The organism is Haladaptatus paucihalophilus DX253, assembly GCF_000376445.1.
GTDB classification, from domain to species: domain Archaea; phylum Halobacteriota; class Halobacteria; order Halobacteriales; family Haladaptataceae; genus Haladaptatus; species Haladaptatus paucihalophilus.
In genome coordinates this window covers 1-111,029 of sequence record NZ_AQXI01000001.1, presented here as the reverse complement: position 1 = coordinate 111,029, position 111,029 = coordinate 1, and the positions used below count along the sequence as shown (strand labels likewise).

At 62.8% G+C, this 111,029-nt stretch carries 120 protein-coding genes, 1 tRNA gene and 2 pseudogenes (1 of these 123 running past the window's edge); 51 read left to right on the top strand and 72 right to left on the bottom strand.

Annotation, left to right across the window (positions count from 1 at the left end):
• A protein-coding gene (locus B208_RS0100650; RefSeq protein WP_026177684.1) for a ferredoxin--NADP reductase crosses the window boundary here: on the top strand, positions 1-784 show its 3' portion. The gene continues 254 nt to the left of window position 1, outside the view; 784 of the gene's 1,038 nt are visible here — the last part of the coding sequence; the start codon falls outside the window, past its left edge; it ends in the stop codon at positions 782-784.
• 47 nt (positions 785-831) lie between these two features.
• Here B208_RS0100650 and B208_RS0100645 read toward each other — a convergent pair whose 3' ends face one another.
• Positions 832-1,572 (bottom strand): SDR family oxidoreductase, encoded by a 741-nt coding sequence (locus tag B208_RS0100645; protein ID WP_007978417.1) that lies wholly within the window; start codon positions 1,570-1,572, stop codon positions 832-834.
• A 137-nt stretch (positions 1,573-1,709) separates the two neighbouring features.
• On the opposite strand from B208_RS0100645, the gene B208_RS0100640 reads away from it, so the two are divergent.
• The 3 genes from B208_RS0100640 to B208_RS0100630 all read left to right on the top strand — a co-directional run bounded on the left by B208_RS0100640 (position 1,710) and on the right by B208_RS0100630 (position 4,305).
• Positions 1,710-2,861 (top strand): metal-dependent hydrolase family protein, encoded by a 1,152-nt coding sequence (locus tag B208_RS0100640; protein WP_007978415.1) that lies wholly within the window; start codon positions 1,710-1,712, stop codon positions 2,859-2,861.
• Between the two features lie 50 nt (positions 2,862-2,911).
• Positions 2,912-4,099 (top strand): DUF7343 domain-containing protein, encoded by a 1,188-nt coding sequence (locus B208_RS0100635; protein ID WP_007978413.1) that lies wholly within the window; start codon positions 2,912-2,914, stop codon positions 4,097-4,099.
• 131 nt (positions 4,100-4,230) lie between these two features.
• Positions 4,231-4,305: transfer RNA gene (locus B208_RS0100630), tRNA-Glu, on the top strand.
• A gap of 245 nt (positions 4,306-4,550) precedes the next feature.
• Here the strand turns inward: B208_RS0100630 and B208_RS0100625 are convergent.
• Positions 4,551-4,784, bottom strand: coding sequence for a TRADD-N-associated membrane domain-containing protein (locus B208_RS0100625; RefSeq protein ID WP_007978411.1), 234 nt, complete (start codon positions 4,782-4,784; stop codon positions 4,551-4,553).
• A gap of 166 nt (positions 4,785-4,950) precedes the next feature.
• On the opposite strand from B208_RS0100625, the gene B208_RS0100620 reads away from it, so the two are divergent.
• The 3 genes from B208_RS0100620 to queC are packed head-to-tail and all read left to right on the top strand — an operon-like array spanning position 4,951 to position 6,987.
• Positions 4,951-5,388, top strand: coding sequence for a 6-pyruvoyl trahydropterin synthase family protein (locus B208_RS0100620; protein WP_026177683.1), 438 nt, complete (start codon positions 4,951-4,953; stop codon positions 5,386-5,388).
• A 2-nt stretch (positions 5,389-5,390) separates the two neighbouring features.
• The gene (locus tag B208_RS0100615) at positions 5,391-6,185 is read left to right on the top strand and encodes a 7-carboxy-7-deazaguanine synthase QueE (RefSeq protein ID WP_007978407.1); all 795 of its coding nucleotides are present in this window, start codon (positions 5,391-5,393) and stop codon (positions 6,183-6,185) included.
• Positions 6,186-6,216: 31 nt separating this feature from the next.
• A complete protein-coding gene (gene queC / locus B208_RS0100610) occupies positions 6,217-6,987 on the top strand; it encodes a 7-cyano-7-deazaguanine synthase QueC (protein ID WP_007978404.1) in 771 nt (256 codons plus the stop codon).
• A 71-nt stretch (positions 6,988-7,058) separates the two neighbouring features.
• On the opposite strand, the gene B208_RS0100605 is transcribed toward queC, so the two are convergent.
• The 3 genes from B208_RS0100605 to B208_RS0100595 are packed head-to-tail and all read right to left on the bottom strand — an operon-like array spanning position 7,059 to position 8,955.
• Complete coding sequence (locus tag B208_RS0100605) at positions 7,059-7,982, bottom strand: DMT family transporter (RefSeq protein WP_007978402.1); 924 nt, start codon at positions 7,980-7,982, stop codon at positions 7,059-7,061.
• Positions 7,982-8,668 carry a CPBP family glutamic-type intramembrane protease gene (locus B208_RS0100600; RefSeq protein WP_007978400.1) on the bottom strand — a complete coding sequence of 229 codons (687 nt, stop codon included), beginning with the start codon at positions 8,666-8,668 and terminating at the stop codon, positions 7,982-7,984. Before B208_RS0100600 ends, B208_RS0100605 begins: the two co-directional genes overlap by 1 nt.
• Positions 8,665-8,955, bottom strand: a complete 291-nt coding sequence (locus B208_RS0100595) for a DUF5789 family protein (RefSeq protein ID WP_007978398.1) — start codon at positions 8,953-8,955, stop codon at positions 8,665-8,667. The genes B208_RS0100600 and B208_RS0100595 overlap by 4 nt, the downstream gene beginning before the upstream one ends.
• A gap of 595 nt (positions 8,956-9,550) precedes the next feature.
• Here B208_RS0100595 and B208_RS0100585 point away from each other — a divergent pair.
• A pseudogene (locus tag B208_RS0100585) lies at positions 9,551-10,231 on the top strand (IS6 family transposase).
• 1,109 nt (positions 10,232-11,340) lie between these two features.
• Positions 11,341-12,156 (top strand): DUF7139 domain-containing protein, encoded by an 816-nt coding sequence (locus B208_RS22860; RefSeq protein ID WP_007978391.1) that lies wholly within the window; start codon positions 11,341-11,343, stop codon positions 12,154-12,156.
• 8 nt (positions 12,157-12,164) lie between these two features.
• On the opposite strand, the gene B208_RS0100570 is transcribed toward B208_RS22860, so the two are convergent.
• The 3 genes from B208_RS0100570 to B208_RS0100560 are packed head-to-tail and all read right to left on the bottom strand — an operon-like array spanning position 12,165 to position 14,772.
• Complete coding sequence (locus B208_RS0100570) at positions 12,165-12,599, bottom strand: Mut7-C RNAse domain-containing protein (protein ID WP_007978389.1); 435 nt, start codon at positions 12,597-12,599, stop codon at positions 12,165-12,167.
• Positions 12,599-14,338 (bottom strand): DNA polymerase/3'-5' exonuclease PolX, encoded by a 1,740-nt coding sequence (gene polX, locus B208_RS0100565; protein WP_007978388.1) that lies wholly within the window; start codon positions 14,336-14,338, stop codon positions 12,599-12,601. The genes B208_RS0100570 and polX overlap by 1 nt, the downstream gene beginning before the upstream one ends.
• On the bottom strand, positions 14,335-14,772 hold the full coding sequence (locus B208_RS0100560) for a DUF5788 family protein (RefSeq protein WP_007978386.1): 438 nt from the start codon (positions 14,770-14,772) through the stop codon (positions 14,335-14,337). The genes polX and B208_RS0100560 overlap by 4 nt, the downstream gene beginning before the upstream one ends.
• A gap of 118 nt (positions 14,773-14,890) precedes the next feature.
• Here B208_RS0100560 and B208_RS0100555 point away from each other — a divergent pair, with 118 nt between their 5' ends.
• The 4 genes from B208_RS0100555 to B208_RS0100540 all read left to right on the top strand — a co-directional run bounded on the left by B208_RS0100555 (position 14,891) and on the right by B208_RS0100540 (position 18,298).
• Complete coding sequence (locus B208_RS0100555; RefSeq protein WP_007978384.1) at positions 14,891-15,580, top strand: class I SAM-dependent methyltransferase; 690 nt, start codon at positions 14,891-14,893, stop codon at positions 15,578-15,580.
• A gap of 90 nt (positions 15,581-15,670) precedes the next feature.
• Complete coding sequence (locus B208_RS0100550) at positions 15,671-16,564, top strand: rhomboid family intramembrane serine protease (RefSeq protein ID WP_007978381.1); 894 nt, start codon at positions 15,671-15,673, stop codon at positions 16,562-16,564.
• Between the two features lie 6 nt (positions 16,565-16,570).
• Positions 16,571-17,422 (top strand): endonuclease V, encoded by an 852-nt coding sequence (locus B208_RS0100545; protein WP_007978379.1) that lies wholly within the window; start codon positions 16,571-16,573, stop codon positions 17,420-17,422.
• A gap of 24 nt (positions 17,423-17,446) precedes the next feature.
• Positions 17,447-18,298: an SDR family oxidoreductase gene (locus tag B208_RS0100540; protein ID WP_007978367.1), complete on the top strand. Its 852-nt coding sequence runs from the start codon at positions 17,447-17,449 to the stop codon at positions 18,296-18,298.
• A 39-nt stretch (positions 18,299-18,337) separates the two neighbouring features.
• Here the strand turns inward: B208_RS0100540 and B208_RS0100535 are convergent, their stop codons facing one another.
• Complete coding sequence (locus B208_RS0100535; protein ID WP_007978366.1) at positions 18,338-19,378, bottom strand: ArsA family ATPase; 1,041 nt, start codon at positions 19,376-19,378, stop codon at positions 18,338-18,340.
• A 194-nt stretch (positions 19,379-19,572) separates the two neighbouring features.
• Positions 19,573-20,679 (bottom strand): pyridoxal phosphate-dependent aminotransferase, encoded by a 1,107-nt coding sequence (locus tag B208_RS0100530; protein ID WP_007978365.1) that lies wholly within the window; start codon positions 20,677-20,679, stop codon positions 19,573-19,575.
• Between the two features lie 99 nt (positions 20,680-20,778).
• On the opposite strand from B208_RS0100530, the gene B208_RS0100525 reads away from it, so the two are divergent.
• Both B208_RS0100525 and B208_RS0100520 read left to right on the top strand, forming a co-directional pair.
• Positions 20,779-21,282, top strand: coding sequence for a CinA family protein (locus B208_RS0100525; protein WP_007978364.1), 504 nt, complete (start codon positions 20,779-20,781; stop codon positions 21,280-21,282).
• Positions 21,283-21,323: 41 nt separating this feature from the next.
• Positions 21,324-21,803, top strand: coding sequence for a metal-dependent hydrolase (locus tag B208_RS0100520; RefSeq protein ID WP_026177680.1), 480 nt, complete (start codon positions 21,324-21,326; stop codon positions 21,801-21,803).
• Between the two features lie 3 nt (positions 21,804-21,806).
• Here B208_RS0100520 and B208_RS0100515 read toward each other — a convergent pair whose 3' ends face one another.
• Entirely contained in the window at positions 21,807-22,541 is a 735-nt protein-coding gene (locus B208_RS0100515; RefSeq protein ID WP_026177679.1) for a PHP-associated domain-containing protein, read from the bottom strand.
• Between the two features lie 194 nt (positions 22,542-22,735).
• On the opposite strand from B208_RS0100515, the gene B208_RS0100510 reads away from it, so the two are divergent.
• The 6 genes from B208_RS0100510 to B208_RS0100485 all read left to right on the top strand — a co-directional run bounded on the left by B208_RS0100510 (position 22,736) and on the right by B208_RS0100485 (position 27,607).
• Positions 22,736-23,371 (top strand): HAD family hydrolase, encoded by a 636-nt coding sequence (locus tag B208_RS0100510; protein WP_007978361.1) that lies wholly within the window; start codon positions 22,736-22,738, stop codon positions 23,369-23,371.
• A 49-nt stretch (positions 23,372-23,420) separates the two neighbouring features.
• On the top strand, positions 23,421-23,729 hold the full coding sequence (locus B208_RS0100505) for a DUF7565 family protein (RefSeq protein WP_007978360.1): 309 nt from the start codon (positions 23,421-23,423) through the stop codon (positions 23,727-23,729).
• 58 nt (positions 23,730-23,787) lie between these two features.
• Complete coding sequence (locus tag B208_RS0100500) at positions 23,788-25,755, top strand: AMP-binding protein (RefSeq protein ID WP_007978359.1); 1,968 nt, start codon at positions 23,788-23,790, stop codon at positions 25,753-25,755.
• A 100-nt stretch (positions 25,756-25,855) separates the two neighbouring features.
• Entirely contained in the window at positions 25,856-26,752 is an 897-nt protein-coding gene (locus B208_RS0100495) for an FAD:protein FMN transferase (protein WP_232423680.1), read from the top strand.
• A complete protein-coding gene (locus tag B208_RS0100490) occupies positions 26,736-27,071 on the top strand; it encodes a hypothetical protein (RefSeq protein ID WP_007978354.1) in 336 nt (111 codons plus the stop codon). The genes B208_RS0100495 and B208_RS0100490 overlap by 17 nt, the downstream gene beginning before the upstream one ends.
• Positions 27,068-27,607 carry a hypothetical protein gene (locus B208_RS0100485; protein ID WP_007978352.1) on the top strand — a complete coding sequence of 180 codons (540 nt, stop codon included), beginning with the start codon at positions 27,068-27,070 and terminating at the stop codon, positions 27,605-27,607. The genes B208_RS0100490 and B208_RS0100485 overlap by 4 nt, the downstream gene beginning before the upstream one ends.
• On the opposite strand, the gene B208_RS0100480 is transcribed toward B208_RS0100485, so the two are convergent.
• The 4 genes from B208_RS0100480 to B208_RS0100465 form a co-directional block, all read right to left on the bottom strand.
• Complete coding sequence (locus B208_RS0100480; protein ID WP_007978350.1) at positions 27,601-28,116, bottom strand: winged helix-turn-helix transcriptional regulator; 516 nt, start codon at positions 28,114-28,116, stop codon at positions 27,601-27,603. The genes B208_RS0100485 and B208_RS0100480 overlap by 7 nt on opposite strands.
• 2 nt (positions 28,117-28,118) lie before the next feature.
• On the bottom strand, positions 28,119-28,400 hold the full coding sequence (locus B208_RS0100475; RefSeq protein ID WP_007978349.1) for a hypothetical protein: 282 nt from the start codon (positions 28,398-28,400) through the stop codon (positions 28,119-28,121).
• A gap of 127 nt (positions 28,401-28,527) precedes the next feature.
• A complete protein-coding gene (locus B208_RS0100470; RefSeq protein WP_007978347.1) occupies positions 28,528-29,292 on the bottom strand; it encodes an aldo/keto reductase in 765 nt (254 codons plus the stop codon).
• A gap of 76 nt (positions 29,293-29,368) precedes the next feature.
• Positions 29,369-30,070, bottom strand: coding sequence for a class I adenylate-forming enzyme family protein (locus B208_RS0100465; RefSeq protein ID WP_007978345.1), 702 nt, complete (start codon positions 30,068-30,070; stop codon positions 29,369-29,371).
• 281 nt (positions 30,071-30,351) lie between these two features.
• Here B208_RS0100465 and B208_RS0100455 point away from each other — a divergent pair, with 281 nt between their 5' ends.
• Positions 30,352-31,794, top strand: a complete 1,443-nt coding sequence (locus B208_RS0100455; RefSeq protein ID WP_026177678.1) for a short-chain fatty acid transporter — start codon at positions 30,352-30,354, stop codon at positions 31,792-31,794.
• A 347-nt stretch (positions 31,795-32,141) separates the two neighbouring features.
• On the opposite strand, the gene B208_RS0100450 is transcribed toward B208_RS0100455, so the two are convergent.
• The 5 genes from B208_RS0100450 to B208_RS0100430 all read right to left on the bottom strand — a co-directional run bounded on the left by B208_RS0100450 (position 32,142) and on the right by B208_RS0100430 (position 37,407).
• Positions 32,142-32,807 (bottom strand): cupredoxin domain-containing protein, encoded by a 666-nt coding sequence (locus B208_RS0100450; RefSeq protein WP_007978339.1) that lies wholly within the window; start codon positions 32,805-32,807, stop codon positions 32,142-32,144.
• Between the two features lie 61 nt (positions 32,808-32,868).
• Positions 32,869-34,023 (bottom strand): molecular chaperone DnaJ, encoded by a 1,155-nt coding sequence (gene dnaJ, locus B208_RS0100445; protein ID WP_007978338.1) that lies wholly within the window; start codon positions 34,021-34,023, stop codon positions 32,869-32,871.
• A 161-nt stretch (positions 34,024-34,184) separates the two neighbouring features.
• Positions 34,185-36,089 (bottom strand): molecular chaperone DnaK, encoded by a 1,905-nt coding sequence (dnaK, locus tag B208_RS0100440; RefSeq protein WP_007978336.1) that lies wholly within the window; start codon positions 36,087-36,089, stop codon positions 34,185-34,187.
• 280 nt (positions 36,090-36,369) lie between these two features.
• A complete protein-coding gene (locus tag B208_RS0100435; protein ID WP_007978335.1) occupies positions 36,370-37,026 on the bottom strand; it encodes a nucleotide exchange factor GrpE in 657 nt (218 codons plus the stop codon).
• A gap of 33 nt (positions 37,027-37,059) precedes the next feature.
• Entirely contained in the window at positions 37,060-37,407 is a 348-nt protein-coding gene (locus tag B208_RS0100430; protein ID WP_007978334.1) for a DUF7344 domain-containing protein, read from the bottom strand.
• Between the two features lie 304 nt (positions 37,408-37,711).
• Here B208_RS0100430 and B208_RS0100425 point away from each other — a divergent pair, with 304 nt between their 5' ends.
• From B208_RS0100425 to B208_RS0100390, 7 genes are all read left to right on the top strand, one after another.
• Complete coding sequence (locus tag B208_RS0100425) at positions 37,712-38,053, top strand: hypothetical protein (protein ID WP_007978333.1); 342 nt, start codon at positions 37,712-37,714, stop codon at positions 38,051-38,053.
• Between the two features lie 78 nt (positions 38,054-38,131).
• Positions 38,132-39,433, top strand: a complete 1,302-nt coding sequence (locus B208_RS0100420; RefSeq protein WP_007978332.1) for an MFS transporter — start codon at positions 38,132-38,134, stop codon at positions 39,431-39,433.
• 72 nt (positions 39,434-39,505) lie between these two features.
• Positions 39,506-39,871: a DUF7541 family protein gene (locus tag B208_RS0100415; protein ID WP_007978331.1), complete on the top strand. Its 366-nt coding sequence runs from the start codon at positions 39,506-39,508 to the stop codon at positions 39,869-39,871.
• A 66-nt stretch (positions 39,872-39,937) separates the two neighbouring features.
• Positions 39,938-40,165, top strand: coding sequence for a DUF6684 family protein (locus tag B208_RS0100410; RefSeq protein ID WP_007978330.1), 228 nt, complete (start codon positions 39,938-39,940; stop codon positions 40,163-40,165).
• Between the two features lie 33 nt (positions 40,166-40,198).
• A complete protein-coding gene (locus B208_RS0100405) occupies positions 40,199-41,965 on the top strand; it encodes a cbb3-type cytochrome c oxidase subunit I (protein WP_073096540.1) in 1,767 nt (588 codons plus the stop codon).
• A 197-nt stretch (positions 41,966-42,162) separates the two neighbouring features.
• Positions 42,163-42,429 carry a DUF7520 family protein gene (locus B208_RS0100395; protein WP_026177677.1) on the top strand — a complete coding sequence of 89 codons (267 nt, stop codon included), beginning with the start codon at positions 42,163-42,165 and terminating at the stop codon, positions 42,427-42,429.
• 24 nt (positions 42,430-42,453) lie between these two features.
• Complete coding sequence (locus B208_RS0100390; protein ID WP_007978327.1) at positions 42,454-42,852, top strand: universal stress protein; 399 nt, start codon at positions 42,454-42,456, stop codon at positions 42,850-42,852.
• An 83-nt stretch (positions 42,853-42,935) separates the two neighbouring features.
• Here the strand turns inward: B208_RS0100390 and B208_RS0100385 are convergent, their stop codons facing one another.
• The 28 genes from B208_RS0100385 to B208_RS0100250 all read right to left on the bottom strand — a co-directional run bounded on the left by B208_RS0100385 (position 42,936) and on the right by B208_RS0100250 (position 72,016).
• On the bottom strand, positions 42,936-43,592 hold the full coding sequence (locus B208_RS0100385; protein ID WP_007978326.1) for a thioredoxin family protein: 657 nt from the start codon (positions 43,590-43,592) through the stop codon (positions 42,936-42,938).
• A complete protein-coding gene (locus tag B208_RS0100380; RefSeq protein ID WP_007978324.1) occupies positions 43,585-44,331 on the bottom strand; it encodes an ABC transporter ATP-binding protein in 747 nt (248 codons plus the stop codon). The genes B208_RS0100385 and B208_RS0100380 overlap by 8 nt, the downstream gene beginning before the upstream one ends.
• The gene (locus B208_RS0100375) at positions 44,328-45,086 is read right to left on the bottom strand and encodes an ABC transporter ATP-binding protein (RefSeq protein ID WP_007978322.1); all 759 of its coding nucleotides are present in this window, start codon (positions 45,084-45,086) and stop codon (positions 44,328-44,330) included. Before B208_RS0100375 ends, B208_RS0100380 begins: the two co-directional genes overlap by 4 nt.
• On the bottom strand, positions 45,086-46,219 hold the full coding sequence (locus tag B208_RS0100370) for a branched-chain amino acid ABC transporter permease (RefSeq protein ID WP_007978320.1): 1,134 nt from the start codon (positions 46,217-46,219) through the stop codon (positions 45,086-45,088). Before B208_RS0100370 ends, B208_RS0100375 begins: the two co-directional genes overlap by 1 nt.
• Positions 46,216-47,178 (bottom strand): branched-chain amino acid ABC transporter permease, encoded by a 963-nt coding sequence (locus tag B208_RS0100365; protein ID WP_026177676.1) that lies wholly within the window; start codon positions 47,176-47,178, stop codon positions 46,216-46,218. Before B208_RS0100365 ends, B208_RS0100370 begins: the two co-directional genes overlap by 4 nt.
• Before the next feature lie 128 nt (positions 47,179-47,306).
• Positions 47,307-48,674 carry a substrate-binding protein gene (locus B208_RS0100360; protein ID WP_026177675.1) on the bottom strand — a complete coding sequence of 456 codons (1,368 nt, stop codon included), beginning with the start codon at positions 48,672-48,674 and terminating at the stop codon, positions 47,307-47,309.
• A 216-nt stretch (positions 48,675-48,890) separates the two neighbouring features.
• Positions 48,891-49,502, bottom strand: coding sequence for an acetate uptake transporter (locus B208_RS0100355; protein WP_007978314.1), 612 nt, complete (start codon positions 49,500-49,502; stop codon positions 48,891-48,893).
• A gap of 193 nt (positions 49,503-49,695) precedes the next feature.
• Entirely contained in the window at positions 49,696-51,666 is a 1,971-nt protein-coding gene (acs, locus tag B208_RS0100350) for an acetate--CoA ligase (RefSeq protein ID WP_007978312.1), read from the bottom strand.
• Positions 51,667-51,836: 170 nt separating this feature from the next.
• Positions 51,837-52,598 carry a competence/damage-inducible protein A gene (locus tag B208_RS0100345; RefSeq protein ID WP_007978310.1) on the bottom strand — a complete coding sequence of 254 codons (762 nt, stop codon included), beginning with the start codon at positions 52,596-52,598 and terminating at the stop codon, positions 51,837-51,839.
• Between the two features lie 56 nt (positions 52,599-52,654).
• Complete coding sequence (locus B208_RS0100340) at positions 52,655-52,834, bottom strand: hypothetical protein (protein ID WP_007978308.1); 180 nt, start codon at positions 52,832-52,834, stop codon at positions 52,655-52,657.
• Positions 52,835-52,922: 88 nt separating this feature from the next.
• Positions 52,923-54,623 (bottom strand): acyl-CoA mutase large subunit family protein, encoded by a 1,701-nt coding sequence (locus B208_RS0100335; protein ID WP_007978307.1) that lies wholly within the window; start codon positions 54,621-54,623, stop codon positions 52,923-52,925.
• 62 nt (positions 54,624-54,685) lie between these two features.
• The gene (locus B208_RS0100330; RefSeq protein WP_007978304.1) at positions 54,686-55,126 is read right to left on the bottom strand and encodes a hypothetical protein; all 441 of its coding nucleotides are present in this window, start codon (positions 55,124-55,126) and stop codon (positions 54,686-54,688) included.
• Between the two features lie 69 nt (positions 55,127-55,195).
• Entirely contained in the window at positions 55,196-55,948 is a 753-nt protein-coding gene (locus B208_RS0100325) for a CBS pair associated ParBc domain-containing protein (RefSeq protein ID WP_171970513.1), read from the bottom strand.
• A 148-nt stretch (positions 55,949-56,096) separates the two neighbouring features.
• Complete coding sequence (locus B208_RS0100320; protein WP_007978302.1) at positions 56,097-57,578, bottom strand: DHH family phosphoesterase; 1,482 nt, start codon at positions 57,576-57,578, stop codon at positions 56,097-56,099.
• A gap of 250 nt (positions 57,579-57,828) precedes the next feature.
• The gene (locus tag B208_RS0100315; RefSeq protein ID WP_007978301.1) at positions 57,829-59,319 is read right to left on the bottom strand and encodes an NADH-quinone oxidoreductase subunit N; all 1,491 of its coding nucleotides are present in this window, start codon (positions 59,317-59,319) and stop codon (positions 57,829-57,831) included.
• On the bottom strand, positions 59,319-60,872 hold the full coding sequence (locus B208_RS0100310) for a complex I subunit 4 family protein (protein WP_007978299.1): 1,554 nt from the start codon (positions 60,870-60,872) through the stop codon (positions 59,319-59,321). The genes B208_RS0100315 and B208_RS0100310 overlap by 1 nt, the downstream gene beginning before the upstream one ends.
• Entirely contained in the window at positions 60,873-62,900 is a 2,028-nt protein-coding gene (gene nuoL, locus B208_RS0100305; RefSeq protein WP_018128642.1) for an NADH-quinone oxidoreductase subunit L, read from the bottom strand.
• A gap of 2 nt (positions 62,901-62,902) precedes the next feature.
• A complete protein-coding gene (gene nuoK / locus B208_RS0100300) occupies positions 62,903-63,205 on the bottom strand; it encodes an NADH-quinone oxidoreductase subunit NuoK (RefSeq protein ID WP_007978296.1) in 303 nt (100 codons plus the stop codon).
• Complete coding sequence (locus tag B208_RS0100295; RefSeq protein WP_026177673.1) at positions 63,205-63,576, bottom strand: NADH-quinone oxidoreductase subunit J; 372 nt, start codon at positions 63,574-63,576, stop codon at positions 63,205-63,207. The genes nuoK and B208_RS0100295 overlap by 1 nt, the downstream gene beginning before the upstream one ends.
• Entirely contained in the window at positions 63,573-63,839 is a 267-nt protein-coding gene (locus B208_RS0100290; protein ID WP_007978292.1) for an NADH-quinone oxidoreductase subunit J, read from the bottom strand. Before B208_RS0100290 ends, B208_RS0100295 begins: the two co-directional genes overlap by 4 nt.
• Positions 63,840-63,895: 56 nt before the next feature.
• A complete protein-coding gene (locus B208_RS0100285; RefSeq protein WP_007978289.1) occupies positions 63,896-64,357 on the bottom strand; it encodes a NuoI/complex I 23 kDa subunit family protein in 462 nt (153 codons plus the stop codon).
• Positions 64,354-65,448: a complex I subunit 1/NuoH family protein gene (locus B208_RS0100280; RefSeq protein WP_007978287.1), complete on the bottom strand. Its 1,095-nt coding sequence runs from the start codon at positions 65,446-65,448 to the stop codon at positions 64,354-64,356. The genes B208_RS0100285 and B208_RS0100280 overlap by 4 nt, the downstream gene beginning before the upstream one ends.
• Entirely contained in the window at positions 65,445-67,100 is a 1,656-nt protein-coding gene (locus B208_RS0100275; RefSeq protein WP_007978285.1) for an NADH-quinone oxidoreductase subunit D, read from the bottom strand. The genes B208_RS0100280 and B208_RS0100275 overlap by 4 nt, the downstream gene beginning before the upstream one ends.
• The gene (locus tag B208_RS0100270) at positions 67,097-67,801 is read right to left on the bottom strand and encodes an NADH-quinone oxidoreductase subunit B (RefSeq protein ID WP_026177672.1); all 705 of its coding nucleotides are present in this window, start codon (positions 67,799-67,801) and stop codon (positions 67,097-67,099) included. Before B208_RS0100270 ends, B208_RS0100275 begins: the two co-directional genes overlap by 4 nt.
• Positions 67,798-68,205: an NADH-quinone oxidoreductase subunit A gene (locus B208_RS0100265; protein ID WP_007978281.1), complete on the bottom strand. Its 408-nt coding sequence runs from the start codon at positions 68,203-68,205 to the stop codon at positions 67,798-67,800. Before B208_RS0100265 ends, B208_RS0100270 begins: the two co-directional genes overlap by 4 nt.
• A gap of 188 nt (positions 68,206-68,393) precedes the next feature.
• A complete protein-coding gene (gene purE, locus B208_RS0100260; RefSeq protein ID WP_007978279.1) occupies positions 68,394-69,014 on the bottom strand; it encodes a 5-(carboxyamino)imidazole ribonucleotide mutase in 621 nt (206 codons plus the stop codon).
• Positions 69,011-70,177 (bottom strand): 5-(carboxyamino)imidazole ribonucleotide synthase, encoded by a 1,167-nt coding sequence (locus tag B208_RS0100255; RefSeq protein WP_007978276.1) that lies wholly within the window; start codon positions 70,175-70,177, stop codon positions 69,011-69,013. The genes purE and B208_RS0100255 overlap by 4 nt, the downstream gene beginning before the upstream one ends.
• Positions 70,178-70,264: 87 nt before the next feature.
• Complete coding sequence (locus B208_RS0100250) at positions 70,265-72,016, bottom strand: flippase activity-associated protein Agl23 (RefSeq protein ID WP_007978274.1); 1,752 nt, start codon at positions 72,014-72,016, stop codon at positions 70,265-70,267.
• 81 nt (positions 72,017-72,097) lie between these two features.
• On the opposite strand from B208_RS0100250, the gene ribH reads away from it, so the two are divergent.
• Together ribH and B208_RS0100240 are read left to right on the top strand one after the other, a co-directional pair.
• On the top strand, positions 72,098-72,502 hold the full coding sequence (gene ribH, locus B208_RS0100245) for a 6,7-dimethyl-8-ribityllumazine synthase (protein ID WP_007978272.1): 405 nt from the start codon (positions 72,098-72,100) through the stop codon (positions 72,500-72,502).
• Positions 72,502-73,644, top strand: a complete 1,143-nt coding sequence (locus tag B208_RS0100240; RefSeq protein ID WP_007978270.1) for a pyridoxal phosphate-dependent aminotransferase — start codon at positions 72,502-72,504, stop codon at positions 73,642-73,644. The genes ribH and B208_RS0100240 overlap by 1 nt, the downstream gene beginning before the upstream one ends.
• A gap of 145 nt (positions 73,645-73,789) precedes the next feature.
• On the opposite strand, the gene B208_RS0100235 is transcribed toward B208_RS0100240, so the two are convergent.
• Complete coding sequence (locus B208_RS0100235) at positions 73,790-74,983, bottom strand: threonine synthase (RefSeq protein WP_007978268.1); 1,194 nt, start codon at positions 74,981-74,983, stop codon at positions 73,790-73,792.
• Between the two features lie 77 nt (positions 74,984-75,060).
• Between B208_RS0100235 and B208_RS0100230 the strand changes: the two genes are divergently transcribed.
• Positions 75,061-75,690: an NUDIX domain-containing protein gene (locus tag B208_RS0100230; RefSeq protein WP_007978266.1), complete on the top strand. Its 630-nt coding sequence runs from the start codon at positions 75,061-75,063 to the stop codon at positions 75,688-75,690.
• A gap of 69 nt (positions 75,691-75,759) precedes the next feature.
• Positions 75,760-77,019, top strand: a complete 1,260-nt coding sequence (locus B208_RS0100225) for an NAD(P)/FAD-dependent oxidoreductase (RefSeq protein WP_007978264.1) — start codon at positions 75,760-75,762, stop codon at positions 77,017-77,019.
• Between the two features lie 59 nt (positions 77,020-77,078).
• On the opposite strand, the gene B208_RS0100220 is transcribed toward B208_RS0100225, so the two are convergent.
• Positions 77,079-77,765: a metallophosphoesterase gene (locus B208_RS0100220; protein WP_018128639.1), complete on the bottom strand. Its 687-nt coding sequence runs from the start codon at positions 77,763-77,765 to the stop codon at positions 77,079-77,081.
• Entirely contained in the window at positions 77,752-78,693 is a 942-nt protein-coding gene (gene artA / locus B208_RS0100215; RefSeq protein ID WP_007978260.1) for an archaeosortase A, read from the bottom strand. Before artA ends, B208_RS0100220 begins: the two co-directional genes overlap by 14 nt.
• 260 nt (positions 78,694-78,953) lie before the next feature.
• Here artA and B208_RS0100210 point away from each other — a divergent pair, with 260 nt between their 5' ends.
• Positions 78,954-79,736, top strand: a complete 783-nt coding sequence (locus tag B208_RS0100210) for a DUF7839 domain-containing protein (RefSeq protein ID WP_007978258.1) — start codon at positions 78,954-78,956, stop codon at positions 79,734-79,736.
• 26 nt (positions 79,737-79,762) lie between these two features.
• On the opposite strand, the gene B208_RS0100205 is transcribed toward B208_RS0100210, so the two are convergent.
• The gene (locus B208_RS0100205; protein WP_007978256.1) at positions 79,763-80,329 is read right to left on the bottom strand and encodes a J domain-containing protein; all 567 of its coding nucleotides are present in this window, start codon (positions 80,327-80,329) and stop codon (positions 79,763-79,765) included.
• Positions 80,330-80,587: 258 nt separating this feature from the next.
• On the opposite strand from B208_RS0100205, the gene B208_RS0100200 reads away from it, so the two are divergent.
• The gene (locus B208_RS0100200) at positions 80,588-81,115 is read left to right on the top strand and encodes a DUF7344 domain-containing protein (RefSeq protein WP_007978253.1); all 528 of its coding nucleotides are present in this window, start codon (positions 80,588-80,590) and stop codon (positions 81,113-81,115) included.
• 21 nt (positions 81,116-81,136) lie between these two features.
• Here the strand turns inward: B208_RS0100200 and B208_RS0100195 are convergent, their stop codons facing one another.
• From B208_RS0100195 to B208_RS0100175, 5 genes are read right to left on the bottom strand one after another with little or no spacing between them, the layout of a single operon-like run.
• Complete coding sequence (locus B208_RS0100195) at positions 81,137-81,895, bottom strand: proteasome assembly chaperone family protein (RefSeq protein ID WP_007978252.1); 759 nt, start codon at positions 81,893-81,895, stop codon at positions 81,137-81,139.
• 5 nt (positions 81,896-81,900) lie between these two features.
• Positions 81,901-82,083 carry an RNA-protein complex protein Nop10 gene (locus tag B208_RS0100190; protein WP_007978250.1) on the bottom strand — a complete coding sequence of 61 codons (183 nt, stop codon included), beginning with the start codon at positions 82,081-82,083 and terminating at the stop codon, positions 81,901-81,903.
• A complete protein-coding gene (locus B208_RS0100185; RefSeq protein WP_007978248.1) occupies positions 82,080-82,880 on the bottom strand; it encodes a translation initiation factor IF-2 subunit alpha in 801 nt (266 codons plus the stop codon). Before B208_RS0100185 ends, B208_RS0100190 begins: the two co-directional genes overlap by 4 nt.
• Positions 82,877-83,050 (bottom strand): 30S ribosomal protein S27e, encoded by a 174-nt coding sequence (locus B208_RS0100180; protein ID WP_007978247.1) that lies wholly within the window; start codon positions 83,048-83,050, stop codon positions 82,877-82,879. Before B208_RS0100180 ends, B208_RS0100185 begins: the two co-directional genes overlap by 4 nt.
• A 4-nt stretch (positions 83,051-83,054) precedes the next feature.
• On the bottom strand, positions 83,055-83,336 hold the full coding sequence (locus tag B208_RS0100175) for a 50S ribosomal protein L44e (RefSeq protein ID WP_007978245.1): 282 nt from the start codon (positions 83,334-83,336) through the stop codon (positions 83,055-83,057).
• A 169-nt stretch (positions 83,337-83,505) separates the two neighbouring features.
• Here B208_RS0100175 and B208_RS0100170 point away from each other — a divergent pair, with 169 nt between their 5' ends.
• The 5 genes from B208_RS0100170 (at position 83,506) to B208_RS0100150 (ending at position 87,583) form a co-directional block, all read left to right on the top strand.
• Positions 83,506-84,408 carry a hypothetical protein gene (locus B208_RS0100170; RefSeq protein ID WP_049805627.1) on the top strand — a complete coding sequence of 301 codons (903 nt, stop codon included), beginning with the start codon at positions 83,506-83,508 and terminating at the stop codon, positions 84,406-84,408.
• A gap of 11 nt (positions 84,409-84,419) precedes the next feature.
• The gene (locus tag B208_RS0100165; RefSeq protein ID WP_007978241.1) at positions 84,420-85,319 is read left to right on the top strand and encodes an alpha/beta hydrolase; all 900 of its coding nucleotides are present in this window, start codon (positions 84,420-84,422) and stop codon (positions 85,317-85,319) included.
• 92 nt (positions 85,320-85,411) lie between these two features.
• A complete protein-coding gene (locus B208_RS0100160; RefSeq protein WP_007978239.1) occupies positions 85,412-85,681 on the top strand; it encodes an HAH_0734 family protein in 270 nt (89 codons plus the stop codon).
• A gap of 361 nt (positions 85,682-86,042) precedes the next feature.
• Positions 86,043-87,209, top strand: coding sequence for a thiolase domain-containing protein (locus B208_RS0100155; protein ID WP_007978238.1), 1,167 nt, complete (start codon positions 86,043-86,045; stop codon positions 87,207-87,209).
• The gene (locus B208_RS0100150) at positions 87,206-87,583 is read left to right on the top strand and encodes a Zn-ribbon domain-containing OB-fold protein (RefSeq protein ID WP_007978236.1); all 378 of its coding nucleotides are present in this window, start codon (positions 87,206-87,208) and stop codon (positions 87,581-87,583) included. Before B208_RS0100155 ends, B208_RS0100150 begins: the two co-directional genes overlap by 4 nt.
• Here the strand turns inward: B208_RS0100150 and B208_RS0100145 are convergent.
• The 4 genes and pseudogenes from B208_RS0100145 to B208_RS0100130 all read right to left on the bottom strand — a co-directional run bounded on the left by B208_RS0100145 (position 87,560) and on the right by B208_RS0100130 (position 90,675).
• Positions 87,560-88,498 carry an alpha/beta fold hydrolase gene (locus tag B208_RS0100145; protein ID WP_007978234.1) on the bottom strand — a complete coding sequence of 313 codons (939 nt, stop codon included), beginning with the start codon at positions 88,496-88,498 and terminating at the stop codon, positions 87,560-87,562. The genes B208_RS0100150 and B208_RS0100145 overlap by 24 nt on opposite strands.
• 44 nt (positions 88,499-88,542) lie before the next feature.
• Positions 88,543-89,542, bottom strand: a pseudogene (meaB, locus tag B208_RS0100140) (methylmalonyl Co-A mutase-associated GTPase MeaB).
• Entirely contained in the window at positions 89,539-89,955 is a 417-nt protein-coding gene (locus B208_RS0100135) for a cobalamin B12-binding domain-containing protein (RefSeq protein WP_007978231.1), read from the bottom strand. Before B208_RS0100135 ends, meaB begins: the two are co-directional and overlap by 4 nt.
• A 99-nt stretch (positions 89,956-90,054) precedes the next feature.
• Complete coding sequence (locus B208_RS0100130) at positions 90,055-90,675, bottom strand: hypothetical protein (RefSeq protein ID WP_139025490.1); 621 nt, start codon at positions 90,673-90,675, stop codon at positions 90,055-90,057.
• A 126-nt stretch (positions 90,676-90,801) separates the two neighbouring features.
• Between B208_RS0100130 and B208_RS0100125 the strand changes: the two genes are divergently transcribed.
• From B208_RS0100125 to B208_RS0100115, 3 genes are all read left to right on the top strand, one after another.
• Complete coding sequence (locus tag B208_RS0100125) at positions 90,802-91,389, top strand: DUF420 domain-containing protein (protein ID WP_007978227.1); 588 nt, start codon at positions 90,802-90,804, stop codon at positions 91,387-91,389.
• 75 nt (positions 91,390-91,464) lie between these two features.
• Entirely contained in the window at positions 91,465-91,671 is a 207-nt protein-coding gene (locus B208_RS0100120; RefSeq protein WP_007978224.1) for a hypothetical protein, read from the top strand.
• Positions 91,668-92,288 (top strand): hypothetical protein, encoded by a 621-nt coding sequence (locus tag B208_RS0100115; protein WP_007978223.1) that lies wholly within the window; start codon positions 91,668-91,670, stop codon positions 92,286-92,288. Before B208_RS0100120 ends, B208_RS0100115 begins: the two co-directional genes overlap by 4 nt.
• A 5-nt stretch (positions 92,289-92,293) precedes the next feature.
• Here the strand turns inward: B208_RS0100115 and B208_RS0100110 are convergent, their stop codons facing one another.
• The 4 genes from B208_RS0100110 to B208_RS0100090 form a co-directional block, all read right to left on the bottom strand.
• Entirely contained in the window at positions 92,294-93,055 is a 762-nt protein-coding gene (locus tag B208_RS0100110) for an ABC transporter permease (RefSeq protein WP_007978221.1), read from the bottom strand.
• The gene (locus B208_RS0100105) at positions 93,052-93,990 is read right to left on the bottom strand and encodes an ABC transporter ATP-binding protein (protein WP_007978220.1); all 939 of its coding nucleotides are present in this window, start codon (positions 93,988-93,990) and stop codon (positions 93,052-93,054) included. Before B208_RS0100105 ends, B208_RS0100110 begins: the two co-directional genes overlap by 4 nt.
• Before the next feature lie 182 nt (positions 93,991-94,172).
• Positions 94,173-94,835, bottom strand: a complete 663-nt coding sequence (locus B208_RS0100095) for a DUF7546 family protein (protein ID WP_018128635.1) — start codon at positions 94,833-94,835, stop codon at positions 94,173-94,175.
• Complete coding sequence (locus B208_RS0100090) at positions 94,832-96,214, bottom strand: heme o synthase (RefSeq protein ID WP_007978214.1); 1,383 nt, start codon at positions 96,212-96,214, stop codon at positions 94,832-94,834. Before B208_RS0100090 ends, B208_RS0100095 begins: the two co-directional genes overlap by 4 nt.
• A gap of 109 nt (positions 96,215-96,323) precedes the next feature.
• On the opposite strand from B208_RS0100090, the gene coxB reads away from it, so the two are divergent.
• The 4 genes from coxB (at position 96,324) to B208_RS0100070 (ending at position 99,414) form a co-directional block, all read left to right on the top strand.
• The gene (gene coxB / locus B208_RS0100085) at positions 96,324-97,112 is read left to right on the top strand and encodes a cytochrome c oxidase subunit II (RefSeq protein ID WP_007978212.1); all 789 of its coding nucleotides are present in this window, start codon (positions 96,324-96,326) and stop codon (positions 97,110-97,112) included.
• 112 nt (positions 97,113-97,224) lie between these two features.
• Positions 97,225-98,088 carry a cytochrome c oxidase subunit 3 gene (locus B208_RS0100080; RefSeq protein ID WP_007978211.1) on the top strand — a complete coding sequence of 288 codons (864 nt, stop codon included), beginning with the start codon at positions 97,225-97,227 and terminating at the stop codon, positions 98,086-98,088.
• A 150-nt stretch (positions 98,089-98,238) separates the two neighbouring features.
• Entirely contained in the window at positions 98,239-98,520 is a 282-nt protein-coding gene (locus B208_RS0100075; RefSeq protein WP_007978209.1) for a DNA-directed RNA polymerase subunit L, read from the top strand.
• 147 nt (positions 98,521-98,667) lie between these two features.
• The gene (locus B208_RS0100070) at positions 98,668-99,414 is read left to right on the top strand and encodes a bacterio-opsin activator domain-containing protein (protein ID WP_073096543.1); all 747 of its coding nucleotides are present in this window, start codon (positions 98,668-98,670) and stop codon (positions 99,412-99,414) included.
• Between the two features lie 17 nt (positions 99,415-99,431).
• On the opposite strand, the gene hisF is transcribed toward B208_RS0100070, so the two are convergent.
• Positions 99,432-100,247 carry an imidazole glycerol phosphate synthase subunit HisF gene (gene hisF / locus B208_RS0100065; protein ID WP_007978204.1) on the bottom strand — a complete coding sequence of 272 codons (816 nt, stop codon included), beginning with the start codon at positions 100,245-100,247 and terminating at the stop codon, positions 99,432-99,434.
• 625 nt (positions 100,248-100,872) lie between these two features.
• Between hisF and B208_RS24105 the strand changes: the two genes are divergently transcribed.
• On the top strand, positions 100,873-101,025 hold the full coding sequence (locus B208_RS24105) for a DUF7550 family protein (RefSeq protein ID WP_007978203.1): 153 nt from the start codon (positions 100,873-100,875) through the stop codon (positions 101,023-101,025).
• A 119-nt stretch (positions 101,026-101,144) separates the two neighbouring features.
• On the opposite strand, the gene purL is transcribed toward B208_RS24105, so the two are convergent.
• Entirely contained in the window at positions 101,145-103,262 is a 2,118-nt protein-coding gene (gene purL, locus B208_RS0100055) for a phosphoribosylformylglycinamidine synthase subunit PurL (RefSeq protein WP_007978201.1), read from the bottom strand.
• A 159-nt stretch (positions 103,263-103,421) separates the two neighbouring features.
• Entirely contained in the window at positions 103,422-103,592 is a 171-nt protein-coding gene (locus B208_RS24100) for a hypothetical protein (RefSeq protein ID WP_007978199.1), read from the bottom strand.
• 777 nt (positions 103,593-104,369) lie between these two features.
• On the opposite strand from B208_RS24100, the gene B208_RS0100045 reads away from it, so the two are divergent.
• Both B208_RS0100045 and B208_RS0100040 read left to right on the top strand, forming a co-directional pair.
• A complete protein-coding gene (locus B208_RS0100045; protein ID WP_007978197.1) occupies positions 104,370-105,056 on the top strand; it encodes a PHP domain-containing protein in 687 nt (228 codons plus the stop codon).
• On the top strand, positions 105,056-106,123 hold the full coding sequence (locus B208_RS0100040; RefSeq protein ID WP_007978195.1) for an asparagine synthase C-terminal domain-containing protein: 1,068 nt from the start codon (positions 105,056-105,058) through the stop codon (positions 106,121-106,123). The genes B208_RS0100045 and B208_RS0100040 overlap by 1 nt, the downstream gene beginning before the upstream one ends.
• 387 nt (positions 106,124-106,510) lie before the next feature.
• Here the strand turns inward: B208_RS0100040 and B208_RS24095 are convergent, their stop codons facing one another.
• From B208_RS24095 to B208_RS0100015, 4 genes are read right to left on the bottom strand one after another with little or no spacing between them, the layout of a single operon-like run.
• Complete coding sequence (locus tag B208_RS24095; RefSeq protein ID WP_007978191.1) at positions 106,511-106,660, bottom strand: hypothetical protein; 150 nt, start codon at positions 106,658-106,660, stop codon at positions 106,511-106,513.
• 40 nt (positions 106,661-106,700) lie between these two features.
• Positions 106,701-107,186: an NUDIX hydrolase gene (locus tag B208_RS0100025; protein ID WP_007978190.1), complete on the bottom strand. Its 486-nt coding sequence runs from the start codon at positions 107,184-107,186 to the stop codon at positions 106,701-106,703.
• 25 nt (positions 107,187-107,211) lie between these two features.
• A complete protein-coding gene (locus B208_RS0100020) occupies positions 107,212-108,027 on the bottom strand; it encodes an SAM hydrolase/SAM-dependent halogenase family protein (RefSeq protein ID WP_007978188.1) in 816 nt (271 codons plus the stop codon).
• Complete coding sequence (locus tag B208_RS0100015) at positions 108,024-108,545, bottom strand: nicotinamide-nucleotide adenylyltransferase (RefSeq protein WP_018128630.1); 522 nt, start codon at positions 108,543-108,545, stop codon at positions 108,024-108,026. The genes B208_RS0100020 and B208_RS0100015 overlap by 4 nt, the downstream gene beginning before the upstream one ends.
• 233 nt (positions 108,546-108,778) lie before the next feature.
• Between B208_RS0100015 and lonB the strand changes: the two genes are divergently transcribed.
• Entirely contained in the window at positions 108,779-110,779 is a 2,001-nt protein-coding gene (gene lonB / locus B208_RS0100010) for an ATP-dependent protease LonB (protein ID WP_007978186.1), read from the top strand.
• Positions 110,780-111,029 lie beyond the last annotated feature (250 nt).

Below are 111,029 nucleotides of genomic sequence, written 5' to 3'. Positions count from 1 at the left end.
GGAACTCACCTCACTAAGAGATCGCTATCAGCGACCGTTCTCGTCGCTGATGAGCGTCGCCATCGACTTCGAGGAGGAGTTCGATTTCGTGCCCGGCCAGTACGCCACGATGCGCTACGAACACACGCCGCGGCCGTACTCCATCGCCAGTTCGCCGAACGCGGACGGCATCGAACTCTGCGTTCGACGGGTGCCACACGGCCGCCTCACGTCGAAGCTGTTCGAAGACCTCTCGGAGGGCGACCGGGTGACGGTTCGGGGACCGAACGGCGATTTCGTCCTCGAAGAACCGTCCGGCCGGGACATGGCCTTCCTCGCCACGGGGACGGGCGTCGCGCCACTCCGGAGTATGATTAAGTACACCTTCGAGGAAGGCCGCGACGAGTACGAGGGCGAACGGCGGGACGTGTGGCTCTTTCTGGGCGCGTCGTGGAAGGACGACTTGGCCTACCGCGAGGAGTTCGAGGAACTGGACGACGAACACGAGAACTTCCACTTCGTCCCGACCTGCTCGCGCGAGGAGTACCTCACCGACTGGGAGGGGGAAACCGATTACGTCCAGCAGACGCTCGTGAAATATCTCGTCGAGAGGGCCGAGGAGAACCTCTCCGACGACCTCGCGGAGTACACCACGGAACCGGCCTACGACATCGACGCGCGAATCGACCCTGACGGCCTCGAAGTGTACGCCTGCGGCGTCAACGCCATGGTGTCGATGCTCGCGGGCGCGGCGCGGGACCTCGGCGTCCCCGAGGACCACGTGCAGTACGAAGGGTACGGGTAGCGAACGGTACGGATAGTCGGACTGCCGAAAATCACGACGAAGCGGCCCTAAAACCCCGAAAACTTGTCCCGACGGTAGACGTCGATTTCGCTGACCGTCGAGTTCTCCTGCCCCGCCGCGAACGCGATAGCGTCGGCTATCTCCTCGGGTTCGGTGACGCTGCCGGGTTCGAATCGGTCCTCGAACGGTTCGCCGTCCTCGGAGCCGAACTCCGTCCGAACTTCGGTCGGATTGACGACCGTGACCGCCACGCCGTCCTCGCCGACGCGACCTTCGAGGCTGTGGGCGAATCCGCGCACCCACCACTTCGTCGCGGCGTAGACGGGGTTGAACGGGCGGGGGTACTGGCCCGCGAAGCTTCCGACGAATATCAGGTTGCCCGCGGAGTCGCGGAGGTGCGGGAGTGCGGCCCGCGTGACGAAGAAGACGCCATCGACGTTCGTGTCCTGCATCGCACGAAACTCCTCGGTCGAGAGGTCCTCGACGGCTTCGCCGCGCGCGAGTCCCGCGTTGTTCACGAGTACGTCGAGGCCGCCGAGCGCGGCCACCGCCTCCTCGACCATCGACTCGACGGCCGACTCGTCGCGCACGTCGACGGGACAAACCGCGGTTTCGACGCCGTACTCCGCTTCCAGCGCGTCCGCGATGTCGGCCAGTTCCGATTCGCGTCTCGCGGCGAGCGCGACGTTCGCACCGTCGCGGGCGAGGGCGTGTGCGGTCGCCCGTCCGATGCCTGAACTCGCACCGGTTATCAACGCGTTTCGCTCCGAGCTGTCGGTTCCGTCCATACACTTTCGTTCAGAGGGAAGCGAGTTGCCTCTTTCGCCCACCGTGCTGACGTTCCGTCGCCTACGCCGCTGACACCCTCACCGTCTCACCCTGCCGCGACCCGGATGGTTATCACGTAGCGCGTCTCACACCGCTCATGCTCGTACTCCGCGGTGCAGATATCGTAGACGCGACCGGTATTCGGGACGCCGACGTCGCGGTCGAAAACGGCGAAATCGTCTCGGTGGGGGACGTTCCCGAGGCCGACGAAGAGATCGACGTGAGCGGGAAGTTCGTCGCGCCGGGGCTCATCGACTCGCACATCCACGCCTCGATGGACGGCCGACCGGACGTGACCACGATGAATCACGACAGCGAGATGACGCTGTCGTATCGCGCGACGGCGAACCTCCGCGACGCGCTCCACGCCGGGGTGACGTCGGTTCGTGACCTCGGCTCACCGACGACGCTCGCGCTCGACGCCGGAAAAGCGATCGAATCGGGGCTCATCGACGGACCGCGAGTCGTCGCCTGCGGCCAGAACGTCGTGATGACTGGCGGCCACGGCCACTGGTTCGGGCGCGAAGCGGACGGCGAAGCGGAAGTCAAAAAGGCCGTCCGAGAACAGCTCAAGCGCGGCGCGGGAGTTATCAAGTGCATGGCGACCGGCGGCGTCCTCACCGAGGGTGCGGTCACCGGCTCGCCCGAACTCGACGAAGCAGAGTTGAACACGCTCGTCGAAACCGCCGCCGCGAAACACGTACCGACGGCGGCTCACGCCCACGGGACGGAAGGCATCAAGAACGCCGTCAGGGCAGGTATTTCGAGCATCGAACACGGGACGTTCATGGACCGCGAAGCGGCCGAAATGATGGCAGACCGAGGGACCTACTGGGTGCCGACTGCGAAGGCGCTCCACGGAATCGTCGAGCAGGGGACGGACGCCGGAATCCCTCCCTACGCGGTCGAGAAGGCGGAGGAAGCGGGCGACGCCTTCGAAGACGCGTTCCGTCACGCGCTCGATGCGGACGTGACGATAGCGATGGGAACCGACGCCGGAACGCCGTTCAACTTCCACCGCGACATCCCGGAAGAACTCGAACTGATGGTCGAGTACGGTCTCTCGCCGGACGGCGCGCTCGAGGCGGCGACGGTCAACGCGGCCGACCTCCTCGGGCTATCGGATGTCGGACTGGTCGAGGAGGGATACCGTGCCGACCTCGTGGTTCTTGATACTAATCCTCGCGCCGACGAAACGGCGTGGCAGAACCCCGTAACGGTTATGTCTAATGGTAACATGGTTCGTTGACGACCGCACGTCACAAGGTCTTTTATATCCGGGCATGGACGATAAGGTACATGAGACGGCTCCTGGCTGTCGGCCTCATCACGGTGCTGCTCATCGCGTCGTTTCCCACGTTCGGGACGGCCCAGAGCAACGCCCCGACTCCGCAGAAGATCACTACCTCCCAGGAGTTCGATGACGTCGAATTTCACATTCTCGTCCACAGTGACAGCACTGCGATATGGACATTCCGCTACGAAAAAACGTTAGAAACGCAACAGGAACGCAAGCAGTTCGAGGAGTTCGCACAGAACTTCAACACCTCCGACACGGAACTGTATAAGAATTTCAGGGAGAACGCGGTCGAACTGACCTCGACGGCGAACAACCGAACGAAACGGAAGATGACCGCTGGTAACTTCTCCAAGCGGGCCTTCATCAACCAAGCGGGACTGACCGGAGACACGACCCGCGGCGTCGTCGAGATGTCGTTCCGATGGTCGGGATTCGCTTACGGCAGCGGAAACACGACCGTCTTCGGTGACGTATTTCAAGGAGGACTCTACCTCGGGGATAATCAGAAACTCGTCGTCTATCCCGCGGACGGTATGTCCTTCAAATCCGCACAACCGGCGAAGGGACGAAGCATAGCGGGCGATACGCTGGCGGAAAGCGATTCCGTCTCGTGGACCGGTCCCCGTGAGTTCAACGACCAGCGTCCGATGGTGAAGTTCTCCTCGCCACCCCAGTCGAGTTCGTCCACGAGCACGACATCGACCACGGGCGGCGCGAACGTGCCACCGGGGAGCGGCGGCGAAAGATCCGGCTCGAACTCGCCGATGATGTTCTTCATCGCGGCGCTCGTCGTCCTCATCGGCTTGGCCGCGGTGTTCGCGTGGCGACAGGGAAGCCTCGGCTCGCTGTCCTCCGGTCGTAGTACCCCGAGCGGTGGAGGCGGAGGCGGGGGCGCCGGTGGGTCCGCCGCAACCGAATCGACCACCGGCTCTGCCGAACCGGCGGTCAGCGACGAGGAACTGCTCACCGACGAGGCACGGGTGAAAAAGCTGCTCCGCGAAAACGGCGGTCGGATGAAGCAGGTTAACATCGTGGACGAAACCGGCTGGTCGAAATCCAAAGTCAGCATGCTGCTCTCCGAGATGGAGGAGGACGGCGAGATAAGCAAACTCCGCGTCGGCCGCGAGAACATCATCAGCCTCGACGGTCACGAACCCGACGCCGCCGGGTCGCCGCTCGACAGATAAGGGTCGTTTTTTCGGATAATCACTCCGTCGAGAGCCGCGCCTGTTCGCGTTTCTGAATGTGTGACCGACAGCCACGGCGCTCTCTAAACGCAACTGTTAAACAGTCCGTGCGATTACGAATGAGTACACGCGCTCCGTTGGTGTAGTCCGGCCAATCATCTTGCCCTCTCACGGCAAGGACCAGGGTTCGAATCCCTGACGGAGCATTTTCCGAGTGAAACGAGGAAAAGCGGACGCTCGGGGATTCGAGCAGGCGAGTCGCACGCCCGGACCGTCTCGGCGAGTTCGATATCCCTGACGGAGCATTTTCAGGAAGTAAACGTCCGAGCGACAGCGAGGCGTTTGCGAACTCGAAATGCGAAAGGTTTGAATCCCAAGAGATGAGGTTACACTTCCCTTCGTTTTCGAGTCAGAACACGATTCGTGGAATCTCGACTGCAGTGCGATAGTGTCAGGCGTCCTCGTTGGCCCGCTTGCTCTGTTTGGCGATGAATTTCGAGACGACGGTAATGTCGAGGATGCCAGCGGCGATGGCAAGCAGTGCAATGAGGGGGTCATCTATCAGCACGAACAGTACGATTCCGACGAAAATCACCATAACCCCGCTTCCCATTATCAGATACCGAAGTTTGGTGTGATCTTCGAGGTCGGCAAAATTTTGCAGGTTTTCGACAGTACTTCCCATACTACACGAGTGTAATACTAACGACACATATTCATTACGATTGAAATCCCCGAAAGAGACGGGACCACGATTCTGGAGAAGGAAATCGAAGGTTCCCACACACCCATCTCACCTCACGACCGATTGAGAGTGATGCGTTTAAGTATTCTCTCGATAATCTCCGAATATGCCTACATCTTTACTCGAATCATCTCACGAACGAACGCTTCACATCGGGCGCGACCGCCCGATTCGCATCAGCGCGGGTCATCGATTGTTGCACCACGACGGGAAATGCAGCCGACCGCACGGCCACAACTACGAAATCGAGGTGACCGTCACCGGTGAACTCACCGAAGAGGGGTGGGTCGTGGACAAGGGAGATATTACTGCGATACTCTCCGAGTGGGACCACATGTTCCTGCTGGAGAAGGGCGACCCGCTCGTGGACGCCTTCGAGGAGAGCGGCGACGGGTCGGCGGTCGTCCTCTTCGAGGACCCGCCAACGGCGGAGGTGATGAGCCTCGAACTCGAACGCCGGTTCCGCGAGGAACTGCCGGAGAACGTCTCCGAGGTGGCGGTCGAGGTGAGCGAGACGGCTGAACTCTGTGGTGCCCCCGTCTGATTATGCCGGTGAACGCGACCGAACCGAGTGACGGGAAACGCGCCGACGTCGAGCACGAGGGGGCGGACTCGGACGAACCGTCGTTGCCCATCAACGAGTTGTTCTACTCCCTGCAGGGGGAGGGGACGCTCGCGGGCGTTCCGAGCGTGTTCGTGCGGACGAGCGGCTGTAACCTCCGCTGTTGGTTCTGCGATTCGTATCACACCTCGTGGGAACCGACGCACGCCCGGATGACGGTGGACGAAATCGTCGCGGAGGTCGAATCCTACGACGCGAACCACATCGTCCTCACGGGCGGCGAACCGCTGGTACACGAGGAGTCCGTCACCCTGCTCGACCGCCTTTCGGAGCGGGGCTATCACACGACGGTCGAGACGAACGGGACGATATTCCGCGACGCGCCCATCGACTTGGCGAGCGTCAGCCCGAAACTGGCCTCCTCGACGCCGACGCCCGAAACCGACCCGAAAGGCGACGGCGAGTGGGAGGACCGGCACGAGGAGCGGCGAATCGACGTGGAGACGCTCGCGGCGCTGGTGGACGCCTACGACACCCAGATGAAGTTCGTCGTCACCGACGACGGCGACCTCGAAGAAATCGAGGAACTGGTTTCGGACGTTCGCGCGACCGCCGACGAACCGCTCTCCGATACCGACGTGCTCCTGATGCCGGAAGGAGCGACCCGCGAGCAACTCGACGAAACCCGCGAGCGAGTCGCACAACTGGCGATGGAGTACGGCTATCGCTACACGCCGCGACTGCACGTTGACCTGTGGAACGACGCACCGGGTACTTGAACGACGACAAGACAGACGTAGCAACGATACCATGATACGAAACGACACAAGCGACGAGACGAGCGAAAACGAGACGACTGCCAGCGAGACGACCGCCAACGAGACGACTGATACCGGCCGACCCGAAAAGCGCGCGGTCATCCTCGCTTCCGGCGGGATGGACAGCGCCACGGCCGCCTACGAAGCACGCGAACGGGGCTACGAACCGTTCTTCCTGCACACGTCCTACGGCCAGCGAACCGAGAGCAAGGAGTTCGACTGTGCGAAACGACAGGCCGACGAACTCAACGCCGGATTCCTCCACGTCGAGACGAGTCACCTCGCCAAAATAGGCGGGTCGAGTCTCACCGACGACGAGATGACCGTGGAGGACGCCGACTTGGAGAGCGACGAGGTGCCCGACACCTACGTCCCGTTCCGGAACGCGAACCTGCTTTCGATGGCCGTCTCCTGTGCGGAAGCGAACGATTGTGACGCCGTGTTCATCGGCGCACACAGCGAGGATTTTTCGGGGTATCCGGACTGCCGCCCGCAGTTCTTCGAGGCGTTTCAGGCCGTCGTCGACACCGGAACGAAGGACGACACGTCCATCGAACTCGTTGCGCCGTTCGTCGAGTTCAGCAAGACCGATATCGCGGAACGCGGGGTCGAACTCGACGTGCCGTACGAACTGACGTGGAGTTGCTACCGCGCGGAAGAACCCGCCTGTGGCACCTGTGATTCCTGTGCGCTCCGCCTGCAAGCCTTCCAGAACGTCGGCGAGCACGACCCCATCGAGTACGAAGAGCGGCCAAGCTACTGACTACTGACTACTGACGGTTCGCGGCCGAAGTACCGACCGTCACGGCCGAATTACTGGTTTTCCCGTCCGGACTACTGGCTTTCCCGTCCGGTCGAGGCGACGTAGATGCCGCCGAGGACGACGGCGCCGCCGACCATCGTTGCGACGCCCGGTACCTGTCCGAGGATAACCAACGCGAGCACCGTGCTACCGACGGGTTCGCCGAGGAGCGTGACGCTCACGACGCTCGATTCGACGTATTTCAGCGCCCAGTTGATGACGGTGTGACCGAAGATGCCGGGACCGACGGCCATACCCAAAAACAGCACCCACTCCGTCGGTCGGTACGCGGCGAGGGAAACCTGCGCACCGCTCGTCAGCGCGGCACCGAACAGTACGACCGTGGAGACGCCGTACACCACGGTCACGTAGGGAATCAGGGACACCCGTTGGCGGAGCGAGCGCCCGGCGAGGACGTAGCCCGCCGCCGCAATCGCCCCGATGACCGCGAGCGCATTGCCGTAGAGCGGGCGCTGTCCCGCGACCGTCGCGGGAGAGAGGAAGTCGCCGAACGACATCGCCACCATCCCGAGCAGGGCGACGAGGATGCCGACCATCGTTTTTCGAGTGACGCGCTCGTCCAACAGCGCCCACGCGCCGAATGCCACGAAGAGCGGTTGTGACTGAACGAGCGTCACGGACGCGGCGACCGTGGTCCAGTCCAAACTCTCGAACCACGCGATGAAGTGTCCGGCGAGGGCACACCCGGTGACGACCGCGATGAGCAAATCCCGACGCGAGAACGTCCGGAGGTCGTCCCGATAGCGCGTGACCGCGAACGGCGCGAGCAACAGCGTCGTGAACAGCGACCGGTACAGCGCCTTGACGATGCTCGGCGCGTTGCTGAGTTCGATGAGGATGGCGCTCGTGCTCACCGCGACGATGGCGACGGCGAGCGCCGTCATCGGAGACACTTCATCTTCCATCCGCTCGACCATTCCGACCATGCCGGACATCACAGATGCACCGGAAGCCACGACAGCCAGTTCAACACGGTATCCTGTGGGATGAGCGGTTCGTGGAGCACCAACCAGTCGAGGAGCATCAGGCCGATACCGTGGGCGACGACGGACGGCAACACCGAATCGCAGTTGTAATCCACCGCGCCGAACAGCACGTCCGTCGGTCCCGAGAGGATGACCTCGACCGGCGGCTTACCCAAGTGGTGAAACGCGTAGATTATCGGACTCACGAAGACGCTCTTGAAACCGATCTTCCGAACGCCGACGCAGAGAAAGCCGCGATAGTACGTTTCGGCGGCGAGAACGACGATGAACTGCTTCACCGCGTGCGGGAGAAAGCTCCCGAGCGCGGCGTTCGTCTCCCACATCGGGTAGTAGGTCCGAATCGTCGGGAGCGACGACCCGACGACGTATATCGGAACGACGAACGCCAAGAGAACGAGCGTGTTGCGAATCGCTTTTCGGTTCACCCGATAGCCGATGCGGCGACCGTGCGTCACCGCGAGCGCGCCGGGAATGGCGATATACAGCGTCACGTCGCGGAAAACGCGGAGGTTCAGACTCCCGCCGGTGCTCGGCCAGTACGACCACGCGACCGCGATGAGCGCCCCGACGAGGAGCGACAACCGTACCCACGTCAGGCCGAACGTCCGGTCCCCGACGGTCCGGGAGAAGTTCACGAATCGTCGGCGGTGGGAATCGGTCCGGTTCCGATGGCGTCCTCGACGGCGTTGGTGAACTCCTGTTCGCTCTGGAAGTACGTTTCGTCGACCGCTTCCAGCACGTCGGCGAGTTCCTGCGGGCCGTCCGGGGTCCGAATCGTCTCGCCTCCCTCCTTTCGTTCGACTTCGCTCTTCTGGACGGGCCAGAACAACCGCGAGGTGACTCGTGCGAGCGGTGCGCCATCGACGGGCTCGCGCTCGCCGAGTTCGACAGCGGGCCCTTCGTCTTCGGTATCGTCAGCCATACTGGGCCGTTTGACAGGGTGGGGATTAGGTTTTTCGAACCACCTTTTGCTGTGGTCGGGAGCCGAATCCGGCGCGATTCGCGCCGGATTCGACCTTCCTCCCTTGCAAAAGCTGGACCAAAAGCACCGAAAGACGTTCCTGCTCGCTTCGCTCCGCGGGCATGCGACTTTCGAGCCTTCGTTCGCTGCGCTCACGAAGACACTCCTCCTTCATTTCGACGAACGACTCGCACCGCGAGTCGTTCGTCTCCATTCTGTCGTCGGCCCGGAAAATCGGAGATTTTCCGGTGGCTTACAGTCGCACCGCGATTGTGACGGCTCGAAAGACCGCCGGTCTTTCGGTGAGCGACAGATTTTGGCGGTTGTGTCACTGGCAGATTTCGGCGGTTGTGTCACCGGCGGACTGCTGTTGTTTGTGAAAATTTCGTATCTGGTGGTTGTGTCACCGGCCTATCGCTCCCTTCGGTCGCTGTCGTGATGTCCGAAGACTGCCGCATTCGAGGGTATCCCGTCTGACATTTTATCGGGAATATTTCCCATTCGAATCCACGGCACTGTCTAGATAAGGACGAACAGGTCGAAGAGTTAGTGATTGATGCTACTCTCAAACCTGCTCAGAGAGTGTTTAGACACGGCTACGCTTGAATGTTGGGAGCCTGAGCGGACGGCAACGCCCGTCAGGGCGTTCGCTGTCCGGCTCCACGCGACCGGTTGTTCGCTCAGGGAAACAAAATCGATTCTTGCGCTTCTCGGCGTGAATCGGTCGCATCAAGCGATTTTTCAATGGGTTCATCGAGTATCTGACAGTGTCTCCGACCCGCCGTCGGCAGCGCCGACGCGGGTCGCGGTGGACGAAACCGCTGTCAAAATCAACGGCGAATGGTCTTGGGTGTACGATGCAATAGACACCGAAACAAAACTGCTGCTCGATGTCAAAGTGTTTGATCGGCATGGCACTGATTCGGCGGCTGCGTTTCTCGGTCAACTAGCTGAGAAACACGATCTTTCGGACGCCGTGTTTCTCGTTGATGGCTATGGATATCGGACTGCCTTCTTCCGAATTGGGTTGAGCGGTCAACTCGACTACACAGAGCGAAACCTGATCGAAAGGTGGTTTCACACGCTTAAATAGCGGATCGGCCGCTTCCATACGTCATGGGTTGGCAGTCGGCCGAGCGTTCAGCGATGGCTTGAACAGTTTGTGCATTATTATAACCGTCAGAGACCGCATCAATCGCTTGAAAACCGAACACCTGTCGAGGAGGAGCTTAACTAGACAGTGCCTTTGTACTGACTGTGTATGATATGATTGTATGCATTGACATCTCGGATCGAAATCTTCGAAATAAAGTACTGTACAATAGAGGAACCAAGGAATTGTTCCTTACTCAGCCTAATAATTATTCTATCGAATGAAGTCAGATGGAGAATGATATGATTTCATCTCATACCCCAAACCTAAGATTTTTATAGACGATGGCAAATTTTGTGTATAATTATAAAACCACTGCTGGTTGACAATATCATTCTATAATCTCTGGCAAATGTAGAAACACAATATCTGTATTGATGGCTAATTATATCTTTCTTACCACTTGGATTATAGTCGTGAAAAATATTGCAACAATAAATGTGTAGACTAATATCATTGAAAATTGTGCGATATCTCCCCACTCCACTGTATTTACAACGGATCCTGAAAGAATATCTAGTGGCATCAATGTAATCTCAAGCAATGCATCAAGGATCTTGGAAATGGGGTTTTCTGGGATACCGAGAAGTATTCGAGCGTAATACTGGAAGATCAAGAACCATATGAAGCCCATGATTACTGGGACTAACCGTTTGGGTTGGAGTAGACTACGACCTGATGGGGTTGATTTGGAAATTACACTCATGCACTAGCTATTCAATCTTAATGACGTTAGTACTTCCGTTTCTTCCAGTCAATTTATCATATGATATTATATATTTATCGTCCAATTTTAGCTTTTATACTACTGATCAATCTGAGATTGTCTATTTAAGAACCAAGGGCACTGTCTAGTTAAGGGAAACCGAGTGACCACGGTACGGTTGTTGAGATTCAATGCACCGACCAGTAGTGAGATACTCTAGAGAATAAGATCGGTTGCGCTATGAAAATCTAGAATTCGACAGCATTCACAAGAATGTTGTACCGATGGTTATAATCGATTTGTTAGCTGCGTTCGGTAGAGGACGTGAGCTACTGCTTTACAGCAGAATCGCTTAACTAGACAGTGCCAAATCCACCATTATTTCCGTCTGCGTACACGACTTTTCCCCGTTCTCGTGGTCGATATCAAACGATAGTGATAGTTGTCTGACGCAGTAGTTTAGTACCCACACTACAATGGCAGACACATGACAAGCCTCGGGGAAACGTACGAAGGGCACGGCGGCGTGAAAAAACGCCCCCGACGCCTCTATCTCGGCGTCGGCCTGTTTCTCGTCGGGTCGTTGCTCGTCGTCGTGGGTATCCTCGCGGCGACGACGAACAGTTTCGCGGCGATGGGTCTCGACAACTACGGATCGTACAGACTCGCGGGCATCACCGCCGGGTTGGGCGTCCCCGCCGTCTTCGTCGGCGTGTTCGTCGTTCTCCCCGCCACGAGCGACCGCGTGCGGGCGGCGGCGGCCATCGGGTCCAGCATCACGATTCTCGGCGTCGCCATGTTCTGGTACGCCTACCCGCAACACTGGCGCGGACACGGCGAACACCTCACCCTGCCCGTCGTCGCGGTGTACTTCACCGGCCTCATCACGACGTTCTGGTGTCTGTTCTCCGCCGTCGTGAACTTCAAGACGCGCAACGACCCCGGCGGAACCGTCACGATGGAGGTCACGCGCAAGGGCGAGACGAAAATCGTCGAAGTCGAGAAACCCAGCGGTCTCGGCGGCATCGGCGTCTTCGGCGACGACCCGGTCGGTACCGAAGCCGTCAGCGATGGCGGCGCGGCGAGCGACGACATCTCCTCCCCCGTGGACACGGCAGGTCAAGGGACGAGCGGGACCGCCGCGACCGAATCGACCCCGGCGAACCCAACGGACGCCTACTGCGGCAACTGCGCCCACTTCGATTACGTCCGCACCGACTCCGGCATGACGCCCTACTGCGGCCTGCACGACCGGCGGATGACCGACATGGACGCGTGCGAGCGGTGGGAATCGAATCGGTAGAAAAGCCCCTACAACTCCGAAAGCGTCCGCTCGACCGACTCCCAGTGGCTCCCTTTCCAGAACCGCTTTCCACAGTCTCGACACCGCCAGACGGGTTTGCCGTCCGGCGCGTGGTCTGGCGCGGGTCCGTCGTCCCGAACCAGTTTTCCGTTACAGGAAGAACACCGCGCGGGTTCGGACAGCGAGAGGTTCACCCCGTCGTTCCGGAGTTCGCGGAGTTGGTCGCGGACGTCGAGCGATTCGATGAGGAAGGCGTCGTCGGCGCGCTCGGCCAGTTGCACGTCCCGCGTCACGAGCGTCCTGTCCTCCGTTCCGGCCAGTTCGAGAATCGCGTCGTCCGCCTCGACGCCCCTATCCAGCGCGTACGCCGCATCGTACCCGCACATGCGGAGGTACGTCGAGAGCGACCCAAGCATCACGTCGAGAAAGAAGCGGCGACCCATCAGTGAAGGAACCCGCGGACGCCCGCCGCGTCGCGGGCGTTGAGCACGTCCGCGGCCTCGGCCCACCCCCGTCGTGCGGTGTGAACGCCGTACCTGACGTTCCGGTATTCCGCGGGGCTGTGGGCGTCGGTGTCGATGGCGATGGTGGCACCTTCCTCCACCGCCACCTGTACCGCCGCACCCCAGAGGTCGAGTCGGTGGGGGTTGCTGTTGATCTCCAGCGCGACGCCGTTGTCCGCGGCGGCGCGCGCCACCGCTCGGACGTCGAAATCGTGACCGGGACGGCGGTTGATGAGCCGACCGCTCGGGTGGCCCAGAATATCGACGCTCGGATGCTCTATCGCTCGAATCAGGCGGTCGGTTCCGTCGCCGTCGAGACCGCTGTGCGGCGAGGCGACCACGATGTCCAAGTCGGCGAGCACGTCGTCGCCGACGCTGATCCCCCCGTCCGGGTCGATGTTCGCCTCGACGCCCGTGAACACGTCGATGGCGGCATCCTCGGCGACCGCTCGAACCTCGTCTATCTGTGCTTCGAGTTCCTCGTCGTCCAAGCCGACGCCGCCGACCATTCCCGAACCCGTCGCGTGGTCGGAGATGGCGATGTAGTCGTGACCGAAGTCGGCGGCCCCTTCGACCATCTCCGCGATAGTGTCGTTCCCGTCCGACCAGTTCGTGTGCAGGTGCAGGTCGCCGCGCACGTCACCTTCTTCGATGAGGTCGGGCAGGTCCCCGGCGAGGGCGGCGTCGATTTCGCCGTTGTCCTCGCGCATTTCGGGCGGAATCAGGGGCAAACCGAGGGCGTCGTACATGCTGGCTTCCGTCTCGCCCGCGACGCGCTCGCCGACGCGCTGGCCAGCGTCGGGGTTTTCGACATCACTCACATCGAACACGCCGTACTCGTTCACCTTGTAGCCCTGCTCTATCGCGTAGTTTCTGAGGGTGATGTTGTGATTCTTGCTTCCCGTGAAGTACTGGAGGGCGCTGCCGAACTCCTCGGGAACGACGACCCGGAGGTCGATTCGCATGTCGGAGACGCGGACGGCGGCCTTGTCCGTCCCCGCCTCGATAACCTCCGTCGCCCGCCCCCAGTCGGTGAAGGCGTCGATGACCGCCTCCTTCTCCTCGCTCTCGGCGAGGACGTCGATGTCGCCGATGGTCTCGCGCCAGCGGCGGAGCGACCCGGCGAGTTCGTGTCGCCCGACGGTCGGTATCTCGTCGAAGAAGGCGAGCACCTGCTCGCCGACCGGACGGGCGTCGCCGAGCAGTTCCCGTCCGCGAACCGTCCGCGCGAACTCGATGCCGTCGAGGATGTTCTGCTCCGATTTGGGACCGTAGCCCTTTATCTCCTGAATCTTCCCCTTGCGGGCGGCGTCCTCCAAATCGTCCAGCGTCTGCACGCCGAGTTCGTGATAGAGGTCGCCGACCGTCTTCGGGCCGACGCCCTCGACGCGCGTCAGTTCCGCCATCTCGACCGGGAGGTTCGCGCGTTCCTCTTCGAGTTCCTCGATTTCGCCCGTCTCGAAGTACTCGATGACCTTGCTCGCGATGGAGTCGCCGACCTGCGGGATTTGCCCGACTGCATCGGGACCCTCGGCCGCCAACTCCTCGATGTCCTCGGGGTAGTCGCGGATGTTGTCCGCGGCGCGGCGATAGGCCTGTGGCTTGTACTGCACGTCCTGTGCTTCGACCAAATCGGCGTACTCCTCGAACAGCGCCGCGACTTCGGCGTTTCGAGTCATAGTCGAGACCGTTTTCCGGCGCTCTCCTTCCCGAGCGCTTTCTGGAGGAACGACACCCACCGCTTCTGGTCGGCCGCCTCCTTCGCCTTCTCTTCGGCTTCGAGGTTCGTCGCCCCGAGGCTTTCGAGCGCGTTCAGCGCTCGGTCGATGCCGATGATGCTCTCGACCAGTCGCTCGCCTTCCTCGAAGCTGATGTCCGCCTCTTCGAGTCGTTCCTTGCGCTGGAGCCGTTCTCGGCGGAGGTTCGTCTTCGCCTGCTCCACGCGCTCCCGTTCTCCCGGGGGAACCGTGTCCAGCCGCTTGATTTCGAAGACGAACTCCCGGAGGTCGATGTCCTGTCCCTGGACCGAAATCGTCTCGGGAATCGATGCGCCGACGGTCGCGCCCTCCCGCTCGACCCGTTCCAGCAATCCTTTGCGTTCGTACCCCTTCACACCCCATACTCGTCGTCGTGAGGGCAAAAACCTCATGCCCTATGCGTTTCGGTCATAATTCTCCCCCGCTCGAATGAGGCCAGAAAAAGCATTACTTCGCCCGTGGGGAACTGGTGCCATGAAAAAGCCCGGCGAAGTGTTCGCGGATTCGAGCCTCTACGACCCCGGTATCGAGGCCATCGTCCCGCGGTACGACGAACTTCACGACGCGATTTTGAACTCGCCGCCGCAGGACCGAACCGAGGAGATACGCGTCCTCGAACTCGGTGCGGGGACGGGCGAACTCACGGCGAAACTGCTGACCCGCTTTCCGGAGAGCACGGTCCTTGCGGTGGACCACAGCGAGGGAATGCTCGCCGAGGCCGAGCGAAAACTGGAGACGTTCGGGGACCGCGCCGACATCGTGCAGGGAACCTTCCCGGACGACTATCCGACGGCGAGCGACGAGTTCGACCTCGTAATCACCTCGCTCGCGGTCCACCACCTCCCGTCGGCGGAAAAACGGACCCTCTTCGACTCGCTCGCCGACGCCCTCGTTCCCGGCGGATGGTTCGTCAACGGCGACGTGATTCGATTCGACGCGTCGCACCTCGAAACGGTCTCGTCGGCGATGATAGCGAACTGGGTTCGCTCGAAGGGCTGGGAGGAAGAGGAGTTCATGAACCGCTGGCAGGCCAGCGACGAGTTCGACGACCCGGACGCGCTGACGGACCAACTGCTGTGGCTTCGAGAGGCCGGATTCGAGTCGGTGACGTCGGTCTGGCAGTACTACAACTTCGCCGTCTACGGCGCGCGGAAACCGGCCTGACCGTCACCCGTTCGGCCGCCGCGTTCTCCCCTAATTCTCGCATCCTCTTCACCCAAACCCATTTGGCCTATCGGTTCAAACCATGGACTAATGGCGCAATGCGACGTGTGTGGGCAGGACGAGAACATGCCGTACCAGTGTCGAATGTGCGGCGGGACGTTCTGCGCCGAACACCGACTGCCGGAAAACCACTCCTGTCCGGGGTTGAATCAGTGGAACGACCCGAAGGGAGTGTTCGACAGCGGCTTCGACGATAGCGCGAACAAGCAGGGCGGTGGTCGGTTCAGCGTGGACACGAGTCCCGGCGGACCGCTGAGCTACTTCCGCGGGAACATGACGTTCGTGTTCCTCACGCTGATGGTGGGGACGTTCATCGCCGAGGTGTTCGTCATCAACGTCATGGGCGACGCCCAGTTGTTCTCCGAACTGTTCGTCCTCCAATCGACACACATCGGACGGGTTTGGACGTGGGTCACGTCCATCTTCGCCCACAACCCGACCGGCTTCACGCACATCCTCTTCAACGGCATCGCGCTGTACTTCTTCGGCCCCGTGTTGGAACGGCGCATCGGGAGCAAGAAGTTCACGGCGCTGTTCCTCGGCAGCGGCATCCTCGCCGGGTTGGCGCAGGTCGGCATCGTCGCGATGATGGGCAGCACCTCCGCCGTTCTCGGCGCGAGCGGCGCTATCATGGCGGTCATGGGCGTCCTCACGGTGCTGAACCCGAACATGAAGATTCTCATCTACTTCATCATCCCGATGCCCCTCTGGCTCGCGACGGCCCTCTTCGCCGTCTACTCCGGATTCGCCAGCGTCATCGGCGGTGCGGGTGCGGGCGGCGTCGCCCAACTGGCCCACCTCACCGGACTGGGAATCGGTCTGCTCTACGGCGCGAAACTGAAGAGGGAAGGAAAGCGCGGCCCCTCCGAGTTGGACATCGGTGGACGGCGGGGCGGCGGCATGGGCGGACGTAGGCGATTCTGATTTCCGATGCGCCTCGCACATCCCGAATTCGCGCCGGACGCTTCGCTGTCGCGCGAAGAGATGGAAGAACTCCAGCACGAGGTGGCCGACGCGGCGATTTTCGAGGACGCGTTCGAGTTCGACCCCGAGAGCGTCCGCGCCGAACCGACGGACGACGCGCAGACTCACCTCCCGACGGGCGAGGATGAGAACGAGGGCGAGGACGACGATTCGGATGTCGCCGTGCCCACCGAGTCCCCCGAATCCCCCGTCGTCGTCGGCGTGGACCAAGCGTTCGTCGGCGACCTTGCGGTGAGCGCTGTCGTCGCGTCGCGGGACGGCGAAGTCGTCGAGCGCGCCCATGCCGCCGTCGAGACGGAGATTCCGTACATCCCCGGCCTGCTGTCGTTCCGGGAGGGAACGGCGATTTTACGCGCCTTCGAGGAACTGACCGTGGAACCGGACCTCGCAATCGTGGACGGGAGCGGACGGATTCACTTCCGGGAGGCCGGAATCGCCACCCACATCGGCGTGATGCTCGACCTGCCCGCCATCGGCGTCGCCAAGAACCTGCTCTGCGGCGACCTCCGCGACCCGCCGGAGGGACACATGGCCGAAGGCGAGCGCGTTCCCGTGGTGTCGAACTCGCGGGTCAGCGCGCCCGACGGGACGGTCATCGGCTACGCGCTGCAGTCGCGCCAGTACCCGAATCCCGATAAGCGCCACGTCAACCCGCTGTACGTCAGTTCAGGCCATCGCGTGAGCGCCGAAACGGCCGCGGAACTGGTCTGGCAACTCTGTGCAGGCTACAAACTTCCCGAACCGACGCGGCGGGCGGACGCGTACGCCGATGAAGTAACGGAAACCGTTGATACTTAGCCACCCCCGTCCGAAGGAAACCCCATGGATGAGACTGTGCTGATAACCGGCTGTTCGTCGGGCATCGGACGGGAAACCGCCCTGTCGTTCCTCGCGGACGGCTGGGAGGTGTACGCGACCGCCCGGAACCCCGCCGACATTCAGACGCTCGGGGAGAAGGGCTGTCACATTTCGACGCTCGACGTCACCGAAGCCGACGACGTAGAGCGCGTCATCGACGAAATCATCGACGAGCACGGTCATCTCGACTGTCTCGTCAACAACGCGGGGTACGCCCAACCCGGCCCGGTCGAGGACGTGCCGATAGAACAGGTCCACGCGCAGTTCGACGTGAACGTCTACGGACCGCTTCGACTGGCGCGGGCCGCGCTGTCCCACATGCGGGAGCGCGGGAAGGGGACTATCATCAACGTCTCCAGCGCGGTCGGCCGCGTGGCCGTCCCCGGCATGGGAATCTACAGCGGATCGAAGTTCGCGCTGGAAGGCATCTCGGACTCCCTCCGTGGCGAAGTCGACGAGTACGACGTCGACGTCGTGCTCGTCGAACCCGGTCCGGTCGATACCGAGTTTTACGACCGGGCGAGTGACGAAATCGAAGGCGTCGAGCGCTCCGGCGGCTACGACCGCTTCTACGAGATGTACGGCGACCGGCAGGCCGTCGACGGCGGCATGCCCGGCGCGGTTCACCCGAAAGAGGTCGCGGACACCATCCTCGACGCGGCGAACGTCCAACATCCGGACGCCCGGTATCCGGTCGGGACGGTGGCCCAGCTCACCGACTACGCGCGCATCCTCCCCGCGTCGTGGCTCGACAAGCTGTACGGGACGGTTTCCGAGCTTTCGACAAGCGACTGGGTGAAGAAGTTCTTCGACTGATTCCGAATCCGATTCAAAACCGCTTCCCGACGGAACGCGTCAGTCCAAACAGGCCGCGACGACGCGCAACATCTCCTCGCCGCGAACTTCGTCGGCGAACAGCGGCACTCGTTTGATGGTATGGCCGCGGAACACGTCCTGTGCCTCTCGGAGCGCACCCTGCTGGACCTCCCACCGCTGCTGACAGAACTCACATTCCTCCAGGTTCGGCGTCGCAAACCGACTCGAATCGACCGAATCGGTCACGTCGGCGAGGTTCTCCATCACGCGGTTGACGATGACCGTCCCGACGGGAATGCCGAACTCGTCGAGTTGCGCGAGCAGGCGCTTCGATTCGAACACGCTCATCTCCTCGGGAATCATGACGACGCGGAAGTCCGTCTTCGACGGGTCACGGAGCGTCCGCCGGAGGTCTTGAATCCGCTCTTTGAACGCGTCCAAGTCGTCCATTCCCTCCTCCGGGTCGTCGGCACCGCCGCCGAACATCCCCTTCACGCCGTCCATCATGCCCTGAAACCGTTGTCGAAGGCTCATCATCCGACCGACCATCGTGTCCATCAGTTCGGGGAGTTCGAGCAACCGGAGGGTGTGACCCGTCGGCGCGGTGTCCACCACGACTCTCTCGAATCGCTCGTCGTCCAGAAACTCCAGCAGTTTCTGCATCGCCGCCGCCTCGTCCGCGCCGGGCATCGCCCCGCCCAGCAGCGAGGCCATCGGGCCGTCGTCCTCGTCGCCGAGCATCCCGCCGAGGGGGTTCTCGCCGCCGAGCATTCCGGCCTGTTCTTCCAGCGCGGCGTCCGGGTCGATTTCGGCGGCGTACAGCGGAATCTCCTCCCGAATGCGCGTCGCCTCCGACGGAATGTCGTACTCGAACGTGTCCGACAGCGAATGGGCCGGGTCGGTCGAGACGACCAAGGTTCGGGTTCCGTCGCGCGCGCTCGCCAGCGCGGTCGCGGCGGCCATCGTCGTCTTCCCCACGCCGCCTTTCCCGCCGTAGAGAACGTACTCGGGTGCGTCGATACCCGTTGGAACGACATCCTCCTCGATTCGTTCGACGGGTTCGACGTCGATTTCAGCCATACCGGGAGCTATCGGGTGAGGGTTTACGTACCTTCTGTTGTCCGCGTACCGGGGTCGAGCGTTCTCGCTTCGCTCACGAGAATTTAAATACCAACCCGAAACCAACCCCGATGGACGGTTTCGGGTCGCGGAGTTCCGACCGATTCGCGACCCACAGTCTGCCTAACCCACCACGGGTGCGCCAATCGGGCGAGTCAACGGTCGCTGAAGTAGTCCGCGAGTCGTTCGGCCGCCTCCTCGGCGCGGGGGGTGACGAGCGCGAAGCGAACCCAGTCGTCGCGTGAGGAGCCGAAGGCTTCGCCGGGCATGCCAGCCACGCCCGCCTCGTCGATGAGTTTCTCGACGTTCGAGAGCGTGCCGGGGAAGTCGGGGAAGCGAGCCATGACGTAGAAGGCACCGTCCGGCGTGGTGTAGTCCGCGCCCGCCGCGTCGAGCGCGTCGGTGAACGTCTCGATGCGCGATTCGAGGAGCCTGCGGTTTTCCTCGTAGTACTCCCGCGTCGTCTCGCGGAGCGCGTGGAGCACCGCGTACTGCGACGGCCTGCTTCCGGCAACGTTCGTCAGCATGTGGCGCGTCTTCGCCACGTCCACGAGGTCCGGCGGGAAAATAGCGTAGCCGACTCGGAAGCCGGTGATGGCCAACGACTTGGAAAACGAGTTCGTGACGACGCGGTGGTCCGAATCGAACGTCAACGCGCTGGTGAACTTCCCGGAGAAGTCGAAGTGGTCGTACACCTCGTCGCTCACGAGGAGCGCGTCGTACTCCTCGGCGATTTCCACGAGTTCGCGCATCGACTCCTCGTCGTACACCGCGCCGGTCGGGTTGTTCGGCGAGTTGACGACGATTCCGGCGGTGTCCTCGCTCGCCGCCTCTCGAACGTCGTCTGGGTCGAGCGTGCCGTCCTCGGCGGTGGCGACGAAGCGCTGTTTCGCATCCAGCATCGTCGTCTTGCCGGGGTAGTACGGATACACCGGGTCGGTGAGAATGAACTCGTCGCCCGCTTCGCGCTCCATCGCCCGCGCCATCGCCAGATAGTTAGCCTCGCCGCCACCAGCGGTCACGACCACCTGAGAAACATCGACGTCGCGCCGCGCGGCGATTTCCTCGCGGAGTTCGACCAGTCCTTCGCTCGGCGGGTACTGGAAATCCTCCCCGCCGAGGTCGGCGTACTCGTGAAGCCCCTCGGCGATGCCGGGCGGCGACCCCCAGTCGGGGTTCCCGCTCACCATATCGATGACGTCGCGGTCGGCGTCCGTCGCGTATGACATCACGTGAAAGAACAGCGGCGTGTCGTAGTCCATACCGCACGATTGCAGCACTGCCAAGTCTTTCTTTCGCCCACGACCACGTCCACCGGTCCGACCCGCACTTTCTTTCTCGCCCGCCCCGTCCACTCCCGCATGAGCACGAACGACGACGCCATCGAGAAGCGGGTCGGAGACGCGCTCCGCGAGTCGGACGCGACGGTCGCAACCGCCGAGTCCTGTACCGGCGGCCTCATCGGGTCGCTGTTGACGGACGTACCGGGGTCGAGCGACTACTTCGACCGGGGACTCGTCACCTACTCGTACGACGCGAAGATGGAACACGTCGGCGTCACGCGTGAGGCGCTGGACGAACACGGAGCCGTGAGCGAACCCGTCGCCCGGCAGATGGCTCGCGGCGTGCGCGACGCCGCGGGAACGACGTGGAGCGTCGCCACGACCGGCATCGCGGGACCGGCTGGGGGAACGGAGGACAAACCCGTTGGAACCGTCTTCATCGGGGTCGCTCACGCCGGTGAGTGGGGAAGCGGCGAGAGCTATTCGTCGGTCGCGCGCCACGAGTTCGACGGGTCGAGACAGGAGATAAAGGCAAAAATAGCGCGACAGGCCCTCTCCGACCTCTTCGTCGAACTGGAGTGAAAGGGAAAACCTTGATAGTGCGGGGTGGGACCTGCAACCGAATGAATCGAAAGGAACACGTCATGAACGCGGCACTTCTCGGTATCGGACTCGGATACGTCCTTCATCCGGCGGGGGACACGACCACGTTCTACACCATCGTCGAGGTCGGCGTTCCGGTCATCCTCGGCGCGCTCTTTCCCGACGTGGATACCGCGTTCGGCAAACACCGGAAGACGCTCCACAATCTCCCGGTGCTCGCGCTGTTCTACGTCTTCCCGATGGTGTTCGGGAATTTGCAGTTCGTCTGGATCGGCATCCTCACCCACTACGCTCTCGACATGCTCGGAAGCAAGCGCGGCCTCGCGCTGTTCTATCCGTACGAGAAGGAGTTCGGCGCGCCGTTCGGCGTTTCGGTGAGCAGCAACTACGCGACGATGGTTACGCTGGCGGTGACGGCCTTCGAATTGGTCGTCGCGGCGCTCTTCGTCAATCGGCAGTTCCTCGTCCACGCCGGACTCACGGCAGTCGGGATTCAGTAGGTTTCAGTAAACGCTGATATCGTCGAACTGTCCGTCGTAGGCCTCGTGGTCGGGATGCGTCGGTTCCATTCCCGAGAGGACGAGACGGTCGATTTTCTTCCACGAGTTTTCCCACCCGAGGTGTGCGAACTCCACCCGTCGCCGGAGCTCGTGGCTTCGCCCCGTGCGGTGGACGACGCGCGTCACGTTCCCCGTCCGGAGTTGCTCGACCAACTCGGCTTCCGTTTCGACGGGGGTGTCGAACGCCGTCCACACCTCGCCGATGGTTCCGTGGAGATGGGCGTACGACGACCCGAACGCGGATTTGTCGGTGGTTTCGACGATGGCTTTCGCCCGACGGTTGTGTCGCTCCCAGTGTTTCGGGTTGTACGTCTCGACGGCGTGAATCACGTCGCTGTGGACGCGAATATCGGCCTCCGAGACGCCCACGCTCAAGAACTCGGGGTGAGGTACCAAGACCGCGGCGTTCTGTCGCTCGAACTCCGCCATCGCGCCGGTGAGCGTGATGAAATCCGGAACGGGTTCGTCGAGTCCGACGGCAAGGACGTGTTTTCGGTTCCGCCACGTCCCGGTAAACACCTCGCGTGCGGGCACGACGAGCAGGTCGTCGTCGGAGAATCGCTCCGTCCGCCGACGAATCTCCGGGAGGCGGACGAAGTGCGGCGCGTACACCAAGGCGTCGAGGCCGCGTTGCTTCGCCCGGCGGACAACCTTCTCGTCTAGCACTTTGACGTGCATGTCTACCCTGAACTCGTCGCGGTCGGTCACACTCGTTCGTTTCGCGTGTCGAACGATAGGGGTTCTGGTTTCGAAAGTGCGCGGTTAATCGAACGAACAATCGTGTTCGATACTCGTCGGGTAGTGGGGCCTCACTACCCTTCTACCCACTTCCTCCCAAAAGTACAAACCGTTCCGTTCGATACCGCCACTTGATGGCAACCTGTTATTTCGACCTCGACGGAACGCTGGTACGTCACACGGCGTCGTTCGAGGAGATGTTCGTTGCGGCACGGGAGAGTCTGGGTATCCCCGACCGCGACGGGCTTCACGATAGCTACGTGACGGCGTTTCTCGACTACTTCTCGGCGTGTAACGACGAGCCGTATCGGGCCGCGATGAGCGACATCTGCGCCGAGTTCGACCTCCCGACCGACGGCGAGACGTTCGCGGACGCGCGAATCGAAGCGGAACTCGAACGGACCGAACTCGTTTCCGGCGCGCACGAACTGCTCACGGACCTCGAAACCGACCACACGCTCGGCGTCCTGACGAACGGCGTCGGACGCGTCCAGCGCGAGAAGTTGCGACGCCACGGTCTGTCCGAGTACTTCGATGCCGAAATCATCTCCTGTGAAGTCGGGGTGAACAAACCCGACGCGGAAATCTTCGAACTGGCTCGGCGGGAGTTGCCCGACGATGCACACGCGTTCGTCGCGGACGACCTCGAACGCGACGTTCTCCCGGCGCAGGCAGTCGGATTCACGGGGATCTGGATTTCTGAGACGGACGATCCGCGGGCCGACGCGTCCGTCGAGTCGCTGTCTTCGGTTCGACCCGTTCTCGCCTGACGAGCAAGAAACAGTTATATCATGGGAATTAGAGAATCAACACACGAAGATGAGCGCTTGGGAATGTGACATCGACGGCTGTGGGGAACGGTTCGACAGCGTCGAAGACGCCATCGTCCACCAGACTTCGGAGCACGAACGCCAGGAGTGCAAAGTCTGCGGGGCGGTCGTCCCGGACGGCTACTTCGCCATCCGCCACGCCTTCGACGAGCACTCACGCGCCGAGTACGTGCGTGCGTACGATGCGAATTCGAGCGACGTACGGACGCGCGAGCGAATCCGCGACGAAATCGAGGAGACGGCGGATCTCAAGGGAGTCGTCTCCCGACTCGACCTAACGGGCGGCGAACTGCCCTAAATATGTAATAAACTATTTTGAGGCGCGTGCGCAACGGTTTCCACATGGAGGTCACGACATGGATACACTCGCGGATGTAGACGAAATCGTCCACGAGCCGTCACGGGAGTTCGTGGAATCGACGAACGTCTGGGAGTTCATGCAGGAACACGACATCGATGACTACGAGGAACTCATCGAGCGCACGTGCTCCGAAGTGGACTGGTTCTGGGACGAGATGGTCGACTACCTCGACATCGACTTTTACGAGGACTACGACTCCGTTCGGGACGACAGCGAGGGGCCGCAGTTCTCGGATTGGTACCCGGGCGGGAAAATCAACATCGCCCACAACACACTCGACCGGTACGCACAGGTCGATAGCCCGGAACGGAACCACGTCGCCTGCATCTGGGAGGGCGAACCGAGCGACGTGCGCGAAATCACGTACCACGAGCTATACCGGGAGGCGAACATGGTCGCCAACGCGCTCGAAGAGCGCGGCATCGAGACGGGCGATACGGTGGGCCTGTACATGCCGATGGTTCCCGAAGTCATCTCGATACTCTACGGCATCCTCAAGGTCGGCGCGATAGCCGTCCCCATCTTCTCCGGGTTCGGTACCGACGCCACCGCGACCCGCATCGAGGATTCGGAGTGTTCCGTGTTGTTCACCGGCGATGGGTTCTACCGCCGCGGCAGCGAGGTCGTCCTGAAGGACACGGCCGACGAGGCCATCGAGGAGGCGGGCCACGTCGAACACACCATCGTCTACGACCGACTCGGAAGCGACGACATTCCGTGGGACGACGAACGGGACGAGCGATGGGACGAGGCCGTCCTCGAACAGGACGACGAGTACGAGACGAAGGAACTGGACGCGAGCGCCGAGTCCATGCTCCTCTACTCCTCGGGAACGACGGGCAAACCGAAGGGCATCGTCCACACGCACGCGGGGCAGTTGCTGCAGTGTGCGAAGGAGATTTACTTCGGCTTCGACCACAAGGACGCAGACCGGTTCTTCTGGGTGTCCGACATCGGGTGGATGATGGGACCGTGGACCCTCATCGGCAACCACGCGTTCGGCGGCACGGTCTTCATGTACGAAGGCGCGCCGGACTACCCCGACCCCGACCGCTTCTGGGAGATGATAGACCGCCACGGCCTGACCGTCTTCGGCATCTCGCCGACCGCGATTCGGGCGCTCCGCCAGTACGGTGATGAGTGGTTGGACGACTACGACCTCTCCTCGCTCCGCCTGCTCGGGTCGACCGGCGAACCGTGGGATCCCGAATCGTGGCTCTGGTTCTACGAGAACGTCGGCGGAAGCGAGGCACCGATAATCAACATCTCGGGTGGCACCGAAATCTGTGGCTGCTTCCTCATGCCGATGCCGATACAGTCGCTCAAACCCTGCACGCTCGGCGGACCGGGGCTGGGCATGGACATCGACATCGTGAACGCTAACGGCGAGTCCATCGCCGATACGCACGAACGGGGCTACCTCGTCGCCCGCGACTCCTGTCCGTCGATGACGAAATCACTCTGGTCGGGCGACGAACGCTATCTGAACACCTACTGGTCCACGTTCGACGACATGTGGAACCACGGCGACTGGGCGCAGAAGGACGAGGACGGATTCTGGTTCCTCCACGGCCGCTCCGACGACGCCATCAACGTCGCCGGGCGGAAGGTCGGCCCCGCCGAAGTGGAAGGCGCGCTGATGGACCACGACGCGGTGAACCAGGCCGCAGCGGTCGGCGTCCCTGACGACACGACCGGACAGGCCGTCGTCACCTACGTCATCCTCGAACCCGACGTGGACGCGGGAGACGACCTCCGTGCGGACCTCCGCGAACAGGTCGGCGAGGAACTCGGCAAGCCGTTCCGCCCGCGCGAAATCCTCTTCGTGGACGAGTTCCCGAAAACCCAGTCGGGGAAGATAATTCGCCGGGCCATCGAGGCGGCCTACACGGGCGAGGATTTGGGCGACATGTCGAGTATCGAGAATCCCGATTCGCTCGAAAAATTGGACGAAGCGAACTGAGGTCGCCCGATTCGACGGGTGACCGTTCGATTCGACGATTGGACGAACATTCGATAGATGGACGCGAATCCCTATTGAGTCGCCCTTTGAACTCGGTTGTATGCATCGCCCTCGGATACGTTCCCGATTGGGGGATTCGACACCGAAACACCGACTGTACGCGACGGTTGGCGAAGCCACCGCGTCGTTCGACTGTTGTGATACGACTTTTCGAATACACGCGGATGGCGTCCGAGCGGAGCTGGCATGCGAGCGGGCGAAAGACACCGCGCTCCGCTTGGAACGGCAACTCGACGCGTTCGACGAATCGAGCCAGGTCGCCCGCCTGAATCGGTCGGGGCGCGTCACGAACGCCCACGTCGCACGAATCGTTCGCCGCGGGCTGGCCTACTACGAACGGACTGGCGGCGTCTTCGATATCCATCACGGAACCATCGAACACGAACTGAAGGCGTACATTCGCGGCGACTGTTCCACCGTCTCCGAGACGTTCGACCCGTCGTCGGTCGCGGTCGATGGTGACACCGTGACGACCGACGGACCGCTCGACTGCAACGGTCTCGCCAAGGGATACATCGTGGACCGGGCGCACGCCGAACTCTCGGGGCTGGGCCGCCGGGGATTCGTCGACGGCGGCGGCGACATCGCACGGCCGACCGGACCGGTCGGCATCGAGAGTCCGTACGGCACCGAGACGAATCTCCGCGTGCTCTCGACGCCGTGGAACGTCGCCACGTCGGGCGGCTACCGCCGCAACCGCGACGGGAGAGAGCACATCTACAATCCGAAGGAGGAACGCACCCGGTCGCACAACGACCTCGTGACGGTCGTCGCGCGTCGAGACTGCATGGAAGCCGACGCGCTCGCCACCACGCTCGCCGCGCTCCGACCCGAGGACGCGATTCGACTCGCCGAAGACTGGGACGGGGCGGAGGCGTTGGTCGTCCATCAGGGCGTCTTCCACGAAACGGAGGGATTCGATGAACACGTCCGGTAAACGCCGCCGAACGCTGCTCGCGCTGACCGTCGTCGTGCTCGCGCTCGTCTGTGTGACCGGAGTCATGGCCTACCGGACGGCATACCAAGGAACGGGCAACGACCATTCGCCGCAAGCGACCAATCCACAGCAGTATCAACCGCCCGACGGCGGGCGAGCGGTCTCCGAGAGCCACGAGGACGAGTACGGTGAGCACCACGAGTACGATGAAGACGATGAGGGGGAGTACGGTGGCGGCAGCGGCGGCGGCAACACGAACGCCGCCGGGACCTGTCAGAGCGGCTGTCAGTCCGTCGTGACCACGACGCGCGCCTCATGAACGAAGTCGTCACCCTCGCGCTCTGGTACCTCGACCGCGCGTCGGCGCTGGTGCTCTATCCGGCGCTCTGGCTCACCGTGTTGACGGGCGTGTTCTTCACGGAGCGGCGGTTCGGCGCGATACACTGGCTATCGCTACGGACGCACATCGAACTGGCCGTCTTCGCGGTCGGTATGATGGTCCTGCACGCCGTCGTCGGGACCATCGACGCGTGGTTGGTGGTGGACGGAATCGCCCCCGCGCCGAACTATCCGTTCCCCCTGTTCATCGCGGGCGTCGGCGTCGGCGGCGTCGCCGTCGTGTTGGTCGTCGTGGCCGTGTTGGGGTTTCTCGAACCGCGTCGGTTCGAGCACCCGAAAGCGATTCACGCCCTCGCCTACGGTGGGTTCGCGTTTGCGACCATCCACGCGGTCGCTATCGGGAGCGACATGACGGGACTGCTCGGGCAACTCGTCGCCGCCTCGGTCGGTTTCGTGGGCGTCGCGCTCGTCTCGAAACTGTTCGGCGGAATCCGCGCGGCCCGTCCGACTCAGTAGACGTCCCACAGGTCGAGCACTTTATCGAGGAGACGGTCGCGGAAACTCGCTTGATAGGTCGCATAGAGGCGCATCACCTGGTCCGGGTCCCGAAGCGAGTAGAGCACGGTGCGCCCGTCGCGTTCCTTTTCGACGATTTCCTCCTCGTGGAGTCGAGAGAGGTGCCACGAGACGGTCGAGCGCGACTTGCCGACGCGTTCGCTCAGGGCCGCGGTACTGAGTCGCTCCTCCGACGCGAGAAGAGCGATAATTCGACGCGAGTACGTCCGGCGAAGCGCGTTCATCGTCGATTTGTCCGCCGCTTCGAACGAGTGGGCCGGGTAGTAGCGCGTGAAGTTACCGTCGTCCGACGATTCGACGAGTCCTTCGTCTTCGAGCCATCGGAGATGGTACTGAATCGTCCCCTGTGCGTACTCGTGTCGCCGGAGCAGTTCGCGGAAGTGAATCCCCGGCGTCTCTCGGATTTCGCCGAAGATGACGCGCCGTGATTCGAGTTCGGGCTCGTCCATGTTCAGTCCCGTGCGATTGCCACGAAGAACAACAGGAGACCCAGCAGGACGAACAACGACGAGAGGTGGTCGATGAGCTCCGGCCGTACCGACATCAAGAACGTCTCTTCGAGGACGACCGCGAGCCCTCGGAGGGCGAACAGCACGTACGCAACGGTGACGATAGCCAACCGTCGCTCGCGTTCGCGTCGCCACGTCAGGTAGGTCAACGTCCCTAGCCCCACGCTGAGGAGCAGTATTCCGAGGCTAACGACTAACTCGAGGTCGTGCGGGCGGACGGGCATTGGCTACCGAATTCGATTCCGACTATCGAGAAAAGCGTTCTCGTACAGTCGTCTAACGGTCGCGTTCGGGACGGTATCGTCCGATTCGAATCCCGTTCCGCGACGAAACGTCCGATTACTCCTTCCCCTATTCGAACAGCTTCTTCTCGCTGTCGATAGCGTCGATTCGCGCGACTGCCGCCGCGTCGAGTCGGATGTCCGCGGCCGCGAGGTTCTCGCGCAGATGCACGTCGCTCGCCGAACGAGGAATCGGTATCGCCCCCTTCTCGACGAGCCACGCGAGCGCGATTTGTGCTTCCGTCGCGTCGTGGTCCTCCGCGAGGTCGTTCAGGACGGGGAGGTCGAACACCTCGCCGTGAGCGATCGGCGAGTAGGCGACGAGGTGAGTGTCGTGACGATGCGCGTCCGCGAGGAGTTCGGACTGGTCGTAGAGTGGGTGCATCTCGACCTGATGGGCGAATATCGGCGTGTCGAGCACCTCGCGCGCGACGGCGATTTCCTCGGCGGAGAAGTTGCTCACCCCGACGTGCCGGATTCGCCCGTCATCCCGGAGTTCGTCGAAGGCCGGAAGCGTCTCCTCGGGGTCGTAGTCCTCTATCGGCCGGTGGACGTAGAGGAGGTCGATGGTATCCAAGCCGAGTTCGTCGAGGCTCTCCGCCGTCGTTTCGAGCACGTCGTCGGGTGCGAGACTGTCCGCCCAGACCTTCGTGGCGACGAACAGCTCCGAGCGCGGAACGTCCGCGCGGTCGATGGCCTCGCCGACCGCTTCCTCGTTGTCGTATATCTGTGCGGTGTCGAGGTGGCGATACCCCATCTCGATGGCGGCGGCGATTCGTTCGGGGTCGTCGATTCCCATCGTTCCCAAACCGATGGGCGAAAACTCGTCGGTCATGGCTCCCCGTTTGCGAGCGGGACAGGTAATCGGTGTGGTTGCGGTCGTCGAAGAGAAACCGACGGGCGTCCGGTGGCTACAGGGAAACTTCGCCCGGTGTGAGAACCGACGACTCGGGTGCGGCGGCGTCCGCGACGGCGAAATCGGCGGTCCGGTCGGCGTCGAGGACGATTTCGCCGCCGACGAGGAGCGGCGCGACGATACCGGCGGCGACCGTTCGGGGGTCAGCGAGCGGCGCACGAACCGCGACTGAATCACCCGATTCGATGCCCCAATCCGATGCGACGGCGTTCCCCGCATCGAGGAGGTCGGCGTGGGTGGCATCGCGCTCGCCCGGGAGCGCGAGCGTCTCGGGGGGGAACGGCGTCTCCGGGAACACCGGATTCTCGCTCCACACGTCGGTTTCGAAGTGCGAGACCGTCGGGTCCGGGGCGGGGTCGCCGTACGCGACGTACTGTCCGCCCGGCGGGAGTTCGTAGTCCGCGACCGATTCCGCTGGCGCGAGGAGCACCCGCGCGTCGATTTCCGTCGGCGGGTCGAACCGAACGCTCGCTCCGAGCAGGACCGAACCGAAGAACCCGAGAATGGGCTGTGCGGCGGGCGTCGCGTGGATAGCCACCGTCACACCCTCTCGAACGCCGAGATGTCGAAAGAAATTCCCCGTCTTCCACGCCGTCGTACACAGTCGGTGGTAATCGTATCCTCGTGAGTTCGGGACGGAAAGCGCCGGGTCGTCGCTCCGCCGTTCGCGGGCAACGAGGTCACCCAGAGTGTCCATATCGCTTCTCGTCCGGGGGCGTGCAAAAGCCCCCCGATTCGAATGGTCGATAGAGATATGTTTTTGATGTAACCATATCGCGTATCATGCTGTCAGCACCCGATTCGTTTCACTCCGAAGACGCGTCGGCGACGAGGGTCGGACTCGACTGGCTCTGGTCAAAACTTCGAACGCACGCTCGACGACTCGTCGGCGAATTGGACGACCCGCGGCCGACTATTCACCACTGACGCGTCTGACGAACGTTTATAATCGTTTGCTAGGGATGCACACACGCAATCATGGCAAACGTAATCAGGCGGATGGCAGAAGGCAGTTCACGACTCGTAGAACGGTATCTTCCGGACGCGTTTCTGTTCGCAATCATCCTTTCGTTCGTAGCCTTCGGGTTGGCATTCACGTTCGTCGCTCCACAGGGCGGGACGCTGACACACGCGGAAAACATCCTCGTCGATGGCTGGTACGGCGGCTTTTGGGGACTTCTTTCCTTTGCGATGCAGATGACGCTCATCCTGATGACGGGGTACGCCCTCGCACAGTCGTCCGTCGTCGATAGCTTTCTTTCGCGCGTGGCGTCGATTCCGTCGAGCGAACGAAGCGCGGCCGCGTTGGTTCCGGTCGTCGCCGCCGTGGCGTCGTTCGTCCACTGGGGCCTCGGCCTCGTGGTCGGTGCCATCTTCGCGCGGAAAATCGCGGAGGAGATTCGCACCATCGACTTCCCAATCATCGTCGCCGGAGCGTACTCCGGGTTCATCGTCTGGCACGGCGGTCTCGCCGGGTCGATTCCGCTGGTGCTCAACTCGACGGGCGACGATAACTTCCTGCTCGCCAGCGGCGTGCTGAACTCGACCATTTCGACCGGCCAGACCATCTTCACGGTCGCCAACGTCGCTATCTTCGTCGTCATCGGTCTCGTCTTCCTCCCGCTCCTGTTCCTGCTGATGTACCCCGAGAGCGACGAGAAGAAACACCCCATCGACCCCGCCCAGCTCGACACCGCGACCGACGGCGGCACGGAAGCCGAAGCCGTCGTCGCGCCGTCGGCGACGAGCGACGACCTGACCGTCGCGGAGCGAATCGAACACTCCTCGTTCGTCGCGTACGCCATCGGCCTCTCGGGGTTGCTGGCCGTCGTCGGGTACTTCGGCCGCGGAATCGCCGACGGGACGATGCCGTGGAACAACCTCAACCTGAACATCGTCAACTTCACCTTCCTCTTCCTCGGCATCACCCTCCACGGCACCCCCGCGGCGTACATCGGCGCGATGAAGGAAGGGGTGGAGAACGTCTGGGGAATCATCCTCCAGTTCCCCTTCTACGCGGGTATCATGGGCATCATGGGCTACGCGCCGGAAGGATCGACCAGCCTTGCAACACAAATCGCACAGGGAATGGTCCACCTCTCGCCCGACGGTACGCTCCCCGTCGTCGCGTTCCTCACGGCGGGTATCGTTAACGTCTTCGTCCCCAGCGGCGGCGGCGAGTGGGCCGTCGTCGGCGAAACCCTCGTGAAGGCGGCTCACGCCAGCGGAACGAGCGTCCCCCGCGTCGCCATGGCCGCCGCGTGGGGCGACGCGTGGACGAACATGATACAGCCATTCTGGGCGATTCCGCTCCTCGCCATCAGCGGCCTCTCCGTCCGCGACATCATGGGCTACTGCGTGCTCGTCCTGCTCGGAAGCGGTCTCATCATCAGCGCGGGAGTACTCTTCCTGCCGATGTGAACGAACCTTTTACGACGGTCGAAAGGCAGCGCCCGGCCAAATCGGCCGGGCGCTGGCTGTCTTCTTCACGGCTTCGCCGTGAAGGAACGAGGGAGCTTCGCTCCCTCGCATTCCCTGTAAAAGGTTCATCAAAAGCATTGCACTCCTCCCTCGATTCACGGCTCACTGACGTTCGCCGTTCGCTTTGGTCGTCGTTTAGCCCGGAAAATCGAAGATTTTCCGGTGGTTGAGGTAGCGACTGGCGGTTGTGTCACCAGCAGACATCTGGCGGTTGTGTCACTGGCTGACTTCTGACGGTTGTGTCACCGACAGACTGCACACGACTCGCTTCGCTCGTCGTGTGCGCGTCACTCGCTGCGCCGGAGCAGGTAGCCGAGACCGGCGATGCTTCCGAGCGCGGCCAGCCAGCCGAATCCGGGCAAATCCCCGCCGTCGGTCGTGGAGGTGGTCGTCCCCTCGGACGAGTTCGTCGCCGTTTCCGTCATCTCGGTGGTTGCGGACGGTGTTGACGAAGAAGATGTCGTCCCCGTCGTAGTCGGCGTCGTTCCCGTGGTCGTCGTCCCCGTCGTGGTTCGATTCCCAGCGGTCGTGTTGTTCGCGGTCCGGGTCGTCGTCGGCTGGACGATTTCGAGTTCGCCGCGCATCGTCTCGGAGTCGAACTCCGAGAAGTACGTCTTCATCTTCGGGGTCGCCGTGAATTCGAGGGTCTGATTCTCCCCTCTCGTGTCCACGACCTCCGTCCGTTCGAGGACGTTTCCCTTCCCGTCCCCGATGGCGATGTTGTGCGAGTGGCCGTCCAGGTTCTCCCACGCGATGACGTACTCCTTTCCGGCCTTCATCTGAAGCGTCGGATTCGTCTTGCCTTCGATAGGGGGCGGCGATTGACCCAACCATCCGGATAGCTGTCCACCGAGTTCGAACGTCGCGGCCTGCCCGCGCGCGAGGCCGACGAACGCCGTCGTTCCGAGGAGCGCCTGTACGAACCGCCGACGGGGGAGTTTCGGACCAGTCATTCGAGTGAGTGTGAGTATCTATATATCATCCCAAAACGGCTTAGCTTGTTCGGCTAGCCGCTCAGAAACTGCTCTTGATGCGCTCGAAAAAGCCCTTCTCGACGGTGACCTCTTCACCGCCCGCCTCCGCGAACTCCTTCAGCGCCTCGCGCTGTTCGGCGTTCAGCGAATCTGGCGTGACGACCTGCACCTTGACGAAGAGGTCGCCGTTACCCCGCCGCCGGAGGTGCGGCATTCCCTTGCCGCGGAGACGGAACGTCTCGCCGCTTTGGGTCCCCTCCGGCACGTCCATCTCGACCGAGCCGTCGAGCGTCGGTACCTCGATTTTGTCGCCGAACACGACCTGTGGGAACGAGAGCGCCGTCCGATAGAACAGGTCGGACCCGTCACGCTCGTAGTCGGGGTGCTCGCGCACCGACACCTCGATGAGCAGGTCGCCGTTCGGCCCGCCGTTCTCGCCCGGCGCGCCCTCGCGCTCCATCTGGAGCGTCTGGCCGTCGGCGATACCCGCCGGGACGTCCACCTTCAGCGTCGCCTCGCGCTGGACGATGCCGTCGCCGCCGCACTGGTCACACGTCTCCGAATATTGTTGTCCGTCGCCGTTACAGCGTGGACAGGTCTGTGACTGTTGGACGCGCCCGAACGGCGTCTGCTGGACCTGCGTGACCTGTCCCTGTCCGTTACACTCGGGGCAAGTGTTCACGTCCGCTCCCGGCGGGTGGCCTTCGCCGTCACAGGCGTCACAGCGCTCGGGACGGCGGACCGTAATCTGCTTCGTCACGCCTTCGTAGGCATCTTCGAGGTCGATCTCCATGCTGGTCCGGAGGTTCGACCCCTGGCGCGGGCGGTTCGGGTTGCGGCGGCCGCCGCCACCGCCGAAGAACTCGTTGAAGATGTCGCCCATGCCGCCCATGCCGCCGCCACCGCCGCCGCCGAACGGGTTGCCGCGACCGGCACCGCCGGGGCCGCCGTCGAAGCCGCCGCGTTTCTCGGCCTGTTCGAAGCGGTCGTGACCCATCTGGTCGTAGGCCTGCCGCTTCTCGTCGTCCGAGAGCACTTCCTTCGCCTTTTTCACCTTCTTGAACTTCTCCTCGGCGTCCGGTTCGTCGCTCACGTCCGGGTGATACTCGGCGGCTTTCTTTCGATACGCCTTCTTGATTTCGTCCTCGTCGGCGTCTCGACTTACACCGAGTACGTCGTAGAAGTCCTCGCTCATCAGTTATCGTTTCTAATGTAGGATGGTATTTGAATCGTCCGTCTACCGGTCGGCGCGCCCGAAAACGACGAGCGTCCGGGGGGTCGATGCGCTACCTTCAGTCTTCGTCTTCGTCGTCCACGTTCACCAGAACGCATCGCGTTCTGGTTAGCTGACGACGACTATTCGTCGTCGTCAACGTCTTCGAAGTCGGCGTCAACGTACTCGTCGGCGTCGTCAGCACCGCCCTCGGCACCGGCGCCCGCGCCAGGGTTCGCGCCGCCGCCCATGCCGCCGCCCATTCCACCGGGGCCCGCGGCACCGGCCTGCTGGGCTTGCTCCTGTTGCTGGTACATCTGCTTGCCGATCTCCTGCAGCGACTTGCTCAGGCTCTCGGTCGCGTCTTCGAGGTCCTCCTTCGACGCGTCGTCGTCTTCGAGCGTCTCCTGAACGACGTCGATTTCGTCGCGGATGTCCGATTCGAGGTCGTCGTCGATGTTCTCCTCGTTCTCTTCGAGGAGCGTCTCGGCGCGCTGAACGGCGCCTTCGGCGGCGTTGCGCGCCTCGATGAGTTCGCGGCGCTCCTTGTCCTCTTCGGCGTGCTGTTCCGCCTCTTCCTGCATCTGCTCTATCTCCTCGTCCGAGAGACCGGCACCGCCTTCGATGGTGATCTCCTCGCTGTTGCCGGAGCCGTGGTCCTCGGCGGAGACGTTGACGATGCCGTTCTCGTCGATGTTGAACGACACCTCGATCTGCGGGGTTCCGGCGGGCGCGGGCGGGATGCCCGCGAGGTGGAACTCGCCGAGCAGTTCGTTCTGGTTGGCGATTTCGCGCTCACCCTGGAAGACGCGGACCTGCACCGAAGTCTGGTTGTCCGCCGCGGTGGTGAACACCTTCGACTCCTCGGTCGGGATGGTCGTGTTCTTGTCGATGAGGCGCTCGAACAGGCCACCCTTCACCTCGATACCGAGGGAAAGCGGCGTCACGTCGAGCAACACGATGTCGTCCACGTCGCCGGAGAGGACGCCGCCCTGAATCGCCGCGCCGAGCGCGACGGCTTCGTCGGGGTTGACGTTCTTCTTCGGCTCCTGTCCGGTGAGCTCCTCGACCTTCTCGGATACCTGCGGCATGCGGGTGGACCCACCGACGAGGATAACCTCGTCGATGTCGCTCTTCTCGTAGCCCGCGTCCGACAGGGCCTGCTCGGTCGGTTCGACCGTGCGGTCGATGAGGTCGCTCGTCAGGGACTCGAACTTGGCGCGGGTCAGGCTGTTTTCCAAGTGCACCGGGCCGTTGTCGGTCGCCGTGATGAACGGGAGGTTGATGTCCGTCTCCTTGCGGCTCGACAGTTCGATCTTCGCCTCTTCAGCCGCGTCCTTCAGGCGCTGGAGCGCCTGTCGGTCGTCGCGGAGGTCGATGCCGTGGTTCGACTCGAAGTCGTCGGCGAGGTAGTCGATGATAGCGTGGTCCCAGTCGTCGCCACCGAGGTCGTTGTCCCCGTTCGTGGCGACCACTTCGTAGACGCCGCCGCCGAGGTCGAGGATGGAAACGTCGAACGTCCCGCCACCGAGGTCGTAGACGAGGACGGTCTGGTCCGTGTCGTCGTCCAGCCCGTACGCCATCGACGCCGCCGTCGGTTCGTTGACGATGCGTTCCACGTCGAAGCCGGCGATTTCACCGGCGTCCTTCGTCGCCTGTCGCTGCTTGTCGTTGAAGTACGCGGGAACGGTGATGACCGCCTTGGCGATGTCGTCGCCGAGATACTCCTCGGCGTCTCGCTTGATCTTCTGGAGGATCATCGCCGAAATCTGCTCCGGCGTGTACTCTTCGTCCTCGATTTCGACGGTGTAATCGTCGTCGCCCATGTGCCGCTTGATGGACTGAATCGTCTTCTCCGGGTTCTGAACCGCCTGGTTCTTCGCCGGTTTTCCGACCAGACGCTCACCGTCGTCGGAGAACGCGACGATGGACGGCGTGGTCCGGTCGCCCTCGCCGTTGACGATGATTTCCGGGTCGCCACCCTCCATGACCGCGAACGCGCTGTTCGTGGTACCGAGGTCGATGCCCAGTATCTTGTTGCTCGTCATTGTTGGGGCAACCTACCCGTTTGCGCCGGTTAAAGGTTACTAGATGTCACGAGGGGACGTCGAACTCCACCCCTCCGCCGTCTGTCGGTTTCTTTTTTCATCGTTTCTCCGCTTCGAGGGCTTTATATCGAACCGATATACTATCCGCCGTGCACGGTCCGTCGAGTGGTTCGGCTCCTCGCCATCCCCGCGCCCGACGCTCGCGCTCGCCGTTTCGTTTTCGAATCGCAGTTGATATTCGAATCGCGGTCGATAGCGGGAAAATCGGTGGGGCGGGTCGTTACTCGTCGTCTCCGCTGCCGTCGCTGACGGTGACTTGCGCGGCTTGCAGAACCTTATCGGCCATCTCGTAGCCGGGTTGGTACACGTCGGCGATGGTGTCCTCCGGGTGGTCGCTCTCGACGCGAAGCATCACCTCGTGGCGTTGCGGGTCCACTTCCTCGCCGGACTCCGGGTGGATTTGCGAGACGTTCTCGTCCTCGAACACGCGGTCGAGTTCGCGCAGGGTGAGTTCGACGCCCTCGCGCAAGCTTTCGACGTCCTCGTGTTCGTCTTCGACCGCCCGGCGGAGGTTGTCCCGGACGTCGATGAGTCGTTCGATGAGGTCCTCGGTCGCGCGCTTTTCGAGCTGTTTCTGGCGCTTTTTCGCGCGCTTCTTGTAGTTCTTGAAGTCTGCACGGTTGCGCCGCAGGCGCGCTTCGAGGTCGTCTACCTCCTCGTCGAGTTCCCGGCGCTCCGATTCGAGTGCTACGAGGCGGTCTTCCACGTCGGCGGCGAGGCTCTCGTCCTCGACGGCGACGCGCGCGACGAGGCTCGTGGTTTCCGGTCCGAGAACGTCCTCGTCCGGCGTCTCGTCCCCTGTCGCGTCTCCGTCGGCCGGGGATTCCTCGTCGGCTGGCTCTTCGTCTACCGTTTGGGCGGCCTCCTCCTCGGTCATATGCGTCGTAAGTCCTTGCTCGCGTTTAAGGGTTCAGAAACGGGACGCGAGTTCGATGCGGGCGAGCCAATCGAGGAGGACGTTTGCGAGCGTGGAATACGAGGGGCGGCCGACCAACCCGCTCAGCGGGTCGAACTCGACCAAGCCACGGTATGAGAGCGTCGGTAGTCGCGTCTGTGACAAGTCTTCGAGGACCGTCTCGAACGCGTCGTCGGAAACTGACGCGGTGGTTTCGTTCCGTTCCCACGCCGCGACATCCCTGACGAGGACTTCCAGTTCTATCGGCGCGGTTTCGGCGTGGCAGGCGAGCGAGTAGAGGACGTACCGGTTGCGACGCTCGGGCAGGCTGGCGAGTACCGAACCGACTGTTCCCCGAGACATCGAACTCGCTTTCCGTATCGTGACGGACGAATCTCAACCCTGCCAACCGTTTCCATCGTTCACCCGGTGTAACGGGAACACAGTTCGGTGATGGTCGGAGTTCTCCTCGGTTGCTCGCGGTCACGCGACGGGGTGTGAACCTTTCGCCGACCACGACCCGACGGTAACGACGGCTTCACCGGGATAAGCACTCGTTCGACGCGAGCACCGTGTCTGCTCGCCGAACGGCGGCGGGACCACGCCTCACCAACAGCCTCTTCCACGGGACACAACCCTTTTCGGTCGTGCGACAGAACGGGAGGGTATGGCAGACGAGGAAGCCAACGACAACGGAGACGAGGAAGAAAAGACGTTCCAAGAGCGCGTCGAGGAAATCCGAGAGAAACGCGCGAAAGAGGGCGATGAAGACCGAGACGAGCGCCTGAAGGAGGCGATGGGCGGCGGCGGTCCCGGTGGTATGGGCGGTAACCCGTTCGCACAGATGATGGGCGGCATGATGGGCGGCGGCCCCGGCGGTATGGGTGCCAGTCGTGGAAGCGAGAGCGGAAGCGACGAAGACCTCGTTCGTGAGGTGCGGCAACTTCGGGACGAAGTTCGGGACGCCACGCGACAGCTCCAGCGCATCGCGGACGCGCTCGAAGAGTAATCGTCGTCTACTCTTTCGGCAATTCACCGAACCAAGGCGGAGATTCTTATACCTCGCCCACCATTTCGATTCGTAACCGTGTCGGGAGAGACGAGTGGCGGGTCGCTCCGCCTGTTTCGAAACCGCGAGTTCATCGCATTGGCGGGCACCGCATTCGCCCGGAGTCAGGCGTATTCGACCATTCTCATCGCACTGGCGCTGTACGCCGACATGTTCCACACGACGAGCACCGTCGAAGGGCTGTTCGGAACCGCGTTCGCGGTGGTACAACTCCTCATCGTGCTCCCGCTCGGGCGGTACATCGACATCCGCGACTCCAAGCGCATCCTGCTCATCGGACTGTTCCTCAACGTCCTCGTCTTCGTCGGCTTCAGCTTCGTCGAGACGGTCGAACACGTCATCCTGATGCGCGTGTTGCAGGGCACCGCCGCGAGCATCCTCTGGCTGACCGGGACGACCGTCGTCGGCGAGATTAGCGACGACGGGTCCCGCGGGCTTTGGATCGGGACGTACAATCAGGTCGGCGCGTTCTCCAGCCTGTTCGGCGATATCTTCGGCGGACTGCTGTTGTACCTGTACGGCTTCGAGACCACCTACGCCGCCCTGAGCCTCATCACCATCGGCGCGTTTCTCGCCGTGTTCTTCTTCCTCCGGGACAACCCCGGCGGGCGGACGGACCCGGAGGATGCGAGCAGTCGGGAAACGTTCGAAACCCTCCTCGGGCGGTCGGCCATCAAGGCGCTCGTGTTCTTCCGCCTCTCGTTCAGCGTCGGGAAGATGGCCGTCATCACCTTCCTCCCCATCTACGCCTACACGCAGTTCGACATCAACCCCTTCGTCGTCGGCGGCATCATGGCGGGCGGAAAGCTAACGAAGTCGCTCACGCAGGGCAAAGTCGGCGACTGGACCGACCGCGTCGGGGAGAAGTACAAATTTATTCTCGCGGGCGCGCTCGTGTACGCGCTCGGGACGGCACTCATTCCGTTCGCGGGACTGGCAGAGGACTACATACCGGGAATGACCGTCTCCGCGTTCGGCGCCGAGATGGCGCTTCCGGGGGCGTTTTTCGTCCTCTTTGCGGCCTACGCTGTGCTCGGTGTCGGCGACAGTCTCCGTCTCCCGGCGAGCATGGCACTGTTCGTCGAGGAGGGGGAGCAGTTCGAGGCCGTCGGGTCCAGCCTCTCGCTTCGTTCCATCGCCTGGAAGGTCGGGCAGGTCGGCGGTCCCGTGTTCATCGGCGCGATTTGGGACGCGACGAGCGTTTTCGTCGCGTTCTGGGCGGCGTCGGGGTTCATCATCGTCTCGTCGGCCGTCTTCGCGGTCCTCTACAGCACCGAACCCGCGCCCGGCGAACACGTCGATGCCGTGGGCGGGGACTGAGCCGCTGACGACCACGAAGCCGACGACGATAAAGACGCAACCGTGAAAGCACTGAAGCCCGAACCCACGTGCATGGACGAGCAACCGGGACTTTCCGATCAGTACCGAAAATCCAGTCCGTGGCCGCTGTTCGTCGCGTTCGGTCTCGCGCTGTTCGAGACCGGTATCGTGATGGCGAACTTCCTCTTTCCCATCGCCGTCGGTGGCATGTTGATGTTCGTCGGTAGCATCGTCGGCATTCTCCGCGAGTCGGAGTACATCAGCGACCCGTGGAAGGCGCTCGTCGCCGCATCCGTCGTGTCGTTCGTCATCGGTGGCGTCATCTGGCAGACGACACAGGGGTCCGTCCAGCTTCGTGGGACGGCGATTCTCATCGGCGCGGGCGTCCTCCTCATCGGGGGCATCGCGGGGTCGCTCTGGCAACCGGAACCCATCTGAGACGGGCCGACGGCCGAACACGAACCACTAACCTATTTTACCTCGTGTTCGCTACGTTCAGGTATCATGGCAGAAAGTGTCTTCGACAAAGAAACACTCCTCGACCTCACCGTCAACATAATCCCGCTCGGGATTCTGGCGTTCTTCCTGATACTCTTCGTCGGATTCAGTGCGTGGGGCGGTAGCACCCTCGTCGGAGCCGTCAGCTTGGGTCTCGTCATCGTCCCGTTCGCGCTCCTCGCCCTGTTAACGTATATCGCGGCACTGAAAATCGAGGCCACGGGCGGAACCTAACCTTTCTTTACCTTGTAGTTCACACGCTCCTCTATGGCAGCTACTGGGCAGATAGCTCTCACCGTAGTCATGGGAGTGTTTTTGCTGGCGGTCGCTTCGTTCCTCGCACGGATCGAGGACTGGCGGTCTTATACACCTCTCAGCAGCGGGGGCTACGGGTACGCAGAATCGACCGGGCAGGCGCATAACGAGAAGCCTGCCGGAATCATTCGTTGGTTTACGACGGTAGACCACAAGGACATCGGCATCCTGTACGGGACCTTCGGCCTCATCTCCTTCGCGTGGGGTGGCATCGCGGTGCTCCTCATGCGGACGGAACTGTTGACGCCGAACGCGGACCTATTCAACGCGAACCTGTACAACAGCCTGCTGACGACGCACGGCATCACGATGCTGTTCCTGTTCGGGACGCCCGTCCTGGCGGCGTTCTCGAACTACTTCATCCCGCTCCTCATCGGAGCGGACGACATGGCGTTCCCGCGCATCAACGCCATCGCCTTCTGGCTGCTACCGCCCGCGGCGATACTCATCTGGATCGGCTTCCCGCTCTTCATGTTCGCCGGTATCGAACCGGCACAGACGAGCTGGACGATGTACACGCCGCTCTCGTCCTGTGGCCCGTCCGCCGCAGCGGCGGGCGCGAGCTGTCAGGCACAGGTCAGTCCGGCGACGGACATGATGCTGCTCGGCCTGCACCTCTCCGGTGTCAGCGCCACCATGGGTGCCATCAACTTCATCGCCACCATCTTCAGCGAGCGCGGCGAGGACGTCGGATGGCCGGACCTCGACATCTTCTCGTGGACCATCCTCACACAGTCGGGTCTCATCCTGTTCGCGTTCCCGCTTCTCGGCAGCGCGCTCATCATGCTCCTGCTCGACCGTAACTTCGGAACCACGTTCTTCGCGGCGAACGGTGGCGGACCGGTCATGTGGCAACACCTGTTCTGGTTCTTCGGACACCCGGAGGTGTACATCCTCATCCTGCCGCCGATGGGACTCGTCAGTCTCATCCTGCCGAAGTTCGCGGGTCGGAAGCTGTTCGGGTTCAAGTTCGTCGTCTACTCGACGCTCGCCATCGGCGTCCTCTCGTTCGGTGTGTGGGCCCACCACATGTTCGCAACGGGTATCGACCCGCGCATTCGTGCGAGCTTCATGGCGGTGACGATGGCAATCGCGATACCGAGCGCAGTCAAGACGTTCAACTGGATCACGACGATGTGGAACGGTCGGCTCCGGTTGACCGCGCCGATGCTGTTCTGTATCGGCTTCGTCTCCAACTTCATCATCGGAGGCGTGACGGGCGTCTTCCTCGGGTCGATTCCGCTCGACCTCGTGCTCCACGACACCTACTACGTCGTCGGTCACTTCCACTACATGGTGATGGGTGCCATCGCCGTGGGAGCCTTCGCAGGCTTCTACTACTGGTTCCCGATTTACACCGGTAAGATGTACCAGAAGTCGCTCGCCCACGCACACTTCTGGCTGACGATGATCGGGACGAACGTGACGTTCTTCGCCATGCTGTTCCTCGGCTACGGCGGCATGCCCCGCCGGTACGCGACCTACCTGCCGCAGTTCACGACGTGGCATCAGGTCGCCACGGTCGGTGCGTTCATCCTCGGTATCGGCCAGTTCATCTTCGTCTGGAACATCGCCCAGTCGTGGCTCGAAGGCCCACCGGCCCCCGCCGACCCGTGGGACCTCGGCGAGGACGGAATGCTCACGAAGGAGTGGGACTGGTTCGCAAAGAAGCAGGAAACCGCTCTCACCGACGGCGGCGAAGAACCCTCTGACGAGTAGACTTCTGACGGCGGTCGGTCGACTTTTTTCGGTCGTAGAAAACGAAGTAGCTACGTCGACGCGAGCACGATACCCATTACGAACATCAGAACGACGATGCCAGAGAGGACGAGCAGGAGCAGTTCTTTTTCGGACATACTCGGACTTAGCGCCTGTGGATGAAAAGGCTAATCCTTGCCCTGTCGAAAGGGTTTCTCGTGCCATCTCGACTTCGCGGTCGCTCGCTCGTGGTCGGCCTGTACGTCCTCATCGTGTCGTTCGCGGGGTTCGTGGGCGTCCTCCTCGGAGCGTTCGGTCCGAAGGACATGCGCCCCGTCAAACTGTTCGGCATCATCCAGTTACAGCCGTCGCCGGTTGACCTCGCTATCTTCGGAATGGTGACCATCGGCCTGTTCCTCGGCATCTTGCTCTCGCTGGTCGTGTTCGTCTCCGAGCGATACGATGAGGCGCACCCCAAGGGATAAGACGGTTGCCTTTGACTTGTTACCATGTATCACGTCCTACTTGCGGTGGACGAGACCGAATCGCGCGCGGTGGCGCAGGCGAATGCTATCATCGACCTCTCCGAGGCGAAGGCCGACGTACGGGTCACGCTTCTCCATTCCTTTACCGACAATCCGAGTGGTGCCTCTGCACCACAGGTAACGGGCGTCCGACGAGCGAAGGATGCCCTCGAAGCCGCCAAGATCGAGACCGACATCGTCGAAGCGAGCGGAAACCCGGCGGACACAATCCTCGATGTCGCCGAAGATCGTAACGTCAATTGTATCTGCGTTGGTGGGCGTAAACGCTCACCAGCAGGAAAAGCCCTGTTCGGCAGCGTCGCTCAGTCGGTCATCCTGACCGCGAAGCGTCCCGTACTCGTCGCAGGCGAGGGTCAGCGGTAGACGGCGAGGGCGAGCCGTTACGAAAACAGGTGAACGGTCGAGCGGATGCGTCGTAGACGACCGGCATTCGGAACAGTGACCTCTCAGTCGTACACTTCCCGAAGCGACTCTACCAACGCGTCGGTTCCGATGGCTCCCGTTACCGTCTCCCGGTACTCACCGTCCCGGAAGCAGAGGAACGATGGGGCCTCCGTCACCTCAAATTCGCGTCGGAACGCCACAACGTCGTCTCCGTCGATACCGGCGAACGCTACGTCGTCGGGGATTCCTGCCCGAAGTTCGGGTAGTTTGGCGGCGACGGCCTCGCACGGTTCGCAGTCTCGTTTCCAGACCGAGACGATACAGGCGGGATGCGTTTCCAGGAAGTCCCGATACGTATCGTCGGAGAGGTGGTTCACCCCGTCGGGAACCGGCGACGACGGGCCGACTTCGGCGACCATTTCGGACATCAGTCCCAGCTCCCCTTCCGTGTACTCCCCGTCCAAATGGGCACGGAGCGCGAGGTAGTAGCTGAATCCAGCGCGAGTTACGCCGCTATTGAGAGCCTCGTCACGTGAGATGTGGAACGTCTCGGCGATGCTCTCCGCGAACGCCTCGGGCGTGATGCTCGCGTAGGTGTCGTAATATATCGACCAGCGGTGCTCAAAGTCGTCCGTCAGCGCGACGGTGCCGTTCTCGATAACTACGCCCTCATCGACGAGGATGTCGAACAGCGCATCCGAACTACTGGTTTCAGACACCAAGGTATCGCTCCCTCGTTTCGTCGTCGCCGCGGAGTTCGGCCGCGGTTCCGTCGAAAACGATCTTCCCTTGGTCTACGACGTAGCATCGGTCGGCGAGTTTGATAGCGGCCGCCGCGTTTTGTTCGACCAGCAGGATAGTCGTTCCTGTCTCGCTGATGCGTCGAATGGCGTCTTCCACGTTGGCGATTATCTGCGGCGCCAACCCCTCGTACGGTTCGTCCAACATCAACAGGTCGGTGTTCTGTTTCAGCGCCCGCGCGATGGCGAGCATCTGCTGTTCGCCGCCGGACAGCGTTCCGGCTTTCTGGGTCTGTCGTTCCCGTAGGCGCTCGAACTCGTCGTACACGTCCTCCGTCGTCATGCCGACGTGTTCGACCTGCGGTATCGACCGTCCGACCGTGTTCGACTTGTTGTGAACGACCTCCGCGAGGTGGAGGTTCTCCTCGACGGAGAGGTTGGGGAAGACGCGACGTTCTTCGGGAACGAGCGAGATGCCTCGTGTGGAGATGTCCTCCGGTTCCATCGTGGTGATGTCCTCGTCCCTGAATCGAACCGCCCCGCCGCGCACGTCCGGCGGACGTGCGCCGGCGATACTTCGGAGCGTCGTCGTCTTGCCCGCGCCGTTACGCCCGAGGAGTGCACACACCTCGCCTTCCTCGACTCGCATGGTCACATCCCGCAAGATGTGGCTTTCCCCGTAGTAGGCGTTCACGTCTTCGAGGCTGAGCAGACTCATAGCTCGACGCCTCCGAGATACGCCTCCTGAACCTCCGGATGGCCCTGTACCTCGTCGGGCGTCCCTTGCGTGATGACGCGTCCACGGTTCAGCACGATGATACGGTCGGAGACGTTGAACACGATCTCCATGTCGTGTTCGACCAGCAGGATGGTGAGGCCGAGTTCCTCCTTGACGCGCTCGATGAGGTCCACGGTGGCGTGTGTCTCCTCGGGCGACATCCCGGCCGTAGGTTCGTCCATCAACAGGAGGTCGGGTTCGCTCGCCAGCGCGATGCCGATTTCGAGGCGGCGTTTGTCCCCGTACGGCAGGTCCGCGGCGGGAGCCTCCCGTTGACCGAGTAACCCGACCGAATCCAGCGTTCGGCGGGTCAGCTTGTCAACCTCGGAATACCGTCGCTGGTGACGGAGGAAATTGAACCTGAACGCCCCGTGTTCGGCGGCGAGTGCGGCGATACGAGCGTTTTCCTCGACGGTCAGGTCGGGGAAGATGGACGCGGTTTGGAACGATTTACTGATTCCGGACTGAACGACGTCGTGGGGTTCGAGTCCGGTTATCGACTCTCCTTTGAATCGAATATCGCCCGCCGTCGGGTCGAGCATCCGCGTGATGAGGTTGATGAGCGTGGACTTTCCCGCTCCGTTCGGGCCGATGACGCTGACGCTCTCGTTTTCGTGAATCTCGAGGTCAACGTCATCGACGGCCACGAGGCCCCCGAATTCCTTGGTGAGACCCTCGGTATCCAAGAGCGACATCAGTTCTCACCTCCCTGTTCGGCGTCGGTTGACGGTGCCGAGAACGTTTCGCGAACCCGCCCTACGATACCCCAGATTCCCTCGGGGAAGAGAGCGATAACGGCGACGAAGATGAGCCCGAGGATGAGGTGCCAGTACGGTTGAATCGCGGGGTCGCCGCTGACGACGTTCTCCACGTAGAGATAAAGCCCGGCACCGAGCATCGGGCCGACCATCGACCCGACCCCGCCGAGGACGGTCATGACGACGATTTCACCGCTCGTCGTCCAGTACAGCGATTCGACGGGAACGTACGAGCCGTGAACGACGAAGAGGCTCCCGGCGACACCGGCGAACGCGCCCGAGAGGATGAACGCCATCAGCTTGTAGCGCCAGACGTTCAATCCGACGAACGATGCGCGTTGCTCGTTCTCCCGAATCGCCTTGAACACAAGTCCGTACGGCGAATGGAGGATTCGAACGACGGCGGCGACGCAGAGGACGGTGATGGCCCCGACGAACACGTAGAGCCAGTCGCCGAGCAGTGGGACCGGCGTACCGAGTGGAATCGACTCGAACGCCGAGAACGCATCGAGGAATCCGAAGAGGTTCCCCACGTCCACGTCGGTGAACCCGTTTTCCCCGTTCGTCAATCCTTGAAGGGGCGAAAGGGCAAGATAGTAGGCCATCTGGCCGAACGCGAGCGTCAGGATGGAGAAGTAGATGCCACCGCGCCGCAGCGAGACGAAGCCGAGTATCCACGCCAGTAGCACGGCGAACAGGGTTCCGAACAGCACCATGAGCACCGGACTGCCGCTTACGCTGGCGCTGAAGATTCCGGCGGCGTACGCCGCACCGCCCCAGAAGGCGGCGTGACCGAACGACAGCAGCCCCGTGTAACCGAGGAGCAGGTTGAACCCGAGCGCGAAGATTCCCCAGATGAGGATGAGCGATGCCAGCGACTGATAGCCCCGAAAGAGGCCGCTGATGACCGGCGCACGGACGAACAGCCACGGGAAAACGGCGACGGCGAGCACGGTGAGGCCGACGATGGAGCGTTCGCTGCTGCCGAATCGGTCCAGCGTCGAAGCGACGTCCGATTCGATCAGCGAGGGGCCATCTTCGGTCGTCGGCTCGGACGTTTCGTCGTTCATGGTGCAACCTCCTCGCTACCGAGCAGACCTTGTGGCCGCGCCAGCAGAATGATGGCGGCGAGCACGTAGATGCCGACCTGCGACCATTGCGGTGCGACCGCGACCAACGACGAAAGGGTGAGTCCGATGAGAATTCCGCCGACGACCGCACCCCGAATACTTCCCACGCCGCCGATGACGACGACGAGGAAAGACGGGACGAGCACTTCCATCCCGATGTTCGGGTTCACCGCGTAGAGCGTCCCACCGACCACACCGGCGATGCCCGCGAGTGCCGCACCGACCCCGAACACCATGAGATATGGACGGGTGATTTTCACGCCGAGGAGGCGAACCATCTCGGCGTCACGGGTCCCCGCGCGCACGACGAGGCCGAAGTCGGTGTACTCGATGAGCAAGTACACGAGCGCGACCAGTACGGCGGTGATGGCGATGACGTAGAGACGCCAGATTCCGATGGTTCCCACCAGCGGTAGGTCGATCGGCCCGCTCAACTGGAGTTCGATGGAACCCAAACTAGTCTGGGCGGGGCGAGCGAAGTTGTAGCTCTGACCGCCGAACAGGATTTTGAACGCTTCTTGGACGACGATGGCAAGGCCGAAGGTAAGCAGGATTTGGTCGGTGTCGGGGCGGTCGTAGAACGGTCTTGCGATGAACCGTTCCATCAGGAGACCGACTCCGAAAACGATTATCGGGACGATAACGAGTGCCGGAAGGAATCCCAAATCGAGGCCCACCTGTCCGTACCCCCACTCGGCCAACTTTCCGTCGGAGATGGTGATGTTGAGCGTGATGAGGAGCCCGAGATACGTCCCGATGAGGTACAACGCCCCGTGAGCGAAGTTGACGAACTTCAGCGTGCCGAGAATTATCGACAGTCCAATGGCGACCAACACGTAAATGGCACCCTGCTGAAGCCCGTTTAGTAAGATCGTCGCTAGTTGTGAAACGATACTCACGTCTACCCCTCCCCGCCGTGTTCAGATATCATGTGTCTGTAGTTTGTATCATCAATGGTAGTCATTCTCTATCAGTGTGGTCAGGCGCTACCGAACGGAAACGTCGGTGTGCATCGTGATCGAATCGATTATTTGTAGGAACCTAGCTCACACTTCGAGGCCGGACCCTGTCCGCACTCGTAACCGAGTTGGTCGCGGGAGGTGATCTGGACGATTTCGAAATACTTCCCCGACTTCTGCTCCGATTTCGGCAGTCCCTTCACGACCGGTACCGCGCGCTGGGCCTGGTGATCACACTTGCGCATCGTCTCCTGTTCCATCCCGAGGTCGCTGTACTCGTAGTCTTCGAGCTGCTTGATGACCTCCGGTGGATAGAACGTCTCGGCTCGCTCCGCCGCCGCCGCGTACTGGAGTGTTTGGGCGTAGGCGAGCTGTGCCGGACCCGACGGAACCCGTCCGTTGTACTCCTCCCCGAAGAACTTCGTGAACGAGTTCGAGGGTTCGTTGTCGATTTGTGAGTCCCACGCGACGGTGCCGTAGATGCCATCGATCGCGCCGCCCGCGGCTTGTGCCATCGGCCGGTTGTAGAGAGGCATCACGATTTCCATGTCCTGGTCCAACCCCGCTTGAATCGCCCCTTTGAGGGAGTTCGCACCGTCCAGTCCGTAGTGATTCAAGAACAGGGCGTCGGCTCCGGAATTGGACGCTTCCGAAAGGTACGAGGAGAAATCCTTGGTTCCCAGTGGCGTAGCAACGCTTTTGACTTGCGACCACCCCTCCTCCTCGAAGAATTTCTTCATCGATGCCTGCTGGGTTTTCCCCCAACTGTAGTCGGCGTACAGTTGATAGAACTTGAGGTCCTTCCCGTACTCTTCTGTCACCACGGGTGCGAGTGCCTGCCCCGTCATGTAGGCGTTGAACATTTCACGAAAGCCGTATCGCGCACAGTCCTTTCCTGTCGTATCGTTGGAGTGAGTTAGACAGGCCATGAACATCACCTTCTCCTTCTGACAAAGGCCTTGGACGGCGATGGCCACCGCGCTCGATGAGCCACCGGAGATCATCATGACGTTGTCACGGCTTATCATTCGTGAAGCTTGCTTACGGGCTCGGTCGGCGTCGGTCCCGGTGTCGCCGGTCACGTAATCGACTTGTTTGCCGAGAACGCCGTCGCCCGACAGATCGTCCCAGCTATCGACCCAGCCGCCGCCGTTGTTCAGATGCTTTACCGCCAACTTGTACGCCCGAAGTTCGTCCTTCCCCTCCGAAGCATAGGAACCGGACTGCGGAACGTTAAATCCGAACGTCACTTTGTCCCCCTCGACGGGATAGTTACCAAGTGCCGGGTAATCCTCATCACCCCCACCGCCACCGCCGTCACCGCTGCCACCGTCGTCGCTCAAGCAGCCGGTCAGACCCGCGATACCAGTTGTTCCAGCCGCTCCCGCGACCTTAACGACATCTCGACGAGTTAGCCCATCTTTGACGTGTGCCATACTAACACCCACCAATCAGTCCATAATAATAGTTAACGTATTATTTCAGCGCAGATAGAACGCATAATAAATGCCGAAAGGGGAGAGCATATATTTCCACCACTACGGTAACAGTTATGTCTGACTTGTATCAGCATCGGATTAATGTTAAAAAATACATACTTCGCAGAATCGCGCTTCGATGTTTCCCGTTCTCTTAAAAGCGAGCTCGAACGCTCAATCCGCGGGCTGTGTCTGCTGACTCGAGCTCGATCCGATGGGTGTGCTCCCTAGCGGCACGACTTCCCTATCGTACGCCCAGTTGACCACCTCGGCGAAGCTGACGAACATCGCGTCGAGACCGGTAATGATGCCGACCCAGCCACCGGCGACGCCCAGCCAACCGATACCGAGGTAGTCGCCGAAGCCGAGCAGGTAGAACGTGACCGATAGCAGGAGGAACACGCTCCAGAGCGCCCAGTTCAGTTTGAACGTGGCGACCCACATGTACGTCGTGAAGACGCCCCAGAGGATGAGCGCCATCCCGAGGGTGGGCACGTTGAGGGGAATCCACCCGGTCTCGGTGAAGATGACGAGCAGACCGAACCACCACCAGAACGCGCCGTAGCTGGTGAACGCGACGGTACCGAACGTGTTCCCCTCGCGGTACTCGAGCATTCCCGCCATCAGCTGAATCGTCCCGCCGAACGCGAACGCGAGCGGAACAACGACGAATTCCCCCTCCGCGGGGAGCAGTTTTGCGTTTATCATGCTCAACAGAACGGTCGTCAGCCCGAAGCCGACGAGTCCGAGCGGTGCCGGGTTTCCGGTTCTCGTATCTGCGGGCATCTATTTTCCCCCCACAGCGTGTCTACTCTACGTAATCGCTCAGCTATTTCCCCGTAGGCCGTTGCCTGTGTCCTATTTTCAGTTGACATTCGTTATACTCTCCTCGTGGTTGTTACCGGGAACCCACATATAATATCTTTCTATGGGGAAAATATTACTAAAAGTTAAAGGAAATTAAGAAAAGATACCTATTTTAATCTTTTTGAACTTTCTCCTGAATATCTTCGACGACATCCGGGTTGCGGAGCGTCGACGTATCACCCAGTTCGTCCTCGTTGGCGATGTCCTCCAACAAGCGCCGCATGATTTTGCCCGAGCGCGTCTTCGGCAGTTCGGGTGTGAAGATTATGTCCTCGGGGCGGGCGATGGGTCCGATGCCGTCCTCGACGCCCTCCACGATGCGGTCGTACAGTTCCTCGTCGCCTTCGTAACCTTCCTCGGTGATGACGTAGGCGTAGACCGCCTCGCCTTTCACGTCGTGGTGGCCGCCGACGACGGCCGCTTCGGCGACGCCCTTCACGCCGACGATGGCGCTCTCGATCTCCATCGTCCCGAGGCGGTGCCCGGAGACGTTGAGAACGTCGTCCACGCGGCCGAGAACGGTGATGTACCCGTCCTCGTCCAACTTCGCGCCGTCCTCCGGGAAGTACACCCACTCGTCCGCGTCGGGATCGGAGTACTCGGTCCAGTACTCGCTGATGTAGCGGTCGTCGTTCTTGTAGACGGTGCGTAGCATTCCCGGCCACGGCTTCTGTACCGTGAGGTAGCCCGCGCGTCCCGCCTCGACCGGTTCGCCCTGGGTGTCCACGATTTGCGCGTCGATGCCCGGAAGCGGCGGCCCGGCGCTGCCGGGTTTCATCGTGCCGATGGCCGGAAGCGTCGTGACCATCATGCCGCCCGTCTCGGTCTGCCACCACGTGTCCACGATTGGGCAGTTCTCGTGGCCGATGTGTTTGTAGTACCACTTCCACGCCCGCGGGTTGATGGGTTCGCCGACCGTTCCCATCAGTCGAAGACTGGAGAGGTCGTGTTTGTCGGGATACTCCGACCCCCACTTCATGTACGCCCGAATCGCCGTCGGCGCGGTGTAGTAGATGTCCACCTCGTAATCCTCGACGATCTCCCAGAGGCGGTCCTTCTCGGGATAGTCGGGGGTTCCCTCGTACATCACGCTGGTCGTCCCGAGCGAAAGCGGACCGTAGACGATGTAGGAGTGACCCGTAATCCATCCGATGTCGGCGGCACACCAGTAGGTGTCCTCGGGTTTGATGTCGAGGACGGCGTGCGAAGTCCACGACACGTAGGAGAGATAGCCCGCCGTGGTGTGTTTGACGCCTTTCGGCTCGCCCGTCGTTCCCGAGGTGTACATCAGGAACAGCATGTCCTCGGCGTCGCGCTCGACTGGTTCGACCTCCGCGCCCTCCTGTTCGGCCACGAGGTCACCGTAGTCGTGTTCGTCGGCACCCATCGGGTGGTCGTACTCGTCGCCGAGTCGGTCCACGACGACGGTCTCCACGTCGTGGTCGACTTGCGAGACACCTTTGTCCGCCTTCTCCTTGTGATGGAGCGGGTCGCCGCGCCGATAGTACCCGTCACAGGTGATGAGGTACTCGGACACCGCGCTCTCCATCCGCGTGGCGAGCGCGTCGGCCGAGAACCCGGCGAAAACGACGCTGTGGGGGGCGCCGATGCGCGCACACGCCAGCATGGCGATGGGCAGTTCCGGTATCATCGGCAGGTACATCGTCACCACGTCGTCCTCGCCGACGCCCATCTCGCGGAGTGCGGCCGCGAACTCGTTCACCTTGCGGTGGAGTTCCTCGTACGTGAACGTCCGCGTCTCGCCGAGTTCGCCGATCCATTCGATGGCTACCTCGTCCCCTCGGTCGTCGAGGTGTCGGTCGAGGCAGTTATACGATGCGTTCAGCGACCCGCCGGTGAACCACTTGTAAAACGGCGCGTCGTCGTCTTCCAGCACGGTGTCGTAGTCCTCGTACCAATCGAGCAGGTCGGCCGCGCGCTCCCAGCACTCCGGCCAGTTGTCCTCGAACTCGTCGTAAATCTCGGGGTCCGATACGTTCGCCTGCTCGACGAACGATTCCGGTGGCTCAAACGATTCTGCCTCTTCGAGCCGCGCTTCGAGTTCCACGGTATCGTCTGTCATATATCCATGCTAGCATGCTTTTACGAGGTGCATAAAGATATGCTATGTTCGACGACCATTTCGAGAATCGAAGTTGAAATCCATCGACAGAATCGGGATGAAAACTGCCCCCTTCGGCCCCCGTCGTTTCGCCCGATTTCACCGCCTATCTCGCGCCCGGTTCGGTCCGCTCACTCGGCGCGTCGTTCGCCCGCCGCATCCGGTGTCACTTCCTCGACGTTATCGCGCAACCACGTCGTCGCGGCGGCGACCGCTTCGGCGTCGGTCGATGTGACCTTCAATCGGCCCGGGTCGTCGTCACGTCCCGGATAACTTCCGACGGCCACGTCGAAGCGCTCCCTGGCCGTTTCGAGAACGTCGCCGAGCGCGCCCTCGGGTGCCGGTGTGTACATCGTCTCCGAGACGACTTCCCCGCCGAACTCGTCCGCGACGAGTTCGAACATGGCCTTCATTTCGCGGGGAATGCCGGGAAAAACGTAGACGCCCTCGACCGCACACCCCGGGGCCCACCCGACGTCCGTGAACAGGGACCGCCCACCCGCGGGCAGCGTCGCGGCCTCGTCGAGGTCCAAATCGAGGTCGTACTCGTCGGTCAACTCGGGGTTTTCCTCCGCGAACCGGCGCGCCTTCGCTTCGAGACGCTCCCGGACGTCCGTATCGACGGCTTGTTCCCGGTCGAGCGCTGACGCCACCGCGTCCATCGTCACGTCGTCCGGCGTCCCACCGAGTCCACCGGTCACGATGACCGCATCGAACGACTCGTTCCACTCTCGAACCGTGTTTTCGATTATTCCCTCCTCGTCGGGGACGGTCGTGATTCTCCGAACCGACCCGCCCCGGTCGTGGATTTCCGTCGCCAACCACGTCGCGTTCGTATTCACCGTGTCGCCCGCGAGGATTTCGTCGCCGACGGTGAGAATAGCCACTTCCATGGGTTCGAGCTATCGCACTCGACGAATAAAATCGCTCCGCTGGGTGTCTTCGGGACCTATCGCGTGTCGGTGTCCGTCGGCGCTACTGCCCACCCGACGGTGAACAGGGTTCCGACGGCAACGAGGAGGAAAGCGAGGACTACCCACGGCGTGTGTGGAACGACTATCACGAGAAAGACGGCGAGCAGCGTACACTGCAGGCCGATAATCGGCGCTCGAAGCTCGTCTGCGCTCATACTTCTCACGCAACGGCTAGAAAAATAAAGGTCGTGAATTCGGTCCCACCGACGCTACTCGCCAGGCCAGTTCAATCTTCGCCGGTCGTCAGGCCAGTCCGATCTTCTCCTGATACGTGCCGTGTTCGGCCTCGAACACGTCCATGATTTCGCCCATCGTGGCGTACGCCTTCACCGCGTCCACGATTGCGGGCATGACGTTCTCGTCCTCGTCGATGGCCGTCTGCAGGTCGTCGAGAGCCGCTTCGACCGCCTCGTCGTCGCGTTCCTCCTTGACCTCGGACAGTCGGGCGAGTTGGCGCTCTTGGGTCTCCTCGTCCACCTTCAGGATTTCCGGTTTGGTGTCCTCCTCGATGTCGTACTTGTTGACGCCGACGACGATTTCCTCGCCGTCCTCGACGCGCTCTTGGTACTCGTAGGACGCCTCCTGAATCTCGCGGTGGAAGTAGCCGCGGTCGATGCCTTCGAGCACGCCGTCTCGCACCGAACCGTCGCCCATCTCCTTGATTTCCTCGATGTAGGCCATCGTCTTCTCCTCGACTTCCTCCGTCAGCGATTCGACGGCGAAGCTGCCGCCGAGCGGGTCGATGATGTCCGCCGCGCCGCTCTCCTCCGCGATTATCTGCTGGGTTCGCAGGGCGACGCGGACGGACTGCTCGCTCGGGAGCGCGAGCGCCTCGTCGAAGCTGTTCGTGTGGAGGCTCTGGGTGCCGCCCAGGACACCCGCGAGCGCCTGAATCGTCACGCGGACGATGTTGTTCAGGGGCTGTTGTGCGGTGAGCGACTGCCCGGCCGTCTGCGTGTGGAACTTGAGCTGTTTCGACTTCTCGGATTCCGCGCCGTACCACTCGTCCATCACGGTCGAATAGATGCGGCGACCGGCCCGGAACTTCGCGACTTCCTCGAACAGGGAGTTGTGCGAGTTGAAGAAGAAGGAGAGTTGCGGCGCGAACTCGTCCACGTCGAGGCCGCGCTCCATCGCGTCCTCGACGTAGGCGAAGCCGTCGGCGAGCGTGAACGCGAGTTCCTGCACCGCGGTCGAACCCGCCTCGCGGATGTGGTAGCCCGAAATCGAGATGGGCTTGATGTTCGGCGTCTCGTCCACGGCGAACTCCACCGTGTCGGTAACGATGTCGAGCGACGGTTCGGGCGGGATGACCCACTCCTTCTGCGCGATGAACTCCTTCAGCATGTCGTTCTGGAAGGTGCCGCGAATCTCGTCGCGGGGGACGCCCTGCTGGTCGGCCAGCGCGACGTACATGGCGAAGATGACGGGCGCGCTCGGGTTGATGGTGAAGCTGGTCGAAACCTCGTCCAAATCGATGCCGTCGAAGAGGATTTCCATGTCGCGGAGGGTGTCCACCGCCACGCCCTCCTTGCCGACCTCCCCGTCGGAAAGCGGGTCGTCCGAGTCCTTACCCATCAGGCTCGGCATGTCGAACGCTGTCGAGAGTCCGGTCTGCCCGTTGTCGATGAGATAATGGAACCGCTCGTTGGTCTCCTCGGCCGTCCCGAACCCGGCGAACTGGCGCATCGTCCACGTTCGTCCGCGGTACATCGTCGGGTAGACCCCGCGCGTGTAGGGGTCTTCACCCGGATAGCCGAGGTCCTCCCCGTAGTCGAGGTCGGACACGTCCGTCGGGTCGTACAGGTCGTCCACTTCCAGATTCGAGACGGTGGCAAAGCGGTCCTTCCGCTCCCCGAATCGCTCCAGAACGGGCGAGTGGGTCTCGTCCTCCCACTCCTCTCTGGCCTGCCGGATTTCCTGCAGGTCGTCCTCGTCGTACATGCAGGTAGTTTCTGCCGGGCAATCCATTAAGGATTCGGTGGCGATTTTTGCGTCGGTTTCCGTCAGCCGAGGACGGCGACGGACACGCGGTGTGGTCCCGCCGTCGTGTCGAGTTCGATCTCCCTGACGAGGTGGTCGCGGACCCGCTCGCGCCACGCCGCGACCGCGGCCGCGTGTCGGTCGTGGTGGACCTCCACGTCGTACTCTCCGTCGGAGTCGGCGACGGTCGGGTCGGTTTCGTCGACCCGCGGATAGCTCGGCGCATCCTCGGCGACGAGTTTTCGCGGCGGAATTCGAATCGGGGCGGGACCGCCGAGACCGTCGTCCACCGGTTCGCTCCCCTGGACCACGTGGAGTCTGGCCCGCACCCGCCCGGCGAACGGGGCCGTGATTCGAAGCACCGCCTCCCGCCCCCGCTCGTTCGCTTCGAGCGCGGTCACCACGTCGTCCGCGTGGACCACCACGACGCGGATGACCGTCGGGTCCCTGCTCTCGCCCGGCATGCGTTCCGATGGGTCACGGAGCGAGTTGTAGGTACCGCTGAATGACGAAGCAACCGAACGAGAAAATAGCTACTGCAACCGTTTCGTCGTCTCCATCAGCGGGTGGCGAGCGTAGTCCACGACCTGAATGTCGTCGATGCTTTCGAGGCCCTCCTTGCGCGCCGTCTCCGCCATGCCGAGTTCGACCCGATGGTCGGTGATGATGACGTAGGCGTCCATCCGCTCGATATCGAGCCTGTCGGCGGCTTTCGCGCGGTGGTGCCCGTCCGCAAGCAGGAGGGTGCTGCCGTTCTCGATGACGACCAGCGGTTCGGCCAGTCCGCGCTTCATCTCGTACACGCGACCCTCCAGTTCGTCGGCGTAGACCTTGCCCTGCGTCGGTACGAGGTCGGCGAGTCGAACCTTCCGGCGACTCTGTGTGACCTCCGTATCGTGGATGGATTCGAGGGTGCGCATGAGCTTCCCCACCTTCTCGGGGGTGACGCGCTCGATTTGGCTCCGGATGAAGTCGGTGTTGGTGATGATGCCGACGAGGTTGCCCGCGTCGTCCACGACCGGGAGCTTCTGGATGCCCGACCGGAGGATGACCCGCGCGGCGTCGTTGACCACCATGTCCGGGTGGGCGACGATGAGTTCCTGCGTCATCACCTTGAAAATCGGTTCCTTCTCGTCGGCGAGAAGGAGGTCGCGGGCGCTGACGAATCCTTCCACGCGTCGGCCGTCACACACCGGGAATCCGTTGTGTCCGTCGCTCTCGGCGATTCGCCGGGCGACCTCCTCGACGGTCGCATCGGGAGAAACTGTCGCCACGTCGCGGGTCATGTACTCCTTGACTTTCGCTTTGATGCCCTCGGTTCCGCCGTCGGAAGCGATGCGAACGCGAGACGGTGACTTGCGGCCCGCTTCTTCCTCGGCCTCGTCCATGTAGAGTATCGATGCCCCGGTGAGGGAAAAACTTCCCGACCGCCCGTCACTCGTCGTCCGCGAGTTGAATGTCGAACGCTGCGACTCGCTCGCGGTCCGAATCGAAATCGTCGGGTCCCGGACGGGAGCGGACCGTCTCGAAGAACCGGTCGGTGATGATATCGCCCACGATGGTCGAGAGGGACTCCTCCTCGTCGTCCTCGACCTCACCGAGCAGGCCCAACGGAATCTGTGCGCCCGCCATGTCGGCGTGGCCGCCCGCGCTGCCTATCTGCCCGAACGCCGCCCGCATGGTTTCCCCGAGGTCGACGTCGGTGCCGCGTGCGCGCGCGGAAACATACACGGTTCCGTCCATGAAGCCGAACACGAGCGTGACCGTCACGCCGTCCATGTTGAGCAATCGATCCGCCGCCTGCGCGAGCGCATCGCGGTCGGACAGCGACCCAACACAGCTCGCCAGCACCGTCCCGTCGAGTTCGCGGTTCCGAATCGCCCGGGAGATAGTCTCGAACGTATCGGCGCTGATGGAGGGCGTCTCGACGCGGTCCAAGGTGCTCGTATCGGCGTGCGGGAGCAAAAACGACGCCGCCTCGAAGTCGGCGACGGACACCTCGCGGGTGAAGTCCTTCGTATCGACGCGAATGCCGTACAGTAATCCGGTCGCGACCCGCTCGTCGGGGGAGATGCCGAGCTGTTCCAAGTGGTCCGCGAGCAGCGAACTCGTCGCCCCGACGCCGCTTCGAAGGTCGACGAATCGCGCTTCGACGGGGTGGTTCGGTGGGTGGTGGTCGATGACGACATCGACGGGAATCTCCTCCGGCAGTTGGTCGTTGACGCCCGGACTGGAGTGGTCGACCAGCGCGAGTCCGGCGAACTCCGATATGTCGGCACCGACTTCGAGGTTCCTGAGATCCAAATCGAGCAAGTTGACGAACGCGCGATTCTCCTGATGCGAAATCGCCCCGAAATAGCACGCCTCGGCCTCCGTCCCGACCGATTCGGCCATCCCTTCCAGTGCGACCGCGCTGGCGATGGCGTCCGGGTCGGGGTTGTCGTGCATGAAAATACCGAGCTTGCCGTCGATGTCGCGGAGGGTTCGTTGCAGTTCGTGCGTACGAAACGCGGTATCCCCGTCCGTCAGCGGAAGCAGGTGGTCGACGAGCGCCGCGCCGGGGTCGATGAACTCGTCCGCCAGTTCGTCGAGGTCCGCCCGCATCTCCGTCGATGGGCCGTCACCGGCGTAGACGACGAGATAGGCGTCGGGATGGACGTCGCGCAACGCACGTGCGGCCTGTCGGTTTTGCTCCGGGTCGTCCCCGAAGACGAAGGCGAGGTCGACGGCTGGTCTCTGTGCGACTACCTCCGTGTCCGTCGGGTCGCCGCGGGTCGCCGAAACGCCCTCCGTCCGGAGCGTTTCGACTCTACTTTCGCTCTCGTCGACGACGACGAGGCTTCCGGACCAGTCGGCCACCGATTCAACGATGGCATGCCCGACGGAACCACAGCCGAGCATGAGCCGCGAAACCATCTTACCCCCGATTCATAGTCGGACACCTAAAACTTGTTGGGAATCCGTTTACAGCGTCGAGCTGCAAAAATCGGACGAAAGACGCACTTTACGCGGCGATTCGATCGGCGAAAACGTGTCCGAACGGCATCGATATCACCCGGGTCGTTTTGTACGATACGGATGGCTCACGATTTGTACGATACGGGCGACTCACGACCGAAATCGTCGAATCGAAAAAGGCGGAAAACGCGAACGGAAATCGTGCGGTTCAGGCGAACAGCGTGGCGGCGGCGTTGTACGCCGTGTCCGCCACCGGCCCGAACGCGAACAGCAATGCGACCGTCACGACTGCGGCGGCGACGACCGCAACGTAGAGGCCCGTCGGCGTGCTTCGAATCGTGAAGTCGCCCTCCGGGTCCTCGATCCACATCGCTTTCACGACGCGGCTGTAGTAGAACAGCGACAGCGCGCTGTTTATCGCACCGACCGCGGCGAGCCACCAGAATCCGGCACCGACCGCGGCACCGAACAGGATGTACTTGCTCATGAATCCTGCACCGATCGGGAGACCGGCGAGGTTGAACAGGAACACGGTCATGGCGAGACAGGCGATGGGTGCCTTCTCCGCCAGTCCGTTGTAATCCTCGAACGTCCGACCGACGCCCCAGTACTCGACCAGCGCGATGAACAGGAACGCACCCGTGTTCATGAAGCCGTAGACGAGCAGGTGGAGCATCGCACCGCTCAGCACGCCGCTGTTGTTACCGCCGTAGAGAGCGGCCAGTCCGATGAGCACGTAGCCCGCGTGTCCGATCGAGGAGTACGCGAGCATCCGTTTCACCTTGTCCTGCGTGGCGGCTGCGAAGTTCCCGAGCGTCATCGTGACGACTGCGAGAATCTGGAAGACCAGCACCCAGTCGATGGTTCCCGAAACCAGTGCGAACGGGAACGCCGTGACGAACACGCGGAAGGCGACTGCGAACCCGGCGGCCTTCGAAGCCGACGAGAGGAAGCCCGAAATCGGCGCTGGTGCGCCTTCGTACGCTTCCGGTGCCCAGAAGTGGAACGGGACGGAGGCCGTCTTGAACGCGAAGCCAGCGACCACCATCAGCACGCCGACGCCGAGCACGCCGCCCAGCCCGCTGAACCCTTGGCCGAGCGTGGTGGCGATGAGGTCCAGCTGCAGGTGTCCGGTGACACCGTACACGAGGCTGATACCGTAGGCGAAGATGGCCGACGAGAGCGCACCGATGAGGAAGTACTTGAGTCCCGCCTCGACGCTTCCGCGGTTCTTCTTCAGCATCGCGACCAGCGCGTAGGACGGGAGGCTGGCCAGTTCCAGGCTGATGAACACCGTGGCGAGGCTGTTCGAGCTCGCCATCAGCGTCATTCCGGTCGCCGCGAGGACGACCAGCGTGTAGTACTCCGCCTGATAGGAATTACCCTTCAGGTAATCGTAGCTGGCGATGCTCACCAGCGCGGTGACGCTGGCGAAGATGAGCACGAAGAACAGGCTCATCGTGTCGACGACCATCGCGTTCCCGTACAGCGGAATCGGGTTCTCGCCCGTTCCGGAGGTGATGAACCACGCCGCGAGACCGCCTGCAACGACCGCACCGAGCGTCGAGATACCCGCGAGAATCGGGTTGTCCCGCGTGTGCGGGTAGATGCTGTCCACAACCAGCAACAGCAGCGCCGTCAGGCCGAGGACGATGGCGGGCGCGAGTGCGGCCCAGTCGGGCCACGCGAATGCCGCCATCAGGCACCACCTCCGGCGAGGAGCGCCATTTCACCCACGGCATCCTGAATCATGTGGTAGAAGATGTTCGGTTGAACACCCAGCAGGATGACCAGCAGGATGAGGACCACGAGGGGCGCGACGTCGTGGAACGACGCGCGGCCGACCTCGTAGTCGGTTTCGAGCCGGAACGGCCCGAACAGCGTTCTCTGCATGGCGAACAGCAGGTAGCCAGCCACGATGACGATGCCGAACATCGCCGCTCCCGTGAACAGCGCGAGTCCATTGGTTCCCGCTACTGTCCCTGCAAGCACGGTCGAGTGGAAGGCCCCGACGAAGATGAAGAACTCCGCCGCGAAGCCAGCCATCAGTGGCAAGCCCATGTAGCCGAACGCGCCCGCGACGAACACCGCGACCGTAATCGGCATCTTGTCCGCCAGCCCGGACATGTCCGAGACCATCCGGGTGTGCGTCGTGTTGTAGATGACGCCGACCGCCATGAACATCAGTCCCGAGATGAGACCGTGGGCGACCATCTGGAAGGTCGCACCGCCGACGCCGTACATGTTGAACGCGACGAGTCCGAGGATGACGTACCCCATCGAGGACACCGAGGAGTACGCCACGATACGCTTCAGGTCGGACTGTGCCAACGCGAGGAGCGCACCGTAGATGACGCTCACGACCGCCACGAGGGCGATGATGAACGCGTAATCCTTCGCCACGCCGGGAAGCATGGTGAAGTTGAATCGGAGCAGCGCGTAGGTACCCATCTTCAGCATGACGCCCGCCAGCATGATGGACACCGGCGTCGGTGCCTCGACGTGGGCGTCCGGCAGCCACGTGTGGAACGGGACAATCGGGACCTTGACGCCGAATCCGATGAACATCGCGAAGAACGCGAGCGCTTTCAGCGTGCCCGCGCCGATGCCACCGAGGCTTCCCAACTGCCCGTCGTTCAACGCTTGCGCGATGACGGGCATATCGAGCGATGTGATGGAATCGCCCAGTCCGAAGACGAGGGCGATGAACCCGATGAACATCAGCAGCGAGGCGACGTTGGTGTACACGAAGAACTTGATCGCCGCGTACTTGCGCCGCGGGCCGCCCCAGATGCCGATGAGGAAGTACATCGGAACCAGCACCATCTCCCAGAAGATGAACCAGATGAAGAAGTCGAGCGCCGAGAAGACGCCGAGGAGGCTCATCTCCATGAAGAGCATCAGACCGAAGAACTGGCTCTGTCGGGACTGAATCGGCGTCCACGCCGCCAGAATCGCAAGGGGCGTGAGCACCGCCGTCAACACCAACAACGGCATGCTGATGCCGTCGAGGCCGACGTGCCAGTTCAGCGCGTAGGGGCCGAACGTGACCCACTTGAACGTCTCTTCGAAGGCGAGCTTCCCGCCCAACAGGGCGTTCCCGCTGCCGTTGAAGTCACTGTACATCCAGATGCTCCCGGCCGCGGGGAGCAGGCTCAGCACGAACGCGAGTTTCCCTGCGATTTTGTCCGGCGCAAGGAACACCGCGAACGCGCTCACCAAGGTTACCGCGAGAAGTGCTTCGACTATCATCTAGAACCAACCTCCCGTGAAGCCGAAGACGAGAAGCAGGACGACGAACGAGAGCACCAACATGAGCGCGTAGTTCGTCACGATGCCGCTCTGAATCCGCTTCACTCGGCTGCCGCCGAACAGACTCACGCTGGAGACGCCGTTGACCACGCCGTCGATGACGCCTTGGTCGAACTTGTCCGCCGCGCGCGAGACGGGGAGCGTGACGCCGGTTGCGAGCCAGACCTGATACTCGTCTTGGTAGTAGTTGTTGAACAGGAGCGTCTTCACGCTGCCCAACTTGTCGGTGTGCTCGACGGGTTGCGGGACGTTGTAGAGCACCCACGCCAGTCCGAGACCGGCGAGTGCGAACGCGAGCGAGATGCCGCTCGAAACGAGTCCCGAGAACTCCGCCGGATCGCCGTAGGCGAACCGGTTGATGAGTTCCTCGTAGTGGTGAGCACCGGTCGCGCCGACCGGTCCGTTGAGCCACGTGTGGAGGAACTCGATGTGGGCACCCGTCAGCTCCGCCACCGGCGTCATGTTGACGAGACCGATGACGGTGGCGAGGATACCGAGAACGACGAGCGGGAACTTCACGTTCCAGCGCACGCCGTGCGGGCTCCGCGCGGTGTCGCTCCGGGGTTCACCGTGGAAGGTCAGGAAGACCATCCGGAAGGTGTAGAATCCGGTGAAGAACACCGCGATGAGACCCATCGCGTACGCTCCGAGGAGGAGCGGGTTGCCGCCGAGACCGTGGACGAGCGCCTCGTAGAGCACTTCGTCTTTCGACCAGAACCCAGCGAACGGGACGATTCCCGCGAGCGCGAGCGACCCGGCGAGGAACGTCCAGTAGGTCACGGGCATGCGCTTTTTCAGGCCGCCCATGTCCCACATGTTCTCGTTGTGGTGCATGGCGATGATGACCGACCCCGCTCCGAGGAACAGGAGCGCCTTGAAGAAGGCGTGAGTCATCAGGTGGAAGGTCGCCGCGACGTAGCCACCCGACCCCAGCGCGAGCATCATGTACCCGTACTGGGAGATGGTAGAGTACGCGAGCACCTGTTTGATTTCGCGTTTGACGACGCCCATCGTCGCCGCGAACAGCGCCGTGAAGCCGCCGATGAACGCGATGATGGCGAGCACCTGCGGGAGCAGGGCGTAGAAGCCGTACATGCGCGCGACGAGGTAGACACCCGCCGCGACCATGGTCGCCGCGTGAATCAGCGCGGAAACGGGCGTCGGGCCTTCCATCGCGTCGGGAAGCCACGTGTGGAGCGGGAACTGCGCCGATTTCCCGACCACGCCGCCCAACACGAGCAGGCCGACGATGTTGAACCACATCTTCGGGTCGAGACCGAAGAGGGTCGTCACCTCTCCGCCCTCGCCCGCAATTGCCTGCTCGGCCATGTGCACGAACGAGTGGTCGCCCGTGAACTGCGCCGTGCCGAAGGTGGCGAACACCGCCACCACGCCGATGAGGAAGAAGTAGTCACCGAAGCGGGTGACGAGGAACGCCTTCTTCGCTGCGCTCGGTGGGCCGGGTTCGCGGAACCAGAACCCGATGAGCAGGTACGAACACAGCCCGACGAGTTCGAAGAACATGAACGCCATCAGCAGGTTGTCCGCGAAGACGAACGCGAGCATGCTGAAGGTGAACAGGCCGAGACCGGCGTAGTAGCGCGGGAGACCGGTTTCGCCCTCGTCGTTCATGTAGCCGAGACTGAAGATGTGCACGAGACACGCGACCAGCGAGACGATGACGAGCATCATCGCCGACAGCGGGTCGAGGAAGATGCCGAAGTGCAGGTTGAAGGTGTCGAGTCCTTCGACCCACACGATGGTCTCGTGGTAGGATTCGCCACCCGACACCGTGAGGAAGACCCACAGCGACAGGAGGAGCGACCCGGCCGTCGCGGCGATGCCCGGAATCGCGCCACCCTTGGGTAGCATCTTGCGGGCGTACTCGCCGCCGAACAGTGCGATCAGGAACGATACGAACGGCAAGAGTGCGATTACCGGTGCCAGTTGGAATGCTGTTGCCGCCATTGTTACCACCTCATAGTCGTCGCTTGGGTCACGTCCACGTCGTTGAAGTTACGATACAGCACGAGGATGATACCGATTCCCACTGCGACTTCCGCGGCGGCGAGCGCCAGCGTGAACAGGCTGAACGTCTGCCCGGTCAGATTGCCGTGATAGCTGGAGAACGCGACGAGGTTGATGTTCGCCGCGTTCAGCATCAGCTCGACGCTGATGAGGAACATCAGCGCGTTCTTCCGGGTCAGGATTCCGAACAGCCCCGAACAGAACACGGCGGCGGAGAGCAACAGGTAGTATTCGACTGGTACCATTACTCCTCGTCACCTCCCGCGTTTCGACCGCCGTCCGCCATGACCGCCGACGGCGTTCCGCTCTCGCTGTCTTCACCGTCGTCACGGCTGGCGAGCATCACTGCACCCACCAGCGCCGCGACGAGCACGAGGTCGATAATCTCGAACGCGACGAGGAATCCCTCGCTCTGGACGAGAGCGTCACCGCCGACGTTTCCGATGTTGAACATCGCGTAGCCGATGCTCGCCGTGATGTTGGCTCCGGCTCCGAAGCCACCTGCGTCGCCGAACGACGCGCCGAGGAACACCACAGCGAGGATGGCGAACAGCGCCACCGCGACGACGCCGGGAAGCATCGTGCTTGGGTCACGCATTCGTGGCCGTGATGTCATGCGTTAGTCACCTCCTCTGTACTTGAACGACGTGTGAGCATGACGGCGAACGTTATCAGGATGAGAACCCCGCCCACGTAGACGAGGATCTGCATCGCCGCAACGAATTCCGCCTGTAACATGACGTAATGGGCGGCGAAGCTCAGCAACGAAGCGCCGAGCAACAACGCCGAATGCCACACGTCCCGCACCAGGACGGCGCCCACGCTACTCGCCACCGTCAGGATGGCGAACAACGCGAACGCGATCATTTCATATGCCATTTCAGTCACCTTTGGGTTTGGGTAAACGCCCTTTTAAGATTTCGAGACGGGCGTGATTACTGGTAATCGACTGCTCCTTCGCCCTCTCCTATCCACGCGCTACGGTCCGGTTCGCGCGATTCGAGTGGGTCGATGTCTTTGTACCAGGGGACGTTCTTCAACTGTTCTTTGTTGTACACCAAGTCGTCCTTCGTGTCACCCGTGAACTCGAAGTTCTGGGTGAGCAGAATGGCGTCGACCGGGCACACTTCCTCACAGAGTCGGCAGTAGATACACTGGCCGACGTGGAGGTTGTACTGTTCGCCGTTGCGCTGGTCGTCCTGAACGATCTGAATCGTGTCGTTCGGACAGACGTTCTCGCACTGGCGACACCAGATGCAGCGCTCTTGGCTGAACTTGTGAATCCCACGGAAGCGTGGGCTTACTTCGGGTGCGACGTCCGGGTATTCGACCGTGAACGTCGTCCCGCCCAGTGCGTGTTTCATCGTCGTTGCCATCGATTTGAGTAGTCCGATCATAGCACCACCCCCACGATGATGGCCGTGAGAACCAGGTTGGCGAACGAGAGCACGAGCATGCCCTTCCAACCGATTTCGATGAGTTGGTCGATGCGCACGCGCGGAAGCGCCGAACGCGCCCACTGCGTGAACAGGAACACCGCCCAGATCTTCACGGTGAACCAGACGAATCCGATGGAGCCCGAAGCGGGACCGGACGGACCGCCGAGGAACAGCGTGGCGATGATCGCACCGCCGAGGAAGATGTGGATGAACTCGCCGAGGTAGAACAGCACGAAGTACACGCTGGAGTACTCCGTCTGGTATCCGGCGACGATTTCGGTGGGTGCCTCGGGGGTGTCGAACGGGTTCCGCCCGACTTCCGCGAGGTTCGCCGCGAGGAACAGCACGAACGCGAACGGGTTCACGAACGCGTACCACGACGGAATCGCGATGCCGCCGATGGTGATGAGCGTCTCCTGCTGTTGGGCGACGATTTGGCTCATCTGGAGCGTCCCCGTGAAGAGGACGACGGACGCCGCCGTCACGACGAGCGGAATCTCGTACGCGATGTTCTGTGCCACCGCGCGAAGGCCACCGAGAAGCGAGTATTTGTTGTTCGACGCGTAGCCACCCATCGTCAGTCCGAGCGTAGCGATGGAGGCGACGGCGAACACGTACGCCAGCCCCGTCTCGGGGTCAGCGAGTTGCAGATTGATGCCGAAAAGGGAACCCATCGGAATGACCGCAAAACCGAGCAGCGCCGAACCCGCCATGACGACGGGCGCGAGGTCGAATGCCGGACGGTCCGCACCTTCCGGGATGATGAGTTCTTTCGACAGCAGCCGCACCGCGTCGGCCACGATGATGAACAGGCCGAACGGCCCGACACGATTGACCGCGATACGATCGGTGAACGCGGCGGTGATTTTCCGTTTCGCCCACGGACCCGCGAACGCCGTCATCGTCAGCATGATGGTGCCGATGACGGCCGCCGCGATGAGCGCCGAGAGCAGCTCTATCGGCGCGCCGGGGTTGTTGCCGCCCAGCGCACGCGCTATCTGTTCGGGGAGAAGGACCGTTCCCGTCCCCTGCAGCGGAACGGGATTCATCGGTCGACCTCCCCGAGAATCACGTCGAGGCTGCCGAGCGTGGCGACGAGGTCGGGGATGTACTCCCCGTTGGACATCTCACCGAGCGCGGAGAGGTTGCAGAAACACGGACTTCGAATCTTGAATCGGCCGGGTTTGTCCGTCCCGTCCGAGCGGATGTAGATGCCGAGTTCTCCTTTCGCGCCCTCGACCGCGCGGTACGTTTCCGTGTCCGCGTCCGGTTTGAGGGTCCGGGGGACGTTCGACTGAATTTCGCGTTCGTCCTCCGGCCAGTCTTCGAGCAGGTCGACACACTGGTCGATGATCTTCGCCGACTCCTCGACTTCGCGCATCCGAACGAGGAGGCGCGCGTAGTTGTCACAGCCGTCCTCGGTCACGACGTCCCAATCGAGTTGGTCGTAGTAGCCGTAGGGGTCGTCGCGGCGCAGGTCGTAGTCGATGCCCGATGCGCGAGCGACGGGACCGGTGACGCCGTACTGTTTGGCGACCTCGGGTTCGAGAACGCCGGTTCCGATGGTCCGAATCTGGAACAGCTCGTTGCTCGTGATGAGGTCGTGGTACTCCTCCAGCGTCGGCGGGAGGTCGTCGAGGAAGTCCCGAATCTTGTCGAAGAAGTCCTGACGCGGTTCCGGGATGTCCCAGACGACGCCGCCGAGGCGGAAGTAGTTGAACATCATGCGCTGGCCGGTCAGGTCCTCCAGGATGTTCTGGACGATTTCGCGGTCGCGCATCGCGTACATGAAGATAGCAGTGAAGTCGCCGTAGATGTCGAGACAGAACGTCCCCAGCGCCAGCATGTGCGATGCGATACGGCAGAGTTCGGCACCCATCGTCCGAATTATCTGCGCGTACTCGGGCACGTCGAGGTCGTTCAAATCTTCGGCCACGCGCGCGTAGGCCCACTCGTTGAGCAGCCCGGCGGACGCGTAGTCCCAGCGGTCGGGGTACGGCATGATCTGGTGCCGGTAGGTCCCGTTCTGGGCCATCTGCTCCTCACAGCGGTGGAGGTAGCCGATGTCCGGGTCGACGTCGGCGACTTGTTCGCCGTCGAGCGTCGTCTTCAGGTGCAACACACCGTGGGTTGCCGGGTGGTGCGGCCCGATGTTCAGGAACATCGTGTCCGAATCCGCGTCGTAGTGGTCGTCCTGAATCGGGTTCTTGTGCTCCTCGAACGAGACGATTTGTGGCCGGTCTTGGTCGTAGTTCTGCGCCAGGGGGTGGCCCTGCCACGTCTCGGGGAGGAGGATACGACGAAGGTCCGGATGACCGTCGTAGTCGATGCCCACGAGGTCGTAGGCCTCCCGCTCGTGCCAGTCGGCGGATCGATAGACGGGTTCCGCGGTCTGGCTCGCGGGCGCATCGGTCGGCGTCGGAACGACGACGCTCACCTCTTGGGTCGGGTCGGCGTACTTCTTCAGGTGGTAGACGCTCTCGTAGCGGTCCTCGTAGTCCTGTGCCGTGACCATCGAGAGGTGGTCGAATCCGGCCTCGTCGCGCAGGATTGTCAGTGCGTCCTGCACTTCGTCGGGTCGAACGACGAATCCCGGCGCGTTGAGATGTTCCTCGCGGCCGATAACGTGGTCACCGAGCAACGCGGCGAGCTGGTCGCCGTCGAGTTCCTGCGCTGCCGGTACTTCTCGTTGCGAACTCATGGTGAATCAGCCCAGTTGTAGCGCATGACGAGCGAGTCCTCGTCGATTCTGTCGGCGAGCGTGTCTACCAGTTCGTCCTGTTCCAGGTCCCCGAACTGTTCGAGTTCGTAGGGCTTGACCGTCACCGGACTGGTCTCGCCGTTGGCGACGCGCTCTTGGAGCTTGACGACGCCGTAGACGAGTGCCTCGGGGCGCGGCGGGCATCCGGGGACGTGAATGTCGATGGGGATGACCTCTTCTGCGCCCTTGATGACGTTGTATCCTTCTTGGAACGGGCCGCCGCTGATGGCACACGACCCCATGTTCACGACGAACTTGGGTTCGGGCATCTGGTCGTAGACGCGCTTCATCCGCGGCGCGAACTTCGAGACGACCGTCCCGGGGACGATCATCACGTCGGCCTGCCGCGGCGACGCACGCGGGACGCCGGACCCGAAGCGGTCCAAGTCGTGTTTCACCGCGTAGGTGTGCATCATCTCGATACTGCAGCACGCGATACCGAACTGCAGCATGAACATCGACGACCCCCGCACCCAGTTCATGAACTTGTCGAACTTCGTGAGGATGAACGGCGACGCGCCGAAGGCCTCACGGAGTTTCGAGTTAAAGCGGTCATCGACACCCTCGCCCATCCGAGCCTCGCGGGTCTTCGTCTGGGGGGCTGTACTACCGTGTATGTATTCCCGTGGTTCGTTGCTCATTGTTCCATACTCCGTTGCGTTCCGCGGGGGCTACGAACCCACCGCACCGCTCCGTTGCGCCAGGCCCACGCGAGCCCGACGACGAGAACCGCGATGAAAACCAACATCGGGACGAGCACCGTCGCAAGGCTGACGCCGCTGTCGATAGCGTTGCGATAGATGACGGTCCAAGGGAAGATGAGGACCGTCTCGATGTCGAAGACGACGAACAGCAGCGCAACCATGTAGTATTGGATGTTGAACCGAATGCGCGTCGTCCCGGTTGGAATTTCACCGCTCTCGTAGGTGGCGGATTTTCCCTGTTCAGGCACGCTCGGTCTGAGGAGACTCGACACAGCCATCATACTGAATGGTATGGCGAGGCCCACCAGCACTAGCGCGCCAATGGCTACCCATGGATTCATTACCGGTTTTCTCCTAGCAGGCGGTGTTTTGTGAGCGCACCCCTATAAGCGTTGATTCTTGAGATTCTGGCCGGACAGCGCCGCTCCCGCCCGCATTCCGGCAACTGACGCTTTCTATTCAGTAACGCACCCTTTCTTACCGACGAAAGGTATGTACTGAACGATGGTATATGCGGAAAAGATACCCGTTATTCGCCGTCGCGGAACGACGGCGTGCCCTCCTCGTGCAGGCGGCGAGATACCGCACCGACGTCCATCTGTAACTCGTCGTGGTAGGTAACCAGTCGTTTCCGAAGGTCGTCGTGTTCACGCGCGAGGATTTGCACCGCGGAAAGCGCCGCGTTGAACGATTTGCCCGCGTCCACCGCGACGATGGGCGCGCCGGTCGGCATGCCGATAACCGACGAGACGGATTTTTCCTGGACGGGAACGCCGACCACGGGAAGCGGGTACGCGAGCGAGGCCGTCATGTTGGGGAGGTCGGCGGACTTCCCGCCCGCCCCGGCGATGATGACGTCCAATCCGCGTGCTTCGGCCGTCTTCGCGTAACTGTACATCAACTCGGGGGTTCGGTGGGCCGAGACGACGTAGGTTTCGAACGTGAACCGCGATTCGGGCGGGTTCTCGACGTCCGTCACTTCCTCGAAACCGAGTTCGGTGAGCGCGTCGTAGGCGCCCGACATCACGTCCAAGTCGGAGTCGCTCCCCATGATGATGCCGACTTCGGGCGTCTCCTCCGTCGGTCGGTCGCGGTTCGCCTCGGCTTCGAACTGTTCGATGAGCGTCGTAACTGATTCTGCGGTGGTCATTGGAACGTGAGTGAGTCGGTGAGTTCGCGCGCCTCTTCGAGCAGGTCGGTGAGCGTCGATTCGTCGTCCGCATCGAGGTCGTCGCCGACGAGCGTGACGTGTCCCATCTTCCGGAGCGGGCGGACTTGGCGTTTGCCGTACCAGTGGAACGCCGCGCCGTCGCTCGAGAGGACTCCCTCGACCCCGGAGAGGGCGGCGGTTTCGGGTTCGTCGACGTCGCCGAGGATGTTCGAACTCACGACCGGACCGCGGAGGTCCGTCGCGCCAAGCGGATACCCGAGGACGCCGCGGGCGTGCTGTTCGAACTGCGAGGTCAGCGCGCCTTCGATGGTGTAGTGACCGGAGTTGTGCGGTCGGGGTGCGATTTCGTTGACCGAAATATCCCCGTCTTCCCCTTCAAATAGCTCGATTCCGTACGTCCCTCTCCCGGAGAGTGCCGAAAGAACCTCGCGGGCGACGTCCTCGGCGCGCTCCCGAACCTCGTCGGAGGTCCGCGCGGGAACGACCGTCTGCCGAAGGATTTCCTCCTCGTGGACGTTCTCCCCGACGGGGAACGTCGCCACCTCGTCGTCGCCCTTGACGGCGATGACCGAGAGTTCGCGCTCGAAGGGGACGAACTCCTCGACCATCAACTCGCCCGAGACTTGCGAGAGCGCGTTGTCCACGTCGTCCTCGTCCTCGACGGGGACGTTTCCGCGCCCGTCGTAGCCGCCGCGCCGCGCTTTCAGCATCATCGGGTAGCCGAACTCCTCGCCCGCTTCGAGGAGGTCCTCGCGGGAATCGACGGGGCGGAAGTCGGGGACCGGAATTCCGCGGTCCTGCAGTGCGCGCTTCTGGACGAGTTTGTCCTGAATGGTTCGAAGCGTGGCCGGGTCGGGGTGGACCGGAACGTCGTACTCCTCGCCGACCGCTTCGAGCACGTCGGGGTCGGCGAGTTCGATTTCGAAGGTCAGCGCGTCGCTTCGCTCCGCCAGTTCTCGAATCGCCTCCTCGTCGTCGAAGTCGCCGACGATTTGGTCCCGAGCGACCAACGACGCGGGACAGTCCGGCGTCGGGTCGAGGACGACCAGTTCGACGCCGAGCGGCGATGCCGCCTCCGCGAGCATCCGACCGAGTTGCCCGCCGCCGACGACGCCGAGGGTGAGCGGTGATGCCGTAACCATGTCGTCCGAAGGCTATCCCTGTGGGTGCATAAGATTTGCCAACTCGGACGGGAAATGAGCACGAACGTGTATCGGTTCGCGGATGGATTACGCGGCCCGGTTCGCTTCCCGAAGCGCGCTTTCCTTGATATAAATCGTCGTCGGCGCGCCCCAGAGCGTGAGTTCGTGGTCGTAGACGCGATAGCCGTCGAGGTACTTCTCGACGTCCTCCTTGCGCGACGCTCGCGTGATGACGACCGGCGGTTGGCGGGTTTGGAGGGATTCGTTGTCCAGCGTGCTGTCCACGTTCGCGTCCACCATCTCGGTGTACCACGGGAGCGGGAGGCGGTTGTACCAGCCGCCATTGTTGCGATAGTCGGTATTTCCGTCCTCGTTCGGGACGTAGAAAACGTACGAACTGTCCTCGTTCAGATAGCCGTAGTACAACACGTCGGTTCCTTCCCGGTTCGCCTGCGAGACACGCTGTACCTTCTCCATCGTCGGCTTGATTCCGTCAGCGGGTTGACCCCACTGCACGATGTCGTTGTGGTGTTGGCCGCCGAACAGTCCCGGCGCGTTCGCGTCCTGCGGGTGGAGATACACCACCGTTATCGCCGGGAACGCGACCTGCACGACGAGGAAGAGCGCGATGACGCCCGCGGCGGCGGTCGAGAACGTGTCGTCGTCCTCGTACGCCTCCCGACCCCAGTGGTAGATGATGCTCGCGCCGACCGCCGCGGGAATCATCAGCGGGACGATGGCGTGGACGGTCACCCATCCGGCCTGAATGTCAGTCACGAGCGGGTAGCCGAGGACGCTCACAGCGCCCCAGTAGAACGCGAACGAAACGAGGTCGCGCGGACGGTCATCGACGTACCGCGCCGCGAGGAAGCCCAGAACCGCGAGGACGACCACCACGAACGCGCCCTGTTCCAGGACGGCGATGAAGTGCTCGAGATACGGGAGGTAGGCGTGGCCCTGACTCTTGACCCACTGGCCGGTGAACTCGTTCCACGACCCGACCGTCGCTTCCGAAATCACCGCGCCGAACATACTCGGGTTGGAGACGGCTTTCCACAGTCCGGGACCGCTGGTGCCGTTCGTCCGCGGGGCGTAGAAGTAGACGATGACGACGAAGAACTCCACCACACACAGGGCGATGTGGGGGGCGAATCGGAGGAGGCCCCGCCCCGTTTCGGTGACGGTATCGACGAACGTCCCCGTCCATTCTCGGTCGTAGTTCCGCGCGAGGAACAACCGATGGTCGAACAACAGGACGGCCGCGCCGAGCCACGAGGCGACGTAGAGCAGGGCGTTTTCCTTCGTCGTGAAGCCGAGCGCCAACGCCAGCGTTCCGGCGTACAGGTACCTCGCCTTCCCCGTCGCCTGCGCACGGAGGTAGAAGCCGAGCGCGAACACCATGAACGCCGCGAGAAGCATGTCGTACCGCATGACCCGAGAGTAGTAGAGCGCGACCGGATTGACCGCGAGCAGGAGCGCGAAGGCGACCAGTTCGGAGTCGCGGAGGTGGTCGCGGTACAACCACGCCGCGAGGGGGAGCAGGCCGGTGACGAGCGCGACGGGCAGCCGCGCCATGAAGTCGCTCGCGCCGAACAGTTCGAAGAGGACGCTGTTCACTTGCGGGAAGAACGGGCCGTGGATGTCGGCGTGGTAGTGCCAGATGCCGGTTTTCTGATACCTGAGAATCCAGTAGCCGACGCGAGCTTCGTCCCAATGGGCGAACCGGTCTCCGAGGGCGAACAGTCGGAGCACCAGCGCGACAACCGTGACCGCACAGATGGAAGCGAAACCCCGATTTCGGGCCGTCCACCCGGAAAGCGGGTGTTCGCTCGAACTCATTGTTTTCCCTCAAGACGCAGGGGGGATACAAGCCTTGCGGAGAGCGGTAGTTCTTTTAGCCGTGCTGGCTTCCCGCCACACATGGTAACGCTCGGACTCGTCGTCGCGGAGTTCAACGCGCCGATAACGGAGCAGATGGAGGAGTCGGCGCGCGAGGCTGCCGCCGAGCGAGGTGCAGAAATCGTCGAAACGCTACACGTCCCCGGCGCGTACGATTCGCCGCTCGCGGCGGACCGACTCGCCCGCCGGGACGACATCGACGGGGTTGCGGTCCTCGGTGCCGTCATCACCGGCGACACCGACCACGACCACGTTATCACGACCGCAACGACGCAGAAACTCACCGACGTCAGCCTGAACCGGGACACGCCGGTCGCACTCGGCATCACCGGCCCCGGCATGTCCGCGGCGGAGGCCCGAGAGCGTACCGACTACGGTGCACGGGCGGTCGAAGGTGCACTCGACTTAGTGGAGGAACTACAATAATGGACTTTTCCGACAGGATTCAACGTGTCGAACCGAGCGCGACGCTCGCTATCAGCAGCCTCGCGTCGGAACTGGAAGCCGACGGCGTAGACGTCATCGACCTGAGCGTCGGGGAACCGGACTTCCCGACCCCGGCGAACGTCGTTGACGCCGCCGAAACAGCGATGGAGGAAGGTCACACGGGCTACCCGCCGTCCAAGGGCGTCCCCGAACTCCGCGAGGCTATCGCGGCGAAACTGCAGGACGACGGTCTGCCGTACGAGGCGGATAACGTCATCGTCACGCCCGGCGCGAAGCAGGCGCTCTACGAGACGGTACAGACGGTCGTGGACGACGGGGACGAGGTCGTCCTCCTCGACCCCGCGTGGGTGTCCTACGAGGCGATGGTGAAACTCGCGGGCGGCGACCTGAACCGCGTGGACCTCGCGCCGCACGACTTCAAACTCGAACCCGCTCTCGACGACCTCTCTGCGGCCGTCTCGGACGACACCGAACTGCTCATCGTCAACTCGCCGTCGAACCCGACCGGCGCGGTCTACTCCGACGCCGCACTGGAAGGCGTCCGCGACTTGGCGGTCGAACACGACATCACGGTCATCAGCGACGAGATTTACGAGCGGATCACCTACGGCGCGGAGTGCACCAGCCTCGCCACGCTCGACGGAATGTACGAGCGCACCATCACGGTCAACGGCTTCTCGAAAGCCTACTCGATGACCGGCTGGCGGCTCGGCTACCTCGCCGCCCCGGAGGAACTCGTCTCGCAAGCGGCGAAACTCCACTCGCACTCCGTCTCGTCGGCGACGAACTTCGTCCAACGCGCGGGCGTCGAAGCCCTCCGGAACACCGAGGACGACGTGAGCGAGATGGTCGAGGCGTTCCACGAGCGCCGCGACCGCCTCGTCGCCCTGTTGAAACAGCACGGCGTGGACGCCGGAACGCCGGACGGTGCGTTCTATCTGATGATTCCCGTGGCCGAAGACGACCAGCAGTGGTGCGAGGACGCGCTGGAGCAGGCGCACGTCGCTACCGTTCCGGGCAGCGCATTCGGCGCGCCCGGCTACGCTCGCGTCTCCTACGCGGCGAACTTGGAGCGAATCGAGGAAGCGGTCGAGCGGTTGGTCGAGAGCGACCTGCTCTGAAGGGGTCGGAATAGGATTCGAGGAACGTTTCCGTCCTAAGAACCACGCGGTCATTCTCTGTTATTTCTTTCGACATCCGGGCCGTGCTGTCCCCGGCTTCTGATATAAATCTACGGTCGAAAATGGCGACGATGTGAGTTCCGCCTCAGATTCCCATGCCCATCAGGTGACTGCGGAGCACGTCGTCGTCCTTGTTGCCCTCGCCGGTGTTGAGGATGACGACGGTGTCGTCCTCGCCGAACTCTCCCTGCTGGGCGAGTTCCCACGCCCCGCTCGCGGCGGCGGCGCATGTCGCGCCCATCTCCAGGCCCTCCTTCTGTGCAACCGCGACCGCCGAATCGAGGATGTCCTCGTCGCTGGTCGCCACCGCGCCGCCGTCGCTCTCGCGGAGCGCGTCGAGGATGAGCGGGCTCGCGCCGGGGTCGGGAATCTCGATGCCGCCGCAGATGGTGTCCGGCGTTTCCCACGCCTCGTGAACGTCCTTTCCTTCGTCCCACGCCTTCACGATGGGCGCACACCCGGTCGCTTGGGCGGCGTACATCGACGGGAGGTCGTCGGTCAGTCCCAAGTCGCGGAACTCCGTTGCGGCCTTGTGCATTCCGACGAGACCGACGCCGCCGCCGGTCGGGTAGACGATGGCGTCCGGGACCTCCCAGTCCATCTGTTCGGCGATTTCGTAGAACATCGTCTTCTTTCCCTCGTGGCGATAGGGCGTGACGAACGTCTTGACGGAGTACCAGTCGTCTTCCTCCTCCATCGCGTCGGCGTAGGCCGCTCCCGCGTCGCCGATGCGCCCCTCGACGACGGTCATGTCGCCGCCGTGGACGTTAACCATCGCCTTGTTCGTGAACCCGGCGCGCGTCGGGAGGAAGACGTGCGATTCGAGGTCGGCGCGGGCGGCGTACGCCGCGGCGGATTGCCCGGCGTTTCCGGCCGAAGCGAGCGCGATGTCCGTCGCGCCGTGTTGGGCCGCCGCGGTCACGGCCATCGTCTGACCGCGGTCCTTGAACGTCCCCGTCGGGTTGCGCCCCTCGTCCTTGAACAGGACGCGCCCGACGCCCATCTCCTCGGCGAGGTTCGGACACTCGACGAGCGGCGTGGCTCCCTCGTCCATCGTCACCGCCGACTCGCGGGTGAACGGTAGCAGTTCCGCGTACTTCCACATCGTCTCGAACGGGCGGGATTCGAGGTCCGCACGCGACACGTCGATTTCGTCGTAGTCGTAGTCCGGGTCGAGGATGCCGCCGCAGTCGGGACAGCGGTGTGTCCCCTCGTCGGCGTCGAACGTCTCCCCGCAGTCTACGCACGTCAGTCCGATGAATGCGTCCGTCGTCTCCATGCCCGAAGGTGGGAAGGCGGACCACTAAGCCCTGTTCATCCCCCGTCCCTTTTGCCCCTGCACCGCAACTGTCGGATATGAAACCGGAAGCCGTCCGGTCCGTGCTCGCCGACCGCGCCGAAACCCGCCGCGAAGCCCTTTCGGAACGGTGGGGCGACGCTCCACACCGGGTTCGTCCCGTCACCGGCGTCGCGGAGTACGACTTCCCGGCGACGCCGGACGAGATATTTCCGTGGGTCGCGGTCTGTTTCGTCGTCGAGGACGGACGCGTTTTGTTGGTACAGGACTCCGGCCACTCGTCGGTGTGGGAACCGCCGGGAGGGAAAGGCGAGGTGCGTAGCACCTCGAAGAAAGTGAACGGTGAATACCGTGAGCAGGGCGAAGCGCTCCGCGCTTCGGAAAAAGCGAGCGGCGGACGCCGCGAACCCGTCGAATCGGTCGCCGAAACCGCCGAGCGGGAAACCCGCGAGGAGACCGGCATCGAGTGCGACGTCACCGACCTGCTGTTCACCGAAACGCTCCGGTTCGACTACGGGAACGGCGTCCACGTGCCGGTGTTGCAGGCCGGATTCGTCGCCCGTCGGGTCGGCGGGGCGATTCGACCAACTGCGGCGGCCATCGAGAACGTGTCGTGGTACCCGTGTTCCGACCTCCCGGACGGAACGCAGTTCGCCGCGGAAATCGAATCGCTGCGGACGTCACGGTAGGGGCCCTCGGTTCGGCTCCCTAACCAGGTCGGCCGAGAGACGTTTATTACGGACGACCGACCATCCTCCATGACCACTGTCATCGTCGCCGGGGCGGGTCTCGCGGGACTCGTCGCCGCCCGACATCTCGCTCGGTTAGGACTCGACGTACAGGTGTTCGAACGCGGGCCGGACGTCGGCGGTCGAGTGCGGACGCGATACGAAAACGGATTCGTCCTCGACCGCGGATTTCAGGTGCTCTTTACGGCCTATCCCGCCGCGCGGCGGGAACTCGACTACGGCGACCTCGATTTGCGGTACTTCGCACCCGGCGCGGTGCTCGCCCGTCCCGGTCGTCGGTCGGTACTGGCGGACCCGATTCGTGACCCGGGCGCGCTGTTCGGGTCGGCGACGAACCGGGAGGTCCGCTTCCGCGACAAACTCCGAACCCTTCGACTTCGACGGGAGCTGGCCCGCAAGCCGACGCGCGAGATTTTTTCGGGCGAGGATCAGTCCATCGAGGAGTACCTCCGCGCACGGGGTTTTTCCGACTCCTTCCGCGAGAACTTCGCCGGGCCGTTCTACGGCGGCATCACCCTCGACAGGTCGCTTGCGACCTCGAAGAAGGTGTTCGAATTCACGTTCAAGATGCTCTCGACGGGTAAAATCGCCGTTCCCGCCGACGGCATGGGTGCGATTTCCAACCAATTGGCCGAGTCGGCGCGGCTCGCTGGCGCGACGATTCACCTCGGAGAGGGAGTGTCGGCGGTCGAATCGACGGACGACGAGGTGAGCGTCGAGGTCGGCGGCGAAACCGTCACCGCCGACGCGGCCATCGTCGCCACCGACCCGAAATCCGCCCGCGAACTGACGGGTGTCGAGTCGATTCCGACCGACGCACGCGGCTGTGTCACCCAGTATTTCGCCCACGACGAACCGCTCCCCGGCGGGAACAGAATCGTGCTCAACGTCGGGGACGACGCGCCGAACGAAATCGTGCCGTTGTCGGTCGTCGCACCCGAGTTCGCACCCGACGACTGGGAGCTGTTCTCTGCGACGTTTCTCGGGACGCCCGCGGAGTCGGACGACGAACTCGCGGGGAAGGTCCGGAAGACGCTCCGGCAGTGGTTCCCCGACCGGCAGTTCCCGAACCTCGAACGCCTGCACACGGACCGCATCGAGTTCGCGCAGTTCGCCCAGCCGCCGGGAGTGTTCGACGGTCTCCCCGGCAACCGAACCGGCGACGAATCGGTGTATCTCGCCGGGGACTACACGGAGGCCTCGTCGCTCAACGCCGCGATGGAGAGCGGGCGAAAGGCCGCGCTGGCCGTGTACGACGATATGCGATAACGCGCCACCGCGAAGGTATCGGCGGCGACGGCAGATCACAGGCTACAGCCACCCACCGACTACAACAGCTTCCGAAACTCTCCGAGCGGCGGGAAGCGATAGGTCTCGTCGGCGTCCTCGTCGCGGACGATGGGACGGAGCGGGTCCGTGCCGGCGACGAGCGGAGACTGGAAACCGGATCCGCGAACGTCGTTTACCACCAGTCCGCTGGCGAGGCGGGTGAACGCGGGGAGGACGAGGACGTCCGAATCGCGGTACGTTTCCGATCCCGAGAGGTAGCACGGTCGGCGCTTTCCCTCGATTTCGATCGCCGGATGGTCGTGTCCCGCGACGTACCGCGGTGCCTCCCCGTCGGGTTCCTCGTGGCCGTGACAGACCAGCGTGTCGTCCGCGAGTCGGTACTCGTCGTTCGGGGACGCGAGTTCGTCCAGCCGCGTATCGTGGTTTCCGCGCACGGCGACGAGGGTCGCGCCCGCGCCCGCCTCGAGCGCTTCGAGGTCCGCGAACGTCTCGGAGACGCCGTTCGGCAGTCGGTCGAACGCGTGGAGAACGTCTCCGGCGAGAACGACTTCGGCGGGTGAAAATCGATCGAGGAGGGCGTCGAATCGCGCCGTCAAATCGGTCCGTTCGCCGAGCGGCAGCGAGACGTTCGATGCCGAGTCCCGGCCGATGTGGAGGTCGGCGAGGACGAGCGCGTCGGCGTCCGCGAGGTAGGCCGCTCGGTCCGCGAACTCAACGGCCGCCATCGGCCCGGATGCTCCGGTGAAGGTCGTACTCTCGCCCGGAGACGAGGTAGATGACGTCCTCGATGACCGTCAGCAGTTCCGGGAGGTCGCGGACGACCAACCAGAGGATGAAGACGAGCGCGACGACGGCGAGCAGTTGGCTGAGCACCCTGTCCGCGATGAAAAACGAGACCATCCGAGGGTCGGTGTAACCCGTGATCGTGGTGACGGGACCGACGAAGAACTGGAACCACTGGTTGCCGAACGCCACCGCGATGAAGACGTTGCGGACGACGTTCAACACCCAAATGATGACGATGGCGAGCGTGAATCCGCGGAGCTTTCGTCGGAGGGGTGCCCGGACGGCGGCGATGAGGCCGCCGAAGATGCTCATGCTGCCGATACCCGTGCAGGCGAGGACGAGGTAGGTGTAGTACTCGTGACCCGTGCTGTCGGTGAAGATGAAGGCGCTGTGGTAGCCGTTTTCCTTCGCAATGGTGAACGCGGGGTCGTATCCGAGCAGTTGGATGACGGCGTTGGTCTGGACGCTCACCAGTTCGACGAGCCACTCGCGGAGCGGTTCGACCGTCAGGAAGGGGACGTAGATGAGCCCCATCGCGGCGACGCCGCGGGACAGGACGAACAGCGAATCCCGTCCCGAGTAGAGCTGATACCCCGCGTAGACGCACAGAGGGACCGCGACGAGGCTGAGGGTCCCCTCGATGAAACTCCGCATCTCGAACGCGAAACGGGGAAAGAGGACGCCCCAGAACACCCCGAACAGAACCCACGCGCCCGCGCCGACGGTCCGCGCCAGCTCGCGGTCGTATCGTTCGAGCGCGGCGGTGGCGACGAAGGCGGCGATGACGACCCAAACGAGGTAGTCGGGGAAGGTCGTTGTCAGCCACGGGAGCGGGCCGGGGAGGGCGGCGGGGACGACTCCAATCACGATTCGTCCGTTGTTCTCAGAAAATATAGAGTTGACGCTCTCCGAATCCGCCGTCCGCGGGGACGTACCACCCGGCGAGTGGACGGTTCCGCCATCCGTCGTCGAATGGACGATTCCACCATCCGTCGTCGAATGGACGATTCCACCATCCGTCGTCGAATGGACGATTCCGCCATCCGTTACCGTTCGTGCGTCTCACGGAACGCGGTTTTCACTCGCCGACCGCTGGTATTTTTATCGTCCCGCCCGAGGATTCGGGTATGGCCGACGTGTTGGAGGACAAACGAACCGCAACCCGGTTTCGCATCCTCGCCGAAATCGCTGACCGACAACCGGCGGTGAGCCAAGGCGAGATCGCCGATGCCGTCGGCGTGACGAGTCAGGCCGTCAGCGAGTACACCCGCGGCCTCGTGGAGGACGGACTCGTGGAGAAGGAAGGTCGCTCACGCTATCGGGTGACGAAGGAGGGCGTCGATTGGCTCCTCCAGTCCGCGACGGACGTTCGCCGGTTCGCGGACCACGTGACCGACGACATCCTCGGCAACGTCGGAGAGGACGCGGCGATTGCTCGCACCGATATCGAAGCGGGGACGACCGTCTCGCTCTCGCTCGAAGACGGCCTGCTCCACGCGACGCCGAACGACGAGGGACCCGCGACGGGCATCGCCACGACTGACGCCGAATCGGGCGAGGACGTCGGCGTCACCGAGTTCGAGGGCATCATCGACCTCGAACCGGGACGGGTGACGGTGTATCAGGTGCCGCCGGTTCGCTCCGGCGGCAGTCGAACGGTGGACGGAGGGTCGCTCGCGGCCGCGTGTGAGGACGCTCCGGTGCTCGCCGCGACCGGCGTCGAAGCCGTCGTCGCCCTCCGATCCGCCGGTATCGAACCGGATACGACGTTCGCTCCGGGTGAAGTCGCTGCCGAGGCCGCCGAACGCGGCTTGAACGTCGTTATCGTCGCCACCGCCGACAGCGTGGGGCGCGTCACCGACGCCCTTCGAGACGTCGGCGTCGCCTACGAAGTGGCGAATCTGGATTGAGACAAAAGCGGTGGACGACGGGGGAATCAGGTGCAGTGATTTTTCGCGGTCGTGTACGCCTCCCGAACCCGTTGGAACTCCTCGCGCGAGCCGCCGTGGTCGGGATGCACGTCCTTTACCTTCTCCCGGTAGGCCGATTTGACCTCCGAGAGCGTCGCGCCCGAGGGGACGCCGAGGATGGCAAATGCGGCCTGTTTCGTGTCCACGTCCGCCTCCTGTTCCAAGGTCGGGGTTTCGAAGGGAAGTCGGTCACCGAGGTGGTGGCCCGGCATCTCGTGTTCGACGAGTACGGCGTACGTCGGCGACTTTTCGATGCGGAAGAAGGCTCGCGCGTCGAAGGTGATGGCGACGTCCCGCTCGGGAAGGTAAAACGCGACGTGTTGGCCCTCCACGAAGTGGTCCTCGGCGAAGTTCTCGTCGATGGCGCGGAGATACTGACGGATTTCGATCCGTCGCCGACCCTCCCCGAAGATGTAGGTGGCGTTCGTGGACTGGTGCGTCGGAAACAGCCGAACGCCGACGACGAAGATTCCGGCGATGACGACAGCGGCCGCTAGCGTGAGCCACAAGCCGAGGACCAGCCAGTCTGGCATGCTATGCGTGTAGGACTCGAACGGTAATCAAATCCTCGCCAAGTGAGACGCTCGGTGAGGCGTTCGTAGGGAAGAAACGGAGACTCCCCCCGGTGGAACGGTGTCCGCACCGATAGACCAATAACCGGACGAGGACAGCACATTGCGAAAAAAACATTCATGAAATAAATACTAGACGGGTGGCAAAGTTAATACCCTTGGTTATAATATATGTGCGTGTATCGGACCCAGAGATAATATCATGTTTGCCTCCAAGCCATGAAACTCACCGAACCGGAGACGAAAGGGGAACTCGACGAGAGTCAGATCCATAACGTCTTGCGGAACGAGCGACGGCGCGAAACGATTCGCTATCTCCGGGAGACAGGAGATTCACTGGCTGTCGATGACCTCGCCGAACACATCGCCACGCTGGAAACCGGCGAGTCACCGCCACCACGAAACGTCAGAAAGAGCGTCTACGTCTCGCTCCACCAGACGCACCTCCCGAAGCTCGATGACCTCGGTATCGTGGAGTACGACCAGCAGTCGAAGGAGCTAACGCTCGAAGACCAAGCGCGACAGGTCGAGGTGTATATGGAAGTCGTCCCCGAACACGACGTCTCCTGGGCGACCTACTATCTCGGCCTCGGTCTACTGGAGTTCGTCGTTTTGTTCGCGGCGAAACTCGACCTCTTCTCGATACGAATGCTCGACTTCGAGTTCTGGACGTGGTTCTTTCTCACGTTCTTCCTCGTTTCCGCAGTGTATCACATCTACAACGGACAGGAGCGCTCGCTATTTTAACCGGCGAAATCGGCGGTCCGCTTAGCCGATGTACCGGAGGTCGTCGTCGGACGCGATAGGAGCCTGTTGAGACTCCATCTCCTCGATTTTGTTGACGACCTCTTCCATCTCCTCCGCACGGTCTTCGAGCGAGCTGAAATCGACTTCGAAGTCGAGCATCGTCTGGAGGACTTCGAGCACCGCCTGTGCGCTCTTTGGGTCGACCAGATAGCCGCTCGTCTCGCCCATCAGGCACGTCGCTTCGAGACCGCGCCGTCCGCCGAGGCCGAGCAGGAGACCGCTCGTCCCGACGATGCCGCCCGCGGGTTCGTCCTCGCGGAACTCGACGCCCGCGTCTTCGAGTTCGTCCACGAAGTCCGTGGTCGCGGCCGCGCCGAGCACGGCGTACTCCTCGATGAGTTCGCCGGTCGGCACGCCGCCGAGCGCGAAGATTCGTTCGACGCCGAATTCGTCGGCGATGTCGAGAAACGCGTTCGTCAAGCGATAGTGGCCGACGGAATCCTGAGCTTGATAGTCGCCGGTGAGGACGAGGACGTCCTGTTCGTCGAGGGTCAGGGCGTAGAGTTCGATACAGACCAACGAGGCGGTACCGTCGTCACCGACGCCAACCTGTGGGGGGAGGTGTTCGGAGTACACCCGTCGAACGAGCTCGCTCTCTTTCTCTTCGAGTAGATGCTCGACGACGAGTTTGCCGACGTGACCGACGCCCGGCAGTCCTTCGATGAGGACGGGGGCTTCCAAATCGGGATTGGCGACGATTTCGATGTCGATTTCGTCCATGTACCTTATTCGTGGGCGCGCCGCTTAAGTGCGCGTCGGTACTCCCCGTACGGGTCGTCGGGGTCGAACGGTGCGGGTGCGCTGTTTACGGCCTCGGCTCCGCACTTCGGACACGTCGCAGAAAGGGTGTACACCGGGCGGTCGTGTTCGGCGTTCCACGCGGAACACACCCGGATGTTCGATTTCATTCGTCGTCGGTGTGACGTTCGCGGTGGAAGTCGGCGGTGCCGGAAATGCCTTCCATCACGACCTCGGCACGACGGACGCTCTCTTCGAGCTGGGACTCCGCCGTCTTGTAGTTCGGTGCCTTGACGCGAACCCGGTATTCGGGCGCACCGACGTAGGTCACGTCGAGCTCCACTTCGTCGGGAATGTCGCCGTTGCCTTCAGCGGCCTTGAGCGCTTCCTTGATGCCGTCAACGCCGTCCTTCCCCGGATTGCGGAGGTCGACGTAGCCGGTGACGGTGACGTAGGGAACCGAGACGTTTTCCCGGGCGGTTTCGACCAGTCGCTCGACGTCCTCGTCCGCGAGGTCGGTGTCGTCGAGCGCCTCAGGACCGTGGATTGCCGCCTGTTCGAAGCCGTCGTAGATGCTGCCGAACTCGGCGAGGAGTTCGTTTGCGACGTGCGTGTACTGCTCGTCGCCCATGTCCTCGCCGAATGCGAGCGACATCCACTTATCGGCCTTCTGCTCGTTCTTCCAGTCCTGAATCTTATCGCTGTGCTGATGTTCGTTGACGTCCTTGATGGAGAGGTCTATCTGCTGTGACCCCTCGTCCACGTCGAGCACCTTGCAGACGACGGTCTGTCCGGTGTTCACGTGATCGCGGACGTTTTTGATCCAGCCACTGGCGACCTCGCTGACGTGAACGAGACCACGCTTGTCCTCGTACTCTTCGAGGTCAACGAAGACCCCGAAGTCCTCTATCTCGTCGACCTTACCGACGACGAGTTCGCCAGTGTCGGGCCAGCCACTGTATTTCATCGGGATGCTATGGTTTCCACAACGTCGCCGTCGATTTCGGCCTTGCCGCCGGTCGGCGTGGCGAGCTTGTGACCGCAGACGACGCAGTTGATTTCGCTTGCCGCCTTTCCGAAGACGGTCTGTTCGTTCTCACAGTCCGGGCACTGCACTTTGTAGAAGTTTCCTGCCATTGTTTTACTCCTGGAATTCGAGTCGGCCAGCACGCCATCCGGGACGGAGGTGTGCTTTGCCACACTCGCTGCAACGGTACTTCAAGTCGGTCTTCTTCGTCGGTTTGTCCCCACCGGGTACCTTCGAGAAACCACCGGCGTTACCGATGACGGCTTTGCCGCGCTTCTGCTGGCGAGCGTCCCACTTCATGCCGGTTCGTCGGCCGGAGCGGACCTTCTCGACTTCGTGTTCGTGGTGCGAGTGGCAGTGCGGACAGTACGTGTTAAATCGACGTGGCATCTGCATAGATATCGACCTTACGGAGAAATTGCGCGTCGGGACTTAAAACCCGTTTGGTTTCCGCTTCGGGAGAGCGAGAACACGGATATATAGTTCTCCCCGTGAGTCAGTTTTATTCTATTATAGAAATAAAAATTTTGAAGTCGAGAGGTGCTGAAAGAGCGTGTGGACATCGATGACAAACATCAATCGACGACGATTTCTCAAGCGAACAGGCGTGACGGCGACCGGACTCGCGGTGCTCGGGGCGGGGACCGCGAGCGCTGAACGGTACGGCATCCCCATCGTCTCGACGCGGGGTCACTTCGACGACGACGGCAACCTCACCGCGGGCCACACGCAGACGGGGTACGACACGACGGGCGACGTGCCGGGCGTCGATACCGGCTGTGTGGACGAACTGACCGTCTTCATCCACGGCTGGCACAAATCCGGCGATACGCCCGAGCAGAACGCGAAGGACAAGTTCCTCTCGGCGAAGAACAACCTCGAAGCCGCGGGCTACGACGGCGCGCTCGTCGGCTATTCGTGGGACAACGACGCCGGCGGCGGTGTCGACTTCGGCTGGGGCGAAGCTCAAACCGTCGCGCAGAAAAACGGCGTCAAACTCGCGCAGTTCGCCGTGGACCTCAAATACTACTGTCCGAACGTGACGCTCCGCTTTTCCAGTCACTCGCTCGGCGCGCAGGTGCTCTTGAGTTCGCTTCGCTCGCTCGACGTGACCTCGTGGTGGACCGACAGGGGTTACGAGGTGGACTCCGTTCACATGCTCGGCGCGGCACAGGACAACGAAGCGCCGACCACGGAGTGGATGGACACCTACAACGCCATCACGAACCAGACGACGGCGACGTTCAACTACCACAACGAGGCCGACGACGTGCTCCAGTGGGTGTACAACACCATCGAGTTCGACCAAGCGCTCGGCGAGACGGGGTACGAGGACGGCAACACCCCCGCCCCGAACTACGTCGAGTACGACGCGACCTCGCAGGTCGGCGACGACCACTCGAACTATCTCGACACCCTCGGCGACGAGATGGTTTACCACATGAACAACGTCTCGTCCTACGTCTGAGGTGACTCGACATGAAAGAATTCACCCGCAGACGATACGTGCAAAGCGCGACGGCGGCGACCGCGGGCCTCGGCGTCCTCGGCGCGGCCGGGGTTGCGTCGGCCAGCGGCTATTCGGTCATCTCGACCCGCGGTCACTACAGCGGCGATGGCGACCTCAACTCGGGCTACTCGGTGTTGGACTACGAGACGGACGGAAGCGTTCCCGGCGAGGACACCGGATGCGTGAGCGAACTCACCGTCCACGTCCACGGCTACGACAACGACGAGCAGACCGCGCTGACCAACTTCCAAGAGGCCTACGACAACCTCATCGGCGCGGGGTACGGCGGCGAAATCGCGGGCTTCACGTGGGATTCGAACGCTCCCAACAAGTACGACCCGCTCGACTGGGGCGGCTTCGGCACCGGACAGGAGATCGCCCAACAGAACGGCTACGCGCTCGCGCAGTTCGCGCTCAACTACAAGTACTGGTGTCCGAACAGCGACCTCCGGCTCACCTGTCACTCCCTCGGCGCACAGGTGGTCTTGAACGCGCTCCGAATCCTGAACGTGAACGACGATTGGAACGGTGGGAACTACCGATTCGCCAGCGTTCACATGCTCGGCGCGGCACAGGACAACGAAGCGCCGACCACGGAGTGGATGGACACCTACAACGCCATCAGCGACGAAACCGTCGCCACCTTCGGCTATCACAGCGAGGACGACAGCACGCTCCAGAACCTCTACTGGCCCCGCGAACTCGACCGCGCGCTCGGCGAGACGGGCTACGAGGACGGCAACACCCCCGCCCCGAACTACGTCGAGAACGACGTGACATCGCAGGTCGGGTCGGACCACTCGAGCTACATGGTCAACTGCGCCGACGAAATCGTGTATCACATGGCCAACGACTCCTACTACGGCTAACGGAACGCGGACGAGGAAGAAACGAGGACGAAGGGGCGACGCGGAAAGGCGGTTGCGAAGCGCTTAATTGACCGCCTTACAAATCGCCTCGTATGAAGCGGCTCATCATCCACGGGGACCCCGGTATCCGCAAGAACGCCATCATCGACTACGACGACGAAGAGCAGGTCTGTTTCTCCATCAGCCGTCAGGGCGACTGGCACGGCCCGAACGAACCCCAGTTGTGGTGCGTCATCGGTGCCGAAGAGGAACGCGGCGATTTCGAACGCCGAAACTACGTCCCCCACTGGCTCGACACCGAATCCATCGACGCCGGTGCCGTCGAAGTCGTCAAACACGCCGACGAACTCGCGGTCGAATAGTTCGACTCGATTTCGGCTTCTCCCTCTCTCCTCCCCGCACAGTCACTTCACCCACGGGACCGAACCGCTCGGTTCCCCTCGCTGACCCACGAGCGACTAGCGAGTCTCCCGCTCGGAAGCCGTGCTAACACCGCGAAAAGTGCACGACGGTACCGGTGTGCACGCCGGACGATTCCCGCGACGGTTCACGAACTGTCGATTTCCCGCCGAATCGGTCGGTTTCGAAAATTAATTACGAATTCGTCGGCACCAAACTGCCCATTCGTGCAGAAGTTCGATGGACAACCGGCTGAAATTTCTGCCATTCGCCCGGAAATCGAAAGGAGTGGCTTTCTTAACCGCGCCGCTCGTACGTTCTCCCATGACAGGCGTTCGGATTGCGGGAGTCGGATTGACTCACTTCGGGAAGCATCCCGAGCGGACCGGCAGAGACCTCTTCGCCGAAGCGAGCGACAGCGCGTTCGCCGACGCCGAGGTTTCCCGGGACGACATCGAGGCACTCTACTACGGGAACTTCATGGGCGAACTGGCCGAACATCAGGGCCACCAAGGGCCGCTGATGGCCGAGGCCGCGGGCGTTCGCGCCCCGGCAACGCGCTACGAGAGCGCGTGTGCGTCGAGCGGCGTCGCCATACGACAGGCCGTCAAGGACGTTCGGAACGGGGAAGCCGACGCCATCCTCGTCGGCGGTGCGGAGCGGATGAACAACCTCGGAACGGCGAAGACGACGGAAGCCCTCGCCATCGCGGCCGACGACCTCTACGAGGTACGGGCCGGGATGACGTTCCCCGGCGCGTACGCGCTGATGGCGCGGGCCTACTTCGAGCAGTACGGCGGTTCGCGCGAGGATTTGGCCCACATCGCGGTCAAAAACCACGAGAACGCCGTGCCGAACGAACACGCCCAGTTTCAGCGAGAGATAGAACTCGAAGAGGCGCTCGACGCGCCGATGATCGCCGAACCGCTCGGCCTGTTCGACGCCTGCCCCATCACGGACGGGGCGGCCGCCGTCGTCCTCGTCAGCGACGAGTACGCCGAGGAACACGACCTGTACGCGCCGGTTTCCGTCACCGGAACCGGACAGGGCGGCGACCGGATGGCGCTACAGGGGCGCGACCACCTCGCTCGCTCGCCCGCGGCGGAGGAGGCCGCCGAGGAAGCCTACGCGGAGGCGGGAATCGACGGCGGTGACGTGGACGTAGCCGAGGTCCACGACTGTTTCACCATCGCGGAAGTGCTGGCGCTCGAAGCCCTCGACTTCTACGCGCCCGGCGAGGGAATCGGTGCGGCGCGGCGCGGCGAGACGACCCGCGACGGCGACCGACCGGTCAACCTCTCCGGCGGCCTGAAGGCGAAGGGTCACCCGGTCGGCGCGACGGGTGCCAGCCAACTGGTCGAGATGACGCGCATCCTGCGCGGCGACCACCCCAACAGCGACGCCGTACCGGACGCGACGGTCGGCGTCACCCACAACGCGGGTGGCACGGTCGCCAGTGCGACGGTTCACGTTTTGGAGGTCGAACAATGAGCGAGAACGAACACGGAAACAGCGGCTACGACGAGTGGTTGGACGCAATCGACGAGGGCGACGCGTACTACCTCGAATGTCCGAATGGACACGGGTCGCTCCCGCCGCGTCGAATCTGCCCCGAGTGTGGCGAAACGAACCTCGAAGACACGCCGCTCCCCGAAACGGGCGACATCGACACGTACACCGTCGTCCACGTCGCAACGCCGTCGTTCGCGGACGACGCGCCGTACACGACGGCCATCGCCGACTTCGGACCGGTCCGCGTCACCGCGATGGCACCCGACGACGTGGACGTCGGGGAGTCGGTGTCGCTGACGGTCGGCGAATCGAAAACGAACGGCGACCGCCTACTGCAGTTCGAGCGGTTCTAGTTCGTCGAACAGCACGTCCAAGAACGGACCGGGGTGTTCGACGTGCGGAAGCAGTCGCGCCTCGTCGAACACGATGAGGCGCGTATCCCCTTCGTCGGCGAGTTCTTGCCCGTCTTCGAGCGGCGTGACTTTCGCGTCCCGTCCCCAGACGAGCGTCACCGGCACGTCCACCCGCGGGAGTTCGTCGCCGAGGTCGGCGTCGGGGTTGAGGTAGCCAGAGACGAACGACGCCGGAGCGAACCGCGCGCCCGGTTGGTGGGCGGTCTGCCACTCGAACTCCACGTCCTTCTCCGTGTACGACACCTCGGTGAAGTAGCCGTCACGGTCGTTGAACCGACGAATAGAGCGTTTGCTTGCGAGCGCGTTGAACAGGGCGGTCCCGACGAGCGGCGAGCGAACGAGCGTTCGAAGCCATCCGCGACGTGCCCCGGCATCGTCGGTCGGGCAAATCAGCTCCAGTTGGGAGAACGCACCCGTCTCGACCTGTGCGAGCACGGCGTAGGCCCCGGAGAGCGACGACGCGAGACAGATGGCGTCGTCCGTCATGTCGTCCGCGAAGTCCGCGACGAACGAGGAGTAGAGCGAGGCGGTGTAGTCCACCGGCGGGCGCGACGACCGGCCGAATCCCGGCAGGTCGGGCGCGATGACGTGATATTTCCGCGCGAGTTGCTTGAATATCTGGTCGAACTCCTTGTTCGACGCGGCGGCGTGGATGCCGTGGAGCAGGAGGACGTCGGGGGCCTCCGGGTCGCCCGCCTCGGTGTAGGCGACGTCGAATCCGCGCCAGCGGTAGGTTCCCTGATACCCTTCCAGCGGCGGGTCGAGCGGGTCGGCACGCGCCGCAAGCGTTCGATTGACGAGTGCTGTGAGACCGACGCCACCGGCGGTCGCCGTGGCGAGTCGTCGAAGATTCATACCTAAAAGGGGAACGCGAACGGGTTTATCCGTTATGCCAGCAATCAGTCGTGAAGACAGTCCTCGATGGGGGAAATTACCTCGGCGGCGACCGAATACGGGTCCGTCTCGCGCTCGAAGACGGATTCGACCAACTCCTCGATGCCGCCCTGCGATTCGATTTCGGACGCGACGAGTCGGTTCGCGTCCTCGCGGAGGAGCGCCCGTATCTCCTCGGCGTATCTGGTTCGCGCTTTCGCGTCGAGCATCCCCGTAGCTTCGAGAACGTCGTAGTGCTCGTCGAGCACGCCGACGAACTCCGCGACGCCCTCGCCGTCCTTCGCCACCGTCTCGACGATCTCCGGCTCCCAGTCGTACTCCACGTCGTCGCCGAACTCGGGCGTGGGTTGTCCGTCGCGCATGTGGACCATCTCGGTGAGTTCCGTGACCGTCCGGTTCGCACCCGGGAGGTCCGCCTTGTTCACGACGAACACGTCGGCGATTTCGAGGATGCCCGCCTTGAGCATCTGCACGTTATCGCCGCTCTCGGGGGGCATCAACACCGCGACCGTATCGGCGGTCTTCACGATGTCGATCTCGTTTTGGCCCGCGCCGACCGTCTCGATGATGATTTTGTCCTTGCCGAACGCGTCGAGGGCCTTCACGGCGTCCGACGTGGCGGTCGAAAGGCCGCCGAGACTGCCGCGTGCGCTCATCGACCGGAAGAACACGTCCATGTCGCCGACGTTGCTCGGCGCCCATGCGGATGCGGTCGCCGAGGACGGCTCCACCCGTGAACGGCGAGGAGGGGTCGATGGCGATGACGCCGACCGTCTCGCCGCGCTCGCGGTAGTAGTTCGCCACCTTGTCCACGAGCGTCGATTTGCCCGCGCCGGGACTGCCCGTGATGCCGATGACTTCGGCGTCGCCCGTGTGGGAGTGGAGTTCCGAGACGAGTTCCCGGTATCCGGGTTCGCGGTTCTCTATCTTCGTGATGACACGTGCCAGTGCCCGGTGCTTCCCGTCGAGGAGGTCCGAAAGCAGGTCCGCGTGCGTCGCGCTCATCGTTCGGGCGCGTTTTCGCGGACGAACTGGATAGTCTCTTCCATCGGCGTGCCCGGACCGAACACCTCCGCGACGCCGAGTTCCTTGAGTTCCGCCTTGTCGTCGTCCGGGACGACGCCGCCGACGAGGATGAGGGTGTCCTCGAACGCGTCGTACTCCTTCAGCCCGTCGATGATTTTCGGGACGAGCGTGTCGTGTGCCCCCGAGAGGATGGAGATGCCGAGGACGTTCACGTCCTCCTGTACGGCGGCCTGCACGATTTCGTCGGGCGCGTTGTGCAATCCCGAGTAGATGACTTCGAATCCGGCGTCGCGGAAGGCCCGCGCGATGACGTGTGCGCCGCGGTCGTGCCCGTCGAGTCCGACCTTGGCGACGAGGCAGCGAATCGACTGCTGTTCCTGATCTGCGCTCATACACCACCCTTCCCCGCGTTCGGGTTTCACTTTAACGGAAATACATGTGAAAAACGAATTGCGGAAAAACAAGTCCGGTTGTTGTGCGGCGGTGACCGATTACTCGTCACCCATCGCTCCCGACTCCTCAACTCGGTTTGTGAGGACCGAGACGACCTTCGCTCCCACGGCCAGCGCGACGGGCCAGACGAAATCCAGCGGGTCGGATCGGAGCGCTTCCTCGATGTTCGCTATCGTGTGGAATCCCGAGGCGTCGAGGAACACGACCGTACCGACGACGACGAGCGCGACGATGAGCACCGACTCCGCGTCCGGGAGCGCCGATTTCGGGTCGTCCCAGAAGTCGGTGTCCGTGGTCGTCGGTACGTGGTGGCTCCCCTCCTCGCGTCGCAACGTGGTCGCTCGAATCCCGAGGCCGCTCCCGATGATGGCGACGTTCACGTACAGGTTGGAGAAGACGCCGCCACCGGCGAGTTCGAGGGAGAGGCCGACGACGCAGGACGCGCCGAGCACGAGGACCGCGGCGAATTCCGGGCGCGACTGTGCGTCTCGGGCGACGCTGACCGCGAACAGCACCCCAGCGACCGGGATGAAAACGCGGAGGAGTTTCCGGGCCGCGTCGCTGTCGGTGAGGCCGGTGAAGGCCGCGAGGGCGAGCATTCCCATGAATAGGAGCAACAACAGGGCACGCGGGGAGGGAATCCTATCGAAGGAGCACATTGATATGTTCTGATACGATATCGGATACGATAATTCCTTCGGAGGTGCTGAACGTGCAGGAGCGTCGTCCTCATCGACCGGGAACGAAGCGAAGCCACCTTACCCCGGCAGTCCCAATCGCCGACCATGGCTACGGCGAACGCGCGACAACGAGCGCGGGAGAGTCCGGTGAAAGTGACGGCAGTCCTCTCGGTTATCGGGTACGTTCTGGTTCTCGGGACGTTCGCGGGCATCCTGCCGATTTATCCGTCCATCGGACGGGGAACCGTCAACCTGCTCTCGGACGCCATCGCGGTCGTCAACACGGTGGCGACCGTCTCGCTCGCGCTCGGTTGGTACTGGATTCGCAACGGCGAAGTCCAGAAACACCGCGCCGCGATGATAACGTCGTTCAGTCTCATCCTCGTCTTCCTCGCGCTCTACCTCACGAAGGTCGGTGGGAGCGGCGGCGAGAAACACATCCTCGTGGAGGGATTCGTCTACTACGCCTACCTCATCATGCTGGCGATTCACATCATCCTCTCGGTCGTCTCCGTTCCGGTCGTGCTGTACGCCCTCGTGCTCGGACTCACCCACACGCCCGCCGAACTCCGCGAGACGGCGCACGCGAAGGTCGGCAAAATCGCGGCCTCGGCGTGGATTCTCTCGCTCTCGCTCGGCGTCATCACCTACGTCATGCTCAATCACATCTACGGCTGGACGATTCCGGCGTAACCTGCCCCCGCCTCCTTTTCATCAAGTCGAACTGTAGGGAAACAGTGACATCGCCGACGGCCGTACTCCCATCCGATGGACGACGACGGCGAACCCGAGGCCGAGGACGCAGCACAGGCGCGGGCTATCCTCGACGCCTTCGACACCGTGGACCGCGAACGAATCGTGGACGAACTCACGGCCGCGATGGTCGAACTCCACGACGTGGCGACGACAACCGAGTCGGACGCGGTGTCGGACGCGGACGCTACCGCGGAGGACGGGCCGAACGCGAACGAATGACCCGAGACGATAGCGTCCGAACCGACCGCGGGGAACTCGTCGTCCGGGACGGCGAAGTCAGGATGCGGACGACTCCGCGCGGCGCGTTCCGAGAGGAGTACCTCGGTAACTGGACGGACAGAGGTCTCCTTCGCCGCGGGTTGTACGTCGTGACGACGCTGTTCACGGTCGGAACCTTCGCCGACATGGTTCGAGACGTGTTCGGGTTCTCCGACCGGTTGCTCTCGGTCGGAACCATCGTCTCGCTCGGCGTCGTTCTCGTCGCCACCATCGGACTTCGATGGTCGATTTCGCGGCTCCGACGGGATTCGACGATACCGCTCTCCGCGATACGCGAGGTCGAACGGGAGCGGGCGAACGGGAAACGGGACGGCGAGGACGGAACGGAGGTGCCGACACTCAGGCTCATCCACACCCCGGAGGGCGACGACGACGAGACGGAAATCGAATTCCCGAGCGAGGAGGCGGCCGGACGGGCGGCGCAGTTGCTTCGCTACAAGGGAATCCACGTTTTCGACCTCGACGATTGGAGTCGCCGAACCGAAATCGAGGGGAGTCGAGACGGAAATCGGAGAGAAAAGCTGGAGACGGAAACGGGTCGTGTAGAATCTCGATAGTATGCTCAGTCCGTCTCGGGAATCGCGTACGCTCCGGCGAGGAAGAACGCCACCGCGAGCACCGCGAGGACCACCAAGTCGCCGCCGCTCGACCCGCCGGAGTAGGTCAAAATCCGCACGCCGCGTGCGAAGTAGGTGAGCGGCGAGAGGTTCATCACCGGTTGGAACCACGACGGCAGGAGGTCAGGCGTGACGAAGGTATCCGAGAGGAAGAGGAGCGGGAGGGCGATGGCGTTGCTGGCGGCGATAACGCCGTCCGCCGACCCGGCGAAACTACCGAGGAGCGCGCCGAGGCCGCAGAACAACCCGACCGCGAGCGCGATGAACACCGCGACGAGGGGCAACGCGCCGAACGAGACGCCCGCGTTCGTCACGAGCGCCATCAGCGCGAGGATGATGATGCCCGCCAGTCCGATGATGACGACGTTGACGAGCGTGTGGGCGAGCAACCACTCGGCGCGGGTGAGCGGCGTCGTCGCCAGCTTTTCGAACCGGTTTGACTCGCGGTGACGAGATACCGAACTCCCCACACGTGAGAGGGGCGTGAACAGCACGACGACGGCGAGATACCCCGGCAGGTAGTACGCCGCCGGTTTCGAGAACAGGCCGCCGGACCCGCCGGACCCGGGGTTCGTCTGCACCAGCACCGCGAAGATGAGGATGAGGATGACCGGGAAGAAGAACGTGAAGAACACCGCGGTACGGCGACGGAGGAACGACCGCCACGCCGCACCGGCCTCCGACCGAACGCGGCCGACCGACGTCATCGGTCACCTCCGGCGATTGCGGCCTCGCCAGCGCGTCTCGTCGCCTCCGGGCCGAGCGACGCGCCCGTCAGTCGAAGGTACACGTCCTCCAAGTCGGGTTCGGTCCACGTCAGCGACTCGTACTCCACGCCACGCGCGTTCAAATCCGAAACGACCTCGCCGATGTCGGCGGGCGTCACGCCGTCGAAGACCAGTCCGGATTCGGTTTCCTCGACCGTATAGCCCATCTCGACAGAGGTGCGCGGTGTCGCCGTCTCCACGACGAGGCGGCTCTCGCCGCCGTGTTCGCCGATGAGCGATTCGGGCGTGCCGACGGCGACGATTTCGCCGTCCGCGAGCAGGCCGACGCGGTCGGCCAGTTGCTCGGCCTCGGCCATGTAGTGGGTCGTCAGGAACACCGTCGTCCCGCCCGCCGCGAGGTCCTCGACGAGCGACCAGAGCGCGCGGCGTCCCGCCGGGTCGATTCCCGTCGTCGGTTCGTCCAGAAACAGGATGTCTGGGTCGTTGACCAGCGTCGCGGCCACGCACACCCGGCGTTGCTGTCCCCCGGAGAGGTTCTCGTACCACGTGTCGCCGGTGTCGGAAAGTCCCACGTCCGCGAGCGCGTCGTCGGGGTCCCGAGCACCGTCGTACAGTCCCGCGTAGTACGCGACGAGCTCCCGCGCCGAGAGGCGAGCCGGCGGGTCGAACGACTGTGGCAACAGACCGACCCGCGATTTTTCGACGGAACCGGGCGGAACACCGAGGACGGAGACGCTCCCGCCGTCGGGAGTCGTCGTCCCGGTCAGTGACCGGATGAGCGTTGTCTTGCCCGCACCGTTCGGCCCGATGAGCGCGAACACCTCGCCCGCGCCGACCGAGAGGGAAACACCGTCCAGTGCGACGGTATCGCCGTACTCCTTCCGAACGTTCTCGGCGACGAGTGCGTCGGACATGTCCCAAACTTCTCGCCGTTCCTAGGTAAGGAGTTCGATTCGACCACCACATGTTTCGTATCACGACTTTCTCAAAAGAAAAGACGACGGAGAGCGAAGACGGCTTCGTCGCCGGACGAACGACACGTACCGAGGGAGAAACGACGCCCCGGACGGCGGCCGATGCTCGGAGATGAGTGTCGTCACCGAATCGTCGGCCGCCAGTACAGCAACGCAACGGTCACGACGAAAACGACCGTCGAGATGTCGTAGGACCCCGACGAAACCGTGGCGGCGAGTCCCGACCCGGCCCCGGCGACTCCCGTGACGAGCGACGCCACGATGGGCCACGAACAGCTGACACAGGAGAACAGACCGAGGATGCCCGAAATCGCGGACCCGGCCGCGTCGAGGATGGTCGCGTACACGAGGTACGCGAGCGCCAGATACCCGACGAGTTTGAACGGGAGAATCGACACCCGGACGAGGCTGTTGTGAAAGAGCAACGCCGGCCCCCATCCCGGCGGCAGCCACGCGATTCGGAGGCTGCTATCGGCCATACCGGGCATCGAGTGGGCGGGACCGAACAGGCCGCCGAAGTAACCGACGAGCAGGAAGTATCCCGCCGCGACGGCGAGTCCGACCAGCTTATCGCGGTCGTTTCCCGCGATGGGGTTCGTCTTCCACACCGCGAGGACGGCGACGTTTATCCAGATGAACGGGTACAGAAGATAGCGGAGTTCGCCGCTGGTGTAGTTCGACGTGGCGAAGTACAACAGCAACGCAAACAGCTCCGCGTTCAGTACCACCGCTGCCCACAGCAACGATTCACCGCTCGGTCGGTAGCGTGCGAATGCAGTACTCATAGTACCAGTGCATCGACGACGATGGCGAGGAGAAGCGCGCCGAGGTAGGCGTTCGACGCGTGGAAGGAGCGGAACGCCGCCGTATCGTCCCGCTTGTGATGGAGTTGGACGACGGTTATGAGGAAAATCGCGCCGAAGACGACCGTCGTGACGGCGTACAGCCAGCCGAGGGTCGTCACCGTGGCGAGGACGCCCGACGCGAGGAGCGTCGCACCCAACCACAGCAGGATGTGTTTTCGGGTTTCGGCCTCCCCGCGGACGACGGGCATCATCGGGAAACCGCCGCGCGCGTAGTCGTCCTTGTACGCCAGCGCGAGGTTGTAGAAGTGGGCGGGGGTCCACAGGAAGATGACACCGGCCAACACCAGCGCGGGCAAGCCAACGTCGTCCGTGACGGCGGCCCATCCGATGAGCGCCGGAAGCGACCCCGCCAAGCCGCCGATGACGGTGTTCTGTACCGTGTTCGGCTTCAGGATGAGCGTGTAAATCACGCTGTAGAAGACGATGGCGGTCAGGCCGAAGACCGCGACGAGCAGGTTCACCGAAAGGAAGACGGCCAGCGACGCGGCGGCCAACAGCAGACCGAAGGCGATGGCGTTCCGCACCGGAATCTGTGCCGTCGCGGCCGGGCGGTCGGCGGTGCGGTTCATGCGCTGGTCCACGTCGCGTTCGAGGACGTGGTTGAACGTCCCGCTCGCGCCGATGGAGAGGACGCCACCCGTGAGCGTCGCGACGACGGTTCCGACTTCGAGGTTCGGTCCCGCCGCGAGCGCCATCCCGGCGGAGGCGACGAGACAGAGCAACCACATCAGCCGCGGCTTCATCAGCCGGAAGTAAGCGAAGGCGGTCGCCCGAATACCGGAGAGGTTCCCGGTCGTGCCCGACGCGTCGGCGGGGTCCGGGTCGGCGAAGCTCATGCCGACCGGTCCGCCGGTCTCCTCGGGTTCAAGTGTCCACGCGAGCGCGAGGACGACGCCGACGAAGATAGTCATGCCGACGACGAGGTGGACGGCGGCGAACGAGGTCGTCGTCGCGTTCGTCGCCGCGTACGCGCCCAACACGACCTGCACCGGGTAGAGCACGGCGGCGAACCCGACCGCGGCCGTCACGCGCGGTCGTGTCTCTGCGAGCAACGCCATCGCGGTCGTCGCGAGCAGACACAGGCCGACGACGAGTGCGACGGCGCGGTGCAGCCACGCGATGACGAGCTTGGGGTCGTTGAACGGGATGAACCAATGGCCGTTGCAGGCGGGCCACGTCGCACACGCGGACGCGGCGTTGACGAGCGAAGTCGTCGCACCGACGACGACCAACACGTAGACGCCGACTGCAGTCGCTGTCAGCGCACGTTCGAACCGTCCTGATGAGGAATCCTGCAATGGCACCGTTGTTTGACGATTTTATTCCCCGCGTACTTAGACTATCCGACTTTCGCCCGACGACGAAGACAGCACATATTTATGGGTCACTTCCGAAGCCTTAGACAGTATGGATTCCAAGCGGATAGCGTTCGTCGCGGCGCTCGGCGCGACGCTCCTCGCGGTCGCCGTCGATCCTGTAGCGGCGTACAGTTCGACGACCGAGAGTCTCATTCGGACGCTGAACCAACAGTTGCTGTACGCAGGGATTCCCATCGCGGTACTCGTTGAGGGTATCCTCATCTACACCGTGTGGAAGTTCCGCAACAACGACGAACCCCTCCCCACGAAAGAGAACCGACGCCTCGAAATCACGTGGACGGTCGCCACGGCAATCGTCCTCCTTTTCGTCGGCTACGCTTCCTACGGCGTGATGGCGAACCAGTACATCACGACGACGCCACAGGACACGATGCACAAGGAAGCGAACGCGGTCAACGTGGAAGTCGTCGGACAGCGCTACGTCTGGACGTACAACTACCCCGGCGAGAACATCCAGGACTCCCCCGAACTCGTCATCCCGGAGGGACGACCGGTGTACTTCAACGTCACTTCGGTAGACTGGATACACTCGTTCCACGTTCCCGAACTCGGGTTGAAACAGGACGCCATCCCGAACCAGCACCACACCATCAAGACGAAGGTCACAGAGAAAGGCACGTATCAGGTCTACTGTGCCGAATACTGTGGTGTCGGTCACTCCAACATGCTCAGTAAGGTCAGGGTCGTCTCCAACGAGGAGTACGAGCAGTGGCTCAAGCAGCAACAGAAGAAGTACCCGGCGGACGGTGGCTCGAACAGCACCTCTAACAGCACCGCGGGTAACAGCACGTCTGGCGGCAACAGCACCTCGGCCTGAAACGGTCTCTTCTTTCATTTCCGCGACGAACCGGGAGTGAAATCTCTCGAACCCCCCCTCCGCCGAGCGCCTTTGGGTGCATTTTTAGTAGTCGGGGCGTAACCGTCTCTGTATGACGGTAACGGACGATTCGACAGAGGAGCACGGCCATCACCTCCCGGCCGTCGAAGACTGGCCGAAAGGCTTCGGCGAGGCGTCGTGGTGGCCCTTCATCACCGCGATCGGCGGGGCGGGATTCTACATCGGTGCCGCGTTGTTCATTCTGGGACGCGGTGCAGATCCGATGGTCGGCCCGACCATCGGTCCCGCTGTGTTCATCGCCAGCGTCTTGGTCTTCCTCATTGGGTTGTACGGCTGGGTGTATCACGCATTCGTCAAACACTTCTGGAGCAGGGATACGCACGAAGCAGGCTCGAACGCGTTACGCTGGGGGATGATCTCGTTCCTCGGGTCCGAAATCGCGACGTTCGGCGCCGGGTTCGTCTACTACTTCTTCATCCGCACGGGGACGTGGCCCCCGACGGGTGCTGAAATACCCGACCTCGTTGGCTCGCTCGTGCTGGCCAACACGGCGCTGCTGGTCGCCAGCAGTATCACGCTCCACTGGGCACACATCGAACTGCGCAAGAACAACCGCAGTCGGTTCATCGCCGGTCTCGGCGCGACGCTCCTCCTCGGAGCCGTGTTCATCGGCGGGCAAGTGCTCGAATACTACGAGTTCATCGTCCACGAGAACTTCACGTTCACCGGCGGCGTGTTCAACAGCGCGTTCTTCGGTCTGACGGGACTGCACGGACTGCACGTGACCATGGGTGCGGTGCTCATCGGCATCGTCTTCGTTCGCTCGCTCTACGGACAGTACTCGCCGGAGCGTCACGTCTCCGTGTCGACCGTCTCGATGTACTGGCACTTCGTGGACGCGGTATGGATCTTCCTCGTCGTCGTGCTGTACGTCGGCGCGGAAATGAAGTTCTAACCGCGAATCCGTTACATTCGTTTTTATTCCATCCCCGAGTTGCGACGCCATCCAACGGGTGACGGTCGCGTTCGAACGGCGGGTGACCCCCTCGAACACGAAAACGCGCGCTTCGCAAGATTGAAACGCGACAATGGAGAATTCGGTGGTATGGAACTGCGGGTTATCGAGAAGAGCGATACGGAACTCCAAATCGAAATCGGGGGCGAAGACCACACGTTCATGAACGTGCTGAAGGGTTCGCTCCTCGAAACCGAGGGCGTCGCCGCGGCGACCTACGACCTGAACCCCGAACAGTCGGGTGGGCAGACGGACCCCATCCTCACGGTCAAGACCGAGGGGAACGTCGACCCAATCGACGCGTTGGAGGCCGGAGCACAGAACGTCAAAGACAAGACGAGCGCCTTCCGCGAAGCGTTCACCAGCGCCTGAATTTTCTCGGTTTCCGTTCTCGTCTCTTTCCGCTCGGGGACGACCCACGGACGATTTTCGCCCCGCTAGCGTCGTGTGCCGCGCGGGTGTCGTCTGGCCACGATTGTCACACAATAGCTAAACGCGCCCATCTATTGACGATAGATAGTGACAGTTGAGGATGGCGAGACAACCAATAGAGTAGTAGAAGTCGAATTTCAGGTCGATGACCCACGATATCCGCTCGTGGCCGTCTCACAACGAACGGGGTGCCGGGCTTCTCTGCAACAGATACTGCCACGGAGCGACGGGACGTACACCGTTTTTTATCGCGTCTCCGACGTCGACCCGGGTCGCGTTCTCGACGTCGCCAACGAGGACGACCGTCTGGAAGCGCGACTGATCGGCGCCAGCGAGAAGGAGGGTATCCTCGAAGTGGACGTCAGTAACGTGGAAGAGTTCTTCGTCGTCACGCTGACCGACGCCGGTGCGATTCCCAAACACATGTGGAGCGCGAACGGCGTCGCGCACATCGTGGCCGACATCCCGCCGAACCGCTCCGCGAGCGACGTCATCGACCGGTTCAGTTCGGACCACCCCGCCGTGGAAATCGTCGCCCGGCGACAGAAAGAGTACACCACACCGCTGTTCAGTCACCGCGAATTGCAGATGGCGATGAACAAAACGCTGACGACCCGACAACACGAGGCGCTGTTGGCGGCGTACGCGGGCGGGTATTTCGACTGGCCGCGAAAGAAATCCGGCGAGGAAGTGGCGGCCGAACTCGGGGTGTCGTCCCCGACGTTCTTTCAGCACCTCCGGCGGGCCGAGCAGAAAGTCCTCTCGCTCCTCTTTACGGAACAGCGAACCGGGGCGAACCGAGCCGAAACGAACGAAGACGCGATCAGCGGGTAGGTCGGCGACGACCGACGCTACAACCGAACCGGAACGTCGCGGTCCGCGAGGTACTCTTTGACCTCCCGGATCGAATACTCGCCGAAGTGGAAGATGGACGCCGCGAGCGCCGCGTCCGCGTTCGCGTCGGCGAACACCTCGTAGGCGTCCTCCGGGCCGCCGCAGCCGGAGGAGGCGATGACGGGCGTCGAAACCGAGTCACAGACCGCCTTCGTCAGCGGGATGTCGTAGCCGTCCTTCGTCCCGTCCGCGTCGATGGAGTTGACGAACAGTTCGCCAGCGCCGCGCGATTCGGCTTCGTTCGCCCACTCCACCACGTCGATACCGGTTCCCTCGCGGCCGCCCTTCACGGTACACTCGAACCAGCAGGACTCGCCGTCCACTTCCGCGTAGTGTTCGCCCGCCTCGTCGAAGCGCCGTCGGGCGTCCACGCTGATGACGATACACTGGTTGCCGAACGCCGTCGCGCCCTCGGTGATGAGTTCCGGGCGCTCCAGCGCGGCGGTGTTGATGGACACCTTGTCCGCCCCCGCGCGGAGCGTCTCCTTGATGTCCTCGCGCGTTCGAATTCCGCCGCCGACCGTCAGGGGGATGAACACCTCGTCGGCCACCTCCGAGACGACGGACAGCATCGTCTCGCGGCCGTCCGCGCTGGCCGTGATATCGAGGAAGACGAACTCGTCCGCGCCCGCCTCGTTGTACTGTCGCGCCATCTCCACCGGGTCGCCGGTGTACTGCAGGTCCTCGAAGTTGACACCGGTGTACACCGCCGGGTTCCCGTCGTCGTCCAAATCCACGTCGATGCACGGGATTATCCGCTTCGTGAGCGTCATTGGGAGTGGGTTGGGAACCGGTCGGCAAAAGGAGTCGGGTTACGGGAAACCGTTGCGAACACATCGTCGCCCGATATCCGACGTTCCACCGTGGCGCGCGCTGAAGCGTACGAGGTCTTCGTGAGTGATAACGGAACGAACGGATGGCTCGTCAGAGCGTTGCTCTGACGGTGGGTGGCTGAGCGAATGCGAAGGAATCGGTTGGGGAGGGTGTGGCTGATGCGGGGCGGTTGCGGTTTCAGTGACGTCTGTAGTCGCAGTCACAGACAAACCAACACCACCTCGTTACGAGCGGACGGGGGCTTTCGGGGGCTTCTTATCGATGTCGTTGGGAGCGTTGGCACGGGTTTTACTCGTCACGAGTATAGTGGGAACGTTCGGGGATTTTCTCGTAGCGATGGCAATCACAGCAAAGTCGCCGTTTTCTCGTAGCGAGCGGTTGCCGACGATGGGACACGTCGAGAAAGAACGAAGATGAGAATACTGAATCCCAACGGATTTCACTATTCTCTCACGTAGAGCACTAAAATATACTGAATAATACTAAATGACACTGTATCATACTACGTCCTCCCGCGCCTCGGACACCGATACATCGAAGTACCGGGCACGCAGAACTGCAACCATGCAAGAAGACACCGACCCGGTACAGCACGCCGACGGACTGACGCGATTGACGTCCCCGATGCAGGAGTTCACGATGAGTCAGGTGACGACCGGTCTCGTCGTCTTCGTCATCGGCGTCGCCGTCGTGTTCGGCGTTCCGCTCCTGCTCTGAGCGACGAACTTCTTCTCTCGACGGTATCGAACGGCGCTCCGACGTTTCTCCGTGACCAGCGCCTCGCTTCGAGTCGAAAAGCCGAGACGGTCGTCCGCTCCGTTCTCCTCGGACGTCCCTTACTCCAGTTCCCGGACGAGAACGTCGCGGAGCGCCGCGATTTCGCTCGCCGCGTAGCGGAGTCCCTCGCCATCGACTTCGAGTTGGAGGGTTCCCGAGTCGTTCGCCTCGCCGAGTTCGGTGACGGGGGCGACGCCATCGAACGCGTCGAAAACGGCGTCCGGGTCGGTCGTCTCTACCACCGCGCGGCCGGGGAGTTCGCTGAACAGCGTCTCCGCGGCGTCGGCGTCGCCGAGCGACACCGATGCACCCGCGTCGTCCGACACCATCTCGGCGAGCGTCACCGCGAGGCCGCCGTCGCTCACGTCGTGGACCGCGAGCGTGCCGTCCGCCGTGGCGACCTCACGAAGTCGGGAAAGGAGTTCGGGCGCGTTCCCCGGAAGTTCCGGGAAGCGGTCGCTGCCGCCCATCTGTGCGAGGTACTCCGAGCCGCCGAGGTCGGCGGTGGGTTCGCCGACGAATAGGAGGGTTCCCTCGCCGGAGAGTTCCGCGGGTGGTGCGTCGTACTCCGCCGTGGTGCCGGTCATCGCCAGCGTCGGCGTCGGCGGAATCGGGCCGCTCGGCGAGTCGTTGTACAGCGAGACGTTCCCGCCGACGACGGGCACGTCGAGGGCCGAACACATGTCGGCGAGGCCGTCCACGATGCGCTTGAAGCCGCCGTACACGTCCGGCTTCTCGGGGTTGCCGCCGTTCAGACAATCGACCGCGGCGAGCGGCGTCGCGCCCTTGGCGGCGAGGTTCGTCGCGTTTTCGAGGGCGACCGCGCGGGCACCGTCGTAGGGCGCCGTCGTCGTCCAACTGGGGTTCGCACCGGACGAGAAGGCGAGACCGAGTTCCGCTCGCCGAATGGCGAGGACGGCCGAGTCGTCGCCGGGAAGGACCGAGGTTCGAGTCTGGACTTCGTGGTCGTACTGTCGGTACACCCACCGCTTGCTCGCGCAGTTGGGCGACCCGACGACCGCCTCGAACGCCTCGCGGACGTCCGCGTCCGGCAGGTCGCGGTCGGGTTGGGTCGGCTCCTCCGACGGGAGGTCGTTCATCGGCGCACCGTCGCCGATGAACTCGGCGGGCACGTCCACGACCGTCTCCCCCTCGAACTCACAGACGTAGTTGCCGTCGGTCACGTCGCCGATGACCGAACAACCGAGGTCGTACTTCTCGGCAACCTCGGCCACCGCATCGACGTTCTCGGGACGGACTTCGTACACCATCCGCTCTTGCGATTCGGCGAGCAGGATTTCGAGCGCGTTCATGTTCGGTTCGCGCTGGTGGACGCGTTCGAGGTCGATGTCGGCTCCGAGACCGCCCTTGGCGACCAGTTCGCTGGACGCGCCGCCGAGTCCCGCCGCGCCGAGGTCGCGGGCCGATTCGACGAGTGCGCCGTCCACGAGTTCCTCGTTCGCCTCGATGAGGAGCTTCTCGGTGTACGGGTCGCCGACCTGCACCGCCGGGCGGTCCTCCGTTTCCGCGTCCTCCGCGAGGTCCTCGCTGGCGAAGCTCGCGCCGCCGAGTCCGTCCCGCCCCGTCGAGTTGCCGACGAGGAGCAGTTTGTTGCCCGGCGTCTGCGCTTCGGCCGTTATGAGGCGCTCGGCGGGAAGCAGTCCGACGCAGGCCACGTTGACGAGCGGGTTGCCCTCGTAGTCGGGGTGGAACTGCGTGCTCCCGGTCACGGTCGGCACGCCGATGGAGTTGCCGTAATCGGCGATTCCCTCCACGACGCCTTCCAGCAGGTACCGGGAGTGTTCGCGGTCGAAGCCCCCGAAGTAGAGGCTGTCCGCGAGCGCGATGGGGTACGCCCCCATCGACAGCGTGTCACGGACGATGCCGCCGACGCCCGTCGCCGCGCCGTCGTACGGGTCGACGTAGGACGGGTGGTTGTGGCTCTCGATACCCATCGTGATGTAGGTCGAGTCGTCTAGCGCGACCACCGCGGCGTCGTCACCCGGTCCGATGACGACGTCGTCGCTCTCGGACTCGAACGCCGACAGCAGGGGCCGCGACGACCGATACGCACAGTGTTCACTCCAGAGGTTCTCGAACAGCGCTTCCTCGGCCGAAGTGGGGTCGCGGCCGAGTTCCGCGACGACCAACTCTCGGTCGGAGTCGTCCAAACTCATTCACTGGTTTGTACAAACAGGGCGGATTAATGCCTTTCCATGTGCACGAACGTGTGGGCATTCGTGCAGCCACGATGAGTCATCGCTATCTCGCTACCGTTCCCACTGGCTCGTCCCATATTTGTTCATTCCGACGACACTCGAAGAGAACTGACGACGCTACAGTGGTTCACGCCAATCGCGCACAATCCATTGACCTGCGGCCGTGAACTGACCTTTGAACAAGAGACCTGTCGCCACCATCATGACGACGAGCGGGGTCACCGCGAACGTGAGCGTCTTCAATATGACCCGTTCGGTAAAGCTCTCGTGTCCGATCTTGTTGTTCATGTAACTATTTGGAGATCGTATTTCGGTAAAAGCTTTCTGTATATCTTCTTCACACAGACATTCAGACATAACACAATAAAGAGGGATGTTCACGGATGAGTGCGTGTCACCCGCGTAAGAACGGCGATACGAAACCCGACGAGATTGTTTTGAAACCATCCGGGAGAAACGTGTCTGCTTGCGAGGCAAATTTTCCATCCCGGTGGTCGGCTCCGTACCATCCTCATCAGTCCACAGGCGAGTGACCGCGCGGTAGCAACCACGCGCGGATTACTCGGGAAAGGACCGACACGGAGCCGAGAAGAATTTGTCGAACATACAGTTTTGGTGCGGACTTTACCCACACTCTGTTCATTTTTTCGCTTTTGAAACTCCAATGTCATTGTTAGTGGCCCATTCCACCACAATAGCTAAATACTTCGTTGCCATTGGTATCAACTGCCATGAAACGCTCACAAGGAGGGGAACGATAAGAGACGGACCATACAGCCGACAAAATCGATGCCTATGATTGCATGAACGCGAGTGACCGTTTTCACCCACCCACTCCGCGGGCGATGCTGCCTCCATCGCCCGTATTCATGCGTTGAAACGTCCCTAGTTCCAGTTCAGTCGTACGCCCGACCGTTCTGCTCCGGTCATCCCATTCCGTGGTCCCCGATTTATTCGAGAGTTCCACCAGCGAACACATTCCAGCGAAAGCGCCGTCTCGCGGCGACTTCCGACCGCCGACCACGGACCGAGGTGCTTTTCCCGGCGTACTGCCAACGTTCTCCCGTGCTATCGGTCGAGTTGCATTGTCATTCCGCACTTTCCCACGATGGCCGTGACCCCGTCGAACTGCTCTTGGAGCAAGCCAAGGCGGTTGACTTGGACGCCATCGCCGTTACCGACCACGACGAGATCGACGCGAGCCTCAAGGCCGCGGAACTCGCCCCCGAATACGGATTGGTCGGCATCCCCGGCATGGAAATCACGTCCCGCGCGGGGCACGTCCTCGGGTTAGGTATCGAAGAGCGCATCTCGCCGGGACTCTCGTTCGGCGAGACGCTCGACAGAATCCGGGAGCAGGGCGGCGTCGCCGTCGTCCCCCATCCGTTTCAGAAATCACGGAGCGGCGTCGCCGCGAACATCACCGGAAAGAAGCTCGCGGAAGCGGACGCTATCGAGGTGTACAACTCTCGCCTGCTGACGGGGCGTGGCAACCGGAAAGCGCGGTCGTTCGCCAACGACCAGGACGTGCCGATGACGGCCGGAAGCGACGCCCACATCAGCGAGATGGTCGGGCAGGCTGTAACGAAAATCGACGTGAACACCCCCGACAAGCGGGCCATCCTCGGCGCTATCGTCGACGGCCGAACCGAAGTCGACGGGAAACGAACGCCGTGGCACATCAGTTTCCGACAGGCCGCGGGCGGCGCGAAGCGCCGCGTCATCAGCCGCGTCGGACAGTACTTCGGCTGATGCGGGGGCGATCACCGGACGCCGTTCGGCGCGCCATCGAAACGAACGACCCGCTGCCGGGCGGCGGCGGATTCGCGGGCGAAGTAGACGGGTCCCTCGTCCGCGACGTACTCGGACGCTATCCGCTGTTCTCGGAGGAAGACGACGCGACGACGTGGAGTCACGACCCCACCGACCTCGACGTTCCCGACCCGGTTCCGGCGGGCCACGCGCGAACCGGGGAGGGCGACGAACGACTGTGGGACCTCCCCGACCCGTCGCCGTTCGAGGACGAAGAAAGCGCGGTTTCGGCGGTTCGAACGGCCATCGAGGGCAGTCTCGGTGCGGTTTCGACGGACGGCCTCGCGGTCGCGTTTTCGGGCGGCGTCGATTCCGCCGTCGTCGGGAGCGCCTTCGACTGCCCGCTGTACGTCGCCGGGTACTCCGGCAGTCACGACGTAGCGGCCGCGCGAACCGCGGCCGACCTGATGGACCGCGACCTTCGCGTCGTCGAGATAACCCACGAAGACATCGAACGCGCCGTTCCCGAAGTCGCCCGCGCCATCGGTCGAACCAACGCGATGGACGTGCAAATCGCGCTCCCGCTCTACCTGACCGCCGAGCGGGCGCGGGCCGACGGCTACGAGCGACTCGCGGTGGGACAAGGCGCGGACGAGTTGTTCGGCGGGTACGAGAAGGTCGCCCGCGCGGACCACCGCGTCGAGGCGGAAACGGTGCGCGGTGCGGCCCGCGAGACGATTCGAACGCTCTCCGAGCAGTTGCCGCGGGACGCGCTGACGCTTCGCGCCGCGGGCGTCGAACCGGTCGCCCCCCTCCTCGACGACCGAATCGTTCGGGAAGCGCTCCGCCTTCCGGGGTCGATGCTCGTCTCGGACGGCGTTCGAAAGTGGACGTTCAGGCGAGCCGCTCGGGAGTTCGTCCCCGACGAGATAGCGATGCGGGACAAGAAGGCGGTGCAGTACGGCAGTCTCGTCGCGCGTGAACTCGACCGACTCGCGCGACAAGCCGGGTACAAACGGCGGATGGACGACCACGTGACGAAGTACGTTCGCTCGCGACTGGAATGACGGCGGTTCGCTTCTGCGGGTGCTTACGGTCGCCTTCTCCGTACGGTCGCCCTCTCAGTCGAACCGATCGCTCGATGTCCGCGAGCGAAGTTCTTCCTGGAGCCAGGACTCGCAATACCCGATGCAATGCCCACCACATTCGGTGCACATCTGCCGGTCGAGTTCGTACGACGCACCGCACGATTTACACTCGAACCGCGTCGAGTCCGCGTGCCCCAGCCCCATACCGACCCGGCTGACAAATCCCATTCTCGATTTGTTCGAGTGTAGGTAGCGTCATTATTATACGCCTGCTAAACCCCTCAAAGCCCTCGTTCACGACTGTTTGATTTCTTATAAATATCCGTTATTCGAAAACTCCGACACTGAAAGAGAGCTGACCAGTCGTCAGTGGCGTGGAGAGACGACCTGCTCGCTGCCACAATCCGGACAGCGTTCCCGCTCGTCGTCGAATGCCTTTCCACACCCGGTACAGACGTAGGTCGGTCGGGGGTCTTCGTCGTCGTCGGTTCCGAGCAGGCGGTCGATGATACTCATAAACGCCAGCAATCACCGAACGGACCTTATTATACACCACCTAATCCCGGTTACGCGGTCGAGATTCGACGCGTTCGATGGCCTCGATGCCGAGCGTCACGACCTCCTCGGTCACGCCGTCGTGCGTTCTGAGTTCGTCCGGCGAGAACCACCGCCAGCAATCGGTCGCGCGTTCGCCGTCGTCCGGCGCGAGGTCCCGATCGGACGCCTCGCCGTAGTAGACGAAATCGATGTGCTGGTGTGCGACCTCGCCGTCGAACGAGTCGATGTCGTAGAGCATAGTGTGTTCCGCGGGCGCGAGTTCCCGACCGAAGTCGGCATCGATGCTCGTCTCCGGTTCGAGGAGCGTCACGTCCAACCCCGTCTCCTCGTGTATTTCGCGCATCGCAGCCTCTCGGGGGAGTTCGTCCCGGTCGAGATGGCCGCCCGGGGGGAGGAGCATACCGAGTCGGTCGTGGTCGTGGAGCAAACACTCGCCGTCGTGGACGACGTACGTCGTGGCCGTGAAATGTCGCGTCGTCTCCATGCGAAAAGGGACGACCGAATCGGGTTCACCGTTTCGGTCGGGTATCGAGGCGAATCTCGTCGCCGACCTCGATGCCAGTGGACTCGTCCGACGAGCCGCCGCTCGCTTCGCTCGCGGAGACACTGAACGCCTCGTCGCCGCGGCCTCGATTGACCGCGAGCTCGACGTTGCCGTGACTGCCGACCGTCACGAGGCGTTGACCGGGGGCGACGTGGGCGTAGGAGGGTTCGACGGGCGCGGGGAGGCCGTTCACGTCGATTTCGTCTACGCCGTCCAGGAACTCGCCCGGAACGTTGGTGATGGCGTTGCCGAAGTCGTCCACGACGAGCAGTTCGCCGGTCGCGGTGCGGTCGCGGACGGTCGGGTCGGGAAACCGGAGGTCTTCGAACTCCTCGGTCGGTACGACGCCTTCGAGTTCGTCGAGCGCGTCCACGCCCGCTTCGTGGACCCGGGCGGCGGCGGGCGCGAACACGTCCCGCCCGTGGAACGTCGCGCTGTCCGCGTTTTCGTAGTTGACGCGGAAGACGTCGAATCGGTCGGTATCGGCCAGTTTGCGGGCGACGGGGAGCAGGACGCCGTTGTCCGGTCCGACGAGGGCGTGCTCGCCCGCCCGAATCGCCAGCGCCGCCCGGTCGGTGCCGACGCCGGGGTCCACCACGACGAGGTGGACGGCGGGCGGGAAGTACGGCAACACCTCGCGGAGCCAAAAGGCGGTTGCCCGAACGTCCTGTCGTGGGAAGTCGTGGGCGACGTCCACGAGACGGGCGTCGCTGTGCTGCAGCATGACGCCCTTCATCGCTGCCGGATAGGGGGTTCCGAAATCGGAGGAGAGCGTAATCATGTCGGTCCGTTCGAGTCCGAGTCGCTGACCTGTTGGATGCGGTCGATGCCGTCGATTTCTTCGATGACTTCTACCACCGAGTCGGGGACCAACCGCTGCCAGTCGCCGCCCTCGACCATCCGGTCGCGGACTTCGGTTCCCTCCAGCACGTCGCGGTTGAACATCGGGGATTGGCGAACCTCGACGCCCGCTTCCTCGAACAGCCGGATGACGAGGGGGTTGTTCGAGTAGGCCACGTCGAAGTCCGGGCTCATGCTCTGGACGTGACTCACCCACACGGAGTTCCGGTCTAGGTCCTCGATGGGGACGGCGTACGTCACGAGGTCGTAATCCACGAGGGATTTGGTTATCATCATGATTCGTTCGCCGGCCGTGAATGGGTCGTGACGGCTGTGTGAGTCGCCCGCGCTTCCGATGCCGAGGACGAGTTCGTCGACCTCCTCGGCGATAGTGTCGACCACGTTGTGGTGGCCGTTGTGATAAGGTTGGAAGCGACCGATGTAGAACCCGCGGGTCATGGTGAACCCGTCGGGTAGGATTTTTATAAGGGTGACGAGTCGTTCGTCCGAGCGAGCATCCCCGGCGAAAGTGGGGTTACTGTTTCGAACCCGGTGCTCGACGCCGAGAGCGATACGGCTATACCCGTTCAATTCAATAGTCTCACGGCCTGAAATGGAGTCCAAGCGGTTGGGAAGAGGGAGAAAGTATATCAGTTCGCCAGCCATGTTTTCAACTACACAGAACGAATTCTATGAGTAACGACACCGAAGCTTCACCACCGGAGCAGGAAGCCGAGCAAGACATCGACGTCGATAGCCTTGGGAGCGAGGTGGACGCCAAGGTCGCCGATGACATTGCAGAGGACGACCTGCTGGGTGGGTTGGAGATAGAAAGTACGGACGAAGTCGAAATCCCCGACCGACTGGTCGATCAGGTCATCGGGCAGGACCACGCCCGCGACATCATCCTGAAGGCGGCAAAGCAGCGCCGTCACGTGATGATGATAGGGTCGCCCGGGACCGGGAAATCGATGCTGGCGAAGGCGATGAGCCAACTCCTCCCGAAGGAGGACTTGCAAGACGTCCTCGTCTATCACAACCCCGACGACGGGAACGAGCCGAAGGTCCGAACCGTTCCCGCCGGAAAGGGCGAACAGATCATCGAGGCGCACAAGGAGGAGGCCCGGAAGCGCAACCAGATGCGCTCCTTTTTGATGTGGGTCATCATCGCCATCGTGGTGGGGTACGCGCTCCTCCTCGCCGGAAGACCGCTCCTCGGAATCCTCGCGGCCGGTGTCATCTACCTCGCGTTCCGCTACGGCTCGCGTGGCACCGACGCCATGATTCCGAACCTGCTGGTCAACAACAGCGACGTCACCAGCGCTCCCTTCGAGGACGCGACGGGTGCCCACGCTGGTGCGCTGCTGGGCGACGTGCGCCACGACCCGTTCCAGTCCGGCGGCATGGAGACGCCGAGCCACGACCGCGTGGAACCCGGTGCCATCCACAAGGCGAACAAGGGCGTGCTGTTCGTGGACGAAATCAACACCCTCGACATCCGCAGTCAGCAGAAGCTGATGACGGCGATTCAGGAGGGCGAGTTCTCCATCACCGGTCAGTCCGAGCGCTCGTCCGGTGCGATGGTGCACACGGAACCCGTTCCGACCGACTTCGTGATGGTCGCGGCGGGGAACCTCGACGCCATGGAGAACATGCACCCGGCGCTTCGCTCGCGTATCAAGGGATACGGGTACGAAGTCTACATGGACGACACCATCGACGACACGCCGGAGATGCGCCGCAAGTACGCGCGCTTCGTCGCCCAGGAAGTCGAAAAGGACGGTCGGCTCCCGCACTTCACGGACACGGCCGTCGAGGAGGTCATCCTCGAAGCCCAGCGCCGTGCGATGCGCAAAGACCACCTCACGCTCAAGCTGCGTGATCTCGGTGGACTGGTGCGCGTTGCTGGCGACATCGCCCGCGCCGAGGACGCCGAGAACACCACGCGCGACCACGTGCTGCAGGCGAAACAGCGCTCGCGCTCCATCGAACAGCAGATCGCCGACGACTACATCGAGCGGCGCAAGGACTACGACCTCACCGTCTCCGCTGGCGACGTGGTGGGTCGGGTCAACGGTCTGGCCGTCATGGGCGAGGACAGCGGTATCGTCATGCCCGTCATGGCCGAAGTCGCACCGTCGCAGGGTCCCGGCAAGGTCATCGCCACCGGGAAACTGCAGGACATCGCCGAGGAGGCCGTCCAGAACGTCAGCGCCATCATCAAGAAGTTCAGCGACGAGGACATCTCGGAGAAGGACATCCACATCCAGTACGTCCAGGCGTACGAGGGTGTCCAAGGTGACTCCGCGTCGGTGACGATGGCCACCGCGGTCATCAGCGCGCTGGAGAACATCCCCATCGACCAGAGCATCGCCATGACCGGTTCGCTGTCGGTCCGCGGCGACGTGCTCCCGGTCGGCGGCGTCACGCACAAAATCGAGGCCGCAGCGAAGGCGGGCGTCGAGACGGTCATCATCCCGAAGGCCAACGAGCAGGACGTGATGATAGAAGAAGAGTACGAGGAGATGGTCGAAATCATCCCCGTCTCGCACATCAGCGAAGTCCTCGAAGTCGCGCTCACGGGCGAGTCCGAGAAGGACAGCCTCATCAACCGGCTGAAGGACATCACCGGCCACGCCCTCGACCGCAAGGTCGGCGGCACTCAACCCGGTAGCAGTCCGAGCCCGCAGTAAGCGTTCGGCAACGAGAATTCTTTTCTATTCGATTTCCGTCCCACAGCGACGGCACCGACCGCACCGACGGAGAGATAGCTTTTCAGCGTCGGCGTCCGAACCCGAAAGCGAATGCCCTCGCCGAACTGGAACGCCTTCGCCGGTGTCGCGCTCGTCGTCCTCGTCGTCCTCATCGCGCTGGCTCGCGCCTCGCAAGCCATGTTCGTGGACGACGAGGCGGGAGGGGGCGACCGCCGCGAACCGGCACACC

Coding starts and splice junctions, on each gene's coding strand:
- B208_RS0100645 (WP_007978417.1), bottom strand. CDS start 1,572: ATGGACGGAACCGACAGCTCGGAGCGAAACGCGTTGATAACCGGTGCG.
- B208_RS0100640 (WP_007978415.1), top strand. CDS start 1,710: ATGCTCGTACTCCGCGGTGCAGATATCGTAGACGCGACCGGTATTCGG.
- B208_RS0100635 (WP_007978413.1), top strand. CDS start 2,912: ATGAGACGGCTCCTGGCTGTCGGCCTCATCACGGTGCTGCTCATCGCG.
- B208_RS0100625 (WP_007978411.1), bottom strand. CDS start 4,784: ATGGGAAGTACTGTCGAAAACCTGCAAAATTTTGCCGACCTCGAAGAT.
- B208_RS0100620 (WP_026177683.1), top strand. CDS start 4,951: ATGCCTACATCTTTACTCGAATCATCTCACGAACGAACGCTTCACATC.
- B208_RS0100615 (WP_007978407.1), top strand. CDS start 5,391: ATGCCGGTGAACGCGACCGAACCGAGTGACGGGAAACGCGCCGACGTC.
- queC (WP_007978404.1), top strand. CDS start 6,217: ATGATACGAAACGACACAAGCGACGAGACGAGCGAAAACGAGACGACT.
- B208_RS0100605 (WP_007978402.1), bottom strand. CDS start 7,982: ATGTCCGGCATGGTCGGAATGGTCGAGCGGATGGAAGATGAAGTGTCT.
- B208_RS0100595 (WP_007978398.1), bottom strand. CDS start 8,955: ATGGCTGACGATACCGAAGACGAAGGGCCCGCTGTCGAACTCGGCGAG.
- B208_RS22860 (WP_007978391.1), top strand. CDS start 11,341: ATGACAAGCCTCGGGGAAACGTACGAAGGGCACGGCGGCGTGAAAAAA.
- B208_RS0100570 (WP_007978389.1), bottom strand. CDS start 12,599: ATGGGTCGCCGCTTCTTTCTCGACGTGATGCTTGGGTCGCTCTCGACG.
- polX (WP_007978388.1), bottom strand. CDS start 14,338: ATGACTCGAAACGCCGAAGTCGCGGCGCTGTTCGAGGAGTACGCCGAT.
- B208_RS0100555 (WP_007978384.1), top strand. CDS start 14,891: ATGAAAAAGCCCGGCGAAGTGTTCGCGGATTCGAGCCTCTACGACCCC.
- B208_RS0100550 (WP_007978381.1), top strand. CDS start 15,671: ATGGCGCAATGCGACGTGTGTGGGCAGGACGAGAACATGCCGTACCAG.
- B208_RS0100545 (WP_007978379.1), top strand. CDS start 16,571: ATGCGCCTCGCACATCCCGAATTCGCGCCGGACGCTTCGCTGTCGCGC.
- B208_RS0100540 (WP_007978367.1), top strand. CDS start 17,447: ATGGATGAGACTGTGCTGATAACCGGCTGTTCGTCGGGCATCGGACGG.
- B208_RS0100535 (WP_007978366.1), bottom strand. CDS start 19,378: ATGGCTGAAATCGACGTCGAACCCGTCGAACGAATCGAGGAGGATGTC.
- B208_RS0100530 (WP_007978365.1), bottom strand. CDS start 20,679: ATGGACTACGACACGCCGCTGTTCTTTCACGTGATGTCATACGCGACG.
- B208_RS0100525 (WP_007978364.1), top strand. CDS start 20,779: ATGAGCACGAACGACGACGCCATCGAGAAGCGGGTCGGAGACGCGCTC.
- B208_RS0100520 (WP_026177680.1), top strand. CDS start 21,324: ATGAATCGAAAGGAACACGTCATGAACGCGGCACTTCTCGGTATCGGA.
- B208_RS0100515 (WP_026177679.1), bottom strand. CDS start 22,541: ATGCACGTCAAAGTGCTAGACGAGAAGGTTGTCCGCCGGGCGAAGCAA.
- B208_RS0100510 (WP_007978361.1), top strand. CDS start 22,736: ATGGCAACCTGTTATTTCGACCTCGACGGAACGCTGGTACGTCACACG.
- B208_RS0100505 (WP_007978360.1), top strand. CDS start 23,421: ATGAGCGCTTGGGAATGTGACATCGACGGCTGTGGGGAACGGTTCGAC.
- B208_RS0100500 (WP_007978359.1), top strand. CDS start 23,788: ATGGATACACTCGCGGATGTAGACGAAATCGTCCACGAGCCGTCACGG.
- B208_RS0100495 (WP_232423680.1), top strand. CDS start 25,856: ATGCATCGCCCTCGGATACGTTCCCGATTGGGGGATTCGACACCGAAA.
- B208_RS0100490 (WP_007978354.1), top strand. CDS start 26,736: ATGAACACGTCCGGTAAACGCCGCCGAACGCTGCTCGCGCTGACCGTC.
- B208_RS0100485 (WP_007978352.1), top strand. CDS start 27,068: ATGAACGAAGTCGTCACCCTCGCGCTCTGGTACCTCGACCGCGCGTCG.
- B208_RS0100480 (WP_007978350.1), bottom strand. CDS start 28,116: ATGGACGAGCCCGAACTCGAATCACGGCGCGTCATCTTCGGCGAAATC.
- B208_RS0100475 (WP_007978349.1), bottom strand. CDS start 28,400: ATGCCCGTCCGCCCGCACGACCTCGAGTTAGTCGTTAGCCTCGGAATA.
- B208_RS0100470 (WP_007978347.1), bottom strand. CDS start 29,292: ATGACCGACGAGTTTTCGCCCATCGGTTTGGGAACGATGGGAATCGAC.
- B208_RS0100465 (WP_007978345.1), bottom strand. CDS start 30,070: ATGGACACTCTGGGTGACCTCGTTGCCCGCGAACGGCGGAGCGACGAC.
- B208_RS0100455 (WP_026177678.1), top strand. CDS start 30,352: ATGGCAAACGTAATCAGGCGGATGGCAGAAGGCAGTTCACGACTCGTA.
- B208_RS0100450 (WP_007978339.1), bottom strand. CDS start 32,807: ATGACTGGTCCGAAACTCCCCCGTCGGCGGTTCGTACAGGCGCTCCTC.
- dnaJ (WP_007978338.1), bottom strand. CDS start 34,023: ATGAGCGAGGACTTCTACGACGTACTCGGTGTAAGTCGAGACGCCGAC.
- dnaK (WP_007978336.1), bottom strand. CDS start 36,089: ATGACGAGCAACAAGATACTGGGCATCGACCTCGGTACCACGAACAGC.
- B208_RS0100435 (WP_007978335.1), bottom strand. CDS start 37,026: ATGACCGAGGAGGAGGCCGCCCAAACGGTAGACGAAGAGCCAGCCGAC.
- B208_RS0100430 (WP_007978334.1), bottom strand. CDS start 37,407: ATGTCTCGGGGAACAGTCGGTTCGGTACTCGCCAGCCTGCCCGAGCGT.
- B208_RS0100425 (WP_007978333.1), top strand. CDS start 37,712: ATGGCAGACGAGGAAGCCAACGACAACGGAGACGAGGAAGAAAAGACG.
- B208_RS0100415 (WP_007978331.1), top strand. CDS start 39,506: ATGGACGAGCAACCGGGACTTTCCGATCAGTACCGAAAATCCAGTCCG.
- B208_RS0100410 (WP_007978330.1), top strand. CDS start 39,938: ATGGCAGAAAGTGTCTTCGACAAAGAAACACTCCTCGACCTCACCGTC.
- B208_RS0100405 (WP_073096540.1), top strand. CDS start 40,199: ATGGCAGCTACTGGGCAGATAGCTCTCACCGTAGTCATGGGAGTGTTT.
- B208_RS0100390 (WP_007978327.1), top strand. CDS start 42,454: ATGTATCACGTCCTACTTGCGGTGGACGAGACCGAATCGCGCGCGGTG.
- B208_RS0100380 (WP_007978324.1), bottom strand. CDS start 44,331: ATGAGTCTGCTCAGCCTCGAAGACGTGAACGCCTACTACGGGGAAAGC.
- B208_RS0100375 (WP_007978322.1), bottom strand. CDS start 45,086: ATGTCGCTCTTGGATACCGAGGGTCTCACCAAGGAATTCGGGGGCCTC.
- B208_RS0100370 (WP_007978320.1), bottom strand. CDS start 46,219: ATGAACGACGAAACGTCCGAGCCGACGACCGAAGATGGCCCCTCGCTG.
- B208_RS0100360 (WP_026177675.1), bottom strand. CDS start 48,674: ATGGCACACGTCAAAGATGGGCTAACTCGTCGAGATGTCGTTAAGGTC.
- B208_RS0100355 (WP_007978314.1), bottom strand. CDS start 49,502: ATGCCCGCAGATACGAGAACCGGAAACCCGGCACCGCTCGGACTCGTC.
- acs (WP_007978312.1), bottom strand. CDS start 51,666: ATGACAGACGATACCGTGGAACTCGAAGCGCGGCTCGAAGAGGCAGAA.
- B208_RS0100345 (WP_007978310.1), bottom strand. CDS start 52,598: ATGGAAGTGGCTATTCTCACCGTCGGCGACGAAATCCTCGCGGGCGAC.
- B208_RS0100340 (WP_007978308.1), bottom strand. CDS start 52,834: ATGAGCGCAGACGAGCTTCGAGCGCCGATTATCGGCCTGCAGTGTACG.
- B208_RS0100335 (WP_007978307.1), bottom strand. CDS start 54,623: ATGTACGACGAGGACGACCTGCAGGAAATCCGGCAGGCCAGAGAGGAG.
- B208_RS0100330 (WP_007978304.1), bottom strand. CDS start 55,126: ATGCCGGGCGAGAGCAGGGACCCGACGGTCATCCGCGTCGTGGTGGTC.
- B208_RS0100325 (WP_171970513.1), bottom strand. CDS start 55,948: ATGACCCGCGACGTGGCGACAGTTTCTCCCGATGCGACCGTCGAGGAG.
- B208_RS0100320 (WP_007978302.1), bottom strand. CDS start 57,578: ATGGTTTCGCGGCTCATGCTCGGCTGTGGTTCCGTCGGGCATGCCATC.
- B208_RS0100315 (WP_007978301.1), bottom strand. CDS start 59,319: ATGGCGGCATTCGCGTGGCCCGACTGGGCCGCACTCGCGCCCGCCATC.
- B208_RS0100310 (WP_007978299.1), bottom strand. CDS start 60,872: ATGATAGTCGAAGCACTTCTCGCGGTAACCTTGGTGAGCGCGTTCGCG.
- nuoL (WP_018128642.1), bottom strand. CDS start 62,900: ATGGCGGCAACAGCATTCCAACTGGCACCGGTAATCGCACTCTTGCCG.
- nuoK (WP_007978296.1), bottom strand. CDS start 63,205: ATGGTACCAGTCGAATACTACCTGTTGCTCTCCGCCGCCGTGTTCTGT.
- B208_RS0100295 (WP_026177673.1), bottom strand. CDS start 63,576: ATGACATCACGGCCACGAATGCGTGACCCAAGCACGATGCTTCCCGGC.
- B208_RS0100290 (WP_007978292.1), bottom strand. CDS start 63,839: ATGGCATATGAAATGATCGCGTTCGCGTTGTTCGCCATCCTGACGGTG.
- B208_RS0100285 (WP_007978289.1), bottom strand. CDS start 64,357: ATGATCGGACTACTCAAATCGATGGCAACGACGATGAAACACGCACTG.
- B208_RS0100280 (WP_007978287.1), bottom strand. CDS start 65,448: ATGAATCCCGTTCCGCTGCAGGGGACGGGAACGGTCCTTCTCCCCGAA.
- B208_RS0100275 (WP_007978285.1), bottom strand. CDS start 67,100: ATGAGTTCGCAACGAGAAGTACCGGCAGCGCAGGAACTCGACGGCGAC.
- B208_RS0100270 (WP_026177672.1), bottom strand. CDS start 67,801: ATGAGCAACGAACCACGGGAATACATACACGGTAGTACAGCCCCCCAG.
- B208_RS0100265 (WP_007978281.1), bottom strand. CDS start 68,205: ATGAATCCATGGGTAGCCATTGGCGCGCTAGTGCTGGTGGGCCTCGCC.
- purE (WP_007978279.1), bottom strand. CDS start 69,014: ATGACCACCGCAGAATCAGTTACGACGCTCATCGAACAGTTCGAAGCC.
- B208_RS0100255 (WP_007978276.1), bottom strand. CDS start 70,177: ATGGTTACGGCATCACCGCTCACCCTCGGCGTCGTCGGCGGCGGGCAA.
- B208_RS0100250 (WP_007978274.1), bottom strand. CDS start 72,016: ATGAGTTCGAGCGAACACCCGCTTTCCGGGTGGACGGCCCGAAATCGG.
- ribH (WP_007978272.1), top strand. CDS start 72,098: ATGGTAACGCTCGGACTCGTCGTCGCGGAGTTCAACGCGCCGATAACG.
- B208_RS0100240 (WP_007978270.1), top strand. CDS start 72,502: ATGGACTTTTCCGACAGGATTCAACGTGTCGAACCGAGCGCGACGCTC.
- B208_RS0100235 (WP_007978268.1), bottom strand. CDS start 74,983: ATGGAGACGACGGACGCATTCATCGGACTGACGTGCGTAGACTGCGGG.
- B208_RS0100230 (WP_007978266.1), top strand. CDS start 75,061: ATGAAACCGGAAGCCGTCCGGTCCGTGCTCGCCGACCGCGCCGAAACC.
- B208_RS0100225 (WP_007978264.1), top strand. CDS start 75,760: ATGACCACTGTCATCGTCGCCGGGGCGGGTCTCGCGGGACTCGTCGCC.
- B208_RS0100220 (WP_018128639.1), bottom strand. CDS start 77,765: ATGGCGGCCGTTGAGTTCGCGGACCGAGCGGCCTACCTCGCGGACGCC.
- B208_RS0100210 (WP_007978258.1), top strand. CDS start 78,954: ATGGCCGACGTGTTGGAGGACAAACGAACCGCAACCCGGTTTCGCATC.
- B208_RS0100205 (WP_007978256.1), bottom strand. CDS start 80,329: ATGCCAGACTGGCTGGTCCTCGGCTTGTGGCTCACGCTAGCGGCCGCT.
- B208_RS0100200 (WP_007978253.1), top strand. CDS start 80,588: ATGAAACTCACCGAACCGGAGACGAAAGGGGAACTCGACGAGAGTCAG.
- B208_RS0100195 (WP_007978252.1), bottom strand. CDS start 81,895: ATGGACGAAATCGACATCGAAATCGTCGCCAATCCCGATTTGGAAGCC.
- B208_RS0100190 (WP_007978250.1), bottom strand. CDS start 82,083: ATGAAATCGAACATCCGGGTGTGTTCCGCGTGGAACGCCGAACACGAC.
- B208_RS0100185 (WP_007978248.1), bottom strand. CDS start 82,880: ATGAAATACAGTGGCTGGCCCGACACTGGCGAACTCGTCGTCGGTAAG.
- B208_RS0100180 (WP_007978247.1), bottom strand. CDS start 83,050: ATGGCAGGAAACTTCTACAAAGTGCAGTGCCCGGACTGTGAGAACGAA.
- B208_RS0100175 (WP_007978245.1), bottom strand. CDS start 83,336: ATGCAGATGCCACGTCGATTTAACACGTACTGTCCGCACTGCCACTCG.
- B208_RS0100170 (WP_049805627.1), top strand. CDS start 83,506: ATGACAAACATCAATCGACGACGATTTCTCAAGCGAACAGGCGTGACG.
- B208_RS0100165 (WP_007978241.1), top strand. CDS start 84,420: ATGAAAGAATTCACCCGCAGACGATACGTGCAAAGCGCGACGGCGGCG.
- B208_RS0100160 (WP_007978239.1), top strand. CDS start 85,412: ATGAAGCGGCTCATCATCCACGGGGACCCCGGTATCCGCAAGAACGCC.
- B208_RS0100155 (WP_007978238.1), top strand. CDS start 86,043: ATGACAGGCGTTCGGATTGCGGGAGTCGGATTGACTCACTTCGGGAAG.
- B208_RS0100150 (WP_007978236.1), top strand. CDS start 87,206: ATGAGCGAGAACGAACACGGAAACAGCGGCTACGACGAGTGGTTGGAC.
- B208_RS0100145 (WP_007978234.1), bottom strand. CDS start 88,498: ATGAATCTTCGACGACTCGCCACGGCGACCGCCGGTGGCGTCGGTCTC.
- B208_RS0100135 (WP_007978231.1), bottom strand. CDS start 89,955: ATGAGCGCAGATCAGGAACAGCAGTCGATTCGCTGCCTCGTCGCCAAG.
- B208_RS0100130 (WP_139025490.1), bottom strand. CDS start 90,675: ATGTGCTCCTTCGATAGGATTCCCTCCCCGCGTGCCCTGTTGTTGCTC.
- B208_RS0100125 (WP_007978227.1), top strand. CDS start 90,802: ATGGCTACGGCGAACGCGCGACAACGAGCGCGGGAGAGTCCGGTGAAA.
- B208_RS0100120 (WP_007978224.1), top strand. CDS start 91,465: ATGGACGACGACGGCGAACCCGAGGCCGAGGACGCAGCACAGGCGCGG.
- B208_RS0100115 (WP_007978223.1), top strand. CDS start 91,668: ATGACCCGAGACGATAGCGTCCGAACCGACCGCGGGGAACTCGTCGTC.
- B208_RS0100110 (WP_007978221.1), bottom strand. CDS start 93,055: ATGACGTCGGTCGGCCGCGTTCGGTCGGAGGCCGGTGCGGCGTGGCGG.
- B208_RS0100105 (WP_007978220.1), bottom strand. CDS start 93,990: ATGTCCGACGCACTCGTCGCCGAGAACGTTCGGAAGGAGTACGGCGAT.
- B208_RS0100095 (WP_018128635.1), bottom strand. CDS start 94,835: ATGAGTACTGCATTCGCACGCTACCGACCGAGCGGTGAATCGTTGCTG.
- coxB (WP_007978212.1), top strand. CDS start 96,324: ATGGATTCCAAGCGGATAGCGTTCGTCGCGGCGCTCGGCGCGACGCTC.
- B208_RS0100080 (WP_007978211.1), top strand. CDS start 97,225: ATGACGGTAACGGACGATTCGACAGAGGAGCACGGCCATCACCTCCCG.
- B208_RS0100075 (WP_007978209.1), top strand. CDS start 98,239: ATGGAACTGCGGGTTATCGAGAAGAGCGATACGGAACTCCAAATCGAA.
- hisF (WP_007978204.1), bottom strand. CDS start 100,247: ATGACGCTCACGAAGCGGATAATCCCGTGCATCGACGTGGATTTGGAC.
- B208_RS24105 (WP_007978203.1), top strand. CDS start 100,873: ATGCAAGAAGACACCGACCCGGTACAGCACGCCGACGGACTGACGCGA.
- purL (WP_007978201.1), bottom strand. CDS start 103,262: ATGAGTTTGGACGACTCCGACCGAGAGTTGGTCGTCGCGGAACTCGGC.
- B208_RS24100 (WP_007978199.1), bottom strand. CDS start 103,592: ATGAACAACAAGATCGGACACGAGAGCTTTACCGAACGGGTCATATTG.
- B208_RS0100040 (WP_007978195.1), top strand. CDS start 105,056: ATGCGGGGGCGATCACCGGACGCCGTTCGGCGCGCCATCGAAACGAAC.
- B208_RS24095 (WP_007978191.1), bottom strand. CDS start 106,660: ATGAGTATCATCGACCGCCTGCTCGGAACCGACGACGACGAAGACCCC.
- B208_RS0100025 (WP_007978190.1), bottom strand. CDS start 107,186: ATGGAGACGACGCGACATTTCACGGCCACGACGTACGTCGTCCACGAC.
- B208_RS0100020 (WP_007978188.1), bottom strand. CDS start 108,027: ATGATTACGCTCTCCTCCGATTTCGGAACCCCCTATCCGGCAGCGATG.
- B208_RS0100015 (WP_018128630.1), bottom strand. CDS start 108,545: ATGACCCGCGGGTTCTACATCGGTCGCTTCCAACCTTATCACAACGGC.
- lonB (WP_007978186.1), top strand. CDS start 108,779: ATGAGTAACGACACCGAAGCTTCACCACCGGAGCAGGAAGCCGAGCAA.